The following is a 111,149-nucleotide window of genomic DNA, read 5'->3' on the forward strand; positions in this document are numbered from 1 at the left end:
GGTTGATAGGCCGGATCTGGAAGGCGGGTAACCGCTGGAGGTGACCGGTACTAATAGGCCGAGGGCTTGTCCTCAGTTGCTCGCGTCCACTGTGTTGGTTCTGAAACCACGAACAACCCCATTCCCAGGGCCACTGGGCATGGTGCGGTAGTTGATAGTTTCATAGTGTTTCGGTGGTCATAGCGTGAGGGAAACGCCCGGTTACATTCCGAACCCGGAAGCTAAGCCTCACAGCGCCGATGGTACTGCAGGGGGGACCCTGTGGGAGAGTAGGACGCCGCCGAACTAATTTTAGGGAGAACCCCCGTACCGGGAAAACGGTACGGGGGTTTTCTGCGTTCAGGATCATTTTTTGGGGCCTCTCGATTCGAGAGGCCCCCTTTTTTTGTGTCGGTTTACAGCCGTCCCGCTGCCTTGAGTGCCAGATACGCATCCGCGAGGGGTACACGGGGCTGTTGCTCGGCCCCGTGTACCCCTCGCTCGGTTACTTCAGGCGGGACGACGCGACGATCGAGACGATGTGCGCGGGGACGAGCAGCCAGACGATCGCCGTCACGGCCACGGTCACGATCTTCGTCGCCGTCAGGTCGCCGAGCGCCAGGTCGACGATCGCCGTCACGAGCAGCAGGATGGTGCACTCGATGCCGTTGACCAGGCGGTGAAGGCCGACCGCCGAGGTGAGGCGGCGGACCCGGGCGAGGCCGCTGGAGCGCGGGACGACGGACTGGTCGGTGGCCTTCTCCATGCCGCTGTCGGAGCGGGCCACGTGGACGAGGTCGGAGGACGACTTCAGGAGCAGCACGCCGATCGCGGCCGCCAGGCCGGCCACCAGGTAGAGGTTCAGGCCGAGTTCGGCGGCGCGAATGCCCATGCCGACCATGACGGCGGCGTCGGCCAGGTAGGCGCCGAGGCGGTCCAGGTAGACGCCGAGCGGGCTGAACTGGCGTCGCCAGCGGGCCACTTCGCCGTCCACGCAGTCCAGGAGCAGATACAACTGCATGAAGAGGACGGACAGTACGGCGCCGCCCAGGCCGGGGACGACCAGGGCGACTCCGGAGAGTACGCCCGCGAAGACCATGACCGTCGTGATCTGGTTCGGCGAGACGCGGGTGCCCAGCATCTGGCGGGTCACCCGCAGGGAGAGCGAGCGCATGTAAAGGCGGCCGGCCCAGTGTTCCGCCCTGCTCTCCAGCTTGCCCGCGGGGTGAATGACCTCGCGGAGTTCCTCTAGTTGGACCTTGGTCATGCGGCTTTCTCCCCTGGGATCAATGTGAGTACAGGGAAGAGCATGACGGGGTCCCGGACAGCGGGGATCGGCAGGGTGGAATTGAGATGAGCGACGTCGGACGCGGAGACTACGGTGGGCTCCATGAACCATGTAATTCGCTCTATAAGTGCCCACGAGTGGCCCGCGGTCAAGGAGTTGCGGCTTGCCGCCCTCAAGGACCCCGTGGCGCATCTCGCGTTCCTGGAGACCTACGAGCAGGCGGCGGCCCGGCCCGACTCGTTCTGGCAGGAGCGGGCGGCGGGGGCCGCCGAGGGGGACGGGGCGCGGCAGTTCGTCGCGGTCGGACCGGACGGGGTGTGGGGCGGTTCCGTGGTCATGCTGGTCGAGAAGGCCGGGCAGCGGGACTTCTTCGATGCGTTGATCGAGCAGGAGCAGGGGCATCTGGTGGGTGTCTTCGTGCGGGCCGAGCACCGGGGGAGCGGTGTGACAGACGCGCTCGTCGACGGCGCTCTCGCCTGGGCCTGGGAGCGCGGGCTTGAGCGTGTACGGCTGTTCGTGCACGAGAAGAACGGACGCGCCGAGGCCTTCTACCGCAAGGCGGGGTTCGTGCCGACCGGGGGATCTGTCGCATCCGAGGGGAACGAGGGGACCCGGGACCTGGAGTTTGTGATCGCCAGGCCGTAGGCGCCGCCAGGTCCTGGGTGTTGTCAGCCCTTATGCGTCGTCAGACCGGGAGTTCGTGCTGGGGCCAGCGGGCCCTGGCCTGTTCCTGGGAGCGGAGGAGGGCCAGGGTGGGCAGGCCCTGGTCGGCTCCGGTGGCGAGCAGCTCCGGGAGCTGGGGGAGCGGGGCCACCGCGGCGACGTCGTCCAGGACGAGCGTAAGTGGTGGGTCGAGGCGACCGGAGGATGACCGTTCGGCCATGCGCCGGCCGCGCTCGACCACGCTTGAGGCGAGGGCCGTCAGGAGCGGCATCGCGCCGGGGTTCGCCTTGGGGTCCTCGATGGGTTCACCGACCACATAGAGCGTGCCCCCTTCGTTGACGAAGGAATCCAGTGTGAGGGAGTCACTTCGGTTCGGGGTGCAGGATTCGCGGACGTTGACCGTGAAGAGGGCGGACAGGGCGCGGGCCGTCAACTCCTGTGCTATGTCGCGGCGCTCCGGGTGCGAGGTGAGGGCGGCCTCGAGTTCGCCCGCCGCGCCGGAGGCGGCCTTGGGGTTCGTGCGGAGGGCTCGTACGGCGTCCTGCACTTGGCTGCCCTGGGCCCAGCGGTGGACGTGGCGGAAGGCCTTTCCCTCCACCGCGGCGGCGTGCAGATAGCTGCGCAGGAGTGTTTCGGCGACGTCTGCCATGGCCTGGTCGACCTTGGCGGTGGGGCGGACGGGGCCGAGGAGGGCGGTGGCCCTTGACGCGGCCGTCGCCTTGTCCTCGCAGCCGGTGGAGGGGGACCAGTGGAGGCGGGCCGGGGTGTCGCAGAGGTGGGAGGGGTCGTAGAGGAGGACGGGGCCCAGTTTGGCTCTGGCGTCCTTGGTCTCCGACCAGATGGCGGGGTTGGAGGTGACCACCAGGGCGGGGCCGTCCGCGTCTCGTACGGCCTGGGTCGCGGTGGGGTGGCGGGTTTCGGCGGGGCCGAGGATGAGCGCGCCTGCGGCGCGGGTTCTTTCCCACCCGCCCACCCGTTTACCGTCCGCTGCCAAAGAAGCCGTCGAAAGCGGGGGCTGTGAGGTCTCCTTGGACAGTTCGGCCGGCTGCGGCTCGGGTCGTGGCAGCGGGACCTCATGATGCGGGGGGACCTGTTCGGCAGCGGGGGTCGGAGCCGGTTCAGGTACCGGCGCCTGTCTCGCGTACGCCCCTGCCCTGCGTCTCGCCCGGACCGCCCGCCACCGTGCCCACGTCCCCATCACGAAGATGGTCAGCACGACCAGCACCATCAGCTGGCCGATGAACAGGCCCCAGAAGAGCCCGTACCCCGAGAGCTGGTCCGCGGGGGTGTCCGGCCAGGCGCCCGTCATGTCGTGCGGGTGCCCGATCAGATGCCGCAGGGCCAGCGGCGTACGGGCGAAGGTGACCGTGTTCGGCCAGGCGCCGTGGGCGAACCAGCCGGCGAGCCCCGTGGCCGACCAGATCAGGAAGGTCATGCCGAGCAGGAAGGCGAGCACCCCGACCAGCAGGCCGTCCGGGATGCCGCCCTCGCTCTCCGCCTTGCGGCGGTCCCGCCCGTCCCGGCTCATCTCACGCCACCGTGGACTCGGACGAACCGTCGAGATCGGCGAGGTGCTGCTCCACGAAGGCCGCGGCGCGTTCCTCGGCCTCCAGTTCGGCGGCACGCAGCGCGTCACCGGCGAGGTGGTCGGCGGAGGACTCGGTCATGGCGCGGTCGGTGAAGACGAGGGGGCGTTCGGTCTCGGTGATGAGGTGTTTGACCACCTGGACGTTGCCGTTGACGTCCCAGACGGCGATGCCGGGGGTCAGGGTCGGGATGATCTCGACGGCCCACCGGGGCAGGCCGATCACCCGGCCCGTCGCTCGTGCCTCGTCCGCCTTCTGGGCGTAGATCGTGCGGGTGGACGCCATCTTCAGGATCGCGGCCGCCTCCTTGGCCGCCGCGCCGTCCACCACGTCGGACAGGTGGTGGACCACCGCCACGAAGGACAGACCCAGGCGTCGGCCGAACTTCAGCAGGCGCTGGAAGAGCTGGGCCACGAAGGGGCTGTTGATGATGTGCCACGCCTCCTCCACCAGGAAGATGCGCTTCTTGCGGTCGGGGCGGATCCAGGTGTGTTCCAGCCACACGCCGACGATCGCCATCAGGATCGGCATGGCGATGGAGTTGCGGTCGATGTGGGACAGGTCGAAGACGATGAGCGGGGCGTCGAGGTCGATGCCCACCGTCGTGGGGCCGTCGAACATGCCCCTGAGGTCACCGTCGACCAGACGGTCGAGGACCAGGGCGACGTCCAGACCCCACGCCCGTACGTCGTCTATGGCGACGTTCATCGCCTCGGCCGACTCCGGCTCGGGGTGCCGTAGCTGCTCGACGATGTCCATCAGTACAGGCTGGCGCTCGACGATCGTCTCGTTGACATAGGCGTGCGCGACCTTGAGGGCGAAGCCGGACCGCTCGTCGAGGCCGTGACCCATCGCGACCTCGATGATCGTGCGCAGCAGGGCCAGCTGGCCGGTCGTCGTGATCGCCGGGTCGAGCGGGTTGAGGCGGATGCCCATGTCCAGGGCCGCTGTCGGGTCCAGGCGGATGGGAGTTATTCCCAGCTCTTCCGCGATGAGGTTCCACTCGCCGACGCCGTCCTCGCCCTGTGCGTCGAGCACGACGACCTGGCGGTCGCGGAAGCGCAGCTGGCGCAGGACGTAGGTCTTCTCGAGCGCCGACTTGCCGTTGCCGGACTCGCCGAGCACCAGCCAGTGCGGCGCGGGGAGCTGCTGGCCGTACAGCTGGAAGGGGTCGTAGATGTAGCCCTTCCCGGAGTACACCTCGCGTCCGATGATGACGCCCGAGTCGCCGAGGCCGGGTGCGGCGGTCGGCAGGTAGACCGCCTGGGCCTGGCCCGTGGAGGTGCGCACCGGCAGGCGGGTCGTCTCGACCTTGCCGAAGAGGAAGCCCGTGAAGGCGTCTGTCGCGGCGGACAGCGGATCCCGCATCAGAACATCAGCTCCTACCTGCGGATTCCGGTGGCGAACGGCAGTGTGTTGACGAAGGCACGGTGGTGCTCGCGGTCGCACCACTCCAGCTTCAGATACGACTTTCCGGCGGAGGCGCGGATGGTGCGCTTGTCGCGGGCGAGGGCCTCCGGGGAGCGGGAGCTGACCGTGATGTAGCCGACGAGGTTGACGCCCGCCGCGCCGCTCGCGAGGTCCTCGCCGCGCTGGTCCAGCCGGTTGTGGGAGGCGATGTCGCGGGGGTCGACCGTGCGGTTCATCTTCAACTGGCGGCTGGCCTCGGCGTCGTCGTTCGTCTTCTCCGTCAGCATGCGCTCGATGGCGACCTCGGTGGGTTCGAGGTCCATCGTGACGGCGACGGTGCGGATGACGTCGGGGGTGTGGACCAGGAGCGGGGCCAGGAAGTTCACGCCGACCGGGGTCATCGGCCATTCCTTCACCCAGGCCGTGGCGTGGCACCAGGGGGCGCGGGTGGAGGACTCGCGGGTCTTCGCCTGGAGGTAGGTGGGTTCCATGGCGTCGAGCTCGGCGGGCCAGGCATTGCGTTTCGTCATCGCCTGGATGTGGTCGATCGGGTGGTCGGGGTCGTACATGGAGTGCACGAGGGAGGCGAGGCGCCCCTGGCCGAGCGGCTGGCGTACGCGGATGTCGGCTTCCTGGAGGCGCGAGCAGATGTCGGTCAGCTCGCGCGCCATGACGACGGCGAGCCCGGCGTCGCGGTCCAGCTTCTTGCCGCCCTGGGGACGGGCGGCGCGCGCCATGGCCTGGGCCTCGGCGGCGAGTTCACGGTTGTAGTGCATGCACGCGACGAGGTAGGCGCGGTGCTGCTCGCTGCTGGTGGACACCATGGACTGGAGCTGGTCGTAGGACTGCTGGAGCCAGGCCGGTGCCTTCTCGTCCCCGCGCTGGGAGACGTCCTTCGCGTGGGCGTCCGGGTCGGCGGGGAGGGTGCGGGCGAGCATCTGGAGGCGGGTGACGAAGCCGTCGCCGTTCGCCACGTGCTTGAGCAGCGTGCCGAAGCGGTCGACGAGGGCTTCCTGGTCCTCGCTGTCGCGCAGGCCGACGCCCGGGCCCTCGATCTCGATCGCGGCGGTGACGGTGCGGCGGTCGGCGTGCAGGAGTACGGCGATCTCGTCGGGGCCGAAGGGGGCCGCGAGCCAGGAGATCCGGCCGATGCCGGGCGGCGGCCCGATCTCGACCTCCTTGCCGTCGAGGCGTGTACCGGCCTCCTGGACGCTGCTGCGGTACGCCGTGCCGCGGCGCAGGTTGCGCTTGTAACTGCGGTTGATCTCGAACCACTTGTAGAACGTGCGGCGCTTGTACGGGACGTACACCGCGGCGATGGCCACCAGCGGGAAGCCCATCAGCAGCACGATCCGCAGGGACAGGACGGGGACGAGCAAGCCGCACATCATGCCGAGGAACGCGCCCGCGATGATGAGCGCGATCTCGCCGGACTCGCGGTTCCGGCCGACGATCGCGTTCGGCCGGGCGCGGCCGATCAGATATGTACGGCGGGGCGTGACCGGATGGGACACATGGGAATCGGTCGTCAACGCCCTTCACCTCCCGTGCGGTTGCTGCTGCTGTTGCGGGTGTTTCCGGTACGTGGTGGGGGTGCGGCGGAGGGGACAGATCCGCCGCCTCCGTTCGGCGTGCGGGTGCTGTGGGCGGACACGCCTCCGGAGACGGGGTTCGCGGGGCGCGGCTGGCTGTTGCCGCCGCCTGCGCCGCCTCCGCCGTTGTTGTCGGCGCGGGTGCTGTGGGTCTTGATGCCCTGGGCGACCAGGGTGGCGGGGGAGCTGATCACGGCCGCGGCCTTGCCTTCGGCGCCCTGCATGATGCGGTTGTTGCGGCCGTTTGCGATCTCGTCGCCGAAGCCGGGCACGAAGCGGTAGATCATCGCGCTGGCGAAGATGGCGAGCAGGATGATCGCGAGGCCGGAGACGACGGCGGAGAAGGAGTCCGGGCCACCGTTGGTCGACAGCGCGCCGGCGAGGCCCAGCACGATCACGATGACCGGTTTGACCAGAATGACGGCGATCATGATGCCGGCCCAGCGGCGGACGTGGCCCCACAGGTTCTTGTCGACGAGCCCGGCGTAGACGACGGTGCCGAGCAGGGCGCCGACGTACAGCAGGGCGGCGCGGATGACGAGCTCCAGCCACAGGACGCCTGCCGCCAGGATCGACACCAGGGAGACGACGATCAGCATGATCGGGCCGCCGCCGATGTTCTCGCCCTTGGCGAGGGCGCCGGAGAAGGTGCCGAAGAAGGTATCGGTCTGGTTGCCGGTGGTCTTGGCGAGGACGTCGGTGACGCCGTCGCTGGCCGAGACGACGGTGTAGAGGATCAGCGGGGTGAACGCCGACGCCAGGACCGTGAGCCAGAGGAAGCCGATCGCCTCGGAGATCGCGGTGCCGAGGGGGACGCCTCGCACCGCCCGCTTCGCCACGGCCAGCAGCCACAGGAGGAGGGTGAGGATGGTGGACGCCGCGAAGACCACGGCGTACTGCTGGAGGAACTTCTGGTTCGTGAAGTCGACGTTCGCCGTGTCCTTGACCGCCGCGGAGAGCTTGTCGATGGTCCAGGACGCGGCCTCGGCGCAGCCCTTGGCCAGCGAGGAGAGGGGGTCGAGGGTGGAGGTGGTACCGGGGTCGGTGGTACCGCCGGTGGTGCTGCCCTTTTCGCAGTAGTCCTTCGCGGGACCGCGGATGAGGGCGCAGGCGTCTTTGCTCGGTGATGAAGACGGTGACGGTGATGGTGAAGGGGCAGCCATGGCGCGGGTGGCCAGCAGCACCGCCATGGTCTGTACGGCCATTGCAGCGGCGGCGACTTTGAGTACTCGGCGGCTAGCGGGCATAGGTGAACCCTCCGTACTCTTCGACGGCCTTGGTCATGTCGTCGGCGGTGGAGGCCTTCTGGTCGCGTCCGACCGGGACCGGCCCGTCCTTCTGGGTGAAGTCGGCGACCTTCCAGTCCCCGCTGATCCACTTCAGTTGATACGTCGTCGTGAACCAGCTTTCCGACACCGGGTTCGTGGAGCCGTTGCCGGACAGGCCGAAGAGCGACGTGTACCAGAGCTCGACCGTGGCGCTGTCGGTGCTGGAGGACGTGACCTTGGTGCCCACAGGGATGATCCGTGAGACGAAGGTCTGGCCGGCGGGGGCCTTGCCGTCCTTGGTCAGCCCGATGTTGGTCAGGAACTTCTCGCTGGAGTAGGCGCTGTCGAGATCCGACTGCCGGGCGGCGGCAACTTCAGGGGCGTACACCGTGTTGACGATGGCGTGCCGCTGGTTGGTGTCGAACATGCCGGTCGATCCGAGCGCGACCCCGTAATTCGTTGCCGCGCTCTGCGCACCCTGCACATCGTGGCCGTACCTCGTGGGGATACCCCCCGTGTTCGTGTCCACCGGGCGTTGGCCTGAAGGGGCCGTGGGGGAGGTTCTGGTGGCGTTGCCGCCTCCGTTGCCGGTTCCGGAGGAGGAAGAGGAATCGTCTCCTCCACGGTTCGCGAAGGCGATGGCCGCGATGAGGAGGACGACGACGCCGACCACCGTCACCAGGCTCCGCGAGGAGGATCGGCCGCGGCGGGCGCCACCGTAGACGTCTCCGGGGCGGTCGGGGAGGCGGGTCCGGGTCTGGCCCGTCCCCCCGTATCCGCCGTCGTCGCCGCGGGAGCCGTCCCCGTATCCGGGTTCGTCACCGAGACTCATGTCGCGTACGCCCCCTCAACCTCTTCCTGAACCGCGTAGTACGACGGTAGCCGTGCTGGTTCCCGCGCGGACGCGGTGTGGTGACTCGACATCAGGGAAACGCAACCTCAGCCGGTGGGCACGACGGACGGGTGGGTCGGACAGGAAGGGAGGAGATGAGGTGAGGAGCCGGGTGCCCGGCCGAAGCTAGACGGCCATGCCGTACACGATGGTGAAGAGCGTGCCGAGGGAGCCGATGATGAAGACTCCGGTGAGGCCCGCGATGATCAGACCCTTGCCCTGTTCGGCGCTGAACGTGTCGCGGAGCGCCGTCGCTCCGATGCGTTGCTTCGCCGCTCCCCAGATCGCGATCCCGAGGCAGAGCAGGATGGCGACGGCCATCACGACCTGGATCATCGTCTTGGCCTCGTTGCCCAGGCTGCCGAAGGGACCCCAGTCCGGGGCGATTCCGCCGATGATTGTGGTGATGTCGCCCTTGTCGGCTGCGAAAAGCATGTAAGTCACCGCCCCTAGTGGGTAGTTCTGCACCCCCTGCCACTGTGCGCAGAGGTCGGGCCCATTCTCGCCGACAATGCCGCTGTCGTATGTCGACTTGGCGTCATTGATTGGCGGTTTTCGTACGAATCCCTTGTCACCGGCGTACGCGGGCCCCTTTCGGGAGGCGTGCGACGGTATGCAAAGAGTCGTATGGTCACTCTGTGTATCACGGCTGGTCACGCCGGGCAATGAAGTCGAACCGGAACCTGTGGTGTGGTTCCGTCGTTAACCCCTTCTACGACGAGTGCGGGGTGGTTGCCCCGCCGCTCCTCGCAGCATCCCTGCGCGCCCGCCCTGTTTCTGACGGGTTGTCGAGCCGATGTTCTTCGGGTCGCGCGTCCGCCCGATGTGGACGCACGGCCGCTGCCCCGAAGGCTATCGCCGTCGCCGTGGCGCACGGAAACGGGCCGCGGCTGGTTGCCGCGGCCCGTTCCCCGCACTGCCGGAGGATCCCCACGTCCTCCCCGGCAGTTCCCCCCGCTTTCCCGTGCTTTCGGGGGTTTTCCGTGTCTCCGGCGGGTCAGCCGGTGAAGGCCGAGACTCCCTCCGGGGTGCCCCAGCCGGTCGGGCCGTCGTAGCCCGACTTCGCGGTGCACAGGTAGCTGGAGCCGCAGCTGCCGTTGCTGCCGGAGGTGACGTCGTTGAGGGCCGAGGTGCCGGCCGACGCGTAGGGGAAGGACGCCGGGTAGGAGCTGCTGGAGGGGGCGCCGCCGAGGGCGTACACACCGGCGATGATCGGCGAGGACGCGCTCGTACCACCGAAGGTGTACCAGCCGGCCGTGACCCCGTAGGAGTCGTAGACCGAGACCCCGGTGGCCGGGTCGGCGACGGCCGAGACATCGGCGATGGTCCGCTTCGAGCAGCCGGTGTCCGTCTGCCAGGTCGGCTTCGCGTCGTACGAGGAGCAGCCGGAGCCGGTCCCCTCGGTGCTGCTGGTCTCCCAGACGCTTTCGGTCCAGCCACGGCTGTTGGAGCTGGTGGACAGGGCGGTGCCGCCGACGGAGGTCACGTACTTGGAGGCGGCCGGGTATTCGGCTCCGTAGCCGGAGTCACCCGCGGAGACGGTGATGGCGACGCCGGGGTGGTTGAAGTACGAGGTGTCGTAGGAGGTGTCGGAGGAGGACTCCGAGCCGCCGTAGCTGTTGGAGACGTACTTCGCGCCCAGGGTGACGGCCTCGTTCACCGCCTTGCCGAGGTTGGCCATGGTGGCGGAGGTGGCCTCGACGAGCAGGATGTTGCAGTTCGGGCAGATGGCGCTCGCCATGTCGACGTCGAGGGAGATCTCCTCGGACCAGCCGGCGTCACTGGAGGGCAGGGAGGTCGTCGAGCCGGTCTGGCTGACCTTCTTGAAGCAGCCGTTGGCCGTGGTGCAGGCCGACAGCCCGTAGTACGAGCGGTACTTGGCGAGGTCCGCCTCGGCGTTCGGGTCGTTGTAAGCGTCGACGATCGCGATCGTCTCGCCCGAGCCGTTGGAGGCGGCGGCGGAGGTCAGGCCGTAGGCGCTCTGGAGGTTGCTCGGACCGTACCCGGACGGGGTGGCGGCGTCGGCGGCCTTCGGGGTGACGGCGTCCGCGTGGGCGCCCGCCTTCTGGAAGGCGGTCGTGCCGCCGGTGACCCGCAGCGCCTTGCAGGCCATCTGGCCCTTCGCGGGGGTGGAACAGGCCGGGCTCCACGTCACCTTGGAGGAGGTGGAGGCGGTCGTCGAGGTGGCCTTGGCGGCCGGGGCGGCGTTCGCGGGGCCCGCGGCGCCGAAGCCGGCGAGGACGAGAGCCGCGGTGCCGACGGCGGCCGCTCCGATACGGCGCCACCTGCCGCGTAGGGCGGGTCTTGCGGGCTCTTGGGGATTCGAGGTACGCAACGGACAGCCTCCTGAGAGTGTTTGACAGGGGCAGTGCGGGTGCGCCGCCGGTGCGGTGTCCCCGGCGGAGGGCCGAGCGGCCCGCCGATGACCATCCTCTTGTTGAGTACGCGACAACAAGAGCCGTCTGGAATCCTGACTTCCGCATTACTGAACGAGGCCGCCGCGTTACTCCTCGATGGCCGCTCGATGGACCGCGGCTGAGCGCGACTTGACTCAACTCACAGGTAGGTCAAGGGATTTACCAAAGTTTCCGACCGGCTGGACACAATGGCGAACGGGCCGCGGCAGGCTGCCGCGGCCCGTCTCAGACGCCGCCGGTGGATCCCCACTTAATCCGTCGCCCGGCGGCTCCGTGCCGTGCGGAGGGAGGCGATCAGCCGGTGAAGGCCGAGACTCCCTCCGGGGTGCCCCAGCCGGTCGGGCCGTCGTAGCCCGACTTGGCGGTGCAGAAGTAGCTCGTGGAGCAGGAGCCGTTGCTGCCCGACGTCACGTCGTTGAGCGCGGACGTGCCGGCCGAGCCGTACGGGAACTTCGCCGGGTACGAGCCGCTGGACGGGGTGCCGGCCAGGGCGTACACGCTCGCGATGATCGGCGAGGAGGCGCTGGTGCCGCCGTAGGTGACCCAGCCGGTGCCGTCACCGTAGGTGTCGTAGACCGAGACGCCGGTCGCCGGGTCGGCGACGGCCGAGACGTCCGCGATCATGCGCTTCGAGCAGGAGGTGTCGGTCTGCCAGGTCGGCTTCGCGTCGTAGGCGGAGCAGCCGGAGCCGGTGCCCTCGGTGCTGCTGGTGTTCCACACCTTCTCGGTCCAGCCGCGGCTGTTGGAGCTCGCGGAGAGGGCGGTGCCGCCGACGGAGGTCACGTACTTGGAGGCGGCCGGGTATTCGGCTCCGTAGCCGGAGTCACCCGCGGAGACGGTGATCGCGACGCCGGGGTGGTTGAAGTACGAGCTGTCGTAGGAGGTGTCGGAGGAGGACTCCGAGCCGCCGTAGCTGTTGGAGACGTACTTCGCGCCCAGGGTGACGGCCTCGTTCACCGCCTTGCCGAGGTTGGCCATGGAGGAGGACTTCGCCTCGACCAGCGTGATGTTGCAGTTGGGGCAGACGGCGCTGGCCATGTCGAGGTCGAGCGAGATCTCGCCGGCCCAGCCGCTGTCGGCGGAGGGGAGAGAGGTCGTGGAGCCCGTCTGGCTGACCTTCTTGAAGCAGCCGTTGGCGACGGTGCAGGCCGACAGGCCGTAGTACGAGCGGTACGCGGCGAGGTCGGAGGCCGCGTTCGGGTCGTCGTAGGCGTCGACGATCGCGATGGTCCTGCCCGAGCCGTTGGAGGCGGCGGCGTCGGTCAGGCCGTAGGCGTCCTGGAGGTCACTGGGGCCGTAGCCGGTGGGGGAGTCGGCGGCGGCCTTGGGGGTGACGGCGTTCGCGTGGGCGTTGGCCTTCATGAAGGCGGTCGTGCCGCCGGTCACGCGCAGCGCGTTGCAGGCCATCTCCCCCTTCTTCTTGGGCTCGGCACAGGAACGGGTCCAGGTGACCTTGGTGGAACCGGCCTTGGCGGCGGTGGCCTTGCTCGCGACGGTCTTCGGCGCGGTCGTGCCGGCCGCCGCGCTCGCGTCGACTGCGGTGCCGAAACCGGCCACCAGGAGGGCGGCGGTGGCGGCGGCCGCGGAGCCGATGCGGCGCCAGTTGGTGCGTGCGGCCGATCTGTTGCCAGGTGTGGGGGATGTGGGGGGTATGGGGGGTGTAGTACGCAACGTACAGCTCCTGAGAGAGGTTGACAGGGGCGGTGCGGGTGCTGTTGCCGTCGGTGCGGTGCCCCCGACGGCCGGGCCGTGTGACCCGCGTAGACACTCGCTTGTTGAGTACGCGACAAACAAGAGGGATCTGGAATTCTGACTTCCGCCATACCGAAACCGGGTGATCGGGTTACCCCTCAATGGCCCCTCGATGGCTGGAAGTTGACGTCGGCTTGACTCGCTTCGCGGATCGGCTGTGCGTCGGGCGAGGCGCGTGTGGTGACGGCGGACGCCGCCGCCCGTGGGGCCGCGGATCGCACGACCGCGGCGTACACGGGGGCGGCGCCGGCCGAGTGACGACGGAGGCCGCCGACTGTCCCCGGGGCTCGCGTCAGCCCACGGCCGCGGCCAGTACCGAGGCCGTGGCGGCGACGAGGGGGCTGTCCGCGGCGGCGTCCTGCGCGGGTTTGGTGCTGAGGACGGCGAGGGCCACGGGGGCTCCGTCCGGGGTCCAGGCGATGCCCACGTCGTTGCTGGTGCCGTAGTCGCCGGTGCCGGTCTTGTCGGCGATCGTCCAGTCCTCGGGCAGGCCCGCGCGGAAGCGGTCGCCGCTGGTGGTGTTGCCGAGCAGCCACGTCGTCAGGCGGTCGCGGTCCCGGTAGTGGAGCGCGTCGCCGAGGACGAGCCGGGCGTAGGTGCCGGCGATGGCACCCGGGGTGGTCGTGTCCTCCACCCGCCAGGGCTCCGCGGTGTTCAGCTCCGGCTCCCAGCGGTCCAGGCGGGTCTTCGGGTCCCCGAGCGAGCGGCAGAAACGCGTGATCGCCGTGGGGCCGCCCAGCTCGCGGAGCAGCAGGTTGGCCGCCGTGTTGTCGCTGTAACGGATCGCCGCGTCGCACAGTTCCTCGACGGTCATGCCGTCTGCCAGGTGCTCGGGCTCACCCGTCTTCGGTGAGTACCCGGCCAGGTCCGCCGCCGTGTAGTGGATGCGCCGGGCGAGTGTCTCCCCGTGCCGGTCCAGATCCCGCAGCACGGCCGCCGCCGCGAGCGTCTTGAACACGGAGCAGATGGGGAAGCGTTCCGCAGCGCGGTGGCGCACGGTCGCCTTCGTCCTCAGGTTGTATGCGAACGCACCGATCCTCGCCCCGTGTCGCGCCTCCAGCTCTCGCAGCCGGGCGCGGGTGTCCCGGTGTCGGGGATCCTGCGCGTACGCCGGTCCCGCGCCGAGCGCGAGGGTGGCGGCGGTGGTGGTGGCCGCGGTGAGCAGGGTGCGGCGTGTTGTCGTGGTCCCTAAGATCTCTCGTCCTCCAGTCCTTCCACGAAGTGGTCGAACTCGCCCGCCTGTACACCCAGGACGAAGGCGTCCCACTTCTTCTGAGTGGTAGTGACGATGTTGGTGGGGTCGCTGGTTTCGCGGATGTGGACCAGGCCGTCGGCGCCGAAGGCGAGTTCGATCCAGGGGCCGGGGCCGGTCGCGTCGTCCGGGGCGGCGCGGACCCAGTGGAGGTCCGGGGGGACGTCAGCCACGGGGGCTTCCTTAAGGGTGAGGTGACGGGGGTGGAAGGTGGTGGACGTGGTGGTGAGTGTCCCGGTCCCTTTCACAGATCGTGGATCAGCTTGTGGATGAAGTCTCGCGAGTGTTCGGGGGCGAGGGACACCGATTCCATCCGGTCGAGGAGGGCGCGGTACATCCGCAACTGGGCTTCGGCGTCGAGGCGCACCGGGCCGTGGGACTGGTCGAGGTGCACGGTGTCGAGCTGGGGGACCGGTCCGTCGGCGTAGAAGACCGACTGGCCGGAACCGGGGAAGGATCCGGTGGCGAACGGGATCACCCTGAGGGTGATGTGGTCCCGCTCGCTCATGTCCAGCAGGTGCCGCAACTGGGACTTGGCCACGGTGAGGCCGCCGAACCGCATGCGCAGGGCCGCCTCGTGGATGATCGCCACCAGGGTGGTCGGGGCGTCTCCGAAGAGGACGGTCTGGCGCTTGACGCGGAACGACACCCGGTGCTCGATCTCCGGTGGTGAGAGCTCGGGCACGACGTGCCGGAACAGCTCACGGGCGTGATCGGTGGTCTGGAACAGGCCCGGGATGTGGATCGTGGCCGCGGTACGCAGCCGCCTGGCGTGGTGCTCCACCTCTGCGAGGTCCAGCAGAGCGGCGGGCAGGATCTCGCGGTACTCCTCCCACCAGCCGCGCGAGCGCTCGGTGGTCATGGTGCTGAGCGCGTCGACGAGGGCCTTGTCGGAACAGGCGTAGTGGCAGGCGAGCGCGCGCACCCGTTCGGCGCTCACGCCCACACGCCCGGCCTCCATGTTGCTGACCTGGGTCTGCTTGATGCCCATGAGTTGACCGGCCCCGGTGGCGGTCAGGCCCGCGCGCTCCCGGAGTTTGCGCAGCTCCGCGCCGAAGCGGAGTTGGCGACCCGTCGGGTTGCTCCTCACGGGCGCCTCCGTCTCCTGGATGTCACCGGTCGCTCGCACGAGTGGTAGTGAACCCGATCCCTGCAAACCGGTGAATGAGTTTACCGCTCGCCGCTACCTTCTTACCTGAGCGACTCGCCCCCTCCGAACCGTCCGAACCGTCGGATCCACAAGTCCCGGCCGGGCTCGGCGATGTTCGTCCACAGGCTGTGGGCAATGTGGGGGGAAATATGGAGAGTCGAGTGTGCGTGCGAGGGCCGGGGATGGGCCGTACGGTGGACCTGCCGTTGTGACTCCGTTGGCTCTCACCGGTGACTCATAGGAGATTCTCAGTGTGGTTCCAGGATTTTTCTTAATTCCGTGGGCCAGAGTATGAACCGATGAAGCGCACCACTCGTCCCCCTGGCAACCGGCGGAACGCTTTGTTCGTCGTGGTCGTGATGCTGGCCGTCACGTCCGCGTCCGTGGCGTCCGCCGATGACGGCCCCGGGCCGTTCGGCGTGACCGTGCAGGCCGACACGAACAAGGCGAGCGCCCGTGTGGGCGCCTTGTTCGGCGTGGGTGACGGCCTGAGCGGGCACTTCTGCACCGCCTCCGTCGTGCACAGCGAGGGGCGGGACCTCCTGGTGACCGCCGCACACTGTCTTGACGGGGGCGGAAAATTGCGATTTGTCCCGGGTTATCGGGACGGCAAGGCGCCGTACGGGATCTGGGACGTCAAGAAGACCTTCGTTGGTGACGCCTGGACCGGCGGTCAGGACGAGGACAGCGACGTCGCCTTCGCCGAGGTCGCCAAGCAGGGTGCGAAGGGCATCGAGGACGTCGTCGGCGCGAACGCCCTCGCCACGGGGCGGGAGACCGGGGCCACCGCCGTCACGGTCACCGGCTACCCCAGTACCCTCGACGCGCCGATCACCTGTACGAACAAGCCGACCGTCCACAGCCGCACCCAGCAGCGCATCGAGTGCCCCGCCTTCGCCGGCGGCACCAGCGGCAGCCCCTGGGTGAACGGCGACGGGGCGGTCGTCGGGGTCATCGGCGGCCACGAGGCGGGCGGGGACACCGACGACGTCTCGTTCAGCATCGTCCTCGGGAAAGAGGCCGCGACGCTGTACAAGGCGGCGCGCAAGGCGGGTTAGGGGCGCGCGGGGCGGGTTCGGAGTGTGCGGGGCGAGTTCGGGGTGTGCGGGAGGGGTTCGGGGCGCACTTCGCGCCCCCGTTTCTTGTCGTGTGTGATCGTTTCCTCGCGCAGGGGTCGCCTCTAGACTGACGTCCGGCGGACTCCCGGGCGGCGAGGGGCGGTTGACGGTGCGTAAGACATGGGTCGTGGTGACCGCCGTCGCCGGGGTGGGACTCGCCTTCATGTCGGCGCTGGTCGTCGGCGTCTACATGGTGGCCGGGAACCTCGCCAACGGGGTCGGTGGCGGATCGGTCGGTCTCGCCAAGGGCGCCGTGCCGGCCGCGTACCAGACGCTCGTACAGAAGTGGGGCAATCTGTGCAGCGCGATCAACCCGGCGCTGCTTGCCGCACAGCTGTACCAGGAGAGCGGGTTCAACCCGAACGCCAAGAGTCCGGCGGCGGCGGAGGGGATAGCGCAATTCATCCCCGGCACCTGGGCCACGCACGGAATCGACGGCAATGGGGACGGCAAGCGTGACGTATGGGACCCGAATGACGCGATTCCGTCGGCGGCCTCCTACGACTGCAAGCTCGCGTCCTATGTGAAGGATGCGCCCGGGAACGTCACGGAGAACATGCTCGCGGCTTACAACGCGGGGGCCTACGCGGTCATCAAGTACGGGGGCGTGCCGCCGTACAAGGAGACCCAGAATTATGTGAAGACGATCACAACTCTGGAGAAGAGCTTCGCGCGGCCGGTGAGCCGGGTGGATCCCTCGCAGCAGGCCGCCGCGGCGATCTACTACGCGCAGAAGAAGCTCGGCACGCCCTACCTGTGGGGCGGCAACGGAACCGCTGACCAGGGTGGACGCTTCGACTGCTCGGGTCTGACCAAGGCGGCGTACGAGAGCGTCGGAGTCACCCTGCCGCGCGTCGCCAACGACCAGTACAACGCCGGGGCGCACCCCGCGCGCGCGGAACTGCTTCCGGGCGATCTGGTGTTCTTCTCCGACGACCTCACCAACTCGCGGGCCATTCGGCACGTCGGTATCTATGTGGGTGGCGGGTACATGATCGACGCACCGCGAACGGGTGCCGTCATCCGCTTCGACCCCATCGACACCCCCGACTACTTCGGTGCCACGCGCGTGACCGAAGATGGCGCGAAAGCGTTGCCGACGACGGTTTGATCCCACCCCTGAGCTGCGGCAATGTATCTCTCTTCGATAACGTCTGCGTGATCATTCGGTGGAGGGTGGAACGTACTGAGGGGGAATGTGCGTTCCTGTTGACGTAGAGCTGATCTACGACCACGGGGGTGGATCGGGGAGCGCACGAAAGGCTGCGCCCGCGGAAAGACGACGAAGGGGCCGCAGCACCATGGCTGGACTCGCCGAATCCGGTTCGAACCCCGACGTGGACCTGCTGTACGACATCAACGGCCTCGCCAAGGACGCGCCGCACTGGTTCGACCGCGGCATGGAGTTCGTCGGCGAGTACGGGCTGCTGCTCGCCATGGTCCTGCTGGTGCTGTGGTGCTGGTGGACCGTGCGGCGGCGCGGCGACGAGAACGCCGCCCCGTCGGTGGCCGCGCTCGTCTGGGCGCCCCTCGCGGCCGGCGTCGCGGTGCTGGTGAACGTGCCGATACGGGGCTTCGTGGAGAGACCCCGCCCCTTCGTGGACCACCAGGGGCTCGACGTCCTGGTCAGTGGCAAGACCGACTTCTCCTTCGTGAGCGACCACGCGACGCTCACCATGGCGATCGGCGTCGGGCTGTTCGTCGCGAACCGGAAGTTCGGGCTCGTCGGGATAGGGATCGCGCTGCTCGAAGGCTTCTGCCGGGTCTACATGGGCGTGCACTACCCGACGGACGTCATCGGCGGCTTCGCCCTCGGCACCGCCGTCGCCCTGCTGCTGTCCCCGCTCGCCATGGCCCTGCTGACCCCGGTGATGAAGGCCGTGGAGCGCTCGCCGCGCGCCGGATGGCTGATCCGGGCGCGGAGCGCGGGGCGTGCGGGGCAGGAGGCGCTGATTCCCGGGGCGCGGGCGGAGCGCCCCGAGGAGCCGGACCTCGCCGCGTAGGCGCTCCGCGGGGTGGGGGTTGCTGGTCTGCGGGCCTGCGGGCCTGCGGGCCTGTGGGTGTTTTGCGGGTCGGTGGGGCTGGTCGCGCCCACGCGGCGGAGCCGCATGATGTGACAGCCCCGCGCCCCTTGCGAGGCGCTCAGAGTGCCTGGGGGAAGGTGAAGAAGCGGTTCGGGTCGTACTGCTTCTTCAGGGCCGCGAGGCGGGTCGCCGCGTCGCCGTAGTACGCCTTGCGCCAGTTGGTGAGGCTCGCGTCCGTGTAGTTCTGGTAGGCGGCACCGGAGGCGTAGGGGGCCATCGCCGAGTGGGCGGAGGTCAGCCAGGACTGGACCGTGGTGCCGGAGGAGCCCGCACCCCAGGAGGCGATGTACTGGGCGAGCATGCGGGAACGCCGGTGCACGAACGCCGTCGCGGTCGGCGAGACCCGGTTGACCGCACCGCCCAGCGCGGTGAGCGCGATGCTGCCGGCGCCGCCGCGGACCGAGGAGATCTGGTGCAGCAGCGTCTGGATGCCGGCCGCGGAGATCGAGCGGTCGAAGAAGTCCGAGCGGGCCGCGTACGTCTCACGGCCGAGGGCGCCCTGCGAGGAACGGCCCGGCGTCGAGCCCGGCAGATGGCACTGGGCCTCGGTGGGGAAGGAGGAGCAGCCCGCGTACGCCTCCATCGACTCCTTGTAGGAGTGCTTCTTCAGCGAGACGCTGCGCGCGGGGGCGCCGACTTTGGTGGCCAGGCGGTCCACGGCGTTCTGGAGTTCGCCGTAGGTGCCCAGGGAGAAGGCGGCGACGGCGACGGTGGGGGTCCCGCTGCCGTTCTCCAGGTGGAGCGAGGACCAGATCTCGTCCGGCTGGCTGGGGCCCCACTCCTGCCAGGCCTTCACCACGGCGGCGGCCTTCGCCCAGGGCCACGTCATGTACGCCGACACGGCCTGCGGGGCGGCGTGGGTCTTGAAGCGCAGCTCGGTGACGACACCGAAGTTGCCGTTGCCGGCGCCGCGCAGGGCCCAGAAGAGGTCCTTGTTCTCGCTCGCGTTCGCCACGAGCTGCTTGCCGTCCGCGGTGATCAGCGTCGCCTGGGTGAGGCTGTCGCAGGTCAGGCCGTACGCCCGTGACACGACACCGTGGCCGCCGCCGAGGGTCAGACCCGAGACGCCGACGGTCGGGCACGAGCCGGCCGGGATCGTGACGCCCTTCGCGGCGAGCGCCCGGTAGACGTCGATCAGCTTGGAACCGGCGCCGACCACCGCCTCGTTCGCGGACGCCCGGATGGTGTTGAGCTTGGACACGTCCAGGATCAGCCGGCCGTTTCCGGAGGACCAGCCCGCGTAGGAGTGGCCGCCGTTGCGGATCGACAGCGGGATGTTGTGGGCGCGGGCGTAGGCCATGGTCGTGCGGATGTCGTCCGCGTGGGCGACGTACGCGACGGCGGTGGGCTTCAGGGAGTCGAAGCGGGTGTTGTACAGCTGGTGGGCCGTCGACCAGCTGCGGTCGCCGGGGCGGACCAGCGGGCCGTCGAGGTCCTTGGCGAGGGCCGTCCAGTTGGCGGCGGCGTGGGCGGCTATGCCGGTGCCCGTGCTGGTGGTGGCCGTGCGTATCGAGGTGCCGGCCGTCTCCGTGGCCGCCGCCTTGCCCCCGCTGCCCTTGCCGTTGCACCCGGCCGTGGCCGCCGCCGCGAGTGCGGCCGCGCCGCCACCGATGAACGTACGCCGTTGCATGTGCGCCTCCCGTTGCTTCCCGTGCGTGGGACGAGACGTGTGCCGGGTCCTGGGGGTTCCGCGGCGGACGGGCGCGGGACGGAACCGGGACATCACCGTGATCCCGCGCGGATCTCGCACCATCCTGAACCTGGGGTGGGTCTTTTCGGCTGAGGCCGGGCGAGAGGTTGGTCACGCCGCTTATGGGGCGCTATGCGAGCGGGGTGTTCTCCATGTGGCCCTCGGCGTCGGTGCGGGCCAGGCTGCGGGCTCGGCGGGCCGGTCCTCGCCAGCCGCAGGTGCAGCGCGCCAGACAGAAGCGACCCTGCTCGATCGTTGTCGTCCGGTGTTCCTGGACGGGATGGGTCTCCTCCGGCTGCGCCACACCGACAACGTTACCCAAGGCAAGCACATGAATCCCCGCCGCGTGACGGCCGTCCCTACCCGTCGTTAACCGGAACGACAGGAGGCCCGGGACGGACCGGCTGGGGGTCGGCGGACGATGGTGGCGCAGCAGCAGAGTCGGACGGGCACGGGCACGGGCGTCGTCGCGGTCGCGGTGGCGGGGCTCATGGTCTGCGTCGGCGGATGTTCCGTCGACCGGGCCGGTGCCGAGGACGCGCGTGAGGGCGTCACCTCCATCGAGGTACTGCACCGGGCCGCCGCCACCCTGGAGCGCGCCGGCAGCGCCAAGACCCGCACGTCGATGGAGATGGCCACCGGCGGGACCCGGGTCACCATCCGCGGTCAGGGTGTCTACGACTTCAAGAAGCAGCTGGGGCAGTTGAAGGTGCTGCTGCCGCAGGATCCCGCGGGCGCCGTCGAGCACCGGCCGATCACCGAACTCCTCGCCCCGGGCGCCCTGTTCATGAAGAACCGCGGCGCCGGTGTGCCCACCGACAAATGGGTCCGCGTCGACACGGCCACCCTCTCCGACGGAAATCTCGTGACCGGCGGCGCCACCGACCCCTTCGCCGCGGCGGAGTTGTTGCGGGGCGCGCGGACGGCGACGTACATGGGGAGGACGGAGGTGGCCGGGACGCCGGTGCGGCACTATCGCGGGACCGCCGACCTGGACATCGCCGCGCGGAGCGCCTCGCGGGGGAACCGGAAGGCACTCACGGCGGCGGCGAAAGGGTTCGCCACGGCCGAAGTCCCGTTCGACGCCTACCTCGACGACCAGGGGCGCGTCCGCAAGCTCCGGAACCGGTTCAGCTTCGTCAACGGGCGGCAGAAGGGCACCGTCGCGGTCGCCTCGACGACCTTGCTGTACGACTTCGGGGTCCCCGCCCACGTACGGCTTCCGGAACCCGAGGACATCTTCGCGGGGAAGATCGCGGAGCCGTAGACGTCCGTCCGCCGGCGTGGCTGCCGGTGCGTGGATGAGGAGGAGTTGAGGGCTGGAAATGGCCCTTCCGTGCCATGCGCGGTGTGTAGGCCGCTCCCTACTCTAGGAAGTCGGTGACGGCAGGAAGAGGTGATGCACGTGGCTCCGGTCGGCGGTACGGCAGTTCAGGACCACGTGGCCCTCGCCGAGATCGAGCTGTGCGGCGACCTGATCATCGCGGCCTCGGCCGCCCACGAGGAGCGGCTCAGCCTGGAGAGCATCGACGAGGTACTGAAGGTGGCCGAAGAGCGCACCCGGGGGAGCGGCACGGGGGAGTAGGCCCGCTTCACGTGCGCACTTCGGTATCCCCCGTGTGCGTGTGTCATGTGCGCAGCAGGCGACCGATCGCCTTCGTGGCCTCCTCGACCTTCGCGTCGATCTCCTCGCCGCCCTTGAGGGCCGCGTCCGCGACGCAGTGGCGCAGGTGTTCCTCGAGGAGCTGGAGTGCGAAGGACTGGAGGGCCTTCGTGGAGGCGGAGACCTGGGTGAGTATGTCGATGCAGTAGACGTCCTCGTCGACCATCCGCTGCAGACCGCGGATCTGGCCCTCGATGCGGCGCAGGCGCTTGAGGTGTTCGGCCTTCTGCTTGTGGTAGCCGTGGATGCCGCGGTCGTGGTCGGTGACGACGCCTCCGGCCTCTACGCCTCCGGTCTCGACGCCTCCGGTCTCGACGTCGGCTCCCCCGCCGGCGACGTCCTCGCTCCCGGCTCGGTCGCTCCCGGCTTCCTCGGTCTCGGTGGGGGCCTGGATGTTCGAAATGTCCGGGACGTCCTGAGCCGATTTGGCCCTGTCGGAGGGCGCCGTCGCGCCGGCCTCGGTGGTCGTCATCGCGTCCTCCTGATGGTCCGGTATATATACCCCTGGTGGGTATATGGTAACGAACTTTGCTGGGTATAGGGCCCTTGCCGGATGCCGGGACCGGACCCTGTGCTGATCACTGTGCCTGATGGGCGACACTGGGGGACGGCCGGTTAGCCGTGGCCGGATGATGCGCCTAGCATCAGCCTGACCGAACAAAAGGACCCCGAGGACCTCAAGTGCGCTTTCGTCTGACCCCCAGGGAGACGAGCTTCTACGACATGTTCTCCGCCTCCGCGGACAACATCGTCACGGGCTCGAAACTCCTGATGGAACTGCTCGGGGCGGACGCCTCCGCCCGGGCCGAGATCGCAGAGCGCATGCGGGCCGCCGAACACGCCGGTGACGACGCCACTCACGCGATCTTCCACCAGCTGAACTCCTCCTTCATCACGCCGTTCGACCGCGAGGACATCTACAACCTGGCCTCGTCCCTCGACGACATCATGGACTTCATGGAGGAGGCCGTCGACCTGGTTGTGCTGTATCAGGTCGAGGAGCTCCCCAAGGGCGTGGAACAGCAGATCGAGGTACTGGCCCGGGCCGCCGAGCTGACGGCCGAGGCCATGCCGAACCTGCGGACGATGGACAACCTCACCGAGTACTGGATCGAGGTCAACCGGCTGGAGAACCAGGCCGACCAGATCCACCGCAAGCTGCTCGCCCATCTCTTCAACGGCAAGTACGACGCCATCGAGGTCCTGAAGCTCAAGCAGATCGTGGATGTGCTGGAGGAAGCGGCCGACGCGTTCGAACATGTGGCGAACACGGTGGAGACCATCGCCGTCAAGGAGTCCTGAACTTCGTGGACACCTTTGCGCTGGTCGTGACCATTCTGGTCGCGCTCGGATTCACGTACACGAACGGCTTCCACGACTCGGCGAACGCCATCGCCACGTCGGTGTCCACGCGGGCGCTGACCCCGCGGGCCGCGCTCGCCATGGCCGCGGTGATGAACCTCGCCGGTGCGTTCCTCGGGAGCGGGGTGGCGAACACCGTCAGCAAGGGGCTGATCGCGACGCCCGAGGGGTCGAAGGGGATGGGAATCCTCTTCGCCGCGCTTCTCGGGGCGATCGTCTGGAACCTGGTCACCTGGTACTTCGGGCTTCCGTCGTCCTCCTCGCACGCGTTGTTCGGGGGACTGGTGGGGGCCGCGCTCGCGGGCGGTACGAAGGTGCTGTGGTCCGGGGTCGTGGACAAGGTCATCATTCCGATGTTCCTGTCGCCGGTCGTCGGTCTGATCGTCGGCTATCTGGTCATGTGCGCGATCATGTGGCTGTTCCGGCGGGCCAATCCGCACAAGGCCAAGCGGGGGTTCCGGATCGCGCAGACGGTGTCCGCGGCGGGGATGGCGCTCGGGCACGGTCTTCAGGACGCCCAGAAGACGATGGGTGTCGTGGTGATGGCGCTCGTCATCGGTGACGTCCAGAAGTCGGACGATCCGATCCCGGTGTGGGTGAAGATCGTCTGTGCGGTGATGCTGTCGCTGGGTACGTACGCCGGTGGGTGGCGCATCATGCGGACGCTCGGGCGCAAGATCATTGAGCTGGATCCGCCGCAGGGGTTCGCCGCGGAGACGACGGGGGCGTCGATCATGTTCGCCACGGCGTATCTCTTCAAGGCGCCGATCTCGACGACGCATGTCATCACTTCGGCGATCATGGGTGTCGGGGCGACGAAGCGGGTGAACGCGGTTCGTTGGGGTGTCGCCAAGAACATCGTCATGGGGTGGTTCATCACGATGCCGGCGGCGGCGTTGGTGGCTGCCGCGAGCTTCTGGATCGTGGACCTGGCGTTCCTGTAGGCCGCCGGACGCACCAACACTCCTCGCCCCCGCCGCCCCTACCCGACCCATCCCCAGGGGCTCCGCCCCTTCAACCCCGCCAGGGGCCCCGCCCCCGGACCTCCTGCGGGGCTTCGCCCCTGCACCCCGGCGGGTGCTGTGGCCCTCGGACCTCCTGCGGGGCTTCGCCCCTGCACCCCATCGGGGGCCGTCGCCCCCGGACCCCTACGAGGCTCTGGCCCCGGACCCCCCGCAGGGCTCCGCCCCTGCACCCCATCGGGCGCTGCCGCTCCCAGACCTCCTACGGGGCTGCCGCCCCCCCGCAGGGCTCCGCCCCCGAACCCCATCGGGGGCTGCCGCCCCAGCCTCCGCGGGACTCCGCATCGGCCTGGACGGGCTCGTACTCAAACGCCGGAAGGGCCGGAGACGCGCGGAGCGCCCCTTCAGGGGCGCGGGGAACTGCGCGAGTAACCCCCACCGGCCGGCAGCCGAAGGTCTCTGGGTGGGTTGGGGATGGTGGGGGATTCGGGGCGAAGCCCCGTTTCAGGGGGCGCGGGAAACTGCGTGACAAGCCCCCGCCGGCCGGTAGCCGAAGGACCTGCGTGACAAGCCCCCGTCGGCCCGTAGTTGGAACGCCTGCGGCGGGACTGGTGTTCGTTGAAGACGAGCGGGCCCGCCCCCGGGAGCCAGGGGCGGGCCCTTCTCGTCCTCGCGGTGGCACCGCCATGCAGCACCGCGAGGGGTATGGGGGGAAACGGCTCAGCCGAAGCGGCCGGAGATGTAGTCCTCCGTGGCCTGCACCGACGGGTTGGAGAAGATGCGCTCCGTGTCGTCGATCTCGATGAGCCGGCCCGGCTGGCCCACCGCGGCCAGGTTGAAGAACGCGGTGCGGTCGGAGACTCGCGCGGCCTGCTGCATGTTGTGCGTCACGATGACGATCGTGAAGCGCTCCTTCAGCTCGCCGATCAGGTCCTCGATGGCGAGGGTCGAGATCGGGTCCAGGGCCGAGCAGGGCTCGTCCATGAGGAGGACCTGCGGCTCCACCGCGATCGCCCGCGCGATGCACAGACGCTGCTGCTGACCACCCGACAGACCCGAACCGGGCTTGTTGAGGCGGTCCTTGACCTCGTTCCAGAGGTTCGCGCCCTTGAGGGACTTCTCGACGACGTCGTTCAGCTCGGACTTCTTGTACGAGCCGTTCAGACGCAGACCCGCCGCCACGTTGTCGAAGATCGACATCGTGGGGAAGGGGTTGGGGCGCTGGAAGACCATGCCGATCGTGCGGCGCACGGCGACGGGGTCGATGCCCTGGCCGTAGAGGTCCTCGTCGTCGAGGAGGACCTTGCCCTCGACCCGGCCGCCGGGGGTGACCTCGTGCATACGGTTGAGCGTGCGCAGAAACGTCGACTTGCCGCAGCCGGAGGGGCCGATGAACGCCGTCACCGAGCGCGGCTCGACCGTCATCGAGATGTCTTCGATCGCCTTGTGGGAGCCGTAGTAGGCGGTGAGACCGCTTACGTCGATTCGCTTGGCCATGTCAATCACTGCTTCTTTCGAGGGGGATGCTGCTGGTCGCTGATATGGCCGCGTCAGCGACCTGTCTTCGGTGCCTTCCAGCGGGCGATGCCGCGGGCCGCCAGGTTGAGGATCATCACGAAGGCGATCAGGGCGAGTGCCGCCGCCCAGGCGCGGTCGTACGCCGCGTTCGAACCGGCGCTGTTCGCGTACTGCTGGTAGATGTACAGCGGCAGCGAGGCCTGCGCTCCGGAGAACGGGTTGGTGTTGATGAAGTTCGTGCCCCACACCAGCAGCAGCACCGGGGCGGTCTCGCCCGTGATGCGTGCGACGGCGAGCATCACACCGGTCGTGATGCCACCGATCGAGGTCGGCAGGACCACCTTGAGGATCGTGCGCCACTTGGGCACGCCGAGCGCCAGGGAGGCTTCGCGCAGCTCGTTCGGTACGAGCTTGAGCATCTCCTCGGTGGAGCGGACCACGACGGGCATCATCAGGATGGCCAGCGCCAGCGAACCGGCGAAGCCGAAGGGCTGCAGGTCCAGGATGAGCATCAGGCTCAGGATGAACAGACCGGCGACGATCGAGGGGATGCCCGTCATCACGTCGACGAAGAAGGTGATGGCCGTGGAGAGCTTGCCGCGCCCGTACTCCACCAGGTAGACCGCGGTGAGTACACCGATCGGCGCCGCGATCAGGGTGGCGAGACCGACCTGCTCCAGCGTGCCGACGATGGCGTGGTAGATGCCACCGCCGGGCTCGGAGTCCGCGACCACACCCATCGAGTGGGTCAGGAAGTAGACGTCGAAGACCTTCACACCGCGCTTGACGGTGGTCCAGATCAGGGAGGCCAGCGGGACGACGGCGATGAGGAAGCAGACCCAGACGAGGCTGGTCGCGACGCGGTCCTTGGCCTGGCGGCGGCCCTCGACGCGCGCGGCGATGCCGTACGTACCGAGGACGAAGAGGATTCCGGCGATCAGGCCCCACTGGACCTTGCTGTCGAGACCGCCGACAAGGCCGATGAGTACGGCGACCACGACGGCGCCGGCGGCGATCGCCCACGGGGACCACTTGGGCAGGGTCGCGCCGCGCAGGGTGCTGGGACGCTTGTCCGCGACGGGTGCTGCGTGGCTCATGCGTTGGCCCCCGAGTACTCCGCGCGACGGGCGATGATGACCCGGGCCGCGCCGTTGACCAGCAGGGTGATGACGAAGAGGACCAGGCCGGACGCGATCAGCGCGTCACGGCCGTCCGCGGTCGCCTCGCCGAACTTGCTGGCGATGTTCTGTGCGAAGGTGCCGCCACCCGGGTCGAGCAGGCTGGCGTTGATGTCGAAGGTCGGTGAGAGGACCGTGGCGACGGCCATTGTCTCACCGAGCGCGCGGCCGAGACCCAGCATCGACGCGGAGATGACGCCGGAGCGGCCGAAGGGCAGCACCGACATGCGGATGACCTCCCAGCGCGTGGCGCCGAGGGCCAGCGCGGCCTCCTCGTGCATCTGCGGGACCTGGCGGAAGACCTCGCGGCTCACGTTGGTGATGATCGGCAGGATCATGATCGCGAGCAGGATGCTGACGGTGAGCATCGAGCGGGGCGCGCCGCCCTGCCAGCTGAAGATGCCGGTCCAGCCGAGGTACTTGTCCAGCCAGCCGAAGAGGCCGTTCAAGTGCGGCACCAGGACGAGGGCGCCCCACAGGCCGTAGACGATGGACGGCACGGCGGCGAGCAGGTCGATCACGTAGGCGACCGGGCCGCTCAGCCTGCGCGGTGCGTAGTGCGTGATGAACAGCGCGATGGCGACCGCGACGGGGACCGCCAGGGCCATGGCGATGATCGAGGAGACCACCGTGCCGAAGGCCAGGACCGCGATGCCGAAGACCGGCGGGACGGTGTTGGTGTTCCACTCGAAGGTGGTGAGGAAGTTGCCGTGGTCCTTGCTGATCGCGAGCGAGGCGCGATAGGTGAGGAAGACCGCGATGGCGGCCATGATCACCAGCAGGAAGATGCCCGACCCGCGGGAGAGACCGAGGAAGATCCGGTCACCGGGTCGGGTGGCGCCGCGGCTCGCGCGTTTCTGCACGGCCACGGAAGGCTGGGGGGTGGGGGGAGGCGCTTCGTCTGTGTTCTGTGTCGATATGTCCATCGGGATCTCCGGTCTGCAGAGCCGTACTCGGTGTGCGGCTCCTGGCGGCGGTGCACCGGACGGTGCGGCCCGGCCCCGAACCGGGACCGGGCCGCACGCTTAGGTCAGCTGAGGCCCGCGATGGTGGTGCGGACCTTGGCGATGATGTCGGCCGGGATCGGCGCGTAGTCGATGGAGGAGAGGACCTTCTGGCCGTCCTCGCTCGCAATGTAGGTCAGGAACGCCTTCGTGGCGGCCAGCGTGTCCGACTTGTTGCCCTTGTCGCAGACGATCTCGTACGTGACCAGGGTGATCGGGTAGGCGCCGTCGGCCTTGGTGGCGCGGTTCAGCTTGAGCGAGAGGTCCTTGCCCGTGCCGATGACCTGGGCGTCCGCGATGGCCTTGGTGGCGTTGTCGACGGTGGCCTCGACCGGGGCGCTGGCGCCCGTGTCGATGCTGGCCGCCTTGATGCCGTCCTTGGCGAACGACAGCTCCATGTAACCGATGGCGCCGGAGGTCTGCTTCACCTGCTGGGCGACACCGGAGGACTGCGGAGCGGACTGGCCGCCCTTGGCCTGCCAGGCCTTGCCGCCGGAGTACTTCCAGTCGGAGGGGGCCGCGGCGATCAGGTACTTGGTGAAGTTGTCCGTGGTGCCGGACTCGTCCGAGCGGTGGAACGCCTGGATCTTGAGGTCGGGCAGCTTGACGCCCGGGTTCAGCTTCGCGATCGCCGCGTCGTTCCACTTGCTGATCTTGCTGTCGAAGATCTTGGCGATCGTCGAGGCGTTCAGGACCAGCTTGTCGACGCCCGGGACGTTGAAGCCGACCGCGATCGGGCCGCCGACCATCGGGAGGTCGATGCCCGTGCCGCCGCCGGTGCAGATCTTCTTGGAGGCCGTGACCTCTTCGGGCTTCAGCGCGGAGTCCGAGCCGGCGAAGGCGACCTGGCCCTGGGTGAACGCGGTGACACCGGCGCCGGAGCCGCCGCCCTTGTAGTTGATCTGCACGCCGGAGCAGGCGGCGCTGAACTCCTTGACCCAGGCGTCGATCGCGTTCTTCTGCGCGGACGAGCCGTCGGCGAGCAGCTGGCCCTTGGAGTTGTCACACTTGATCGAGCTGGCGGAGCCCGTGGTCGAGCCGCCCGTGGCGCTGCTCTTGGTGCCGGTGTCGTCGGAGCCGCACGCCGTGAGGGCCAGGGCGCCGGAGACGGCGACAGCACCGAGCGAAAGGGCGCGAAGCCGGTTCTTGCGCTGAAGCTTCACTGTTGGGGTGTTCCTTCCAGGAGCCGCCGTCTGGTTGGCGGCGTGCGAGGTCTGTGTGATGCGGAGGCCACACGCAGGAGGCGTTCCGCACCGGGTAAGGCCGAAATTAGGCAGATCAGGTGAAGGCGTCGATGGCCGTAAGTGAACGGAGGGTGAACCCCTGCGGGCGGTGCGGTGAGGTCACGGAACGCTTACGTCGAGGACACGGTGGGATCCCGATCGAGCTGACCGCATATGACCATGTGTGTACGCATATGACCGGTCGGACGGGCCCTAGGTCAGGTGAAGCACGCTCAGCAGGGCGTCAACCAGATCGGCGTCCCTGGGCTGGGTCAGACGGTCGCGGGCCGCGGCGGGGGAGAGCCACAGGACGCGGTCGACCTCGTCGTTCGGCGCGAAGCGGCCGTCCGTCGCCTCGGCCGCCCAGTAGCGGACCTCCTTGGGGCGGCCGGCGACGGGATAACGGACGGTGGGCAGGGCGGCGCCGGGCGCGGCGGTGTACCCCGTCTCCTCCTGGACCTCCCGCAGCGCCCCCGCGAGCGGTTCCTCGCCACGCTTGAGCTTGCCCTTCGGATGCGACCAGTCGTCGTACTTCGGCCGGTGGACGAGACATATCTCCAGCTCACCGCCGAATGGCGAGCGGCGCCACAGGACGCAGCCCGCCGCCCGTACGGCCTTGAAGGTGTCCTCGGTCATCTGGCCTCCCTCACGGGGTGCGCACGGTTTCCTTCTGCCAGTTCTGCTGGAACGCGAACCGTGCCGCCTCCACCTCGTGCCGCTGGTCGGCGTGGAGCACGCCGAGCGCGTACGCGGTGGCCGGGGCGATGCGCGGGGTGCGGGCCGCCGACGCGGCGGCCGCGGCCGCCTCCGCCGCGTCCCGGTGCCGGTTGAGGGCCTGACCCGCGCGGAGCAGTCGTACGTCGATGGGGGCGTCCTCCCCGTAGAGGACCTCGCACGCGTAGCGGTGCAGGCGCAGCAGCAGCCGGACCTGGTGCCAGGGCGCGTCCTGGGGATGGGGCGCGGTGTCCGCGGAGAGGCCGTGCACGAGGGCCTCGGCGTTGTACGGGTGGCCCGCGGTGACCAGCGGCAGCGCGGTGACCGCGTCGGTCAGCCGGTCCGTCGCGGCGGCGGCCAGCGGGCGCAGGTCGGCCGTGGCGGCCGCCGGGGTGAGCGGCACCTCGCTGGCGAGCACGGCGACGCTGTCCGCGACGGCGTGGAAGCGGGAGGAGCCGAGCGCCTGGAGCGCGGCCGAGTGGGCCCGGGTGCGGGCCAGCGTCAGCTGGCGGTCGAGCAGCGCGCCCGCCTTCGCGGCGCCGACGGTCAGACTGCCTTTGGCCGGCGCCCCGGTGTTCTGCGCGGCCTGTGCGGGGAGGCCGGCCGCGCCCGAGAGCCGGTTCAGCGCGCCGAGCAGCCGTTCCAGGCGGGCCGCGTAGGCGTGCTCACGGGCCAGGGTGCCCGAGAGCCATGCCAGTTCGGGCCGCATGCCCTCCGACCACTCCGCGTCGAGCAGCGGCCGGAAGGTGTGCAGGGTGCCGCTGATGCGGCGGGCCGAGCGGCGCAGGGCGCGCGCCGCGTCGACCGATTCCCCCGAGCCGTTCTCCCCCGAGCCGTTCTCTCCCGCCCGTGACACGTCTCGTGACACGTCTCGCGACTCGGCGCGCGACTCGGCGCGCGACTCCGCTCTCGGCTTCGCCCGGGCGGAGGTACCCGCGTCGGTGCCGTTCTCCCGGTGCTGTCGCAGGGAGCGGAGGAACTCCGTGGCCTGGGCCCTCAGGTAGCCCGCGAGGGCGTCTCCTGACATGGGCCCGGCCGGGGAGTCGGTGGGGGGTTCAAGGTGTTGCTGTGCCACGCCGGCGCCTCCGGGCGTCTATGAGCATCTCCTGGACGTTCCGCAGGGGCTGGCCATCCGCGTCGGTCGAGTGCCGGGTCCACTCGCCGTCCGGGCCCAGGTGCCAGGAGGCGGTGGTGTCGGACATCCCGGTCTCGAACAGCCGGTTGAGGGCTGCCCGGTGAGCCGGGTCGGTGATCCTGACCAGGGCCTCGATCCGCCGGTCCAGGTTGCGGTGCATCATGTCCGCGCTGCCGATCCAGACCTCCGGCTCGCCGCCGTTGCCGAAGGCGAAGACGCGGGAGTGTTCGAGGAAGCGGCCGAGCACGGACCGTACGCGTATGTTTTCGGACAGACCGGTGACTCCCGGCCGGACCGCGCAGATGCCACGCACCCACACGTCGACGGGCACTCCGGCCTGGGACGCGCGGTACAGCGCGTCGATGATCGCCTCGTCCACCATCGAGTTGCACTTGATGCGGACGTAGGCGGGGCGTCCGGCGGTGTGGTGCTGGACTTCCTTGTTGATCCGCGCGATCAGACCGTCGCGCAGGGACTTGGGGGCGACGAGCAGGCGGCGGTAGGTCTCGCGGCGCGAGTAGCCGGAGAGCCGGTTGAAGAGGTCGGACAGGTCCGCTCCGACCTGGGGGTCGGCGGTGAGCAGGCCGAGGTCCTCGTACAGCCGGGCGGTCTTCGGGTGGTAGTTGCCGGTGCCGACGTGGGAGTAGCGCCGGAGCGTTTCTCCCTCCTGCCGGACGACCAGCGACAGCTTGCAGTGGGTCTTCAGCCCGACCAGTCCGTACACGACATGGCAGCCCGACTCCTCCAGCTTCCGGGCCCACTTGATGTTGGCCTGTTCGTCGAAGCGCGCCTTGATCTCGACGAGGACGAGGACCTGCTTGCCGGACTCGGCGGCGTCTATCAGCGCGTCGACGATCGGTGAGTCGCCCGAGGTCCGGTACAGCGTCTGCTTGATGGCCAGCACGTCCGGGTCGGCCGCCGCCTGCTCCAGGAAGGCCTGCACGGAGGTGGAGAAGGAGTCGTACGGGTGGTGCAGCAGGACGTCGCGCTCGCGCAGGGCGGCGAATATGTCGGGCGCGGACGCCGACTCGACCTCGGCCAGGTCGCGGTGCGTTCCCGCGATGAACTTCGGGTACTTCAGCTCGGGCCGGTCGAGGGCGCCGATGCCGAAGAGGCCGGTGAGGTCCAGGGGACCCGGCAGCGGGTACACCTCCGCCTCGGAGATCTTCAGTTCCCGTACGAGGAGATCGAGGACGTACCGGTCGATGGACTCCTCGACCTCCAGGCGCACCGGCGGCCCGAAGCGGCGCCGCATGAGTTCCTTCTCCAGCGCCTGGAGCAGGTTCTCGGCGTCGTCCTCCTCGACCTCCAGGTCCTCGTTCCTGGTCAGCCGGAAGGTGTGGTGCTCCAGGACCTCCATGCCCGGGAAGAGCTCCTCCAGGTGTGCCGCGATCACGTCCTCGATGGGGACGTAGCGGTTGGGAGAGGCCTCCAGGAAGCGGGAGAGCAGCGGCGGGACCTTGACGCGCGCGAAGTGCCGGTGGCCGCTGACCGGGTTCCGTACGACGACCGCGAGGTTCAGGGACAGACCCGAGATGTACGGGAAGGGGTGCGCGGGGTCGACCGCCAGCGGGGTCAGGACCGGGAAGATCTGGTGCCGGAAGAGGGTGAAGAGGCGGGCCTGCTCCTTCTCCGTCAGTTCGCTCCAGCGGACCAGGTGGATGCCCTCCTCCGCGAGTGCGGGGGCGACGTCCTCCTGGTAGCAGGCCGCGTGCCGGGCCATGAGCTCGCGCGAGCGGGCCCAGATCATCTCCAGGACCTCGCGGGGCTGCAGGCCGGAGGCGGACTTGGTGGCCACGCCGGTCGCGATGCGGCGCTTCAGTCCGGCCACCCGGACCATGAAGAACTCGTCCAGGTTGCTGGCGAAGATCGCCAGGAAGTTCGCCCTTTCGAGCAGGGGCGTGCTCGGGTCCTCGGCGAGCTCCAGCACCCGCTCGTTGAACGCGAGCCAGCTGCGCTCGCGGTCCAGGAACCGGCCCTGCGGCAACATGATGCCGTCCTGCACCAGGTCCTCGTACGCGTCGAGGTCGGCGTCGATGTCGGGCTCGAGATCGGAGACGTTCGCCGCCACGGTGTGCGGGCGGTGCGCGGCGATGGAGCCGACGGAGGGCTGCGGGTGCTGCACCGGTGCCTGGGCGCTGGGCTGGTTCATGGACCCATTCTTCCGCGCCGGGAGCGAGACCGGCGCGTCGGAGAGCGCGAGCGGCAGCGGGGTGAGGCGGATGTTCCCGTTCCGCGTCCCCGGTACCGCCTTGCTCCCCGTCGTCGGAGAGGTCTCGTGCTCCGGTGGAGGCGACGGCTCTGGCACGGCGGGCTTCATTGCCTGAGCGTCGCAAGCCCGTCTGAATCGATGGTTACGGCGACATGACGTGCGGGATATCGGGGAGCGGCTCCCGGACGTCTACATGCCCGGGAGCGGCGTACGCCCCGCCCCCCCCGTGGGGGCGTACGCGGCCCCGGCGCGGGGGGAGTTATGAGGTGCGGCGGCGCAGCAGCCGGAAGGTGGCGGCGGTGGCCGCGGCGGTCACGGTGAGGACGATGCCGGTTTCCACCAGCTGGAGGGGCCAGAAGTGGGAGGCGGGGTGGTAGACGGAGTACCGGCCCGTGACACCGTGCTCGGTCAGGCATCGCTTGGCTTCCGCGGCCGTGCCCTCGCAGTTCCCGTACCCGGGGTCCGGGACTCGTTTCCCGTGGACGAGCACTCCGGACTCCAGCTGCCAGACGGGACCGGACTGGTCGTAGGCCGCGGCGCCGGTACGGGTGATCGTGGGCCACAGGTCCGCGCGGTACCGGTCCAGGCACTGGCTGAGCACCAGCATCACGGCGAACGAGACGCTCAGAGCGGGCAGCGAGCGCCGTAGCGCCAGACCGGCGAGTGCGCCCATGGCCAGGGCGCACAGGGCGTACGCCACCATCGCCGGGCCGCGGGCGACGAAGACGGCGGTGGCGGGCCAGTCGCCGATGACCCGGGCCGGTCTGTTCGACCAGCTCCAGCGGTACGCCGCCACGAGCACCGTGCCGCTGAGCGTGATCAGCAGTGCGGGCACGGCGAGCTTGGCGGCCAGCCAGCGCACGGGGGACACCGACTGGGTCCAGGCGAGCCACGCGGTGCCGGACTCCAGTTCACGGGCGATCAGTGCCGCGCCCGCCCAGGCGGCGACGGCGTAGAAGCAGTGGCTGAGAACGGTGGCGGTGTATCGGAGGATCGCGCTGTACTCGAGCGTGGCCGTGACGTCGCAGCTGTCGGAGTGGAGACAGTGGAAGGCCTCCGCCCGGGCGGCGTCGGCCGTGACCCCCATCGCCCACACCAGGAATGCGACGACGGCGACGACGAACGAGCCCCAGACGATCAGCGCGGTGCGGTGCACGCGTACGACGGTCCACGGCAGGCCGCCGACGGCACCCGCGGTGCTCACAGGGCGGCTCCCTTCGTGCGCGGGGCGCTGCCGGTGTCGCGCTTGAGCAGCCGGAAGGCGACGAGGAGAACGAGTGCGGTGAGGACGAGCACCAGGCCGGTCGCCATCAGCTGGAGGGGCCAGTAGTGGGACTGGGGGTGGGAGTCGGTGTAGAAGCTGACGGCGTCGAGCCGGTGGTAGAGCGTGCTGCACTCCGAGCTGTGGCTGCTGCCGCACTGCGGGTCGGGCAGCCGGGCCCCGGTCGAGGTGAGGAGACCGTTGTGGACGGTGATCCCGAGGCTGGTGGGGCCGTCGTGGGTCAGGCTGGTGACCGTCCGCACGGTCGGCCACAGGTACGGCAGGGCGAGGGCGAGGGCGGCCCGGACGCCGACCGTCCACACCACCGACACGACGAGTGCGCTCAGGGAACCGCGCAGCCTGATGCCGGCGAGCGCGCCGACGGCGAGCCCGGACAGGGCGAGGGCGACGGTGGTCGGGCCGTTGGCGTGGAAGACGAAGATGTCGGTCCATCCCTTGGCGGTGTCGATCCGGCCCTGGCTCCGCACCCACATCAGCCGGTGCAGCACCACCAGCACGCTGGTGCCGACGGTGACGAGCGCGGCCGGCACGGCCAGTTTCACCGTCAGCCAGTGGGCCGGGGAGACCGACTGGGCCCACGCGAGCTGCGCGGTGCCGGTCTCCATCTCGCGGCCGATCAGCGAGGCGCCCGCCCAGGCCGCGACGAGGAACGGCAGGAAGGTCAGCGCGAGGGAGGCGTACTGGGAGTACGACTTGTACCTGAGGATCGCGTCCTGGTCGTAGGCGCAGGTGGCCGTCGTGCAGCGGTCGTACGCCCGCCACGCCGCGGCTGCCGCATCCGTCCCCGGGCCGTACAGCCACAGCAACAGGGCCGCGAGCGCGACGAACAGACCGGCAAAGAGGTAGAGCGCCGGGCGGTGCAGCAGCAGCACCGTGCGCACCAGGCCGCGTGTGGCGGACGGGCGGCGCGTGGGCGTCGCCGTGGTGCCGGGGGCGGTCAGTGTGGTCATGCGGCGGACTCCTGGGCGGCGGTGCGGGCGGAGGCGAGGATCAGCGCGGGGGCCTCGGGGTTGCGCAGGTGCGCGAGGACCAGCTCCTCCAGGGAGGGCGTGGTGGCGCGCGCGTCGAGTCCGACGGAGAACGGGCCCTGAGGGCGGATCAGGGCGGTCAACTGGCGCCCCGTGGTGCGGGATTCGACCACGGTGTGCGGAGCGAGGTCACGGACCGGCCCGGTGGTCAGGGTGTGCGCGGCCAGCAGGTCGTCCAGGTCGCCGGCCAGTCGCACCTGGCCGCCGCCTATCAGCAGCAGGTAGTCGCAGGAGCCCTCCAGCTCGGCGACGACGTGCGAGGACATCACGACCGTCGTGCCGAACTGGGCGGCCTCGGCCATCAGGGTGCCCATCAGCTCGTGGCGGGCGAGCGGGTCGAGGTCGGCCATCGGCTCGTCCAGGAGCAGGAGTTCGGGCCGCTTGCCGAGCGCCAGGGCGAGCGCCACGCGGGTGCGCTGACCGCCGGAGAGCGTACGGACCTTGGCCTTCGGGTCCAGCCCGCCGACCTCGTACGTGATCCGCTCGGCGACCGAGGCGTCCCAGCGGGCGGGGTTGAGCTCGTGGCCCAGGCGCAGCGTCTGGGCCACCGTGAGCTGCGGGTACAGCGGCTTGTTCTGGGCGACGTACGCGATGCGTTCACGGGCGGCGGCCGGGTGGCTGCCGAGCACGGTCAGGGAGCCCTCGGTGGGGGCGAGCAGTCCGGCGGCGTGGGCCAGCAGGGTCGACTTGCCCGCGCCGTTGGGTCCGACGACGGCGCAGACGCGTCCCGCGGGGAGCCGGAAGGAGCACTCGTGCAGTGCCCAGCCCCCGCGCCGCCCGAACCGCTTGCCGAGGCCGGCCGCCTCCATGGCGGTGTCGCTCATTCTTTGTCTCCCTTGCTGAACTTTTCCAGTACGGCGGTGAAGAGCGCCGCCATGTCGTCGTGATCGAGCCCGGCCTCGCGGGCCCTGGCGGCCCAGTCGTCGAGCTCGGCGCGCAGGGGCGAGTCGGCGGGGGCGGCGCCCAGCGAGCGCTTCACGAAGGTGCCGAGGCCGCGTCTGGCCTCGACCAGGCCCTCGCGCTCCAGCTCGCGGTAGGCCTTCAGGACGGTGTTCGGATTGATCGCCGTGGCCTCCACGACCTCGCGGGCCGTGGGGAGCTTGTCGCCCGGTTCCAGCAGGCCCAGGCGCAGGGCCTGTTTGGTCTGCTGGACGATCTGGACGTAGGTGGCGACACCACTGCGCCGGTCGATGCGGTACTCGACCACTCGTACAACCACCCTTTCACTAATTGAGTAGTGAAAGGGTGGTGCAAGGGGGTGTCCGGAGTCAAGCCCGAGAATCGCGGAGGCGGGCCGGGACGTCGCGGTGGTGAGCCGGGAAGCCGCGGAGGCGGGCCGGGAAGCCGCTGAGGCGAGCCCGGAAAATTCGATGCCGGATGCGTGAACCGATCGGCGGGGCTGGTCCGATGAGGGGATGTGAGGGAAACGAGAAGCGACGGGGAGCTGCTGCGGGCCATCGCGGCGGACACGGACCGTCGCGCCTTCGAGGAGCTGTACCGGCGGTATGCGCCGTGGCTGACCGCGCGGCTGCGCGGCCGGTGCGCCGATGCCGGGGTCGTCGACGACGTCGTGCAGGAGACCTTCCTCGCCATCTGGCGCGGCACCGCGAGTTACCGGGAGGAGGGCGACGCGGCGGGCTGGCTGTGGCGCATCGGCTCGCGGCGGCTGATCGACACACTGCGCGGCGACGGCGCGCGCGGCCGGTTGCGCCAGACGCTGGCCCGCTTCCGCCACCGGCACGAGGCCTCCGCCGAGGAGCGCGTCCTCGCCGGGGTCGAACACGGCGACCTCGCGGGCGCGTTGATACGGCTCTCGCCCGAGCTGCGCGCGGTCCTCCAGGCCACGGTGATCGACGGACTCACGACCCGGGAAGCGGCCGTCCTGCTCGGCATTCCACCCGGCACGGTCAAGACGCGGGCCCTGCGGGCGCGCAAGCAGCTGCGGGAGGAGCTGGCATGAGCGGCGGAGATGACGAGGCCATCGGCGGAGACCGCCGGGACATGGGTGGGGGTGGAGAGAACATGAGCGGGTTGGACGAGGGCGCGGCCGCCTTCGGCACGCGCGGTACGGGCGGTGCATCCGGTACGGGCGGTGCATCCGGTACGGGTGGCACGGGCGGTGGCGGGATGGACCCGGCCGCCGGTCGAGGCGCGTCCGGTGCGGGTGCGAGTGACGCCGATCGGCCCGCGCCCGGCGTCGGCGGCTCCGCGGACGGGCGGTGGCACGCGGACGCCGAGGACCTCCGGGCCTATGCGCGGGGCGAGTTGGCGCCGCCCCGGCTCTGGTCCGTCGACACCCACCTCGTGGCGTGCGCGCCCTGCCGGGAGGCGCTCGCCACCGTGAGCGATCCGGTCGTCCTGGACGCCGGATGGGAGCGCCTCGACGCCGAGCTGGACGCGCCACGACCACGGCTGCTGGAGTCGCTGCTGGTGCGGATCGGCGTCGCCGACCACACGGCACGGCTGCTGGCGGCCACGCCCGTGCTGCGCCGCTCCTGGCTGGCCGCGGTCGCCCTCGTGCTCCTCATGACGGTGGTGGCGACCGACGCCGGACGGGCGGCCTCGCCCACGCTGTTCCTCGCCCTCGCCCCCCTGCTCCCGCTCGCCGGTGTCGCGCTGTCCTACGGACCGGTGCTCGACCCGACGTACGAGATGGCCGTGGTGTCACCCCTCCACGGATTCCGGCTGCTGATGATCCGCACGGTGGCCGTGCTCGCCACCGGCCTCGTTCTGAACGGCCTCGCGACCCTCGCACTCCCCGCCTACGGGTTGCGCGCGCTGGCCTGGCTGCTGCCCGCCCTCGCCCTCACCGGGACGGGGCTCGCACTGACCGCCCGCTGGGGGCCGGTCCTCCCGCCCTGCCTGGTCGGCGGAGCGTGGGTCACGCTGCTGATGGTGGCCCACGCGAAGGCCCACGGCGGCACCCTCGCGCCGTTCACGGCACTCGGCCAGGGCGTGGCCGGTGCGGTCGCGGTACTGGCCGCCGGGCTGCTCTATCTCGTGCGGGACCGGTTCGACTTCTCCCCCGCGCACACCCTCTTCGCCGACCACTCCGACTTCTCCGACAGGAGCGCCGCATGACCCCCACCGTCTCCGCCTCCGGGCTCACCCTCCGGTACGGCGGGACCGTCGCCCTCGACGACGTCTCCCTGCGCCTGAGCGAGGGCGTCACCGGGCTGCTCGGGCCCAACGGCGCCGGGAAGACCACCCTGTTGCGGGTGCTCGCCACCGCCGTGCCCGCCGACCGGGGAGCCTTCACGGTGCTCGGGCACGACCCCGGCACGTCCTCGGGCCGCCTGGACGTGCGGCGCGCGCTGGGCTATCTGCCGCAGACCCCGGCATTCCACCCGGACTTCTCGGCCTTCGAGTTCGTCGACTACGTGGCGATCCTGAAGGAGCTGACGGACCGCTCCGCCCGGCACCGGGAGGTGCGGCGCGTGCTGGAGACCGTCGACCTGTCCGACGTGCGGGGCAAGCGCATCAAGAGGCTGTCGGGCGGTATGCGCCAGCGGGTCGGGCTGGCCGCCGCGCTGGTCGGCGACCCCGGCTTCCTCGTCCTGGACGAGCCGACCGTCGGCCTGGACCCCGAACAGCGCATGCGGTTCAGGGAAATGATCGCCGAGGCAGGCGAGGGCCGCACGGTCCTGCTCTCCACCCACCAGACCGAGGACGTCGCGATGCTCTGCCACCGCGTGATCGTCATGGTCCGCGGCGGCATCCGCTTCGAAGGCACCCCGGCCGAGCTGACCGCGCGGGCGGCGGGGCGGGTGTGGAGCAGTACGGCCCGCGACCCCGGCGCGAGAGCCGGCTGGCGTATGGGCACGGGCTCCTTCCGCAATGTCGGCGACCCGCCCAAGGGCGCCGATCTCCTCGAACCAACCCTGGAGGACGGCTACTTGCTCACTCTCGACGGCGAGCCGGCGGAGGTGGCGGCATGAGCGAGCTGGTGACCCGCACGGTCGTGGAGGAGGCGGCCCCCACGGGGGTGGAGCCGCCCGCCCGGGACCTGCACTCGAACAGGACGAGGGCCGTCATCGCCCTCGCCCGCTTCGAGGCACGCGAACTGCTGATGCAGATCCCGGTACTCGTCTTCCTCCTCCTGTACGTCGCCTACACCGGCTGGGGGATGTTCAACGGCCGGGAGGGCATGGACGACTATCCGGTCCTCCATGATGTCGACCGCTCTACCCAGGGCGCCCCCCTGCTCCTCGCCCTCGTGCTGTTCGTCAGCATCAACCGCGCCGTGCTCCGCTCCCGCAGGCACGGCACCGACCAGCACTTCGACGTGCTGGTCATGGAGCCGTGGCGGCGCTCGCTGGCCCACGCCCTGTCGGCCGTGCCGTTCGCGGTCTTCACCGCGCTGGTCGTGGGGTTCGAGTTCACCTGGGCGGCCCTGAAGCCCGGCGCGGTCGGCCACGGCTCGGTCGCCGAACTGCTCGTGGGCCCGCTGTCGATACTCCTCGCCGGAGCCCTCGGCGTCCTGGTCGCACGGTCGATCCCCTTCGCGTTCGTCGTCCCGCCCTTCATCATCGGTATGTACGTCATCACGACCCTCGTGTCCGCGAGCACACAGGGCACTCACTGGGTGCGATGGCTGGCACCGGTGGTCACCGAGGAAGGCGCCCACCCGTTGCCCTCCGGCCTGCTGGGCCGCCCGGCCGCCTGGCACGTGCTGTATCTGGTGGGGCTCATCGTGCTGCTGCTGTGCCTCGCACTGCTGATCAACGGCGGTCGTACGCCCAGGATCAAGGCGATCACGGTCCTCGCCCTCGCCGCGATGGCCCAGGGCATCGCGGGGCAGGCCCCGGGTGACTCGGCCGCGCTGATCACGGCCCGCGCGAAGGCGTCCGCCACCCCGGAGAAGGTGCAGACCTGCGTCTCGCGCGAAAGGTCGATGTACTGCGCCTACCCCGAGTGGACCGGCCAGACCGCCGACTGGGCCGAGGTGGTCCAGCGCGTCCAGTCCCTCGCGGGCGGCCCGGCCGCGGCCGAGCGGCTGACCGTACGGCAGCGGGCGAACGCGAGCTACGGCCTGGAGGGCGACTCCGCGCTCGACCCGGCCAAAGCGCCAGGGGCGGTGACTGTCACCACACGATGGGGCGGCAACCGGATCCCGGAGTTCGCCGTGGGGGTGGCCTCGGTTCTGGTGACGGGGGACGAGACGTCAAGCGGCGAAGTGTGCGACGCCCGCGCGGTGATCATCATGTGGCTGGCGCTGGGCTCGGAGTCCCACCCGCTGACCGTGCTGCGCCATCTCCGTATCGACGACTCCATCAACGGCGGAGGGGTCGCCCTCGCACCCACGAACCCGGTCTCCATGAACGCCGCACAGACAGAGGTGATCAAGGAGCTGCTGCGCAAGCCCCGCTACAGCGTCATCCCCAAGGTGAAGGCCCACTGGGCGGAGCTCACCTCCCCCAAGACGACGACGGCCCAGGTGGCTGAGTTGCTGGGAGTCCCGGCGCCGACCGGCCCGGGCGCGCTGAACGTCAAGACATGCGAGGAGTGACCGTGCTCGACGACGCAGGTACGGCCGGAAGCGCGGGGAGTGCCGGAAGCACCGGGGGTGCGGAGAGCGCCGGAAGGGCGGGAACGGCGGGAACGGTGGGAAGTGGGGTGACCGGGGCCGGCATTCCGTCCCGGGGGCGCCCGTTCACCGTGGCCCGCGCCCTTCTCCGTCCCCTCTGGCGCACCCTCCCCCGGAGGGCGCTGGTGACTGGTGCCGTACTGGGGCTGCTGCTCGCCGGGATGCCGCGGCTGTTCTCCCTACGGCTCGACACGGGAGCCGGCCTCAACCTCCTGCGGGCCGCCGCGCTCACCTTCGCTCTGGGCCTGGCCTTCCTGCTGGACGATCCGGCCCGGCACATCACCGCGGCGGTGCCGACCCGGCGTCCTGTGCGGGTCGGCCTGAGGGTGGCGCTCGTCGCCCCGTCGGCCGTGCTCTGGTGGACGGCCGCGCTGTTCCTCATACCGGAGCAGGCCCGGCCGCCGGTGGGCGCCGTGACCTTGGAGGCCGCCGCCACGGCGTTGCTCGCGACGGCGGCCGCGGCGGTCATGGTGCGGTTCACCAACCGGGCCGAGCAGGGAGGCGCGGTGTGCGTCGGACTACTGGCCATGGCGGTGCTGGCACCGCTGCTGCTCCCCCACCGGTGGACGCTCTTCCCCGCTCCGTCCGACCCGCGCTGGGACGGCGCCCACCAGGCATGGGCGGTGGTCCTGGTCACGGCGGCGCTGGCCGGGGCGTGGTCCAGCGTGGAACCCCTAAGGACGTGGCGGCCCGCCGTCTTCGCTCACCGGTGACACGAAGACGCGGGCGCAGACAGCAGGGACACGGGACCGACAAGGACAGCGGACCGACAAGGACAGCGGACCGACGGGGACAGCGGACCGACGGTCAGGACTCGCTTCGGTACATCAGGTCCGTCTCGTGCGTGCGGAAGCCGAGCCGCTCGTACACGGTCATGGCCGCCTTGTTGTCGGCGTCGACGTAGAGCATGGCGGTCGGCAGACCCTGCCGGGCGAGGTGGCGGAGCCCGATCGTGGTGAGGGCGTTGCCGAGGCCGCCGCCCTGGGCGCCGGGGCGGACTCCGAGGACGTACACCTCACCGAGGCCCTCCTCGGCGTGGACCTTCGTCCAGTGGAAGCCGACGAGTTCCTCGCCGCGGAAGGCGAGGAAGAACCCGGACGGGTCGAACCACACCTCCGCCTTGCGGTCGTCCAGGTCGCGCTGGGTGAGGGAGCCCTGCTCGGGGTGGTGGGCGAAGGCCTCGGCGTTCAGGGCGAGCCAGGCCGCGTCGTCCTGGCCGGGCACGAAGGTGCGGACACGTACGCCGTCCGCGAGCTTCGGTTCGGGCAGGTCGAGGTCGGTCAACGGCCGCCGCAGCTGGCGCAGTTCGCGGAAGAGGGTGAGGCCGAGGACCTGGGCGAGATGCCGGGCTGCGGAGTGACCGCCGTGTGCCCACACGCGCAGCCGCTTGCCGGACTCGGCGAGCAGGGCCGAGCCCAGGGCCCGGCCGTGGCCGTGGCCGCGGTGCGCCGGGTGCACGACCAGTTCGGCGGCCGGGGCCTCCACCGGGTCGGTGTCCTCCAGCTGCGCGTACCCGATCAGCTCGTCGCCGAGGTTCAGCAGCAGATGGCGCACGCCCTCGCGGGCGCCGCCCTTCAGCTGGAGCCGGCCCTGCTCGGAGACCGCCTGCTGCCCGTCGGCCCGGGCGGCCTCCGCGAGCAGCCGGAGCACATCCTCGGCCTGGGCCGGGGAGAGCGCGGTGTGGGTCTCGATGGAGCGGGTGAGGGCGTGGGGCGCGGAGTCGTCGCTGGTCATGGATACGAGGGTACGGCGCGGTGTTTTGCGGACAAGGAGTTGCGCGGAGTCGATGTGGCTCGTGGCGGGGTGCGGAGGGGCTTCCGGCAGGTGGTGGTGAGGCGATGGCAACCAGTCTGTAACCCCGAACCCCCTGTTGCGCTACGCGCGTTGATTCTAAAGTGCGCGTAAAACCACGGCCGTCCTACAGCTCTCACAGCTCTTGCAGTTCTCGCAGCACCCACGGCTCAGAGAGCTCCGACGGCTCCGACAGCTCCCAGGGGGGAACCCATGCCGCCGACGCCCCGGCACAGACGTACCCATCGCATCCTCGCCGCCGCCGCTGGGCTGGCCACCGTCGGCGCCCTGGCCGCCGCGATGCCCGCGAGCGCAGGGCAGGACAGGTCGACCCCGCACCACCACCCCGGCAGCGGCCGTTACCAGGACGTACAGCTGCTGTCCTTCAACGACCTGCACGGCAACCTGGAGCCGCCGGCCGGATCGTCCGGCCGGGTCACGGAGCTCCAGGCGGACGGCACGACGAAGTCGATCGACGCGGGCGGTGTCGAGTACCTCGCCACGCATCTGCGCGAGGCCCGCAAGGGCAACAAGTACTCCATCACGGCCGCCGCCGGAGACATGGTCGGCGCCTCCCCGCTGATCTCCGGGCTCTTCCACGACGAGCCCACGATCGACGCGCTGAACAAGCTCGACCTGGATGTGACGAGCGTCGGCAACCACGAGTTCGACGAGGGCGCCAAGGAGCTGGCCCGTCTGCAGAACGGCGGCTGCCACCCCACGGACGGCTGCTACGACAAGAAGGAGAAGTTCCAGGGAGCCGACTTCCCGTACCTCGCGGCGAACGTCACCGACGAGAAGACCGGCAAGCCGATCCTCAAGCCCTACTGGGTCTGGAAGAAGAACGGCGTCAAGGTCGGCTTCATCGGCGTGACGCTGGAAGGCACCCCGAACATCGTGTCGGCCGACGGCGTCAAGGGCCTGAAGTTCGGCGACGAGGTCGAGACGATCAACAAGTACGCCAAGGTGCTCCAGCGCCAGGGCGTGAAGTCGATCGTCGCGCTGATCCACGAGGGCGGCGCGCCCGCGTCGACGGCGTACAACTACGACTGCGACAGCCCCGGCGCCGGTGACGGCATCTCCGGGCCGATCGTCGACATCGCCAAGAACGTCACGCCGGCCGTGGACGCCCTGGTCACCGGTCACACCCACCAGGCGTACGCCTGCACCATCCCGGACCCGTCGGGCCAGCCCCGCATGGTGACGTCGGCCTCGTCCTTCGGCCGCCTCTACACGGACACGACGCTGACGTACGACCGCTGGACCGGCGACATCGCGCGTACGGCGGTGAAGTCGGCGAACCACGTGGTCACCCGTGACGTGGCGAAGGCCGCCGACATGACGTCCCTGATCAGCAAGTGGAAGACGCTCTCCGCCCCGATCGCCTCGCGTCCCATCGGCCACATCGCGGGCGAGATCGGCAACGCCGGTAACGAGTCCCCGCTCGGCGACATGATCGCCGACGCGCAGCTCGCGTACGCCAAGTCCGTCGACCCCGAGGCCGACCTCGCGGTGATGAACCCGGGCGGCATCCGTGCCGGGCTCACCTACGCGGCGAGCGGCAGTGAGGGCGACGGGGTGGTGACGTACGGGGAGGCGTACACGGTCCAGCCGTTCGCCAACACCGTCAACCTGGTGAACCTCACCGGCGCTCAGGTGATCACGGCACTTCAGCAGCAGGTCAGCGGGGCCAACGAGGCCGCGCCGAAGATCCTGCAGATCTCCAAGGGCCTGACCTACACGCTGGACCTGACGAAGTCCGGCGCGGCACGGGTGGTCGCCGACTCGGTCAGGCTCAACGGCGCGGCGATCGACCCCGCCGCCACCTACCGCGTCGCGATGAACTCCTTCCTCGCGGGCGGTGGCGACGGCTTCGCCGAGCTCGGCAAGGGCGGGGACGTCCTGGTCGGCGGCGACGACCTGGCGGCCTTCGAGTCCTACCTGACGGCCAACTCCTCGGCCGCGGCGCCGTACCCGGTGCCCGCGGCGGACCGGATCACGGTCGTGCGGTAGTCCCTTACGGAACAGGCGGGGCCGGTACGCGGATGCGTACCGGCCCCGCTTTTTTCGACCTAAATTCTGTGTGAGTAGTGGATTGGTTCCACGGTCTATCTGAAAATTTGTTTCAGCCGTAATTCATTGAGGTCTTATCCGAATTGGCGATTTCAGGGTCCGGAGTCCCGTAGTGTTTTCCATGTCGAAAGCGAACAGCGCAAACGGCAAAGGGAATTCACCCGCACGGAACAAGGAGACACCCATGAGCTTCCACAAGATCGCCCCGGTCAAGAAGCACCACAAGCCCGCTCCGGCCCCGAAGAAGCCCGCGAAGCGCCAGCCCGCGAAGCCGGCCCCGGTCGCGCAGAAGCCCGGGCGCCGCCCTGTCGGCAACAAGTAAGCAAGATCCACCCCCGATTAACAGATCCACCCGCGACCAGCGGACCAGCCAAAGCTACGAGAGGGAAACCCATGAGCTTCCACAAGATCGCCCCCGTCAAGAAGCACCACAAGGCCGCCCCGGTCGCGAAGCGCCGGCCGACCAAGCCGGCCCCGGTGGCGAAGAAGGCCGTCGCCCCGAAGAAGCGCCCGGTCAGCCGTCAGGGCCAGTAGCAGCCCGCACGAGGCGGGGTCCCCGGGAATTATCGGTTTCCGGTGGCCCCGCCTCGGCCATGTTCCGGACCGGAAAGGGAAGTTGATTTGATATGCGGGAAGTACGGGAGGCATTCGCGCGCTTCTGGCCGCTGACGCGCGGCGACCGCAAATGGCTGCTGCTGATCATCGGCTGCGTGGTCGTGGCCGCGCTCGCCGAGACGGCCTCGATCCTGCTCTTCGCACAGCTCACGGACCATGCCCTGAAGGCCGGTTCGCTCTCCGCGTTCTGGGAGCCGGCCGGAGCCTGGCTGGGTGTCGCCGTGATCGGCGCGATCGTCGGCTACCTCGGCAACTCGCTCGCCGTGTGGACCGCGGAGAGATTCGTGCTGCGCCTGCGTGCGAGTGTCTTCCGGCACGTCCAGGACCTGCCGCCCGACTTCTTCCAGAAGCACCGCCAGGGCGACCTGGTCGAGCGGCTCACCGGTGATGTCGAGGCCATCGAGCAGATGGTCGTGTCGGGTGTCGTCGGGACGGTCTCCGCCGCCTTCTCCGCCGTCTTCTACGCCACCGCCGCGCTCTGGCTGCGCTGGGATCTCGCCCTTGTCACCTTCCTCCTCGCCCCCCTCTTCCTCGTCGCCGCCCGCCGGTTCGCCGGCCGCATCAAGGCCGCCTCCCAGGAGGAGCGGGCCGCCGACGGCGCGATCACCTCGGTCGTCGAGGAGTCCCTCGGCAACGTGGTGCTGACCCAGGCGTACAACCGCCGCCGCGCCGAGGAGAAGCGGCTCGACCGCGAGGCGCGTGCCTGGATGCGGGCGTCGGTGCGCGGGGCACGGGCGAGCGAGATGTACGAGCAGTTCGTCGAGGTCGTCGAGACGCTGTGCGTGCTCGCGGTGATCGGCCTCGGTGCCTGGGAGATCTCGCAGGAGCGCATGTCGCTGGGCCAGTTGCTCGCCTTCGCCGCGTTCCTCGGCTACCTGTACCCGCCGATCCGCAATCTGGGGCAGCTCGGCCTCACCCTCACCGCCGCCACCGCAGGCGCGGAACGCATCCAGGAGATCCTGGACACCGAACCCGCCGTCACCGAACCCGCCGAGCCCGTCCGGGACTGGCCCGTGCACGGCTGGGTCAGCTTCCACGGCGCGTCGTTCCGCTACCCCGGCGCCGAGCGCGAGTCCCTGCACGACGTGACCTTCACCGCGGGCCCCGGCGAACTCGTCATCGTCACCGGCCCGAGCGGCGCCGGAAAGTCGACGCTCTCCAAACTCCTCACCCGCTTCTACGACCCCACGGCCGGCGTGGTCTGCCTGGACGGCGTCCCGCTGCCCGACGTGTCCCTGGAGTTCCTGCGCGAGAACGTGGCCCTGCTGCCCCAGGAGACGCTGATCCTGCACGGCACGATCCGCGAGAACATCGAGTGCGGCAGGCCGGGCGCGTCCCAGGCGGACATCGAGCGGGCGGCGACGGACGCGGTCGCGCACGACTTCATCAGCGCGCTGCCCGACGGGTACGACACCGAGATCGCGCCCGGCACGGCCACCCTGTCCGGCGGCCAGCTCCAGCGGATCGCGATCGCCCGCGCGATGCTGCGCGCCGCGCCCGTCCTGGTCCTCGACGAGCCGACCGCCGGGCTCGACTCGATCGCCGCCCGCCGGGTGGTGCAGCCGCTGCGGCGGCTGATGGCGGGCCGTACGACCATCATGATCACGCACGATCTGAGCCTCGCCCCCGACGCCGACCGGATCCTGGTGGTGGACGGCGGCCGGCTGGTGGAGGCGGGCACGCACGACGAGCTGATGGCGTGGGGCGGGGCGTATGCCCGGCTCGCGGCACCGGAACTCGACTACTTGGCGGCGCGGAGCGTGTAGCCGAGCCCCCGCACGGTCTGGATGAGCCGCGGTTCGCCGCGGCTCTCCAGTTTCCGGCGCAGGTACATCACGTACACGTCCAGTGTGTTCGACGTCGGCTCGAAGTCGAAGCCCCAGACCTCCTTGAGGATCTGGGCGCGGCTGAGGACCTTGGCGGGATGCCGGAGCAGATACTCCAGCAGGGCGTACTCGGTCCTGGTCAGGTCGAGGGCGCGGTCGCGGCGGGTGACGGTGCGGGTGGGCCGGTCCATTGCGAGGTCCGCGAAGGCGAGCCGGTCGTCGAGACGGGGAGCGCACTGTTTCGGCCGCGGGCTGCGGCGCAGCAAGGCCCTGACCCGGGCGAGGAGTTCCTCGGCGGCGAAGGGCTTCATGAGGTAGTCGTCGGCGCCGTTGTCGAGGGCGACGATACGGTCGCCGACCGCGTCCCGGCCGGTGATCATGAGGATGGGGACGGTGGACCCGGAGGCTCTGATCCGGCGCGTCGCGGCCAGCCCGTCGAGGCCGGGCATGGTGACGTCCATCAGCACCAGGTCGGGCCGCTCGTCCACCCCGGCCACCAGTTCGAGGGCCTCGCGGCCGTCCCCGGTGAGGACGGTCTCGTAGCCCTCGAACCTGAGCAGCCGGTCGAGCCCCTCACGTACGGCCTCGTCGTCATCGGCCAGCAGGATCTTCCGCGCCATCCCCCCAACGTGTAACGGGGCGCTGTGGGAGGGCTTGGAGAGGGGTGTGGGGAGGCTGGGCGGTGTCCGCGCCCAGCCTCCCCGGCCGGAAAGACCCGGCCTTCCCCAGGAGGCCCCCCGGCCTCCCGGGGAGTCAGGAAACTGCGATGGACGTCAGGAAACTGCGATGGACGTCAGGAAACTGCGATGGACGTCAGGAAGCAGCGGTGGACGTCACGAGGTCCCGGTGGACGTCAGGAGGCGGTGGGCGTCCAGTCGCCGAGCCAGTCGGCGATCGACTGGCCCGCGGCCTGCGCGTCCGTCAGCTGCGGTCGCTCACCGCTCGCGGCGCCCGCGCCGGCGCCGCTGTTCTTGTACTCGGCGAAGCGGTCGTTCTTCCAGGAGAAGCCGCCCATGTCGGACCACGGGTTCGACCGGATCGCGGCGCTGAGCGTGGAGTTACGGACGGTCGTCTGCGGCCTGAGGGCGGCGTCGCCGCCCGCGTGCCAGTTGCGGCCGAGAGAGAAGGAGCCCGCGGCGACGTCGCCGGTCACCGTGGAGTGGGTGATCAGGAAGCCCTTGCGGTTCGCCTGCGTGCTGGGCGCGGTGACGAAACCGGCGGACGAACCGTCCCAGCGCTTCTTCAGGTTGATGACCGACTTGTTGATCACGGCGGTGGCGCGGCCGAAGACGAAGTCGACGTTGCCGGTGATGTAGGAGTTGGTGACGTAGACCCGGCCGGGCTTGTCCGAGCCGGGGGTCTCCATCTCCAGGGTGTCCTGGTCGCCGCTGACGATGACACCGTCGAGCACGACCTTGTCGGCACCGGTGCGCAGGGCCACGGCCTGGTGCCCGACCACGCTCTGGTTCTTCGCCTCGTCGAAGTCGTTCGCGATGGTGAGGTTGCGGGCCTGGAAGTCGTCGCCCTCGACGGCGACGGTGGCGCTGCCGGTGGTCCCGTACGTGGAGCCGTCGGTCTTCTTCGTACCGGCCGCGTTGCCGAAGGTGATCACCGTGTCCTTGCGGCTGCCGCCCGAGCCCTGGAGGGTGATGTGCGGCTTGTTCGAGGGGACCTTCACCGTCTCGCGGTACGTGCCCGGCTCGACGGAGATCGTGACGCGCGCGGTGTTGTTCACGGGTACGGCGTCGACGGCGGCCTGCACGGTCCTGTACTGCCCGGAGCCGTCCTGGGCGACGGTGAGGGTCTTGCCGGTGACGGTCGGGGCACTGCTGGTCGGCGTGGCGGACGTGGTGCCGAGCGAAGTCCGCGGCCCGGCCAGGGACTTGAGGAGCGCCGGCACGTCGGCGGCCTTGTCCAGCGTGTACTTGTAGTACGTCTTCGGGTCGAACGGCGTACCGCTGCCGCCGCTCTCGTTACGGCCGGTGGTGCCGGAGAAGACGTTGCCGCGCTGCACGAGGGTCGCGGTGCTGTCCCGGATGACGGGGTTGTTCATGCCCTGGAAGTAGCTGTTCTCCAGGACCATGTTGGTCTTGCCGCGCGCGTAGTTGCCGTACGAGGACGTGATGGCGGTGCCCGCGTCGTCCTCCAGGTAGTTGTTGTAGAGGTGGGCGTGGGCGACGTTGTCCGTGGACGGGTTGCGCTGCTCGGTCTCGCGGATCCAGTTGTGGTGGATCGTGATGTCCGCCGTGGTGTTTGCGGTCCAGCCGATGCCGAAGGCCTTGTTCTCGTTGCTCAGCCTGTTGTACGAGACCGTCAGGTACGTGGTGTCCTTGCGGCTGTCGATGAGCCCGTCGGCCATGTGCCGGATGTCGTTGTGGTCGATCCACACATGGTGGGCGCCGTCCATCTGGATGCCGTCGAAGTCGTGCTCCTTGTCGTTCCAGATGCCCTGGTACGCGTCGCGGATGGTCAGGTTCCGGATGATGATGTTGTGCACGCCCTGACCGAGGAAGAAGCCGCCGCCGACGATCTGCCCGGCGGTGCCGGAGCCGATGATCGTCTTGTCGCTGGCGACCTTGATCTCCTTGCCGACCGGGTCCATGGTGATCGTCGCGGCGACGACGATGACGTACGGGTCGGCCGAGGTCGCGTACTTCTCCAGGTCGGCGAGGGTCTTCACGGTGACGGTCCTGCCGTCCCGGCCGCCGTACGTGCCGTTCTGCCCCATGGCGTGGACGGAGGCGAAACCGTCGGCGGCCTCGGTGGCCCAGGCCGGGGTGTTCGTCGCGGCCGACGCCTTCGGCTGGGCGTCGTCGCCGAAGAGTCCGAACACCGTGCCGTACGCCATCGCTCCGGCGGCGGTCAGGGCCAGCGGCACACCGACGACGACGGCGGTTCTGCGTCTGCGGTGGCGCGCCTTGCGGATCTCAGTCACGTGGTGGTCCCGTTCGAGTGCTGTGGAGGGGGTCCGTCACGAGGCAGTCGCCACCGGGGGAGGAAAGGTTGCCGCGGTGAAGCAACACGAACGCGCCCCCGTCCGGTGAGGGACGGGGGCGCGCGGTGCTGTTCACTCATGTGGCCCTCGCTGACGACACCCTCCGGACCGAACCCCTCCGCATGGCCCGACGGTTTGTCGACCCGCCGAAGTGAGCGGGGCGGAAGGGACGATCAGAGCGCCACCAGATCCACGACGTTGATCACGACGTGGTGGTTCGATACGACGTAGGTGATGAAGCCGCCTTTGAACGAGGCCGACCAACTGTTGTCCCGGTTGCTGATCGCCGGGGCACCGAACGGGTTGAGGCTGAGGCGCTTCTCTAACTCCTCCAGTGACGCACGCTGAGGTGCGGGCAGCGCGGCCTTACGCTGAGCCGCACGGTCGGCGTACCTGATCGCGTACGCGCTCACCCGCGCCTGCTTGCGTCGATGGGGTGGTTGTCGGCGTCGTAGGCGTTCCCGTCCGCGTCGCGGAAAACCATGCCTTCGGTATCGCCCTCGGTCATCCGCTTGACGGTCTGCTCCACGTCGTCGAGATATCCGGGTGTCGCGCACGCACAGGCGAAGGGGAACCACTTGTCGGTCACGGCGTCGAGCGCCGCCTGATCGAAGTCCGCCGCCGCGCTCAGCCAGTCCTGCTCGAAGGCCTGCAACCAGTCCGGACGCCTCTGCAAGGCCGCACGGATCGCCTCGGGCGTTCTCTCGCAGGAGTTCGGATCCACCTCGTGAGCCATGATCGGTTTCTCTTCTCCGGCGGGGGCGGTGTGTCGTGACCGGACCTCCACGGTAGAGGGTGCTGGGTGCCGAGTGCTGGAGGATGAGGGTGTTGGCAGGGTGGGGCGGTCACGGTGTGTGGCGGTCCTGGTCACCGCTCGTCCCCATGGGTGCGTTCGCCTCGGCTGATGGCGATGCGTAGTACGTCCGTCAGGGACTCCGTTGCCCTCGTGAGCGCGAAGCGCACCGCGCGTTCGCCGGCCTTGGGGTCGGCGAGGATGGCCTTGGCTCCGGCCAGCACCTGCTCGCCGGAGTCCAGCTGGGCCGCTTCGATGTCGTCGGCGAGCAGGGAGAGACGGCTGCCGTCACTGTCGGTGCTCAGGTAGCAGGGCTTGCCTTCAGGGGTCGTCCACGGCAGCAGCCGCAGCCGTTCGGGCGTTCCGGCGGCGTTCTTCACGCAGACACCTCCACTCCGTGGATGTGGCGTGGGCCGACGGCGATTCCGTGCACGGCCAGCCAGAGGGCACGTCGGCGCTGCCGCTGCGATCGCCGCGCGCGGCGCTCTTCCTCCGTGAGGAGATACGGGCGTACGAGGTGGGCGTCCCGCTCGAAGGGCCAAGCGTGGACGGGGCGGTGCACGGGGGTGGAGGGGGCCGGAGACCTGTCCACGTCCGGCAGTTGGGCCGGAGCTGCCCGGTGGCGGCCTCGGGCGGGAAGCAATGCGTGCACGAGTGCGAGAAGTAGTAACTCGCAGAATCCCGCGATACGTTCGGCCATGTCGGCGCTCCTTTTCAGCGTCGGCCACGCCCCCGGGTCGACCTGCTATCGGCCGCGGGGGTTTGTCGTGGGTACCGTCCTGACGAGCGGTGATTACCGTTCGTGTCTAGATCGTCACTGCTTGCCCGTACGCTGCGGAAGAGGGCGGGCGTTGTCCGACGCCCAGGCAACGGTGAGGGGTGACGTGGACGAACAGGTTGACGGGGAAGGGCAGTCGGGGCTCGCCGCGCTGGGGCGGACGCTTCGGTATCTGCGGGAGAAGGCGGGGAAATCACTGGGCCAGCTGGCTGGGGAGACCGCTTACGACAAGAGCTATCTGAGCCGCCTGGAAGCGGGTAAGCGGCTCTCCAAGATGGCGGTCATGGAGGACCTTGACGGCTACTACGGGTCCGGTGACCTGCTGGTCCAGCTGTGGAAGGTGGCGCGGCACGACGCCTTCAAGGACAAGTACAAGGAGTTCATGCGCCTGGAGGCGGCGGCGCGGGCGATGGACGTGTTCACGCTCGGTGTGCCCGGACTTCTGCAGACCGAGGATTTCGCCCGCGAGGTGTTGTCTGGGCCCCAGGCAACGGCTGAGACCGATGAGGCAGTCGAGGAGCAGGTGGCCGCACGCCTGGGGCGGCAACTGCTGCTGCGCCGGGACGCGGCGCCCCATGTCCGCTTCATCATCGACGAGTACGCGTTCCGGCGCCCCTCGGCCACCGCGAAGACCTGGGACGACCAACTGCTTCATATCGAGGCTGCCGCGATGTGGCCCAACGTCGTTCTCCAGGTGCTCCCCTTCGCCGCAGGGGTCCACTACCTCGTAGAGGGGTCACTGACGGCGCTCTGGCAGAAGGACGGAAGCGCCGTTGCCTACAAAGAAGGCAACGGTGGAGGGGAGTTGATCGACGATCCGGAGGATGTCCTGCGGCACCGCTTGTCCTACGATCGGCTTCGAGACATGGCGCTGCCCCCGTCGGACTCACTCACGTTCATCAGGGGCGTTCTGGAGGAGCACCGGTCATGAAGCACACCCCCGATCTCAGCAGCGCTGCCTGGCGCAAGTCGAGCTACAGCGACGGGGGAGCCAACAACTGCGTCGAGGTCGCCGACGGCCACCCCGGCCTCGTGCCCGTCCGTGACAGCAAGGCCCCGCAGGGCCCCGTGCTGGTGCTCGGTGCCGGGGCGTGGGCGCCCTTCGTGGGGGCGGTCAAAAACGGAGAGGTTTTCGACGGCGTCTCGTTCGCGTGAGACGCCTCCCGGGCTGACGCTGGTCGGGCTACGGTTTCTCTATGGCGCAGCACACCACCATCCAGGTGACCAAGGAAGTCCGCGACCATCTCGCTCAGGTCGCCAAGGATCGCGGCGTGACCTTGGGGCAGCTCGTTGAGCAGCTCGCGGCCGAGCAGCTGACCGCCGAGCAGCGGGCCGAGCGGCTCCTGGCCGACCGGGAGGTTGTGCGGGGCATGATCGGCGTGGACATCAGCGACGAGGAGTTCGACCGGGCCCCCGACGTGCTCGCGAACATCTACAAGATCGCCGCCGAGAAGGTCCGAGCCGCTCGGGGCGCCGCCGCGTGATCATTCTCGACACCGGCGCGGTCAGGGCGCTCGCGGACGGCCACAAGACGCTGAACCTGCTGGCCGGGAACATGGCGCGTACCCCCGGCGACCGCCTCAACGTGCCTGCCCTGTGTCTCATGCAGGCCGAGGCGGGGGATGAGGACCTCTCCCGGCGGGTGCTCGCCTTCTCCTCGATCGTCGTGGACACCCTCGACACGGTCGCCTCCGCCACCGTCGGCACCATGATCCGCGACGGCTACGGCGGTCCGGACACCTGTCACGCCCTGTACTGCGCGCTTCCGCGCCCGGAGTTCACGGGGATGTCGATCCTGCTCACGGGCGACGAGAACGCGTATCCGCCGGGCGTGGTCCCCGTCGACATCGACTCGCCAGGAATGCTCGGCTTCTACTGACCCTCGGCCCCGTCCTGACTCAGCTCGGGTGGAGGCGTCGGCGCGCCCGGCAGCCGCAGTGTCGCCACCGTTCCGCCGCCCTGCGCCGGTTGCAGGGACACCTCGCCGCCGGACTGCTGCACGGTCCTGGCCACGATCGACAGGCCCAGACCCGAGCCCGGGAGTGCGCGGGCGGACGGGGAGCGCCAGAAGCGGTCGAAGACGTGCGGGAGTTCCTCGGAGGGGATGCCGGGGCCGTGGTCGCGGACCGTCAGTTCGCCGCCCTTGAGGATGACGTCGATGGCCTCGCCCTCGGGGCTGAACTTCACCGCGTTGTCGAGGATGTTCACGATCGCCCGCTCCAGCGCGGACGGCTCGGCCCGTACGAACCAGGGCTGGAGGTCCGCCGTGATCGTCAGCTCGGGGCCGCGCAGGCGGGCGCGATGGAGGGCCGCCTCGACTGTTTCCTGGAGGTCGACCACCTGGATGCGGTCGCCCGACTGGCCCGCGTCCGAACGCGACAGCGTCTGCAGGTCGCCGATCAGCGCCGCCAGCTCCGTCATCTGCGCCTTCACCGACGACAGCAGTGCCTTGCGGTCCGCCGGGGGGATCGGGCGGCCCGTCTCCTCGCTGCGGGTGATGAGCTCTATGTTCGTACGCAGCGACGTGAGCGGCGTACGGAGCTCGTGGCCCGCGTCGGCGATCAGCTGCTGTTGCAGCTCGCGGGAGTTGGCGAGAGCGGACGTCATCGAGTTGAAGGAGCGGGAGAGCCGGGCGACCTCGTCCTCGCTGTCGTCCTCTACGGGGATACGGACGGAGAGGTCCTCCGTGCGCGCCACGTGCTCCACGGCCTCGGTGAGCTTGTCGACCGGGCGCAGACCCGCGCGGGCGACCGCCAGGCCGGCGGCTCCGGCGCCGACGACTCCGATGCCCGAGACGAGGAGAAGGACGAGAGAAAGGTCGTTGAGGGTGGCCTCGGTGCTCTTCAGAGGTACGGCGACGACAAAGGCCGCTTTTTCGTACAACACGCGGGTGCTGGGCATTGTGTTGGGAACGCCGTTGACGACGAGCGCCGTCGTCATCACTCGTACGTCGTTGCCGTCACTGTCGGTGCCGTTCCGGATCGTGACGGCGCCGACCTTCGCGTTCTTGGCCAGTTCTTTGTCGCTGTCGGCAACCTTCACTATGCCCCGGGAGCCCTCGAAGGCGCAGATGGTGCCGTCTGCCTGGACCACCTGAGCGTACGAATCGGACTGTCCGCGGTAGTCATTGCTGCTGGCCTTCGGGGCCCGGCCGCAGTTGTTGAGGGCGCTCTCGACCACGGGGTACGGCAGGGACTTTCGCTGAGAGCCGAGAGACTCGTCGACCTGTTCGTACAGTTTCCTTTCCACGATGAACCAGCACGTCACCGAAACCGCCGCCACCGCGAACGCCACCGCCGCCGCCACCAGCAGCGCCAAGCGCGACCGGATCGGCAGTGACCGGTACCGGCGCAGGATCCTCATCACTCCGCGCCGCCCGACCGCAGGACGTACCCCACGCCCCGCACCGTGTGCACGAGGCGCGGCTCGCCGCCCGCCTCGGTCTTGCGGCGCAGGTACATGACGTAGACGTCGAGGGAGTTGGAGGAGGGCTCGAAGTCGAAGCCCCAGACCGCCTTGAGGATCTGTTCGCGGGTGAGGACCTGGCGCGGGTGGGCCAGGAACATCTCCAGCAGGGTGAACTCGGTGCGGGTCAGTTCGACCGCCCGGCCCCCGCGCGTGACCTCGCGCGTCGCGAGGTCCATCCGCAGGTCGCCGAAGGTCAGCGCGTCGTCGTCCGGGGTGCCGACCGTCGCGGCCGCGTAGGAACTGCGCCGCAGCAGTGCCCGGACCCGGGCGAACAGCTCGTCCAGCTCGAACGGCTTGACCAGATAGTCGTCCGCGCCCGCGTCGAGGCCGGTCACGCGGTCGCCCACGGTGTCGCGGGCCGTCAGCATGAGGATGGGGGTCGTCGTGCCCGCCCCGCGCATCCGGCGGGCGGCCGTCAGGCCGTCCATCCGGGGCATCTGGATGTCCAGGACGACCAGGTCGGGCTGGTACGCGGTCGACTTCTCCAGCGCGTCCGCTCCGTCGACCGCGACCTGGGTGTCGTATCCCTCGAAGGCGAGGCTGCGCTGAAGTGCTTCGCGCACGGCCGGCTCGTCGTCGACGATCAGGATGCGCTGGGTTTCACGGTCGCCTTCGGCGGGGCTCATGGGCGTGGGTTCCTAGGGGTGCGGTGGGACGGGGCTGGACGCTTTCAGCCTCGCACGTTCCGGCCGGGGCAGAAAGGATCAGCGGCGTTCAGCGGCGTTCAGTGGGGACCGGCGGAGATCGACGCGGATCGACGGGTATCGGTTCGTCGGCTCAGGTCCGCGGCCTGCTCGGCCTGCTCGGTCTGCTCGGGGGGCTCAGACCCCCAGCGTGCTCAGCTGGCTCAGGCGGCTCAGGCGGCTCAGCGGGACCTTGCGGCGGTGCGGGTGATCGGCGGAGGTGTGCAGGCCCATCATCTGCGGCTGCGGGACCGTCCTCTGTGACTGCGGGACCGTCACTTCCGGAGCCCGGGGCACCGGCCGGTGCAGTTCACGGGCGACGGAGAGGGCCAGGTCGAGGCCGGCGGGGTCGGTGCCTTCGATGCTGTGGGAGACGCGAGTGATCATTTCAACCTCCGAGAAGGACTTGGCCGAGAAGGACTCAGCTGTCGGAACCGCCGGCCCGCAGGCTGGCGAGGTCCGACTTGACGGTGTTGATCGGGATGGCGAAACCGAGGCCGACGCTGCCCGCGCTCGACGAGCTGGACGAGGAGTCGGCGGCCGAGTACATCGCGGAGTTGATGCCGACGATGTTGCCGTTCATGTCGATGAGGGCGCCGCCGGAGTTGCCGGGGTTCAAGGACGCGTCGGTCTGGATGGCCTTGTACGTGGTCGTCGAGGAACCGGTGTCGCCGTTGAACTGCTGGCCGCCGAAGGAGAACGGCCACTGGCCGCTGCCGCCGCCCTGCTGCTGTTGCTGGCCCTGGCTCTCGTCCGTGGAGACGGTGACGTCACGGTTGAGCGCCGAGACGATGCCGCTGGTGACGGTGCCGGTCAGCCCCTCGGGGGAGCCGATCGCGACGACGTCGTCGCCGACCTGGACGCCGTCGGAGTTGCCGAGCGTGGCGACCTTCAGGCCGGAGGGCGCGTTCTCGAGCTTGATGAGCGCGAGGTCCTTCTTGCTGTCGGTGCCGACCACCTTCGCGGTGTACGACTTGCCGCTGCTCAGCTGCACCTTGATCTGGGAGGCGCCCGAGATGACGTGGTTGTTGGTGACGATCTCGCCGCTGGACGAGATGATCACGCCTGAGCCGGTGGACGAACCCGCGTTCGAGGTCGCACCGACCTCGACGATACTCGGGCTGACCGCCTGGGCGACACCGGCGACGGTGCCCTTCTTGGCGGCGGGCACCACGGTGGTGCTGGTGCTGCTCGACGCGGTGTCCTTGCCGGTCAGCTCCTGTATGCCGTACGCGGTGCCGCCTCCGATGGCGGCCGCGACTATCGCCACGGCGGCGAGCAGGGCGATCGTGCCCTTCGCGCGCTTCTTCGGCGCGGGGGCAGGGGCGGCCGGGACCGGCTGCGCCTGGAGTACCGCGGTGGAGGAGACGGCGTCCGGCCCGGGGTAGCCGGCGTAGGCGCCGCCTCCGCCGTGACCGCCGTCGCCACCCTGACCGGAGCCCGGCCACACGGTGGTACCCGGGTCGACGGCGACCGGAGCGACCGGCTCGTACGCCGGCGGCGGGGGCCACTCGGGGTTCACGGGGGAGGAAGAGACGGGCTGCTGCTGGGGGTACGCCGCCCGCATGGGGTCGGTCGCCTGGTGGTCGTCGCCCTGGGGGTACTCGCCGCTGCGGCGGAAGCTCTCGGTCATGGAAAAAGCTTGTCCCCCGATCATGAGAGCTCCCTGAGTGGCCGCTGAGAAGCCCGACAGAACCTCGTATGCCCGATATAAAGGCGCCCGAGCCCGCTGAAAACCGGGAAACAGCGGGTTGCGTGGGGGTGATGTCACGGAAGGCGACGGACGAATACTTGTCTGTCTGCTGTGTAGTACATGTGTTCTGGGGCGGATGAGGCCTACGCTCTCCGCGCCGGAGGGGGGCTCCGCGGTGTGCCTGAATCGATGCAGGCGGTTGTCGGCCATGGCCGGCGACCGCTGCCGTCGTTCGGGCCGGTGCGTCGTACGCCCTTCTCGGGCCTCCTACGTCATGGACACCACACGCACCCACACCAGGAGCCCTGAGTGATACGTGCCCTGCGCGACCGCTGGAGACGCCCCGCCACGGCGTTGCCCACGGCCGCTCTCGCGCTGGCGCTGACCTGCGCCGGCGCCTTCGCGGCGCACCCCGCCACCGCGGCGGACGGACCCTCGCTGCCGGAGGTGAACCAGTCCCAGCCCGCGAAGCCCGCCGTCTCCGACAAGGAGCTGCGCGGCCGGGTCGCCGCGGCCGTCAAGGACCGGGCGACCCCGGACACGACCCCCAAGAAGACACCCTTCATCATCGGCGGCACCGAGACGACGATCTCCTCCGCGCCGTGGATGGTCCAGCTCTCCTACTACGACAGCACGGCCGGCGTCGGCTACTTCTGCGGCGGCACCCTCGTCGCCCCGAACAAGGTCCTGACGGCGGCCCACTGTGTCGCGGGCCTGAACTGGGTGAAGAACGGCGCGGTGCTGGCCGGCGCCACCGGACTGCTGGACGACACCAGCGGCACGGTCGCGGGCGTCTACCGCCAGTGGAACCACCCGCACTACAACTCCACGACCGTCCAGAACGACATCGCGGTCCTCACGCTCGACCGCCCGCTGGACCAGCAGTGGCAGCGGCTGGTGGCCGCCGGTGACAGCGCCTCCTACAAGGCCGGCAACTCCGCCACCGTCTACGGCTGGGGCCTGACCTCCGGCGCCGACGGTGCCGACCTGTCGGCGAACCTGCGCAAGGTGACCCTGCCGCTGGTCGCCGACTCCACCTGCAACTCCGCGATGCAGTCGGTCCTCGGCGAGGACGACTTCGTCGAGGGCGCGATGTTCTGCGCGGGCACCCCGGCGACCGGCACCGACGAGGGCACCAAGAGCCCCTGCAACGGTGACTCCGGCGGTCCCGTCATCGTCGGCGGCAAGGTCGTCGGCATCGTCTCGTGGGGCGTCGCGGGCTGCACCGCGAAGGGCGCCTACCCGGTGTTCACCAAGGTGTCCTCGTACACCTGGGCCGCCCAGCCGCGCATCGACGACGCGGACCTGACCTTCGACGGCAAGGCCGACCTGCTGGAGCGCACGCCGTCCGGCGGCCTCTTCCAGCAGGACAGCAAGGGCACCTCGCTCGCCGCCCGCGCCTACCAGGGCAACGGCTGGCAGAACGCCAGCTGGGTCCTCCAGGCCGACCTGGACCGGGACTTCTACCAGGACCTGATCATGCGCGACAAGGGCGACGGCAAGCTGTACCGCAGCTACCTGAACCACAGCTCCGGCGAGTACGACTGGATGCAGATCAGCTCGGTGTGGGGCGGCTACAAGTCGTACGCCATCCCCGGCGACATGACGGGCGACGCCCGCCCCGACCTGGTCGCGGTGGACGCCGACGGCTCGGTCTACCTCTACCCGGGCAAGGGCAACGGCCAGTTCTACGGCAAGGTCAAGGTCGTCGACAAGGCCTGGAAGAACGTGAAGATCTTCGGCCACGGCGACCTGTCCGGCGACGGCAGGGCCGACCTGCTGGTCCGCAACAGCTCCGGCGTTCTGTACCTCTACCGGGGCACGCAGGTCGAGAAGACCCCGTTCGCGGCGCGGATCCAGGCGCGTACGGGCTTCAACTTCACCTCGTACGTCTCCAACGGTGACGTCACGGGCGACGGCATCGCCGACGTCATCACCCGCGACTCCGCCGGCAAGCTCTGGCTCTACCCCGGCACCAACAAGGCCTCCAGCAGCCTCTTCGGCTCACGGATCGGCCTGGGCAGCGGCTTCAACCAGTACAACCTGCTGTTCTAGCTCAGCACCAGGATGCGTCGGCCCCCGTGATCTCGCGGGGGCCGACGCGCCCCTGTTTTAGGGGCGCGGGGAACTGCGCGACCAGCCCCCACTCGCTGGCACTTTGAAAACGACCCGCAAAACCCGCTTTACCAGCGGAGCTACTCGCACCCACAAGAACGCCGGACGACCAACCGCGACGGAAACACCTTCAACCGCTCGCGCCGCGACCCCGCGACCCGCAACCCGTCATCCAGTACGAGATCCACCGCGGCCCGCGCCATCGCCGACCGGTCGGAGGCGATCGTCGTCATCGGCGGATCCGTCAGCGCGGCTTCCTTGACGTCGTCGAAACCGGCCACGGCCAGCTCCCCCGGAACGTCGATGCGCAGCTCACGCGCGGCGCGCAGCACGCCGATCGCCTGGTCGTCGGTGGAGCAGAAGATGGCGGGCGGGCGGTCGGGACCGCCGAGCAGCTGGAGGCCCACCTGATAGGCGTCGTAGCGGTTGTACGGCGCTTCGAAGAGGCGGCCCTCGGTGGAAATCCCGGCCTCCTGCATCGCGCGCCGCCAGCCCTCGACGTGGTCGGAGACCGGGTCGCCGACGGTCGGGGTCTCCGCGAGGCCGCCGAGGCAGGCCACGTATTCGTAGCCGTGTTCGAGGAGGTGGCGGGTGGCAAGCTGAGCGCCGCCGATGTCGTCCGTGACGACGGCGACGTCGTCGATGGCCTCGGGGCGCTCGTGCAGCAGCACCACGCGAGCGTCCCACGCGTCGATCTCCGCGGCAGCGTTGTCATTGAGCGCGTGGCTGACGAGGATCAGCCCGGAGACGCGCATACCGAGGAAGGCGCGCAGGTAGTGGACCTCGCGCTCGGCGATGTAGTCGGAGTTGCCGACGAGCACCATTTTCCCGCGCTCGGCGGCGGCCTGTTCGACGGCGTGCGCCATCTCCCCGAAGAAGGGCTGGCGCGCGTCCGGCACGATCAGGCCTATGAGCTCGGTCCGCCGCGACGCCATGGCCTGGGCGACCCGGTCGGGCCGGTACCCCAGTTCCTTGATCGCGGCGAGAACACGCTCGCGCGTGGCCGGGGCAACCGGCCTCGGTCCGTTGTTGATGACATAGCTGACAACGGCGGTGGACGTACCCGCCAGTCGCGCTACATCGTCCCTCGTCACCTTGGCCACGCGCGGAGTCTACGCGGATGGACCCGCCGCTGGGCAGGGCGTACGGAGGCTTGCTGCGCCTCCGTTACCGCCTACTGCGCCTCCGCCGCCGCCTCGACCGCCTCGACGGCGTCCAGGTGCGCCGTCTCGTCCGCATCCTCCGGCTTTGGCTGGGCCGCCTTGGCCCTCGCCTCGTCCGCGGCGCGGTCCACCTTCTCAGGTGTAACGAATCGATAACCGACGTTCCGGACGGTACCGATCAGCGACTCGTGCTCGGGTCCGAGCTTCGCGCGCAGCCGCCGTACGTGGACGTCGACCGTCCGCGTACCGCCGAAGTAGTCGTAGCCCCAGACTTCCTGGAGCAACTGGGCGCGCGTGAAGACACGGCCCGGGTGCTGCGCCAGGTACTTGAGGAGCTCGAACTCCTTGAAGGTCAGGTCGAGGACCCGGCCCTTGAGCTTGGCGCTGTAGGTCGCCTCGTCGACCGAGAGGTCGCCGTTGCGGATCTCCATCGGGGAGTCGTCGTTGACGATCTGCTGGCGGCCCATGGCCAGCCGCAGTCGCGCCTCGACCTCCGCCGGTCCCGCGGTGTCCAGGAGCACGTCGTCGATGCCCCAGTCGGCGGTGACGGCCGCGAGACCGCCCTCCGTCACGACCAGGATCAGCGGACAGCCGGGCCCGGTCGAGCGCAGCAGCTGGCACAGGCTGCGCACCTGCGGGAGGTCCCGCCGGCCGTCGATCAGGATGACGTCGGCACCGGGGGTGTCGACGAGAGCGGGGCCTTCCGCCGGAGCCACTCGCACGTTGTGCAGGAGCAGGCCGAGAGCGGGAAGCACCTCCGTCGACGGCTGAAGAGCATTGGTCAGGAGCAGCAGAGAACTCATCGCGCCCCACCTGCCTGGGTCGTCCTACGGTCATGCAAGGTTCGCTCGCCCATAACGTCTGGTTCCTCCTCGGTCCCTGCGAGGACGTTTGCGGCACTGCTTCCTACGGTGCGGCTCCCGCGCCCCTGGGAGCCGCCGGACGGCCCACTGGGGGCCGCCACACGTTCTATGCGTTCGTGGGCTTCGTACACCTGCGGTTTCCCGCTTCGTATACAACGCTTCAGAAAGCACAAAAGGACCCGGGGGCTACGCTGCCCGAGTCCTCTGCCCAGCAGAATAGCCCACATGAGCTCAGGTCCGGCAGGTCAAGCGACGGGATCTTCCGATCGTCCACCCCTTGAGACGCCCCCGCGGACCCCTTTGCGGAGGTTTCTGCACACCGTCGACGGGGTGACGATCGATGCGGCGTACGACCCTGGAACGCGGCCTTCTGGTGACTCGGCCACTGGCTTGAACGATGTGGTCATTGTCGTCGCGCACGGCTTCACGGGCGATCTGGAACGTCCGCACGTGCGCCACGCGGCGGCCGTCCTCGCCCGGCACGCGGCAGTGGTCACCTTCTCCTTCCGTGGTCACGGCGCCTCCGGCGGCAGCTCCACGGTCGGTGACCGCGAGGTCCACGATCTGGCCGCCGCGGTGGCCTGGGCCCGCGAACTCGGGCACACGCGTGTGGCCACCGTCGGCTTCTCGATGGGCGGGTCGGTGGTGCTGCGGCACGCGGCGCTGCACGGTGGCCCGGACGGGGGCTCGGACCGGGGCGCGGAGATGGAGCACGAGGGGCGCACCGAGGCGCGTACGGACGCCGTGGTTTCGGTGAGCGCACCCGCCCGTTGGTACTACCGGGGTACGGCCCCTATGCGGCGCCTGCACTGGCTGGTAACCCGGCCGGTGGGCCGCGCGGTCGGCCGTTACGGCCTGCGCACCCGGATCCACCACCGTGACTGGGACCCGGTGCCGGCCTCCCCGGTCGAGTCGGTCCCGCTCATCGCGCCCACTCCGCTGCTGATTGTCCACGGCGACCAGGACGGCTACTTCCCGGTCGACCACCCGCGGATGCTCGCCGCCGCCTCCCGCGGCCACGCCGAACTGTGGATCGAGCACGGCATGGGCCATGCCGAGCATGCGGCCGACGACGGGCTGCTCGGCCGTATCGGGGCATGGGCCGTCGCGGCGGCGGGCTAGCCTGACCGTGTTCACAGAAACCACTGATGACTGATCCGTGTTCACGGAAAACACCGATTGAGGAACGAGATGGCACAGGGCACGGTGCGTTACTGGGCCGCCGCCAAGGCCGCGGCGGGCGTCGCGGAGGAGCCGTACGACGCGGGCACGCTCGCCGAGGCGCTCGACGCGGCCCGCGCGCGACACCCCGGCGAACTCGTCCGCGTCCTGCGGCGATGCTCCTTCCTCATCGACGGTGACCCCGTGGGCACTCGCGAACATGAGACGGTACGGCTGGCCGAGGGCGGCACGGTCGAGGTGCTCCCGCCGTTCGCAGGAGGGTGAGCGAGACGATGAGCGACCAGCCGTACGAGGGCCGGTACGAGGGTCAGTACGAGGGGTACGACCCGTATCCGCAGCCTCAGCAACAACAGCCGCAGCAACGGCCTCAGCAACAACAGCCGCCGCAGCAGCCCGAGTGGCAGCAGCACACGCAGCAGTGGGAGGGGCGGACCTGGGAGACCCAGGTGCAGCCCCCGATGCCGGCGGCGGACGCGGCGTACCTGCCGCCGCGGGGCTACCAGGCGTACCCCGAGCCGCAGACGTACGGCACGGTAGGGCAGCCGCTGCCGCAGGAGGCACCGACTCCGGCACCGGAGTGGACGCCCGCGTACCAGCCCCCCGCCCAGCAGGCGCCCGGCACCGGCACCGGCAGTGCGGTCACCCCGGAGACCGCCTCCGGCTACGGCCCCCCGACCGTCACCGGCAACGCCCGCGTCACCGACGCCCAGCGCGCCCGTGCCGAGGGCCGCTCCCCGATCATCGAACCCGGCATCCAGCCCGCCGTGCTCACCGCGGTGCTCGGGCTGCTGCTCTCCGGGACGGCGGCGATCGGGCAGTACGCCCTCGTCGTCCCCCTCGTCCTCCTCCAGGCCGTCACCGCGGCGGGCTGGTTCCGGCTGAACGGGATGTGGCCGGCCCGCCAGGGCATCGCGCTGGCGTTCCTCGGCGCGGTCACCGCGGACGTAGCGCTCCTCGCGGCGGGCCGGGAGAACGCGCCCGCCGCGATCCTCGGCACCCTCGGCGTGTGGGTCCTGCTCACCCTCGTCCTGCAACTGCGCAGTCATGCCGACCCGGACACCCGGATGTACGGCCTGATGGCGACCGTCACTTCGGCGGCGCTCGCGATCATCGCGACCGGGCACCTCGCGGCCGAGCCGGACGCCGTCACGGTGGGCGCCGCCGCGGTCGCCGTCGCGATCCTCGCCCGCGCCCTGCCGCTGCCCACCGCGGCCTCCGTGGTGGTGGCGCTGCTGGCCGCCGCGGGCGCCGGTATCGCGGTCGGCGGCACGACGGACCTGGGCAGCAAGGGGGCCTTCCTCGGCCTCGGCGCCGGGGTCTGCGCGCTGATCGGCCACCGGGTCGCCAGCTACGACTACCCGTCCCGCTTCGTCCACTTCACCGCGGGCGTGGCCCTGCCGCTGGCCGCCGCGGCGCCGGCGGTCTACCTGCTGGGCCGCGCTCTCGGCTAGGGCCTGTCCCGCGTGATCCGCCGGACAGGCCCTGGGGCCTGGTCCAGTGGCTGTTCGTCACAGGTGATCTACAACTACTTCGGAGGGCCCCCGGCGCGGGGCCCTTCGGGGTTAGGTTCGCGAGGGAGGACCACTCGGTCGCCCGGATCCGTTCGAGGTGGGGGAACACCGCGCATGCGTGCACTGCGAATAATCCTGATCGTCACCGTCATCCTGGGCGGCCTGTTCGTGATCGCGGACCGGGTGGCGGTCGGTTTCGCGGAGAACAAGGCGGCGGACCGGATCAAGACCACCGAGGGCCTGGCCGGCACGCCGGACGTGTCCATCGAGGGCTTCCCCTTCCTCACCCAGGTCGTCGGCGGCGAACTCGACGACGTGAAGATCGGCATCAAGGACTACGAGGCGTCGACGAGCGGCGCGGGCAGTGCCGGGGGCACCGGCACCATCCGTATCGACGACCTGAACGCCGAGATGCACGGCGTCAGCTTCAACGGCGACTACAGCTCCGCCACCGCCAACAGCGCCACCGGCTCCGCGTCCATCGGGTACGCCGAGCTGCTCAAGACCGCCAAGTCCCAGCCCACTCGGGTCGGCCCCGGGGTCACCGCCCGGGTCGTCGGCCTCTCCGACGGCGGCAACGGCAAGATCAAGGTGGCGGTCGAGGTCAGCATCGGCGGCACCAAGGTGCCCCAGCCGGTCTCCGTGCTCAGCTCGGTCACGGTCGTCGGCGGCAACACGGTCAAGGTGCACGCGGACTCCCTCCCCAAGCTGGGCGTCGACCTCGCCGAGAACCGGGTGCGCGCGATCACCGACTTCGAGCAGAAGATCGGCCAGCTGCCGGGCGGCATCCAGCTCGACACGGTCCAGGCGGCCGCGAACGGCGTGGACGTCTCCGTGAAGGGTTCGAACGTCAAGCTGGTCGGGTAGAAGGGTCAGCGGCCGCAGGCCAGAGGCCGGAGGCCGGGGAGACCGCGACCGGAGAGCTGTCCGAAGGGCGAGACGGGCCGGTCCGTACCGCAGATGTGCGGTCGGTGTGATGACGGATGCCGGCGCCCGGAATCCCTGCGGGGGCCGCACCGGCGGTGAACGCGTCCCACATCGCGGACGATCGCATCTCAGCATCCGACACACCGGTGACATGTCCGCCTGTCCGTCCCTACGATCGGACCCATGAAGCGACAGGCGGATCTCACGAAGCGGCGGGCAGTAGACCTGTGCCGCGTCGCCGCCATGCTCTGTCGCACCTTCTGAGCGGGACATTCGTCCGTCCGCCCTCCCCTGGCCCTTCTTCGCCAGGGTCCCCGTGCGCGCCGCGCAGGCTCGACAGGCATGACCGCGCACCCTCTGTCTAACGCACCGCCCCGCCGCAACTGCCCCGGAGGAGAAACAGCATGAGCCGCAGCGACGTCCTGGTCGACGCCGACTGGGTCCAGGACCACCTGGACGACCCGAGCGTGGCCATCGTCGAGGTCGACGAGGACACGTCCGCGTACGAGAAGAACCACATCAAGAACGCGATCCGGATCGACTGGACCAAGGACCTCCAGGACCCGGTCCGCCGTGACTTCATCGACCAGGAGGGCTTCGAGAAGCTCCTGTCGGAGAAGGGCATCGCCAACGACACGCTGGTGGTCCTCTACGGCGGCAACAACAACTGGTTCGCGTCCTACGCCTACTGGTACTTCAAGCTGTACGGCCACGAGAACGTCAAGCTCCTCGACGGCGGCCGCAAGAAGTGGGAGCTCGACTCCCGCGACCTGGTCGCCGAGGTCCCGAACCGTGCCGCGACCGACTACAAGGCCAAGGCCCAGAACACCGCGATCCGCGCCTTCCGCGACGATGTGATCGCCTCGATCGGTTCGCAGAACCTGGTCGACGTCCGCTCGCCCGATGAGTTCAGCGGCAAGCTGCTCGCCCCGGCCCACCTTCCGCAGGAGCAGTCGCAGCGTCCGGGCCACGTCCCGACCGCCCGCAACATCCCGTGGTCGAAGAACGCCAACGACGACGGCACCTTCAAGTCGGACGACGAGCTCAAGGAGCTCTACGCCGAGGAGCAGGTCGACCTCGCCAAGGACACCATCGCGTACTGCCGCATCGGTGAGCGTTCCGCGCTCACCTGGTTCGTGCTGCACGAGCTGCTCGGCGTGGAGAACGTCAAGAACTACGACGGCTCCTGGACCGAGTACGGCTCCCTGGTCGGCGTCCCGATCGAGCTCGGCGCCAACAAGTAACCCTCAAGGCCTGAAGGACGGAATCGAAATATGTGTGGAGCGAAGGCCGGCGGCCCCGACGCCTCGACGATCAAGCCCGGTGAGACCACCATCCAGGGCCAGGTGACCCGCGACGGCGAGCCCGTCACCGGTTACGTGCGCCTGCTGGACTCGACCGGCGAGTTCACGGCGGAGGTCCCCACCTCCGCGACGGGCCAGTTCCGCTTCTACGCGGCCGAGGGCACCTGGACCGTACGCGCCCTGGTCCCCGGTGGCACCGCGGACCGCACGGTCGTCGCCCAGACGGGCGGCCTCGCCGAGGTCGCGATCGCCGTCTGACGGCATTTCTGAGTGGCCGAAGGGCCGCACCCCAGGGTTGGACGCTCGGGGTGCGGCCCTTCGGTATGTACGGGCCTAGGCTTGAGGTATGTACGCACGACGGCGACACGTCTACTTCGCCATGATGGGGACGTGCATCGGTCTTTTCGTCCTGGCCTGGGGAGTCGTGCGGCTCTGGTCGATTCCCGTGGCCGTGGGGATGTGTGTGGTGGCGATGGTGATTCCGCCGTTCGCCGCGATGGTCGCCAACCGGCGGGGGCCCGAGGACCGCTGGTGGGACGACCCGTCCGGGGATCAGAAGTCCGACGAGTGGTGGGACGAGCTCGACGGCAAGAAGCGCCGCCCGTAGGAGGGCGCGCGCGGCACCTTCAGTACGCGCAGCACCTTCATACGTGCGGCACCTTCGCGCGGCACCTTCAGTAGACGAGCGCCTGCGTCTCGTCCGCCATCGCCTCCTGGACGAACACCTGGGCGCCCGCGATGCGTACGCCGTCGATGACGTCCTTCTCCGTGATGTCCCGGCGCGCCGCGCACTGGGTGCACAGGGTGAGCCGACCCGCGGCCAGGACCGAGTCGATCAGATCGGGCAGCGGCGCCGCGTGCGGCAGCTCGAACTCGGCGGCCCGGCCCGGCAGTGCGAACCACGAGGACTCGCCGGTCAGCCACAGGGAGACCTCGACCCCGCTGGCCACGGCCACCGCCGCGACCGTGAACGCCTGCGAGCAGCGCTCGGGGGCATCGGCCCCCGCCGTCACCTTGATCACGAGCTTCTTCGCCATGGCCGCATGGTAGTCCGGGGGAGTTCGGGGAGAATCCGAATCGTGATCATGCCCCTTACAACTCCATGAGATTCCCATGGGTCTCCTGTGCGCGCGGATATGGAATCCGTGCGTCGCGTTCCGTGGGGGGATGTCGTGGAAGTCGAGGAAGTACCCGTGCCAGGTCCTGAGGCAACGGGCAAGGAGACATCCGAGGAGGCGCCTCGCGTACGCCGGCGGGGGCGTACGGCCCTGCTGATCGCCACGGCCGCCGTGCTGGGGCTCGTCGGGGGCACCTGCGCCGGCTATCTGATCCAGGCCGACCGGGATCCGACCAGGCTGCCGTCGCTCTCGCAGCCCGTGGTCGCCCAGGCCAAGGGTGCCGGGCCCGAACCCCTGTCCGCCGCGCAGGACCGCCGCGTGAAGACCGACGGCGACCTGCGCAAGCTGCTGATCAAGCGGCCGAAGGGGGCCCAGGACACCGAGTACGCACCGGGCCGCGACGGCTGGCTGACCATGGCCCAGTACGCGGACCAGCTCAAGGACCCGGACCAGGCGTTCGGGCAGCTGGTCGGCGCGGAGTTCCGGCGTGCGGCCGGCGTCGACTGGCGGGTCGGCAGCACGTACAGCGTCGGGATCCGGCTCGTGCAGTACCGCCAGCAGGAGAAGCTCTCCGCCTCCGAACAGGCCGGCAACTGGAACGTGGACGGCACCCGCAGTTGGCCCGTCCCCGGCACGGGCGACGGCATGGCGTACGTGACGACCAAGCCCGACACCAAGCCCGGCTACCTACCGGTGTACAGCGCACAGGCACACGCCTGGCGCGGTGACATCGCCATGGAGGTCTGGATCTACGACACCAAGCCGATTTCCAAGGCCAAGATCATGGACCTGGCCGAGCGGCAGATGGAGCGGCTGTGACCGACGAGCAACCGATGAGCGAGCAGCCCGTTCAGGAGCGCGTGGAGGAGCTGGTCCAGGAGTCCGCGCCCGAGCCCGCCGCGGAGTCCGCGCCCGAGCCCGCCGCGGAGTCCGCGCCCGAGCCCGCCGCGCCCGAATCCATCGCCCCCGTCAAGAAACCCCTCCGCCGGGGTCGCGTCGCCGCCGTCGCCGGTTCCGTGCTCCTCGTCGCGGCCGTCGTCGGCGGTGCCGGCTACACCGTCGTGACCGTCCAGGACGCCGACCGGGACCCCGGCGCGCCCTCCTGGACCTTCCCGGACGCCGCCCACGACGGCGCCAAGTCGGCGAAGGCCCCCGCGGGGCTCGCCGCGATGCTCGTGCCGTACGGCACCGAGGGCTGGAGCCGGGGCCCGGACATTGGGGAGTTCGGCTCCGACGCCTCGCTCAGCGGGCCCGAGGCCACCGCTCTGCGCAAGGAGGCGCTGCGGGATCTGCCGCGTTCCCAGCGGCGGCAGCTGGAGAAGCGGATCGACAAGCAGCACACCAAGGGCATCGCGATGCGCAGCTACCTCAGCACCTCCAACGGGTACGCCTCCACGCTGTACGCCGACAGCGCCTTCACCATGAGCGTCGAGCTGGCCCAGATCGAGGACAAGGCAGCGGTGAAGGGCATCTCGACGTTCCAGAACGAGTTCTTCGACGCCCTCAAGATCTTCCGCAAGGGTCCGGAGATCAAGGGCCACAAGAACGCGAAGTGCTTCCTGCCGCCCAAGGACAAGGACGAGAAGCTCGACATGATGGTCTGCTCCGCCTACCAGGGCGACGTGCTGGTCAGCGCGACCGCCTACGGGGCCAAGCCGTTGGACACCAAGGGTGTCGCGATGCTGCTGCGCGAGCAGCTCGACCGCATCGCCGAGCCGGGGGAGGCGGTATGACCGAGCGGACGAGCTCCGTCGAGGACGCGGCGGCGACGCCCGTCGAGGACGGGACCACGGCGCCGGTCCAGGCGCAGGCCGCGCTGCCACCCGCGCCCGAGGCGCCGGCCGCGGTCGTCGGTCCCGAGGCCGTGCCCGCGGTCGTCGACCCGCAGGTGCCGTCCACCGCCGTCGGGGCCGAGGTGCCCCCGGCCCGGGTGCGCAAGGACCGTCGGGTGCTGCGGGCCGTGCTGCGCTGGACCGCCGCCACCGTGGTCTTCGCGGCGGTCGGCACGTCGGTCGCGTACGGCATCACCCGCATGGACCGCACCGACGTACCCGGTCTGGCGACGGAGTCGGACGGGCGCTGGGACTACCCGACCATCACCTGGCCGCCGCTGCCCTCCGGCAGCCCGCGCCCGCTCGCCGAGTCGAACAAGACGGGCACCCACTACGCCGATCTGCGCAGGCTCGTGCTGCCCGCCCCGAAGGGCGCACACGTCGACACGGCGCTGCGCGGGACGGACGGCTGGCTGGCGACGAAGACGTTCCTGGCGGAGTACGCCACGCGGGACGACCGGGAGACGGTCGGGCAGCAGCTGACCGACAACGGTCTGCGGCACATCGCGGCCCGCGGCTGGACGACGCCGGACGGCACGCACACCCGGATCTACCTGTTGCAGTTCGACTCGGCCGTCGTCGCGGACGAGGTGAACTCGCCCGGGCTGACCAGCTACAACATGCCGAACTACGCGGTGCGCGGCGCCGAGCGGACGATGGCCGACGACCGGTTCCCGGACCGCGCCGCGGTCGACGACGTGGTCCGTCACGCGTACGACGAGATCAAGCCGTACGGCGCCGAGCAGGTCCGGCAGGCGTACCTCTCGGCCGGGGACACCCTCGCCCTGATCGTGCAGTCCCGCAAGGGCGCCGCGCGGGCGGTCCCGTTCCAGCAGACGGTGGTCCTCCAGAGCCAGCTGCTCGGCTGACCACGCCTGGGCGTACCGCGCGGAGAACCGCCCAGGAGTACCTCGCAGAGAGCCCCGAGCCCCGGCCCACTAAGCTGGGGCTCGGCTCTTGTACCGCCCACCCCGCTCATCCGAGGAGCACCCCGTGGAGATCTTCTTCGAAACCCTGCTGGTCCTGGTCTGCGTCGGCGTGATCGCCTTCGCCGGGCTGACCGTGAAGAAGCTGTACCAGGGCCAGCGCTGACCCCCATCGAGGAACTGCCGAGCTCATGATCGAGATCCCGTCCGACCTGCACAAGGACCTGCTTCCCCTTGCCTTCCTGCTCGGCGACTGGGCCGGTGCGGGCGTTCACGACTTCCCCGGCTCCGAGAAGTGCAACTTCGGGCAGGAGGTCACCTTCACCCACGACGGGCGAGACTTCCTGGAGTACCACTCGCACACCTGGGTGCTCGACGCCGACGGGAACAAGGTCCGGCCGCTGGAGACCGAGTCCGGCTTCTGGCGCGTCGACTCCGACCGCAAGGTCGAGGTCGTCATGACCCGCGACGACGGTGTCGTCGAGATCTGGTACGGCGACCTGGCCCCCAAGACGCCGCAGATCGACCTGGTCACCGATGCCGTGGCACGCACGGCGGCTGCGGGTCCCTACACCGGCGGCAAGCGCCTCTACGGCTATGTGAAGAGCGACCTCATGTGGGTCGGTGAGAAGCAGACCCCAGAGGTCGAGCTGCGCCCCTACATGTCCGCGCACCTGAAGAAGGTCGTCACTCCGGAGGACGTCGAGCGCTGGGCCAAGGCCCTTCCGGACGACATGCCGGACGACGGAATCGCGTTCTTCAAGTAGTCCGGAAGTGGTCGGGCAGGTTCAGCGGCTCTCCTCAGGTCGTCACATCCCGGAATGGTCCTAGACTTCCTGTGTGGTGAGCACCGACTGGAAGAGCGACCTGAGGCAGCGCGGCTACCGGCTGACGCCGCAGCGCCAGCTTGTCCTCGAAGCCGTGGACACCCTGGAGCACGCGACCCCCGACGACATCCTCATCGAGGTGAGGAAGACGGCGTCGGGGGTCAACATTTCCACCGTGTACCGGACCCTGGAGCTCCTGGAGGAGCTCGATCTGGTCAGCCACGCGCACCTCGGGCACGGTGCGCCGACCTACCATCTCGCCGACCGGCATCACCACATCCATCTGGTCTGCCGGGACTGCACGAACGTCATCGAGGCCGATGTCTCGGTCGCCGCGGAGTTCACCGCGAAGCTCCGGGACACGTTCGGCTTCGAGACGGACATGAAGCACTTCGCGATCTTCGGCCGGTGCAAGGACTGCTCTCTCAAGAGTTCAACTACCAAGTCGTAGGCTGGGTGTATGAAGAGCCCCCTCCTGTCCCTGCCCGGCGCCGTCCCCGCCGAAGGCGTGGATGAACAGGTCGCAGCCCACTACGGTGACCTGTTCCGCGAGCAGCGCGCCCTCGCCGACGGCACCGGCTTCGTGGACCTCTCGCACCGCGGTGTCGTCGCCGTCACCGGTGAGGACCGGCTGAGCTGGCTGCACCTGCTGCTTACCCAGCACGTCACGGACCTCCCGGCGGGCCGCGCCACCGAGGCGCTGATCCTCTCCGCGCACGGCCACATCGAGCACGCGCTGTACCTCGTCGACGACGGCACCACCACCTGGGCCCACGTGGAACCCGGCACCCAGGACGCGTTGCTCGCGTACCTGGAGTCGATGAAGTTCTTCTACCGCGTCGAGACCGCCGACCGCACGGACGACTTCGCGGTGGTGCACCTGCCGGCCGGTTCGATCGCCGAGGTCCCCGAGGGCGTGGTCGTACGCGAGACGCCGTACGGGCGTGATCTCTTCCTGCCGCGTGCGGACCTGGAGTCCTACGCCGAGAAGGCCGGTCCGCCGGCCGGGCTGCTGGCCTACGAGGCGCTGCGCGTCGAACACCACCGCCCGCGGCTCGGTTTCGAGACCGACCACCGCACGATCCCGCACGAGCTGGGCTGGATCGGCACCGCGGTGCACCTCCAGAAGGGCTGCTACCGGGGCCAGGAGACCGTCGCCCGCGTGCAGAACCTGGGCAAGCCCCCGCGTCGGCTCGTCTTCCTGCACCTGGACGGCAGCGAGGTCCATCTGCCGCCGCACGGCGCCGAACTCCGCCTCGCCGACGACGGCCCCGACGGCCGGAAGATCGGCTTCATCACCACCTCCGTACGCCACCACGAGCTCGGCCCGATCGCGCTCGGCCTGGTGAAGCGGAACGTGCCGCTGGACGCGCGGCTGCTGGCGGACACGACGGCGGCGGCGCAGGAGGTCGTGGTCGAGCCGTAGGGCCTCAGGCGGGTCGCATTTCCTGGGTCACATTTCCAGGAGCACGGTGAACGGGCCGTCGTTCGTCAGCGAGACGCGCATCTGCGCGCCGAACCGGCCCGTCGCCACCGTGGCGCCCAGTGCGCGGAGTTGGGCCACGACCTCGTCGACGAGGGGTTCGGCGACATCGCCGGGGGCGGCCGCGTTCCAGGTGGGGCGGCGGCCCTTGCGGGCGTCGCCGTACAGGGTGAACTGGCTGATGACGAGCAGCGGCGCGTCGATGTCGGAGCACGACTTCTCGTCCGCCAGCATCCGGATGGACCAGAGTTTGCGGGCGAGTTGGGCCGCCTTCTCCTTGGTGTCGTCGTGCGTGACACCGACGAGGACGCACAGCCCTTCGCCGTCGATCGCTCCGACCGTCTCCGGACCGTGTTCCCCGTTCACGACGACGCTCGCGCCGTCCACCCTCTGCACCACCGCACGCATGGCAACCATCATGCCGTGCGGGGAGGAGCCCCCCTGCACGGGGCTGAATGCCTTCGCGCGTGATCCCCTGACCTCTTTCGAGGGGTCCTTTGGGGGTTTCTTTTTGCTCCTTACCCCCCCATCTGGGGCCGATCGGGGGCACTCGGTCACATAGCGGCCACTTGGGGTGGCACGATGCGTGTGTTGCGGTGCAACCGTGGGGTGGACCGCGCCGGTCGAGGGGACGGTAGAGGCACATGAGCACACCGAGTACCGGGCAGCAGCCGCCCGGGGCTGTGTCGTTGACCCGTACGAGTCCACGGGCGGGAGGCGGTCGTACGGGGGTTCATCGTCCTCCCGTGCAGCGCACCGACAGTCCGCTGCGCCCGGACCCGCCCGCGCCCGAACTGCCCCTGCTGCGGCTGCCCGAACTGCGGACCCTGCGGCGCGACGCGCAGCGCGACGAGGCCGACCTCAGCTATGTGCGGCGGCTGCTCCAGGGGCGCATCGACATCCTGCGGGCGGAGCTGGCGCGCCGCGGGGGACTGCGGGCGCCCTCCGCGACGTCGGGCTCGCCGCTGGTCTCGGGCCTGGGAACGAGTCCGGGTCTGCGCCCGGCCGGGGGGAGGGGGGCGGGTTCCGGTTCCGGCGGGGCGTCGGTCGTCGACCGGCTCGCGGAGATCCTGACGGACGCGCCCGCCCGGCACCGTTCGTCGGCCCGCCATGTGACAGTGGGCACACCGTACGGCGAGGAGTACCGGCGGCTGGCCGCGGACATGCTCGCCGAGGTGGAGCTGTCGGACCTGGAAGCACGTACGGACGACGAGCTCGGCGCGGGGATGGGACGGCTCGTGCGCTACGAGCAGCAGGTCTCCCGGCGGCGTCAGCACCTGCAGCGGACGGCCGACGATTGCAGCGCCGAGATCGCCCGCAGGTACCGTGATGGGGAAGCACAAGTAGACGACCTGCTCATGTGACGCGGTGGCCCCCGGCGATCCCGGGGGGTGCGTGCGACGGCTGTGACGGCGCCGGCGGTCCGGGACATCCGGGGCCGGGCTCCATGGCCGCGCCCGGTTCCGCGGTCGCGGCGGCCGCGCCCGGGAACGGCCCGGGCCGCGGTCGTGAGGCTCGGCCGGGGACACGCCATCGGGGGACCTCCCGTACGGCGCCGCGGTTCGATCACCGGGCGGGTCCCTGTCATGGAAGGCCACCGCCGATGTCCGCCGCCGCTCCTGCCGTCCCCGCAGACCCCTTCATACCGCCTGTTCTCGCCGAGGTCGTCCGTTCGGGATTCGTCGAGGGGCGTCATCGGGGCAGCCTGGTGCTGCTGGGCGCGGACGGGTCGGTCGAGCTGGCGCTGGGTGAGGTGACCGCGCCGGTCTTCCCGCGCTCGTCGAACAAGCCGATGCAGGCGGCGGGTGTGCTGCGGGCGGGGCTGGACCTGGCCGGCGAACGGCTGGCTCTCGCCGCCGCCAGCCACTCCGGGGAGGCCTTCCACCGCGATCTCGTCCAGAAGATGCTGGCCGAGCACGGGCTGGACGCCGGGCAGTTGCAGTGTCCGCCGGATCTGCCGTTGGACCCGGCGGAGGCGGAGACGTATCTCGCCGGAGGCGCGGTCCGTGACCGGGTCACCATGAACTGCTCCGGCAAGCACACGGCGATGCTCGCGGTGTGCGCGCTGCGAGGCTGGCCCCTGGACTCCTATCTGGACCCCGGGCATCCACTCCAGCAGCTCATCCACACGGTGGTCGAGGAGGCGGCGGGGGAGTCGGTGGCGGCGGTCGGTACGGACGGCTGCGGTGCGCCGCTGATGGCGATCAGCCTCACAGGCCTTGCCCGTGCCTTCCGTTCCTTCGTCCTCGCTGCCCCCGGCTCCGCCGAACGGCGTGTCGCCGACGCCATGCGTGCCCACCCCGAGTACGTCGCCGGGACGCGCCGTCCCGACACCTGGCTCATGCGCGAGATACCGGGCGCCCTCTCCAAGATGGGCGCGGAGGCCGTCCAGGCGGTGGCCCTCCCCGACGGCAGGGCCCTCGCCTTCAAGATCGACGACGGCGCCACCCGAGCACTCGGCCCCGTCCTCGCCCGTGCCCTGTCCCTCCTGGGCACGCAATCCCCGATCCTCTCCAAGATCGGCCACGCTCCCCTGACGGGCGGAGGGGTCGAGGTGGGCGAGATCCGAGCGGTGTTCTAGGCCCGGCCCCCAAACGTTCCTCGCCCCCGCCGCCCCTACCCTCCCCCAAGCTCTCGGCTTCGCTCGAGCAGGGGGGACCCCCATCATCCTCAACCTGGGGGCTCCGCCCCCAGACCCCCCGGGTGGGTTCTTCGACTGCGGGTGGTGGGGGCTGGTCGCGCAGTTCCCCGCGCCCCTGAAGGGGCGCTGCGCGCGTCTTTCAGCCCGTCCGGCGTTTGAGGACGAGGCCGTTCAGGCCGATCGGGGGTTTGGGGGCGGAGCCCCCCAAGTCAGGATGGGTCGGGTAGGGGCGGCGGGGGCGAAAACGGTGCGACGGGGGCGTGCTGGCGCCCTAGCGTGAACCCATGAGCCGTCGCGAAGAAATCGACGTACGAACGATCACAGAGACCGAGATCCCGGCCTGGATCCGCGCGCTGAACACGGGGTTCCTACGCTCCCCGGCAGTATCGGACCAGGAGATCACCAACCGCGGTTCGATCATCCTCCCGCAGCGAACCCTCGGCGCATTCGACACCGACCTCCCCCACTCTCGACTTCGCTCGAGCGGGGGGACCCCCATCGTCGCCACCTTCCGATCGTTCCCGCAGCAGCTCACCACCGTCGGCGGCACCCCCGTCCCCGCCGACGCCATCACCAACGTCACCGTCACCCCCACGCACCGCCGCCGAGGCCTCCTCACCCGCATGATGGCCACCGACCTCACCGCGGCGAAGGACCGCGGCGACGTGGTCGCCACCCTCATCGCCGCGGAGTACCCGATCTACGGGCGGTACGGCTTCGGCCAGGCCACCACCGCCACCGAGTGGACCATCGACGTCTCCAGGTCGGGCCTGGACCCCCGCTGGTCGGGTCCGTCCGACGGCGCCCGAATCGACCTGGTGGACGGCGAGGACGTACGCAAGCTCGGCCCGGACCTGCACGACCGCCTCCGTCGCACCCAGCCGGGCGCGGTCGACCGCGACGAGCGCTGGTGGCACATCAACACCGGCGCACTGAGCCTGAGCGACGACTCGTGGAAGGAACCCTTCTACGCCGTGTACCGCTCGGCGACCGGCGAGGTCGAGGGCCTGGTCTCGTACGAGTCGGACGACAACTGGGGCGACGTCAAGCAACCGCTGAACACGGCGGAAGTGAACTGGCTGATCACGGTGACCCCGGCGGCCGAACGCGCCCTGTGGCAGTACCTCTGCTCGATCGACTGGATCGCCCACGTCAAGACCGGCTGGCGCGCCCCCGACGACCTGCTCCCGCACTTCCTCCCCGATCCGCGCGCCGCCCGCATCACGACCCAGGCGGACTGGCTGTGGGTGCGGATCCTGGACGTCGTACGGGCTCTGGAGGCGCGTACGTACGCGGGGTCCGGGACTTTGGTCCTGGACGTCACCGACGGGGACGGACTCTCCGCCGGGCGCTACCGCCTAGAGGCCGGGCCCGACGGGGCGACCTGCGCACCGACCACGACGACCGCCGATCTCACCCTGAACGTGGGTGAGTTGGCGGCCCTGTGGCTGGGCGACGAGTCGGCGGTGCGGCTCGCCGCGCTCGGGCGGGTGCGGGAAGAACGAGAGGGCGCCGCCGTCTTCGCCGACGCCCTGCTCCGCACGTCCAGGCGACCGTGGTGCCCGGACATCTTCTGATTCCGATTCCGATTTCCGAATGGTGTGGCCTGTACGGCTGGTGTGGTGGTGCGCGGTGTGCTGAGGGTGCTCCTTCCGGTTTCGTCGGTGCGTGGTGGTGCACTGCATCCGTAGCCGTGCGGTGGTGCGGTGGTGCGGTACGGACTGACCGAGCTCCCGGCTCCCCTCCGGAGGGGAGCCCGGTCAGCCGGACTGGCGGACGGTGGCGTCCGATCAGCCGGACTGGGCGAGCAGCATCACGAGCAGGACGGCTCCGATGCCGCTGATGGTGGTGTTCTTGGCCTTGAGGCCGACGGACAGCGCGACGAACGCGATGATGCCCAGCGGCCCGTACTTCCACTGGATGAGTTGCTCGAATCCGATGGCGAGGGCGGCGACGGCGAGGGCGATGAGCGGCATGACGTTCCCTCCTTGGGGTCCTGGGGAGGACGACTGTGGCGGCCAACCCTCGGGAAGTGTGACCATGTTGTGCAAGTTGGCAACCAACTCATTGATAGTTATCTCCGCGTTGGGTCGACTCATAACCACCTATCCCGCAACTGCCCAAAGATGGCGCGAAGTTGTAGTGTTTGGTCGTGGAACCGGAACACGCCTCCGTCAATGGACGGAACAGGTCACCACGGCCACAGAGGTCACACCGCGAGGTGGCCGACGAGCTGCGCAGCCGGATCAGGTCCGGCCGGCTGCGGCCGGGGCAGCGCATGCCCACGCAGGCCAAGCTGGCCGACGAGTTCGGTGTCGAACGCGGGGCGGTCCGGCAGGCGCTGCGCATCCTGCAGTCGGAACATCTGCTCGTCAATGTGTCCAAAGGGAGCCCGGCGACTGTCGCCGACACCCTGGAACGGGCTCTGACCGGCCCGGAAGCCTCGCCGCAGCCCACCACGGTGGCACTCGGTGGCCGGATCACGGCCGCCTTCGAAGCCCCGCACGTGGAGATCGACGCGCTGTGCCTGACGTCGATATCACTCACCCTTGCCATGGGCGAACCCCTCCGGCAAATTCACGCGGGCCGAATAAAACCGGCCAGGGTGGACGTCCGCGTGCTGCTTCCCAGCAGTGACATCGACCTCGCCTTTCCCGCGCCGGTGGACGCCTCCGCGGCCGGCCGGCTCCAGCGCGGCTGGCTGACCAACCGAAACGCCCAGGGCCAGGTGCTGCGCCACAACCTGCTCGCCCTGCGCGCCACGCACGGCATCGACGTCAACGTCACCTTCCGCGCGCTCCCCTTCACCCCGCCGGTGAAGTTGTACCTGCTCAACGGGGTCGAGGCGCTCTTCGCTTACTACACGCTGACCAGGCGCGAGGAGGAAGTGGACCACGAGTACCTGGAGATGTACGACGTCCGGGGCACCCAGTCCATGCTGTTCCCCTTCGCGCAGGGGACCGGGCTGCGGGACACCACGTTCGTGGAGCAGTCCCACCTCTGGTTCAACGCGCTGTGGGAGACCATCAGCTCGAAGCTGCTGCTCTCGAGCTGACCGACTCTCCCCTGCACGTCACAGGGCAGGACCCGCGACCATCAGGGCGAGGACGACCGCGCCGATGGAGCTGCAGGTGGGGCTCTTCGCCTTGATGCCGACGGTGAGGAGCAGCAGGCCGATGACGCCTGTCGTGCCGTACTGCCACTGCACGAACTGGTCGAAGCCGACGACGAAGAGGGCGGAGAGAAGGGCGATGGCGGGCATGGGCGGTTCTCCTGCTTCTACTGTGGCGTGGTGGTTCCTCTGGGGTGTGCGATGGTGAGGCCGGGTGAGTCGGTGACGGACTCGGGTGGGGGAGGCAAAACTTCCGCCAACTTGGCCAAGTTGGTGACCAACTCTGATTAAGTTGTCCCCACTTGGCTACTAGCTATAAACAACTTTCAAACAACTCCCCGTAGATGGGCGAGAGTTGTAGCGTTTGGTCGTGACCCAGGAGAACGTTGCAGTGAACGGCAGCAGAAGGCTCTCGCCCCAGGAGATCGCCGACGCCCTGCGGGATCGGATCCGGGCCGGTGAGCTCAAGGCGGGCGACCGCCTGCCAACTCAGGCCGAGTTGGCGGAGGAGTTCGGTGTCGAGCGGGGCACCGTCCGCCAGGCCCTGCGCGCGCTTCAGGACGACGGACTGCTGAGCAACGTCAGCAAGGGCAGCCCCCCACGGATCGCGGAGCCGCCGGCCTCGGCCCGGAACGAGCCGCAGACGACGATGGTCGGACTGGCTCCCCGGCTGGCGGACGCGTTCTCCGCGCCCCACGTCCGGGTCGACGCCGCCTGCCTGACCGCCGAGACCCTGATGCTGGCGCTCGGTGAACCCGTCCGCCAGATCCACGAGGGCCGCATCCTCCCGGAGTCGATCGACGTCCGTATCCTGCTCCCGTCCCGGGACATCAACCTCGCCTTCCCGGTCCCCGTCGACGGCCGCGGTGACGACGACCCGGTCCACGAGCGCTGGCTCGCCCAGCGCAACGCCCAGGTCCACGTCCTCCAGCACAACCTGCGCGCCCTGCGCTCCTCGCACGGCATCGACGTACGCGTGGCGTTCCGGGCCCTGCCCTTCACCCCGCCCGTGAAGCTGTACCTGCTCAACGGCGTCGAGGCCTTGATCGCCTACTACATGGTCATGCGGCGCGAGGAGGAGGTGGCCGACGGAATGCTGGACATGTACGACGCCGTGGGCTCGGAGTCCCTCCTCTTCTCCTTCGAGAAGCGGACCGGTCAGCGGGACACCGCGTTCGTGGACCAATCCCAGAAGTGGTTCGACGCCCTCTGGGAAACCATCACCACGGACCTGACACTCTCCTAGTGACTTCTGATACGGCGCAGACTGAACCGGTGGCAGCAGAGACCGATAACTTGCGGGAAGTGATCGAACGCGCTCGCTTTGTGCTCTTCGACTTCGACGGGCCGATCTGCCGGCTGTTCGCGGGGCACTCCGCGGAAGACGTGGCGAAGGACCTGGTGGAGTGGCTGGAGCGACAGGGGCTGCGGGGACTGCTCACCGAGGAGGAACAGGTCCACCCGGACCCGATGGTCGTCCTCTACGCCGTCCACCGCCGCCATCCGCACAGCGATCTGGTGAGCGAGCTGGAGGAACGCCTCACCCAGCAGGAACTCAAGGCGGTGCCGTCCGCCTGGCCCACCGCGTACGCGGACCCGCTGATCCGGACCTGGAGCGCGGTCGGCGCACGGCTGGCCATCGCGACCAACAACTCGGCCCGCACGGCCACGAGTTACCTCGCGAGCCGGGATCTCACCGGCTGCTTCGCCCCCAACATCTACGGCCGGGGCCAGGACCTGCACCACCTCAAACCGGACCCGCACTGCCTCAACCGCGCCCTGAACGCCCTGGGCGCCGCCCCCGCCGCCGCCCTGATGATCGGCGACGCCCCCTCGGACTACGAGGCCGCCCGCCAGGCCGGTGTCCCCTTCCTCGGCTACGCCCGTACCGCCTACAAGGAGAAGCTCCTGCGCGAAGCGGGCGCCGAGGACGTGGTGAGCTCACTGGAACCGGTGCTGAGGGTGCTTCGGGGGTCGGGCTGAAGTGTCGCGCCTGAAGTGTCGTGCCTGAAGCGTCGGGCCTGAAGCGTCGGGCCTGAAGTGCCGAGTCCGGAGGTTTTGGGCCTGAGGACGTCAGGCCTGAAGCTGAAGGGTCAGCAGGAAGAAGAGGCCGGCCAGGACCCCGGCCGACCAGCGGACCAGGCGGGGATGCTCCGCCTGTACGCCCACCAGGGCCACCGTGAACACGACCAGACCTGTGAACCCGAGTCGAGTCTGCACCAGCTGGGACACGCAGAATTCGATGCCTGTGCCTACCAGTTGAAAGAAGATCATGGTCCCCCCTGTCCACTTCAGTGAATCGATCAACTAACTGTCCAATTGGACTGGTTGCCTTGAATCTGGTCTGCCCTATCTCTTTGATCCCTTAACGAGTCAGTCCACTTCCAGCTTTTCGGCGGCCGAATCCAGCCGCCAATGTGACTGGAAGCGGTTTGTCCGTGAGGTGAGCGAGGTACGTTCGCGGTGTGACGGAAGAACGCGGCGACGGAGGGGGAACGGAGTTCGTGCGCGTCCTGGAGACGTTGCGCGTCCGGATCGCCGACGGCACGTACGCGGTGGGATCCCAGTTGCCCCCCCAACGTGAACTCGCCGAGGAACTCGGGGTCTCACGCGACACCGTGCAGCGCGTGGTGCGGGAGATGAACAGCGAAGGCTGGATCAAGTCCCGTCAGGGCAGCGGAACGCGTGTGGTGAAGAGCCCGATACATCTGGGAGCGCCGCAGAAGGAGGCACCCAGGGTGCGTGCGGCCCTGGGTCCCTTCATCGCGCGCGCCTTCGCCCAACCCGTCGTTCGATTGGACGTGTTCACCCTCACGTCCGAGTCCCTGGACACCCATATCCGCCTGCAGGCCGAGAGCATCCGCCTCGGCATGGTGCGGCCCGACCGCATCGAACTGCGCATGCTGCTGCCCTCGGAGGCCCTCGTGCTTCCGTATCCGCGCGCCAAGGAGCCGGAGGACGGTGCGGAGCCTCAGGAACCCGGCCAATTGGAACGCCTGCACGAGCAGCTCCAGGAACGACTGCGCGCCATCACCCGCCGGCACACGATGTCGCTGCGTGCCGCCCTGCGTGATCTCCAGGGCGAAGGTCTGGTGCCGTCCGTACAGGTGGAGATCCGGCACGTACCGCTGGCCCCGGCATTCAAGCTCTATCTGCGCCCCGGGGCCGAGGCGTTGTTCGGGCCGTACGAAATAGTGCGGCGGGCCGTCCTGCTGGACGACGGCACGGAGCTCGACGCCACGGACGTACTTGGTCTGGGGGCGACCCTGACCCGTCACGTCAACGACGAGGGTGATCCGGACTCCCCAGGTTCTGTGTTCATGGAGAGCATGCAGGCCTGGTTCGACTCCTGCTGGCACCTGCTCGCGGAAGCGCCCTGAGGCGACTCACATCGACTCACATTCCACCGGGCCTCCAACGGAGTAACGCCGTGGAGATATACAACTCTCTCTCAAGTAGGGAGAGATTCCGCAGTCGGCTCTGCGGTACCCGCGGGTGGGCACTAAGGTGTGCTCACCCCGGTCGGGGCGCATGAACATCTGCAATGACGCACAGTTATTCAGGAGTGACCCGTGGGCGTTCCGCCGATGCCGGGACCGCCTGGCCCACCGGCTCTGGAAAGGGCGGCGGACACGGCGTACGACGACTTCGTGCGCTACGCCAGGGCGCTCGGCTCGTTCGGCCGAGGACACCACAACCTGAACTACATGGTGCGGCCGCTCACGGAGGACGAGTCCCGTCTGGTGGTGTGCGACGACGGGGCGCCGGTGACCGTGCGGGTGCGGATTCCCTCGGCGCTGCCCGTGGTCATCAGGACGTGGCAGGACGAGGCGGAGATCCTCAACACGATCTGCGGTGTGCTGCCACACGTTCCGCGGTGTCTGGTCAAGCGTGCAGACGTGACCATCCTCAGTTATGCGGATGGTGTTCCGCTGTCGAGGGTCTGCCCCAACGGCAACCACGTGGACTCGGACCTGGTCGCCGCGCTCGTGGAGCTCCTCGCGGACATGACGCAGGTGCGCAGACAGCACCTTCCTCCGCTGCCGGCGTCCTGGCCCCGGTCCAGCCGGGACAGCAGAGCTTTTCTGCGAGCGTTGGCCTTCGCGGCGGAGGAGCAGATCCGGCAGCGCAACCGGGCCGAGTTCGGCGGGCTCTTCGCGATGCTGGGCATCCCGGAAGACGCGATGGTGCGCTTCGCGGAGCGGCTGCCGGCGCTCGTCAGTCGTCCCTTCAGCCTCCTCCACACGGACCTGCACCGGGACAACGTGATCGTCTCCTACGCCGGTGATCCCCCCTTGATCTGCGTCGACTGGGAGCTGGCGACCTACGGGGACCCGCTGCACGACCTCGCCACGCATTTGGTGCGGATGGAGTATCCCGATCACCAGTGGCCCGCGGTGGTCGAGGCGTGGCGCGAGGCCATGGGACGGCGGCGCCCCAAAGCCGTGCACGGTCTCGACCGCGACCTCAAGCACTACCTGGCCTTCGAGCGCGCCCAGTCCGTCTACCCGGATGTGATGCGGGCCGCCTCCTCGCTCGGTGACTCCTTCGACCAGCAGAGGCTGGACGCCGCGACCCGTGCGGTGCACCGGGCGCTGCTGAAGGCCGAGGCGCCACTGCGGCTCATGAGCGTGCCGGACGAGAGCGAGATCGAGCGCACCCTCTTCCGCTGGAACGAGTCCCACGGAGGCCTGCACAACCGCGACCGGTCGGTCTCGGAGATCGTCTGGGAACGCGACCACCGCGTCCCCCCGCATCCGGAGTTCCCCGCTTCGGCTGTCAGCAAGGCACTGTTCGAGGAGGGGGCGGCGGCCGCGGACCGTGTGTTCAAGGGAACGGCTCATCTCAACACGGCCGTGCGGGTGCCAGAAGTGACGTTTCCCGTCATGGTCCGCCGAAAGGTCGGCGCGGCGAACGCCCGGGAGCGCCGGTTCCTCAATGAGCACGCCGTCCTGGAGGCCATCGAGCGGTCAAACGTTTCCCTGCGGGCCCCGGGGGTGAGTCCGCGGGGGCGCGCTCCGCGGGTGCGTGCCCCGCGCGTGCTGGCCCTGGGCACCAGTGGACTGAAGGAACAGTTCACCATCCATTCGTACGAAGGGTCGGCCGACGAGTTCCGGCCACCGGAGCATCCCGCGGACGGACTCCGGCCGCACGAGGCGGACGACCTCGTGGATCAGTTCCGGGCGCTCACCTTCGTCGACTGCGAGCGGCTGGACCCCGATCTACGGGGATGGGATTTCTACCGGGGCCTTCGCGACGAACTGGTCCGCATGGTGAACCACCTCCCCAAGGCCACCGGTGACTTGGCGCGGGAACTGGGTCTGCCCAACGGCTACCGACTCGGTGAGATCCTGGACCGCCACACCCTGGTCCCGCGTCGGCCCGTGCTGCTGCACGGCGACCTCAACCCGTGGAACCTCGTGCGCCAGGACAACGGCGGCCTGATCCTCATCGACTGGGAGATGGCGATCGTCGGTGACCCGCTGTACGACCTCGTCCGCCACATGCACCTCACCCCCACACGTCCCGAGATCCGCGAGCGGCTGTTCTCGCGCTGGGATCGGCTGCTGCCGGAGGAGTGCACCAAGGGCTGGAGCGAGGACTGGCGCGTGTACCGCTGGATGGAGGTCGTCCGCTCGGCCTACGTGGATCTCGACCGTCTGGTGACCGGCGACAGTCTGGACGCCCCCAACGTCCGCCGGGCAGTGGACAGCTACGCGATGACCTTGGCCGAGGCCACGGCGGCGCTGGGACTGTCGCGGAAACTGACGGCGAATCCCTATCTTGCCCGCGCGCTGCCGCACGGGGACCGTGGAGGCCGACGGACAGCCGGGGTCTCCGCGGACTTCTGACCCTCCGCGGTCGTCCGACTGTCGTCGGCCCCGAGCCGGCGCTCTCTCACATCTACAACACCCCCGAGCCGGCGCGCTCACACCTACAACATCTACGACACCTCCAGCACCACCTTCCCCACCAACCCCCGCCCCTCAATAGCCGCGTGCGCCTGCGCCGCCCGTCCCAGGGGGAACACCTCACCGATCACCGGCCGCAGCCGCCCCGCCGCGGCGGCGGCAAAGACGTCGGACGTGAAGCGCCGCAGGTCTGCGGGGCTGAACTGGACGTCAGCGATGCCGAAGAGCTGGATCCCCCGGCGCGCGGCCTCCTCCGTGTCGAGGGGAGAGAAGCCGCCCGACGCCGCTCCGTGGGCGGAGAACCGGCCGCCGTCGGCCGTCAGGGGCAGGGCGGCGGCTCCCAGGTCGCCGCCCACACCGTCCAGGACGACGTCCGCCCCCTCGACGGCCCCGCCGAGCAGCTTGCGGGCGGCGGACACCCAGTCGTCCCGGGTGGCGTCCACCACGTCGTCCGCCCCCAGGTCCCGTACCAGGTCGAGTTTGGCGTCTCCGCGGGCCACACCGATCACCCGCGCCTCGCGCTCGTGGGCCAGTTGGACCAGCAGCGTGCCCATGCCACCGGAGGCGCCGAGGACCAGTACGCGGTCGGTGGGGCCCACGGCGGTCAGTTCGAGCAGGCCGGTGGCGGTGACGCCGTCGTGGACCAGGGCCGCCGCGCTGCGCAGGTCCAGGGCGTCGGGCACCACCGTCAGCGCCGACACCGCCGCCACGGCCCGCTCCGCATAGCTGCCCGTGACATAGGACGTGACCCGGCGCCCCAGCCACTCGTCGGGAACGCCGGCCCCCAGGGCACCGACGACACCGGACACGCCACCCCCGGGTACGTAGGGCGGAGCGACCCGGAACCATTCCCGGCCCCACCCCGTGCGCACCTGCGTCTCCACGAAGATCGTGTCCACGTACGCCACGTCGATCACGACCTCCCCCGGCCCCGGAACCGGATCGGGAAGCTCCACGGGAACCAGGACCTCGGGACCGCCGAACTCCTTCACCTGCACTGCACGCATCGGAACGCTCCTCAAAGTCGGAAAGAGGTCTGGCCGAACGCCGGACAGTCTTCGACCTGAAGCCTGGTTGAGGTCAAGGAGGGTCAAGGAGGGTCAAAGGAGGTGCCGGGGCGTGCGTAGGCTCGGGGCATGGGTGAGATCGGACTGCGCGAGCGCAAGAAGCAGCGGATGTACCAGGCCGTCTCCGACATCGCGATCGGACTCTTCCTGGAGAAGGGGTTCGACGCCGTGTCCGTCGCGGAGGTGGCCGCCGCCGCCGAGATCTCCAAGCCGACCCTCTTTCGGTACTTCCCGACCAAGGAGGACCTGGTCCTGCACCGGTTCGCCGATCACGAGGACGAATCCGCGCGCGTGGCCGCACGCGGGCCGTCGCCGTTGACGGCGCTGCGCCGCCACTTCCTCGACGGGCTGGAGCGCCGCGATCCCGTCACCGGCCTCAACGACGCCCCGCAGGTCCTGGCCTATCACCGCCTCCTCTATGGGACGCCCTCCCTGGCCGCCGGGATGTTCAGATACCTGGAGCGGTCCGAAGCCGCGCTCGCCGGGGCGCTCGGCGGCGACCTCGGCGCCCGGCTCGCCGCCGCTCAGATCATCGCCGTACAGCGCGTCCTCGCCCTGGAGAACTGGCGGCGGATCGCCGACGGTGAGGCCGTCGAGCAGGTGCGCCCCGACGCGGTCGCCGCGGCCGAGGAGGCGTTCGCACAGCTGGGGGTGGGTCTTCCGCGCTATGCGTAGCCCCTGGGCCTGGGTGACCGACAGAGAGAGCTACCGAGTAAAGAATGTTACTCGGTAACGTTATTCGGTATCCTTGGTCGAGTGACGTCTACCGACCCCGCCCTCGCCCGCTCCCTCACCCATGAACGCGCCCACCACGACGCCTGCCGTGCCGGCCTCGCCGCGATGGTCGACGGCGCCGAGGAGCAGGTCGTCACCGGCGAGGACGTCTCCGCCTCCGGTGCCGACGCCGAAGTCCTCGGCCGGCAACTGCGCGGCCAGGCCAGGGATCTGCGCGAACTCCCCGAAGGCCCGCTGTTCTTCGGCAAGCTGGACTTCGCCCCCGGGGGTGGTGAACACGCCGGGCAGAGCTACCACATCGGCCGCCTGCGCATCACCGAACACCCCGCCGCCCCACCCCTCGTCGTCGACTGGCGTGCCCCCGTCTCACGCGCCTTCTATCAGGCGAGCGCCCGCGATCCGCAGGGTGTGGCCGTGCGCCGGCGCTTCGGCTGGGCGCCGGGGAGCAAGGGGGACTCGGCGGACCTCACCGGTCTGGAGGACGAACACATCGGAGGGGGCCGACCGGAGCGGGACGACCATCGGGACGGGGGCGGCCACCGGGACGGGGACGGCCGCCGGGATCGGGACCATGAAGGCCCCTCGGTTCCGGAGAGCCGCATTCTCACGGGCGAGATCGAGCGCCCCCGTGTCGGCCCCATGCGGGACATCGCCGCGACCATCCAACCCGAGCAGGACCACCTCGTCCGCGGAAACCTCGCCACGTCCGTGTGCGTACAGGGCGCCCCCGGCACCGGCAAGACGGCTGTCGGCCTGCACCGGGCCGCGTACCTCCTCTACACCCACCCCCAGCGCATCCGTCGCGGTGGACTGCTGATCCTCGGCCCCAACCCCACCTTCCTCGCGTACATCGCCGAGGTGCTGCCCGCCCTCGGCGAGAGCGGCGTCCGGCAGTCGACGCTCGGGGACGAGATCGCCCGCCACCCCGTCACGGCGCGCGACGACGAGCGCGCCGCCGCCGTCAAACACGACGCCCGGATGGCGGAGGTCCTGCGCCGGGCCCTGTACGGGAACATCGGCACGTACGCCGACGCCCTCGTCGTGCCCGACGGTTCGTACCGGTGGCGGGTGCCGGCCGATGAACTGAACCGCATCGTGGACGGCGTACGGGCGGAAGAACCCCCGTACGGCATCGGGCGCGAGCGGGTACGGACGCGGGCCGTGCGCCGTCTGCGGGAACAGGCCGAATGGCGCGCCGGACCCCAGACGAACGCCTGGGCGCGGAAGGTCTCCGGGTCCCGGCCGGTCGGCGCGTACGTCGACGCGGTCTGGCCCCGGATGCGGCCCGAGGAGGTCCTCGCCCGGCTCCTCACCGACGCCGAGGCGCTGGCCGGGGCCGCGGACGGGCTGCTGGACGCCGACGAGCAGAAGGCGATCCTGTGGGCCAAGCCGCCCCGCTCGTACAAGTCGGCCCGGTGGTCGGCCGCCGATCTCGTCCTTCTCGACGAGGTCGCCGGGCTCGTCGAACACCCGGAAGGCTACGGCCACGTGGTCGTCGACGAGGCGCAGGACCTGTCGCCGATGGAGTGCCGGGCGATCGCGCGCCGGGCTCCCTTCGGGTCGCTCACGGTGCTCGGGGATCTCGCGCAGGGCACGACACCGTGGGCGGCCCGGGAGTGGGGCGAGTTGCTCGGGCATCTCGGGAAGCCGGATGCGGCCGTGGTGCAGCTGACGATCGGGTTCCGGGTGCCGGAAGCCGTCGTAGGGCTCGCCAACCGGCTGCTGGCACGACTCGACGTGCGCGTACCGCCGGCTCGGTCACTGCGCCGGGACGGGGAGCTGACGGTCCGCGCGGTTGCCGACGCACGGGACGTACTGCCCGCCACCGTCGACGCGGTGCGCGGCGCGCTGGCGCACGAGGGGTCCATCGGCGTCATCGCGGCCGACCCGGACGTCGGGGGAGTGCGCGAGGCGCTGCGCGCCGCCGGGGTCGAGGCCGCGGGGCCCGAGGAACTGGGCGCACGTGTCGCGGTGGTGCCCGCCACTCTCGCCAAGGGACTCGAGTACGACCATGTGGTGGCCGTCGAACCGGCGGCCGTCGCCGAGGCGGAGGCGCGCGGACTGCACCGGCTGTACGTGGTGCTCACCCGGGCCGTGTCGCGACTGGAGGTCGTGCACGCGCGGCCCCTGCCCTGGTGACCCGGCGGCCACCGGGGCAAGGACCGGCCGGGTGACCCGGCGGCCACCACGGCAGGGGCCGCCGGCCGGCCTCAGGAGCGGGTCAGGGGGTGGCCGCCGCCTCCAGGACCGGGATCAACTGTTCCTCCTCGTAGGCGAGATGGGCTTCCAGCTCCTCCGTCAGGCGCACCACCTCGGGGAGTACGCGGGCCGGGTCCGTGAGCCGCTCGCCGACCACCCGGCGCAACTCCTCGACCAGCACCGCGATCCGTTCGTGTTCGACGCGCAGCCGGTCCAGGACCGGGGTGAGGCCGGGGTGGCGGTCGGCGAGGACACGGAAGAGACCGAGGTCCTCGCCGGTGTGGTGCCGGTGCAGGCCCTGGCAGAGGGAGAGGCAGTTGACCCGGAGCTGGGCGCCGAGGGAACTGCCCGAGGCGGCGAACTCCTCTCGGATGAGCGCCAGTTCGCGCCGGAAGGCGTCGTGGATGACCCTCAGCGCCTCGCCCGTCGAGCCCGCGTTGACGTGCGGCGGACCGTCCCGCGGGATCTGGCGGAGCGCGACGACGGGGATCACCCGGTCCGTCTTCGCCTGGTACTGCGCCCATCCCTGATCGGCCTCCACCGCGCGGGCGAAGAGCCGGTCGCGCTCGGCGCCCTTGAGGACGACGGCCTCGGCGTCGTAGGTGAAGACGCCGCTCTCGACCCGCACGCGCGGGTGGGCGACGAGGTTGCGGTACCAGTCCGGGTGCCGGTGCGCGCCCCCGGCGGAGGCGATGACGACGACGCGGTCGCCGCCGTCGGGGTAGTAGCCGACGGGGGTGGTGTGCGGGGTTCCGGTGCGGGCGCCGGTGGTGGTGAGCAGAAGGAGCCGGGCTCCCTCGAAATATCCGCCGACTTTCCCGTGGCGGGCGCGGAACTCGTCGATGATTTGCTGATTGAAGGGGTTGGGCATGCGTCGCTTTCTTTTGTTTTCGGGCAGGGGGAATTGCCGCGGGGCGTTTTGGGGCGCAGCGCGGTAAGGGAATGCGGGAGAGCGCGCGGAATTCCGGAGGAAGCGGACGCGCGGTGAGGTGAAGACGTGACGTCAAGAGGTGACGTCAAGAGGTGACGTGAAGAAGGGGGTGGTCGGGGTGGGCGGGGCTCTACCCCGCCCCGGCCTCACTCGGAGGCCGGGCAACCAACTCGCTCACGGCGCAAGGCCGACCCGGCAGTCATGGGCGCAACGTTAATGCCGTACGCGCGTCGAGGCAATCCCGTATCGAGTGAAATACGGGATTGCCTCGGCGGATTTCCTTGATGTCAGTTGTCGAGAACGGCGATTTCGAGTCGGCCCAGCCGGTCCGGCTCCGCGATCACGTCGATTTCGGTGATCAGACCGTCCGCGATCGTGAAGACGAGTACTACGGAAAGCTGGCCGCGCGGAGCCATCGCCAGGCCGACCGTCCCGTCGACGAGCGCGACCCCGGTGAACGCGGCGCGGCCGGTCGCGGCCATCGCGCCCTTGGCCACGGTGTGGGCCCCGCGGACCACGACGGGTTCGGGGGTGGGGATGACGGCCCGGTCGGCGCGCAGGACCACGTCGGGGTGGAGCAGGGCGACCAGCGCGTCGAAGTTCCCGCCCCGGGTGGCGGCGAGGAACGCGTCGACGACCCGGTGCCGCCGTGCCAGATCCGCCTCGGGCAGCGGTGAGGCGCCCTTGACCCGCCGCCGGGCCCGGCTGGCGAGCTGGCGTACGGCGGCCGGGGACCGTTCGAGCATCGGGCCGATCTCGTCGAAGGGCACGGAGAACATGTCGTGCAGCACGAAGGCGAGCCGTTCGGCGGGCGCCAGCGTGTCGAGTACGACGAGCAGGGCCACGCCCACGGAGTCGGCGAGCACCGCCTCCTCTTCGGGGTCCCGGCCGTCCGCCGGGCCGACGACGGCATCGGCGACCCGTGCGTCGACGTGGACGTCGAGGGACTCCTCACGCTGTCGTTCACGCGTGCGCAGCAGGTTCAGACAGACCCGCGCCACGACCGTGGTCAGCCATCCGGCGAGGTTCTCGACGCCGCTCGTGTCGGCGCGGTCGACGCGCAGCCAGGCCTCCTGGAGGGCGTCGTCGGCCTCGCTCAGCGAGCCGAGCATGCGGTAGGCCACCGCGCGCAGATGGGACCGGTGTTCCTCGAAACGTTCCGCCGCCAACACGTTCTCCCCCACCGTGTCACGTTCCTTCCTCGCCGGGTGTCAGAGCAGTAGACCATCGAGATTGGAGAGGCCATGACGACTTTGACGACACCCATCCTGGTCACCGGCGGCACGGGCACCCTCGGGAGCCATGTCGTCCCGCTGCTGCGGGCGGCCGGTCACGGGGTGCGGATCCTCAGCCGCCACAGCCGTGAGTCCGTGGCGGACCCCGGCATCGAGTACGTCGCGGTCGACCTGCTCACGGGCGAGGGGATCGAGCCCGCGCTGGCAGGGGTGGACACGGTTCTGCACCTCGCGGGAGGCAACAAGGGCGACGACCGGGCGACGCGGAATCTGGTGCGGGCCGCGACGAACGCCGGTGTACGGCACCTCGTGCACATCTCGGTCATCGGCGCGGACACGATGCCGATCGGCTGGTTCAGGACCCAGCTGGCGGCCGAGCGGGAGGTCACCGAGTCCGGCATTCCGTGGACGATGCTGCGCGCGGCCCAGTTCCACGACCTCGTCCTGACGATGGCGGAGAAGATGGCGAAGCTGCCGGTCGTCCCGGTCCCGGGCGGACTGCGGTTCCAGCCGGTGGACTCGCGCGAGGTGGCGGCCCGGCTGGTCGAGCTGACGCTCGGGGACCCGGCCGGTCTCGTCCCCGACCTGGCCGGTCCGACGGTGTATGGCCTCGGCGACCTCGTTCGCGGCTACCTCGAGGCCCACGGCAGGCGCCGCCCGCTGCTCCCGCTGCGGATGCCCGGAAAGGCCGGCCGCGCCTACCGGGCCGGCGACAACCTCTCCCTCGCCGACGCCGACACGGGCAAGCTCACGTGGGAGCGGTTCCTCGCGGAGCGGGTGGGTTGATCGAGGGGGGATCTGCTGAAAGCCCGGCCGCGTTCGCCGGCGATGACGGAAAGGGGGGCTACCCACTCCGGAAAGGGGCGCTACCCATTCCTTTCCACTCTCAACGTATAGCGCACCGGGGGGCTTGCGACAAGGCCCCGGTCGTGCCGCAGAATGGCCGGCCAAGGCCAGTACCTGCGGAAATGGCGGATTCGCGAAGTGCGTGTGCCGGTGTCGGCGTATGGGTTGCGCGGGAATGCCGCACCGCCGGTGGGACCCGCGGTGCGGCCGGCCGAAATCCAATCTCATCGAATGGGCGTTAGATGATTGACGTGATCGTGGTCGGCGGCGGACCGACCGGCTTGATGCTGGCCGGCGAGTTGCGGCTGCACGGCGTGCACGTGGTCGTGCTGGAGAAATTGACCGAGCCGACCAAGGAGTCCCGCGGGCGCGGCCTGCACACGCGCAGCGTCGAGATGATGGATCAGCGCGGTCTGCTGGACCGGTTCCTCGCGATCAGCGAGAAGTTCCAGGTCGGCGGCTTCTTCGGTGGCATCCTCAAGCCGTGGCCGGACAAGTTGGACACGGCTCACCCGTACGGCCTCTCCACCCTGCAACCGGCCACCGAACGGCTGCTCAACGAGCGTGCCCTCGAACTCGGTGCCGAGATCCGGCGCGGCTGCGAAGTGGTCGGGCTGAGCCAGTCCGATGACGGGGCCGGGGCCGGGGCCGGGGTGACCGTCGAACTGGCGGACGGCACGCACCTGCGCTCGCGCTACCTCGTCGGGTGCGACGGTGGCCGCAGCGTGGTGCGCAAGGAGCTCGGCGTCGGTTTCCCCGGCGAGCCCGCCAAGGTCGAGACGCTGCTGGGCGACATGGAGATGACCGAGGATCAGGCGACGGTCGCCGCCGTCGTCGAGGAGGTCCGCAAGACCCAACTGCGGTTCGGCACCATCGCCAACGGGGACGGGACGTACCGCGTCATCGTGCCCGCCGACGGCGTGGCCGAGGACCGTACGACCGCGCCGACGCTCGAGGAGTTCAAGCAGCGGCTGCGGGCCCTCGCGGGCACCGACTTCGGCGTGCACTCGCCGCGCTGGCTGTCCCGGTTCGGCGACGCCACCCGGCAGGCGGAGCGCTACCGGGTCGGCCGCGTGCTGCTGGCCGGCGACGCGGCGCACATCCACCCGCCGACCGGCGGGCAGGGGCTCAACCTCGGCGTGCAGGACGCGTTCAACCTCGGCTGGAAGCTGGCCGCCGCGGTCAACGGGTGGGCACCGGAGGGGCTGCTGGACAGCTACCACGCCGAACGGCACCCGGTGGGCGCCCGTGTGCTGGACAACACCCGCGCGCAGATCACGCTGCTGGGGACCGATCCGGGTGCGACCGCGCTGCGGGAGCTGCTGTCGAAGCTGATGGACTTCGAGGAGGTGAACCGGTACGTGACCGGGATGATCACCGCGGTCGGGGTCCGCTACGACTTCGGCGAGGGCCATGAACTGCTCGGCCGACGGCTGCGGGACGTGGGGCTGAAGCGGGGGCGCCTCTACGAGCTGATGCACGGTGGCCGCGGGCTGCTGCTCGACCAGACCGGCCGGCTCTCGGTGGCGGGCTGGGCGGACCGGGTCGACCACGTCGTCGACGTCAGCGAGGAACTCGACGCGCCCGCGGTGCTGCTGCGGCCGGACGGCCATGTGGTGTGGGTCGGTGAAGACCAGCAGGATCTGGTCGGCCGGCTGCCCAAGTGGTTCGGCGCTGCCGTCGGCTGAGCGCGCGGGGGCCCCTTCGTGGCGCGGCCCGCAGACACCCCCTTCGTGGCGTAGCGCACTTTTGCAAGCGGGTGCTTGCAATTGTTAGCGGAAGTGCGGCAAGGTGGAGGCATGGCATCGCTCAACGTCGGCAATCTCGGTGAGTACCTGCGCGAGCAGCGGCGCAACGCGCAGCTGTCGCTGCGGCAGCTCGCCGATGCCGCCGGGGTGTCCAACCCGTATCTGAGCCAGATCGAGCGCGGGCTGCGCAAGCCGAGCGCGGAGGTGTTGCAGCAGGTCGCGAAGGCGCTGCGGATCTCCGCCGAGACGCTGTACGTGCGAGCCGGCATCCTCGACGCCGAGCGGGACCGGGACGAGGTGGAGACACGTGCCGTCATCCTCGCCGATCCCACGCTGAACGAGCGGCAGAAGCAGGTGCTGCTCCAGATCTACGAGTCCTTCCGCAAGGAGAACGGATTCGAGATCACGCCGGACCTGGCTCAGGGCATGGCCCAGAACGTGACCCGGGAGATGGCGCAGGACGAGGCACAGGGCATGGCAGAGAACATATCGGGCACCCAGCAAGCGCCGGACACCGCCGTCCGGGGCCCCCGCACGGCCGACGGCAGCGATGCCGATCCGCAGCAGACCGCCAGTTGACGAGAACGACGGGCAACACCGCCGGCCCCCACGCGGGCCTGCCGGTCTCGCCGCGGAACACCAAAACCCTCAGCTGAAAGCGACCGGAGGACCATCACCATGGCCATCACCGACGACATCCGCAAGGCCGCCACGGACCCCACCCCGCTGTACTTCCTGGCCGGCACCGCCGACCTGGCCGTCCAGCAGGCGAAGAAGGTCCCCGGCCTCGTGGAGCAGATCCGCACCGAGGCCCCGGCGCGGATCGAGACCGTGAAGAACATCGACGCGAACACCGTCCAGGAGAAGGCCGCCACCCGCGCGAAGGAAGCGCAGGAGACCATCCAGGCCAAGGTGACGGAGTTCATCAGCACCCTCGACACCGACCTGAAGAAGCTCGGTGAGTCCGCTCAGGACTTCGCCCTGCGCGGTGTCGGCGTCGCCGCCGAGTACGCCGTGAAGGCGAAGGAGACGTACGAGAAGGTCGCCGAGCACGGCGAGCAGACCGTGAAGACCTGGCGTGGCGAGGCCGCCGAGGAGATCGAGGAACTGGCCATCGCCGTCGAGCCGAAGGGCGAGCCGGTCGAGGTCAAGTCCGAGGAGAAGCCGGCCGCGACCGCCTCCGTGCCCGCTCCGGCCAAGAAGCCCGTGGCGAAGAAGGCCCCGGCGCGCAAGGTCACCGCCAAGAAGCCGACGCCGCCCGTGAAGTAGCCGCCCGTGAAGTAGGAGACGACGAGACTCTTCGTCTCAGGACTACGGATCAGGCCGAACGGTCGCGCCGAAGGGTCGCGCCGAACGGTCGGGCCGAAGGGTAGGACGACGGGCCGGGCACTCTCAGAGTTCCCGGCCCGTTCTGCGGGTACGGTGGCCGTAGAGATGAATCGACTCGGGCGGTGGGCATAGTGCTGTTGACGGCATTCGGCGGCTTCTTGTCGCTGATCTTCCTTGCCATGCTGGTGCTCGCCGTGGTGGCACTGGTGATGGCCGCGGTGGCCCGCGAAGACGCGTACCGCGCGGCCGACAAGCAGAACAAGATGTTCTGGCTGATCATCCTGGGCATCACGGTGGCCGTGAACCTGCTGGTCCCGATCATCTTCCTGCAGATCGCGGGGCTGGTCGCCACGATCGTCTTCTTCGTGGACGTACGCCCCGCGCTGCGTCAGGTCTCCGGCGGTGGCCGGGGCCGCGGCGGAAGCAGCAGCGACGGCCCGTACGGCCCCTACAACGGCGGCCGCTGACCGCCGGAGGCGCAGGACCGGCCCTCCGGCGGACAGACACTCGGCCACTGGCGGTCAGTCCTGCGGGTCCGACGGTTACGCAGGCCGGGCCGTCGGGCGGGCCCGACCGCCACGCGGTCGTACGGCGGTTACGGCGTCCGGTCCAGCAGGAGTACCGCGACGTCGTCCGTCAGCTCTCCGCCGTTGAGGTCCCTGACCTCGTTCACCGTCGCCCGCAGCAGCTCCTCGCCCGCCAGGCCCTCGGCGAGCCGGCGGCGGACCAGGTCCACCATGCCGTCCTGGCCCAGCCGCTCCTTGCCCTCGCCGATGTGACCCTCGATCAGGCCGTCGGTGTAGAGCATCAGACTCCACTCGCCGCCCAGCTCCACCTGCTGGCGCGGCCAGCGGGCACCGGGCAGCAGGCCGAGCGCCGGGCCACCGTTCTCGTACGGCAGCAGCTCGGCGGGCCGGCCGGGGCGGGAGACCAGCGGGGACGGGTGGCCCGCCAGGCAGAGCCCGGCGCGGCGCCCGTCCGGTGCGATGTCCACCGTGCACAGCGTCGCGAAGATCTCGTCGTTCTCGCGCTCGTGCTCCAGGACCTGCTGGAGAGTGGACAGGAGTTCGTCGCCGCACAGGCCCGCGAACGTCAGCGCCCGCCAGGCGATGCGCAGCTCCACGCCGAGCGCGGCCTCGTCGGGCCCGTGCCCGCAGACGTCGCCGATCATGGCGTGCACCGTGCCGTCGGGCGTACGGACGGTGTCGTAGAAGTCGCCGCCGAGCAGGGCGCGGGAGCGCCCGGGGCGGTAGCGCGCGGCGAAGCGGAGCGAGGAGCCTTCCAGAAGAGGGGTCGGCAGCAGGCCGCGCTCCAGGCGGGCGTTCTCCTGGGCACGCAGCCGGGACTCGGTGAGTCGCCGCTCGGCCTTGTCGGAACGTTTCCGCTCCACCGCGTACCGGATCGCGCGGCTCAGCAGCCGGCCGTCCAGCTCGTCGCGGAACAGATAGTCCTGGGCGCCGACGCGCACCGCCTCCGCGCCCCGCTCGGCGTCGCCGGAGGCGGTGAGCGCGAGGACGGCGTGCCGGGGCGCGAGCCGCAGCACGTGCTTGAGCGTCGTCAGCTCGTCGTCGCTCACGGTGGCCGCCCGGCCGGGGGCGGGCAGCGCGAGGTCGAGCAGGATGCAGTGGACGTCGTCGGTGAGCAGCCGCTCGGCCTCGGTGAGGTTGCGGGCGGTACGGATGCGGATCGGCTTGCCGGCCGCGTCGAGCATCTCGGGCACGCTGAGCGAACCCGCCGGGTCGTCCTCGATGACCAGCAGGGTCAGGTTGGTGGTGCTGTCGACCGGGGTCGTGGCGGCATGGGGCGCCGGTACTGCCCCGGCCGGGCCGCCGGTCGCTTCTCCGGATGGGCCGCCGGGTGAGAACGCGCCTTGAGCCTGACCGCTCTCCGCGGCCGGGATCGCTCTCTGCCGCGGTATGGGTACGGGCATCGTGTGGGTTCCTTCCCTCCCCCCGAGGGCGTGGTGGGGCGAAGGTCCTCGACCCACCGACGGGGACCATAGCGGTAGCGGACGCCGCAACGGAATGGTGTGCGTCGCGGTGTCCGGCAGGCGGCCACCGTCATATGCCGCATCCTGTACCGCACTTGGACAGGATGCGGTTGTGCCCGGGATGACGAACGTCACGTCCGCGAGGTTGCGGCGATGTACAACCGTGGGGTGGGTCACGTGCGGTGCATCACGACGGGCAGGGCGCTTTTCCAGGGTTGATGGTGATTTGGCCGCCCAGGCCGATCGGTCGGCCCGATCCGCTCCGGCTCCGTGCGCCCCGGCTCCGTAGGCTCCGCCCGGTCACGCGTCCGGCCGTACGACCCCCAGTATCGGCATGGACCCGGCCCCCGCGATCGTCACCGTCCGGCCTGGCCGCGGTGCGTGCACGATCGCGCCGTCGCCGATGTACATCGCGACATGGCTGGCGTCGTCGAAGTAGATGATCAGGTCGCCGGGGCGCATGTCCTTGACGTCGACGTGGGGGAGCTGCTTCCACTGCTCCTGCGAGGTGCGTGGAATGCCGTGGCCGGCGGCGGCCCAGGCCTGTGAGGTCAGCCCCGAGCAGTCGTACGAGCCCGGGCCCTCGGCGCCCCACTCGTACGGTTTGCCGATCTGGTCGGTGGCGAACTTCACCGCCTTCTTGCCCTGCTCGGACGCCTTGCCGCTGATCTCGGCGAGGACGCCGGAACTCAGCCAGGCCGTCTGGGCCTTGTACGCGGCCTCCTCCTCGAGCTTCGCCAGCCGCTCCTTCTCCTTCTTCTCAAGCTGGGACTCCAGCTTCTCGGCGGCGGCGATCTGCTTCTTGATCTCCTTCTGCGCCGTGGCCTTGGCCTGGCGATTGGCCTCCAGCTTCTGCCACTGCGCGGAGGCGTCCTTCGCGTACTGCTCCAGGTCCTGCTGTGTACGGGCCATCTCGGCGAGCAGCCCCTTGGTCGCGTGCTCGCCCTGGAGCACCCGCCCGGCGCCGTCCAGGTACTGCTGGGGGTTGTCGCTCAGCCACAGCCGCAGCTCGGGCGGCAGGCCGCCGCCCCGGTACTGTGCGCGGGCCGCGGCGCCCGCGCGGTCCTTCAACTCGTCCAGCTTCTCCTGACCCTTGACGATCTCGCGGGCCATGTCGACGATCTCGGCCGACTGCTGCTTGGCCTTCTCCTCGGCGGCGTTGTACGCGTCCGTGGCGACCGCCGCGTCGTGGTAGAGATCGTCCAGCTTCTTCCGGATCGCCTCAAGGTCCTTGCCGGCCGGAGAGGTTGTCGGTGTCGGAGTCGGTGCCGGAGTCGGTGTTCGCGTCGGCGCTGGTGCCGGGCTCGCGTACGCCACACCCGGTGCTGACAGCACCGCGCAGGCGCAGGCCACAACCATGGCCGCCGTGGTCAGGCTCCGCTTGCCGGATCCCATTGCTCCGCCCCCAAACTGATTTACCGTCAGTAACTTACGGACGCCTGGGGGATCGTGCCATGTCGGCGCGCAATGCGACAGAGATGGGCAAGAACTCCCCTCCCCCCGGCCCGTCTCCGCGAAACGATCTCCCCGCCTGTGTGACGAGCCAGTCACGGATTTCGTTCCGTGCAGCTCACGGGCGTGCGGTGGCCACCCCGCCACCGACGAAGCACGCCCGCGCGACCCCCGGCGTCAACCGCCCGCGCGACACTCCGGCCTCGCACACCCGTGTGTCCCGGTTCGTCGCACCCCAGCCTTCAACGCCTGTGCCTCGCCCGGGTGTCCGATGCAAGTGCGGCGCTTGACGCCCGTGCGTCATCCGGATGTCGCACACCTGTCCCCCGCCCCCGCCCCCCGCGATTACGCGAAGGGCCCGCGGGGTGCCAACGCCTCCCAGCGCACCGTGACTTCGCCCTGGCGCCAGCGGGATATTCCGTCCGTCACCGGCCAGTCCGCCGTCAGGTCGCGGACCGTGCGTATCCAGCGCTGCCGCGCGCCGTACGAGGCGTAGGGCGCGGCGGCGGCCCAGGCGCGGTCGAAGTCGCGAAGGAACGCGTGCACCGGCTCGCCCGGGATGTTGCGGTGGATCAGGGCCTTGGGCAGGCGCTCGGCGAGGTCGGACGGGCGGTCCAGGGAGCCCAGACGGGTGGCGAAGGTGACCGTGCGCGGGCCCTCGGGGCCCAGGGCGACCCAGACGTGCCGACGGCCGATCTCGTCGCAGGTGCCCTCGACGAGCAGCCCGCCCCGGGAGCCGGGGCCCGCCGGTGCGAGGCGCCCGCACAGGCGCTGCCAGACCTCTGCGACCTGCTCCTCGTCGTACTGGCGCAGCACGTTCGCCGCGCGGATGAGCGAGGGGCTGCCCGGCACCGGAACCTCGAAGCCGCCGTGCCGGAAGACGAGTCCCTCGCGCTCGTACGGCCGGGCCGCCGCGACCCTCGCCGGTTCGATCTCCACGCCCACCACGCGGGTGCGGTGGGCGGCCCTGCGCAGGCGGGTCAGCAGCTCGACCGCGGTCCAGGGAGCCGCCCCGTATCCGAGGTCGACCGCCACCGGGTCGGCGCTTCTGCGCAGCTCGGCGCCGTGGGTGGCCGCGATCCAGCGGTCCATGCGGCGCAGTCGGTTGGGGTTGGTGGTCCCGCGCGTCACCGTACCCACGGGGCGGGACGCGGCGCGGGTTGTCATGCGTACGAGAGTAGGCGGCCGGGAGGAAGCCCGTGCGGGCCTGTGGACAACCTCCGGCAGCCCTCCGTCGGCCTGTGGAAAAGAGTCGACCTGTGGAAAAGAAGGGAAGAGAGCCGCGCACGCAGCTCGCCCTCGAACGGTTGAGCGACTCTCGGTAATGATTCAGCAAAGGGGTGCGCGAAGGAAATGGAGCGGGCCGCTCCGGCGTTGCCCCTCTTTGGAGGGTGCCGTGCGTCCTCCGACCGGCATGCCCGCAGCGAGGAGGAACGCCACGTGAGCCAGTACGTCAGCAGGCTCGGGCGACGCTCCCCGGCGGCGCCCTCACGGCTCAGGCTGCACCGCAGGCCCCGTCGCGTCGCGATGCTCTCCGTCCACACCTCGCCGCTGCACCAGCCCGGCACCGGCGACGCCGGCGGCATGAACGTCTACATCGTGGAGCTCGCCCAGCGCCTCGCCGCGATCAACATCGAGGTCGAGATCTTCACCCGGGCCACCACGGCCGCCCTCCGGCCGGCCGTCGAACTGGCCCCCGGCGTCCTCGTCCGGCACGTCGACGCGGGCCCGTACGAGGGTCTCGCCAAGGAGGACCTGCCCGCCCAGCTGTGTGCCTTCACGCACGGCGTCATGCAGGCCTGGGCCGGGCACCGACCCGGCTACTACGACCTCGTGCACTCGCACTACTGGCTCTCCGGCCACGTCGGCTGGCTCGCCGCCGAACGCTGGGGCGCGCCCCTGGTGCACGCGATGCACACCATGGCCAAGGTCAAGAACGCCGCGCTCGCCGAGGGCGACACCCCCGAGCCCGCCGCCCGCGTCATCGGCGAGACCCAGATCGTGCGCGCCGCCGACCGTCTCATCGCCAACACCTCCGAAGAGGCCGACGAGCTCGTCCGCCACTACGAGGCCGAGCCCGGCAAGGTCGCCGTCGTCCACCCGGGCGTCAACCTCGACCGCTTCCGCCCGGCCGACGGCCGCGCCGCCGCCCGCGCCCGCCTCGGGCTCCCGCAGGACGCGCTGATCCCGCTCTTCGCGGGCCGCATACAGCCCCTGAAGGCCCCCGACGTGCTGCTGCGCGCGGTCGCCGTCCTCCTGGACGAGCGCCCCGAGCTGCGCGGCAACATCGTCGTCCCCGTGGTGGGCGGCCCCAGCGGTACCGGTCTCGCCAAGCCCGAGGGGCTGCAGAAGCTCGCCGCCCGGCTCGGGATCGCCGATGTCGTGCGCTTCAGGCCGCCCGTCGACCAGGAGCAGCTCGCGGACTGGTTCCGGGCCGCGTCGGTGCTGGTCATGCCCTCCTACAGCGAGTCCTTCGGGCTGGTCGCCATCGAGGCGCAGGCGGCCGGTACGCCGGTGCTGGCGGCCGAGGTCGGCGGGCTGCCCGTCGCCGTGCGTCACCAGGAGACCGGATTCCTGATCCCGGGGCACGATCCCGTCGCCTACGCGCGCGTGCTGCGCGATTTCGCCGACGACCAGGCGCTGTCGGCCCGGATGGGCGAGGCCGCCGCCCGGCACGCGCAGCGCTTCGGCTGGGACACCGCGGCCGCCGCCACGGCGGACGTGTACACGGCGGCCGTACAGGCCCACCGCCGCAAGGTCCGCGCCCACCAGGGCTGACGCGCGCACCGCCCGAGGGCCGGTCCGTCGGACGCCTGACGTACGCTCCCTCCATGGCTGACGCAGCGTCGATCATCGAACAGGTCCTCACTGAGGCCGAGCTGGAGTGGGAGAGTCCCAAGGCGGGCTCGTACGTCGTGAAACTGCCCGGCACCCGCAAGCTCTCGACGACCGTCTCGCTGATCGTCGGCAAGCACTCCCTGTCGCTGAACGCCTTCGTGATCCGCCACCCCGACGAGAACCGGGAAGGCGTCCACCGCTGGCTCCTGGAGCGCAATCTCAAGCTCTATGGCGTGAGTTACGCGGTCGATCCCCTGGGGGACGTGTATCTGGTCGGCAAACTGCCGCTCGTCGCGGTCACACCGGACGAGATCGACCGGCTGCTCGGCTCGGTCCTGGAGGCCGCCGACGGCGCTTTCAACACTCTCCTTGAGCTCGGTTTCGCCTCCGCGATCCGCAAGGAGTACGCCTGGCGGGTGTCCCGCGGCGAATCGACCCGCAATCTGGATGCGTTCACCCACCTGACTCAGCGTCCCGTGGGCTGAATTCCAGGTCCAGTCCAACTAAGTAGTGCATGACCCCTTCCGGGCCGGGGGTCTCAGTGGCATGCTCACCGCCGACGCAGATCTGAACGTCATTCACATCCATGGATGCCATGGAATGCGACGGAAGGCGGGCGGGTATGAGCAAGGAGTACGTGAGCATCACCAGACGGGGCCTGCTCGGCAGTGCCGTAGCCGTGGCGGCCGCCACGGTGACCGGCGGACCGGCGACGGCCGCGACCGCTGTCGCACGCCCCCATGACCCAGGCCAAGTTCCCGCCGTCTGGCGGGAGTTCACCCGCACCCCCTTCACCCACCCGCAGATCCCGTACGTCGGCAGGGCCGGCTACGGGGGCGGGTCGGCGCGCTTCCCCCGCCGCCCCGTCGTGGCCGACGTCCGCGCCTACGGCGCCGTCGCGGACGACGGCACCACGGACTGCGCGCCCGCGATCAACCGTGCCATCGCCGCTGCCGGAAGGGCCGGCGGTGGCACGGTGCTCATCCCGCCCGGCACCTTCCGCATCGACGGCCTGATCCGCATCGGCCACTCGAACGTCGTGCTGCGCGGCGCCGGCAGCGACCGTACGAAGCTGTACGCGACCAAGAACCTCACCGAGTTGATCGGCGTCTACGGCTCCCGCTACGGCGGCGACAAGTCGTCCTGGTCCTGGGCGGGCGGCCTCATCTGGCTCGCTCCCACGGCCCGTTGGGACTCCCTCGTCGCCGCCATCAAGGACAAGGCCTGGCCGTTCGAGGGCTGGACCGGCAACAAGCGCGACGAGTGGGGGACCCTGACGACCGTCGCCCCCGCCACCCGCGGCTCCTGGTCGGTGACGGTCGCCGACCCCCGCCCGCTGAAGCCGGGCCGGCTCGTCCTCCTGCGGCTCGCCGACGACGCCGGTCACACCCTCCTGGAGCACATGGCGGGCGGCGGCCCGGGTCCCGAGGCGTACTACTGGGACGACAAGACCAAGCTCACGAGTTACGTCCCCTACGAGTGGCCCGTACGCATCGCGCGTGTGCGGGGCAAAAGGGTCACCCTGGAGCGCCCGCTGCCGCTCGACGTACGGCCCGAGTGGGACCCGCGTCTGACCACCCATGTCGAGCCGCTGACCGGCTCGGGCGTCGAAGGCCTCACCCTGGAGGCCGTCGAGACGCCCCAGTCCCCGCATCTCCTCGACAAGGGCTACAACGGGGTCGTCCTCCAGTGCGCGTACGACTGCTGGGTCGACGACGTGACGGTCCGCCACGTCGACAACGGCTTCGGCCTGGTCGCGGCCTCCGCCTGCACTCTGCGCCGCACCCGTGTGGCGGGCCGCGGCTCGCACCACCCGTACTTCTGCCGCGAGGGCTCGCACGACAACCTTGTCGAGGACTTCACCATCGAACAGCGCACGGTCCCGGCCCCGCCGAACACCCAGCTCCACGGCATCAACGTGGAAGGCCTCTCCTCCTACAACGTCTGGTCGCGCGGCGACCTCCGGATGGGCACCTTCGACTCCCACCGGGGCCTGCCCTTCGCCAACGTCCGGACCGACATCACCGTCGACAACAACGGCCGCCACGGCGGCGACGCGAGCGCCGGTCCGCTCTTCGGCGCCCGCTTCACCCACTGGAACGTACGGGTCACGAACGGCCGCGCGGGGTTGATGAAGATCGACGGTCTGGCGCCCTACTCCGCCACCGTCGGCCTCAACGAGGTGACCGAGTTCGACCAGATCGACGTCCCCGACTTCACCGGCGACCCGCACTCCCGTCTGGAGCTGTACGGGACCACGGACGTCGTGCGCCCACGCAATCTGTACGAGGCCCAGCGGGACCTCTGATTCAGCCGAGCGCGTCGTACCCGACGAAGGTGAACATCCGCTCCCCGGACGGCAGCGGCCGGGGCTCACCGGCGTACCGGTGGGCCCCGACACCGAATCCGAGCGCGGGGTCCGAGACCCACAGCCGCTCGAACCCGCGCTCCTCCAGCCAGCCGCAGACGCGCGGGACGAGGTCCGGTGCCTTGCGGTGCCGGGTCCACACGAGCGTGCCGCCCGGCCCGCACAGCAGTGCGCAGAAGCCGGCGGTGCGCTCGACGTCCTCGTCGGTGAGATTGCCGAGGACACCGCAGAGCAGGACGAGGCCGGCCGGGACGAGGTCCTGGTAGTGATCGGTCGACGCGGCGTCCCCGACGACGACCTCGACCCCCGACAGCCCCGCGGCCCCGGCCGCGCGCGCCGCCACCTCGGCGTTGCGCCCGTCCAGCTCGACGAGCCGCGCGCGGACATCGCTCCGGCGGGGGTGCCCGGCGAGCACGCCGATCAGATCGCGGCCCTGCCCGGCGCAGACGCTGACGGCCGTGAGGGGCCCCGGCGGAGCCTCGTCGAGGGCGAGCCGGACGCGTTCCTGGACGAGGGCCAGTCGCCGGCCGAGGTAGGAGTCGGGAGTGTCGTACGCGTCGTGCCACGTATGCCAGTCCATGCGCGGAGCGTACCCACGGGGGTCACGCCGGCCCCGAGCGCGCGTAGCGCCCCGGAGTCACCCCGACCAACTTCTTGAAGTGCCGGTTGAGATGGGACTGGTCGTAGAAGCCGGTCGCCGACGCCACCTCGCCCGGCGGGCGGCCGTCGAGGAGGAGACGGCGGGCCCGGTCGACCCGGCGGGACATCAGGTACTGGTGGGGTGCGATGCCGTAGGCGCCGCTGAACGCCCTTACCAGATGGGCGGGATGGGCGTGCACGAGCCGGGCTGCCTCGTCGAGGCCGATGCCCTGGGTGAGGTGTCCGTCGAGGAGTTCGCGCAGGGTGCGGGCGAGGGTGGGGGAGTTGCGCGGGGCGGCGGCGGGAGTGCCGGGCCGCAGATGCGTGCGCAGCCGCTCGGCGATGAGCGTCAGTCTGCTCTCGGCCTCCAGTTCGTCACCGGGGTGACCGAGCGCGGTGTGCAACTGGCCGACGCGCAGCCGCAGCACGGGGTCACGCAGGTCGGGCCCGTCCACCGCGGACCCGATGAGGTCCTCGCCCAGGTGCGTGCCGTCGAGATAGACGACGCGCTTGCGGAAGCCGTGCGCGGTGACCGGGGAGCCGTTGTGCGGGACGTGCGGCGGCAGCAGGGACACCGTGTCGTGCGGGGTGCCGTGCTCGTGCCGGTCGAGGTCGTACCGTACGGCCCCGTCGTCGACGATGAGCAGCGTCCAGGCCTCGTGCACGTGCATCGGATAGGCGTACTCGGTGAAGTGGGCGTGGAAGACCTCCGTGACACCCGGAACACGCGGGCGCCAGGCGGAGACCTCCGGCTGAGCGGCCATGCAAAGAACGTACAAGACGGCGTCGTACGGCGGTCGGCACTCTCGACGTATGAACAGCGAACCGATCCGCTTCGACACGAAGATCGTCGTCCTGCTGCGGGACGACCTTGAGCCCTGGCAGCGTCTGAACGTCACGTCCTTCCTGGTCAGCGGCCTGGGTACGCAGGTCCCCGAGGTGATCGGGGAGCCGTACGAGGACGCGGACGGGGTGCCGTATCTGCCGATGTTCCGCCAGCCTGTGCTGGTCTTCGAGGGGACGAAGGAGGTCCTTGTGGCGGCACATGGCAGGGCGCTCAGCCGTGCGCTGCCCCGGGCCGTCTTCACGTCGGATCTCTTCGGCACCGGCAACGACCGGGACAACCGGGCGGCGGTGCGGGCTGTCGCCACGGCTGGGCTGGATGTGGTGGGGCTGGCTGTGTACGGGCCTCGGAACGCGGTGGACAAGGTGGTGAAGGGGGCGCGGATGCATCCGTGAGGTCCGGCGACGGCGAGGCCGTGGGCCGTACTCGGTGTGCCGGGACGGTCTTCGCCCCGTACCCGGCGGCGTCAGGCCGCGCTGACCTCGGGCTCGGCGACTGCCGGGCCGGCCTCCACCGCCGGTTCCTCCGTGGGCAGCCGCCGCATCAACAGGCCGTACCCGAGCCCGGCCACCGTGCCCACCAGCGCGCACAGCCCCCACAGCCACTCGGCTCCGAACCGGTCGATGACCACGCCGGACATCAGGGGAGCGATCAGCGCGGCGAGTGACCAGGAGAGGGTGTACATGCCCTGGTAGCGGCCCCGGCCGTGGGTCGGGGAGAGCTGGACGACCAGGCCCGTCTGGGTGGGCGCGTTGACGATCTCGGCCAGGGTCCACACGCACACGGTGAGCGCGAAGACGCCGACCGACCCGGCGAAGGCGGTGAGCCCGAAGCCGTACCCGGCGAGGACCGAGGAGATCACGAGCAGCCGGCGCGGATCCCGGTGCTGGATGAAACGGGTGACCGGGATCTGCAGCGCGACGATGAGGACGCCGTTGACGGCGATCGCCATGCCGTAGTCGGCGGGTGTGAAGCCCGCTTCGCCCATCGCGACGGGGAGTCCCACGGAGCCCTGCTGGAAGACCAGGGCGACGAGGAAGGACAGCCCGACGACGCTCATGAAGCGCCGGTCGCGCAGCACGGTCCCGAGGCCGACGTCGTCCGCGGCCTCCTTGGCCGACTGGGCCGGCCGGGACTCCGGCAGCTTCGCGAAGACGACCAGCGCGCAGACGAGGGTCATGCCGGCCTCGATGAGGAAGCCCGCGAGGTAGCTGAACTCGGCGATGAAACCGGCGGCCATGGAGGAGACCGCGAAGCCGAGGTTGATCGCCCAGTAGTTGAGGGAGAACGCTCGGACGCGGTCCTCGGGCCGCACGATGTCGGCCATCATCGCCTGGACGGCGGGCCGGGAGGCGTTGCTGGCCATCCCGACCAGGAAGGCGACCGCGGCGATGCTCACCGGGTCGTGCATAAAGCCGAGCAGCGCGACGGACGCGGCCGTCGAGGTCTGCGCGACGAGGAGCGTGGGCCGCCGCCCGAGCCGGTCGGTCATCACGCCCGCGCCGAGTGAGGACACGACGCCGCCGAGGCCGTGGAGGGACGCCACCAGACCCGCGTACGAGGCGGAGTAGCCGCGGTCGAGCGTCAGGTACAAAGCCATGAAAGTGGCGACAAAAGCGCCAAGTCGGTTGACCAGGGTGCTGGTCCACAGCCACCAGAACTCGCGGGGGAGCCCCGAGACGGTCTCTCGGGCGGCGCGTCGCATGACGGCGAGTGGCATCGGTCGTCCCCCACGGATGTAAGCGGCTCATGTACTGATGGCAACTTACGAGCAAGGGGTCTGCGGGAGCCACTCAATTAACAGATGCCGTCAACTGTCCGCCTTCCGGGCAGGGGCGCGAGGGGACGAAGGCTTCCATTACGCTCGGACGTATGGCCGACGCACCGTACAAGCTGATCCTCCTCCGCCACGGCGAGAGCGAATGGAACGCGAAGAACCTGTTCACCGGATGGGTGGACGTCAATCTCAACGAGAAGGGCGAGAAGGAGGCAGTCCGCGGCGGTGAGCTGCTGGAGGACGCCGGCCTGCTGCCCGACGTCGTGCACACCTCGCTCCAGAAGCGCGCGATCCGCACCGCCCAGCTCGCGCTGGAGGCCGCCGACCGCCACTGGATCCCCGTCCACCGCTCCTGGCGCCTGAACGAGCGGCACTACGGCGCGCTCCAGGGCAAGGACAAGGCCCAGACCCTCGCCGAGTTCGGCGAGGAGCAGTTCATGCTGTGGCGCCGCTCGTACGACACCCCGCCGCCGCCCCTCGCCGACGACAGCGAGTTCTCGCAGGCGAACGACCCGCGCTACGCGTCGATCCCGCCGGAGCTGCGCCCCCGCACGGAGTGCCTGAAGGACGTCGTCCTCCGCATGCTGCCGTACTGGTACGACGGCATCGTCCCCGACCTCCTCGCCGGCCGCACGGTCCTGGTCGCCGCCCACGGCAACTCGCTGCGCGCTCTCGTCAAGCACCTCGACGGCATCTCCGACGCCGACATCGCGGGCCTGAACATCCCGACCGGCATCCCGCTCGCCTACGAGCTCGACGCCGACTTCAAGCCGCTCAACCCTGGCGGCACGTACCTCGACCCGGAGGCGGCCGCGGCCGCGATCGAGGCGGTCAAGAACCAGGGCAAGAAGAAGTAACTCCGACTGATCAAGCCCCCTACCTGCGGGTTCTCCGCTGGTAGGGGGCTTTTCGGTGGCCTTGGGCCGTCTCTGAGCCGTCTGCTGCTTGACCGGGCCGTCAGGGCTTGAGGAATTCCGGCTCTGGCTGTGCCCTCACCTCTGCCTGTGCTCCCACATCGCGGAGAGCCGCGACCGCCGCCTCTGCGTCCTCCTGAAGCACGCCGTCGAGAATCGTTGCGGGAACCTGCGCTGCCAGAACCTTGCTGCGCCAGAGGCTCAGTCCCGTCAGTCGACGTACGACTTGGGCGACGTCCAGCACACGGGTGCCAGGGTCGGTGAGCAGCACGTCATGAGGCACGTCGTCGCACACCAATAAGAAGTACTCCGTCATTGCTCTCCCCGTCTCTCTCTGGCCCGGAGAGTACGAGCCCTCAGCCGCCATGTCGCCTCAATTGGACCCCTCGAAGACAGTGGCCACAGCCTTGCGAGTGCGCTCCTGGCTGGACGGCATGAGGTGCGCGTACACGCGGAGCGTCAAACCAGGGTCGGAGTGGCCGAGGTACTCGGCGAGGGCCTTGATGTTCTCCCCGGCGTCCAGGAGCACCGAGGCGTAGAAGTGGCGGAGCGCATGCATGCCGTTCTCGCGGGACTCGGCGTACGGCTGTCCTCGCTCGGGGTGCGGGATCACCCCGGTACCGGCGAGCGCCCGCTTCCACACCTCCTCGTTGAGGGAGGTACGCCAGACGTGGCCCCCGCGCGGTCCGGTGAAGATCAGCCGCTTGGTCACCGGTGGCCCGTCCGCGACCTTCCACGGCAACGTGATCTCGACCGGTGGGAACTCCTTCATGTGGGCGCGGAGGGCGTCAGCGACTGGACCAGGAAGCGGCACATCCCAGAGCTTGCCGCCCTTGGGCGGGGCGAACACCGCCTTGCTCCGGCTCAGCTTGAGCTGCTGGACCACGTGGAGCGTGTCCGGCTCGAAGTCGATCGCGTCGACGGCCACGCCGAGAATCTCGCCCTGTCGGAGCCCGCAGCCGGCGCCCAGGTCGGTCATCGCTTGGAAGAAGCGTCCAGGCATGGCCGCGCGAACAGCGAAGACCCGTTCCGGCGTCCACGGGATCACGCGCTTCGTGTCGACGGTCGGCGGCCGGACCGAGCGAGCCGCACACGGGTTGCGGGGGAGATGCCCGTCATCCACGGCCGCGCTCAGGGCGGCGCGCACATTGGAGTAGATCGTCCGGGCGTACGAGCCCCGGATGCCGTTCTCCTGAAGCTGCCGCACCCAGTCCCGGATGTGGGCAGGCTGGAAGGACCCGAGCGGGCGCGAACCCAGGTACGGGAAGGCGTGCAGTCGAAGCTGCGACTCCATCGAGGCCTGAGTGTTCGGGTCAGCCCCTTGGGTCGCAACCCAGCTTTCGGCGTACTGAAGGAAGGTGATCCGGGCCGCGCGAGGGTCGATGTATTGTCCGCGCGCCATGTCCGCCTCGATGTGGGCGAGCCACTGATCAGCGAGCCGCTTCTGTCGGTCGGGGAAGCTCTTGGACTTCTCCGTACCGTCCGGGCCCACGTACAGAGCTCGGTAGCGGAGCCCGGAGCCGTAACGGTCGCTCTTGACTTTGCGGACCTTGCCGTCCGGGCCAGTCTCAGCCCTGTACCAGCGATCTTGGATGTGTCCGGCCATCAGGCAGCAGCCCCTTCCATCAGGGACTCGACCCAGGCCCGGACGTCGTCGGGGTCGTAGCGCAGGTGCCGGCCGACCCGGAAGCCGCGGGGACCGGTGCGCTTGCGGCGCCATTGGTAGACCGTCTCGATCGGCACGCCCGGGAGTACGGCGACGTCCGAAGGAGTCAGGTACCGCGCGGGCAGGGTGCGCGGTGTATCGGCGACCTGCGCCACGGCGAGGCGGCGCTCAGCCACGGGTGGGTTCTCCTTCTGTTCCAGGGGCGGGTTCGAGGGATGCGGCAAGCCAGGCTTCGGCGGAGGAGAGGCCAGTTCCAGAGAAGGCCCAGTGCGAGAGGACGAGGGTCGCCGTGTCGGTCTCGCCCCCGGTGGCTGCTGTGGCTTGGGCGCGGCGCCATTCGGCGCGGGCGGTGCGGAGTGCGCCGAGGGTGGTGGAGTAGCGGCGGGATTTGGTGGAGAAGTGGCCGCGGAAGCCGAGCATGTGGGCCCAGGCGCGGAGTCGGAGGTCTTCCAGGTTCTTGCGGGCGCCGAGGGTCCAGGCGGTGCGGATCAGTCGGCGGGCGTGGTCGGTGATGTCGAGTTGGGCGAGTTCGGCGAGGAACTTGAGGGGGGCGGTCGAGAGCTCCCGTGGCGGTCTCGGTGCCTTTGGTGGCGTACTTGGCGATGTATGAGGCAACGGCCCGTTCGGTGAGTTCTTGGTCGGCGTCGAAGTCGGCGGATCGGATGGTGCGGACGTCGAGTTGGCGGCCGAAGGTGAAGGTGTGGGCGCGTCCGTCGATGACTGGGCCGTCCACGCGGACGTGGGCAGCGGCGGCGCTGATGGCGTCGGTGAGCTGCTCGGCGGTGGCCCAGGCCGGGGGCGGGGTGTCGCCGCCCTCGGGGCCGTCGATGCGGATGACGGCGTGGAAGTGGACGGCGCCGCGCTTCTGGTATTCGGCGACTTTGGCGAAGGACACGCGGGCGTGCTTGAGGAACGCGCGCTGTGAGAGTCCGGCCCGCTTGGCGACCTCCCGGCGGAGGTAGGTGGAGAAGCGGCGCCAGAGCGGACCGGCGTGGGCGTTCCAGAGGACGGCCGCGTCGTAGTCGTAGGTGTCCGGGTTGAGCGGGGTGCCGAGCTCGGCGTCCTCCTGGCCGTGGAGGACGCCGCAGCGGCAGCGGCGGACTGAACCGGCCGATCCGGAAGGGCGGTTGTGGACGGGACCGAAGCTGGGTGCGGTGAAGGTGGCGAAGACGCGGGGGTGTGCGGCGACGCGTTGCGGGACGCCCTTGCCGCCGCGCAGGCCGGAGGTGATCAGGTGGAAGGTGTCGCGGCGGTAGACCTCGGCGCAGGCCGGGCAGCGGGTCGTGCGGCGGTTGTTGCAGCGGACCAGGAGGTGACCGGCCGGGAGGCTGGCGGAGTCGAGGCGGTGGAGGACGTGGCCGATCTCGCCGGTGCGGGTGTTGACGTCGTATTCGGTGCGGTGGCCGTCGAGGCGGATCGGGTGGGTGCAGCCGCCGAGTCCGGAGAGCTGGCGGAGGATACCGGGCAGGGTGCCGTGCTGGGCGAGCTTGGCGAGTTCGGGCAGTGGGGGCGGGGTGGGGCGGGTGAAGATGGCGTTCTCCTTCTGGCTGGCTTGCTGCGCTGGTCAGGAGGGATGAGCCCCGGGGCGGTGGATGCTTGGCCGTGTCGAACCGCCCCGGGGCATCAGGCGCCGTTCAGCGCCGGTGGTGGTCGCGGAGCATCGAGCGCAGGACCACGGCGGCGATGGCGACGGAAATGGCCGTGACGGCGACGGCATCCGGACCCGCCGCAGCACGTCGAAGCCGACGAGCCGCAGCTCGACCACACCGGGCTTGACGGTCGTGACGTACACGGCGTGAACGCCCCAGGCATGCCGCAGCCGTTCGGCCGAGGCGGCGACGTCGGCGGGTTCCTGCCCGGGGGCGAGCCGCAGACGAAGCCGTAACCCGGTCGAAGTGGGCCGGATGATTCCCCGCCGGGGCGGTACGGGG

At 70.0% G+C, this 111,149-nt stretch carries 112 protein-coding genes, 1 rRNA gene and 3 pseudogenes (1 of these 116 running past the window's edge); 57 read left to right on the plus strand and 59 right to left on the minus strand.

Going from position 1 to position 111,149, the window contains the following annotated elements:
* Positions 1–169 precede the first annotated feature (169 nt).
* Positions 170–286: ribosomal RNA gene (rrf, locus tag ACFVWD_RS19750) — 5S ribosomal RNA — on the plus strand.
* A gap of 198 nt (positions 287–484) precedes the next feature.
* Here rrf and ACFVWD_RS19755 read toward each other — a convergent pair.
* Complete coding sequence (locus ACFVWD_RS19755) at positions 485–1,246, minus strand: CDP-alcohol phosphatidyltransferase family protein (RefSeq protein WP_168509473.1); 762 nt, start codon at positions 1,244–1,246, stop codon at positions 485–487.
* Positions 1,247–1,369: 123 nt separating this feature from the next.
* Here ACFVWD_RS19755 and ACFVWD_RS19760 point away from each other — a divergent pair, with 123 nt between their 5' ends.
* A complete protein-coding gene (locus ACFVWD_RS19760) occupies positions 1,370–1,912 on the plus strand; it encodes a GNAT family N-acetyltransferase (RefSeq protein ID WP_389597632.1) in 543 nt (180 codons plus the stop codon).
* A gap of 40 nt (positions 1,913–1,952) precedes the next feature.
* Here ACFVWD_RS19760 and ACFVWD_RS19765 read toward each other — a convergent pair whose 3' ends face one another.
* The 11 genes from ACFVWD_RS19765 to ACFVWD_RS19815 all read right to left on the minus strand — a co-directional run bounded on the left by ACFVWD_RS19765 (position 1,953) and on the right by ACFVWD_RS19815 (position 15,189).
* The gene (locus tag ACFVWD_RS19765) at positions 1,953–3,458 is read right to left on the minus strand and encodes a type IV secretory system conjugative DNA transfer family protein (RefSeq protein ID WP_389597634.1); all 1,506 of its coding nucleotides are present in this window, start codon (positions 3,456–3,458) and stop codon (positions 1,953–1,955) included.
* 1 nt (position 3,459) lies between these two features.
* A complete protein-coding gene (locus ACFVWD_RS19770) occupies positions 3,460–4,884 on the minus strand; it encodes an ATP-binding protein (protein ID WP_389597636.1) in 1,425 nt (474 codons plus the stop codon).
* Between the two features lie 14 nt (positions 4,885–4,898).
* Positions 4,899–6,440: an SCO6880 family protein gene (locus tag ACFVWD_RS19775; protein ID WP_101407984.1), complete on the minus strand. Its 1,542-nt coding sequence runs from the start codon at positions 6,438–6,440 to the stop codon at positions 4,899–4,901.
* A 14-nt stretch (positions 6,441–6,454) separates the two neighbouring features.
* A complete protein-coding gene (locus tag ACFVWD_RS19780; protein ID WP_389597637.1) occupies positions 6,455–7,765 on the minus strand; it encodes a hypothetical protein in 1,311 nt (436 codons plus the stop codon).
* Positions 7,755–8,618, minus strand: coding sequence for a hypothetical protein (locus ACFVWD_RS19785; protein ID WP_389597638.1), 864 nt, complete (start codon positions 8,616–8,618; stop codon positions 7,755–7,757). The genes ACFVWD_RS19780 and ACFVWD_RS19785 overlap by 11 nt, the downstream gene beginning before the upstream one ends.
* A 186-nt stretch (positions 8,619–8,804) precedes the next feature.
* Positions 8,805–9,113, minus strand: coding sequence for a hypothetical protein (locus ACFVWD_RS19790; protein WP_054232206.1), 309 nt, complete (start codon positions 9,111–9,113; stop codon positions 8,805–8,807).
* Positions 9,114–9,675: 562 nt separating this feature from the next.
* Positions 9,676–11,013, minus strand: coding sequence for a peptidase S8 (locus tag ACFVWD_RS19795; protein WP_389597640.1), 1,338 nt, complete (start codon positions 11,011–11,013; stop codon positions 9,676–9,678).
* A 376-nt stretch (positions 11,014–11,389) separates the two neighbouring features.
* Positions 11,390–12,766 (minus strand): peptidase S8, encoded by a 1,377-nt coding sequence (locus ACFVWD_RS19800; protein ID WP_389597642.1) that lies wholly within the window; start codon positions 12,764–12,766, stop codon positions 11,390–11,392.
* A gap of 373 nt (positions 12,767–13,139) precedes the next feature.
* Complete coding sequence (gene bla / locus ACFVWD_RS19805; RefSeq protein ID WP_389597776.1) at positions 13,140–14,042, minus strand: class A beta-lactamase; 903 nt, start codon at positions 14,040–14,042, stop codon at positions 13,140–13,142.
* Positions 14,036–14,272 carry a DUF397 domain-containing protein gene (locus ACFVWD_RS19810; protein ID WP_389597643.1) on the minus strand — a complete coding sequence of 79 codons (237 nt, stop codon included), beginning with the start codon at positions 14,270–14,272 and terminating at the stop codon, positions 14,036–14,038. The genes bla and ACFVWD_RS19810 overlap by 7 nt, the downstream gene beginning before the upstream one ends.
* A 71-nt stretch (positions 14,273–14,343) precedes the next feature.
* Positions 14,344–15,189: a helix-turn-helix domain-containing protein gene (locus ACFVWD_RS19815; RefSeq protein WP_389597778.1), complete on the minus strand. Its 846-nt coding sequence runs from the start codon at positions 15,187–15,189 to the stop codon at positions 14,344–14,346.
* A 359-nt stretch (positions 15,190–15,548) separates the two neighbouring features.
* Here ACFVWD_RS19815 and ACFVWD_RS19820 point away from each other — a divergent pair, with 359 nt between their 5' ends.
* The 3 genes from ACFVWD_RS19820 to ACFVWD_RS19830 all read left to right on the plus strand — a co-directional run bounded on the left by ACFVWD_RS19820 (position 15,549) and on the right by ACFVWD_RS19830 (position 18,370).
* A complete protein-coding gene (locus ACFVWD_RS19820) occupies positions 15,549–16,307 on the plus strand; it encodes a trypsin-like serine peptidase (protein WP_389597645.1) in 759 nt (252 codons plus the stop codon).
* 169 nt (positions 16,308–16,476) lie between these two features.
* Positions 16,477–17,478 (plus strand): NlpC/P60 family protein, encoded by a 1,002-nt coding sequence (locus ACFVWD_RS19825; protein ID WP_385387072.1) that lies wholly within the window; start codon positions 16,477–16,479, stop codon positions 17,476–17,478.
* Positions 17,479–17,668: 190 nt separating this feature from the next.
* Positions 17,669–18,370: a phosphatase PAP2 family protein gene (locus tag ACFVWD_RS19830; protein WP_389597647.1), complete on the plus strand. Its 702-nt coding sequence runs from the start codon at positions 17,669–17,671 to the stop codon at positions 18,368–18,370.
* 139 nt (positions 18,371–18,509) lie between these two features.
* On the opposite strand, the gene ACFVWD_RS19835 is transcribed toward ACFVWD_RS19830, so the two are convergent.
* Both ACFVWD_RS19835 and ACFVWD_RS19840 read right to left on the minus strand, forming a co-directional pair.
* Positions 18,510–20,081, minus strand: coding sequence for an FAD-binding oxidoreductase (locus ACFVWD_RS19835; RefSeq protein ID WP_389597649.1), 1,572 nt, complete (start codon positions 20,079–20,081; stop codon positions 18,510–18,512).
* Between the two features lie 190 nt (positions 20,082–20,271).
* On the minus strand, positions 20,272–20,445 hold the full coding sequence (locus ACFVWD_RS19840; protein WP_168493098.1) for a hypothetical protein: 174 nt from the start codon (positions 20,443–20,445) through the stop codon (positions 20,272–20,274).
* Between the two features lie 117 nt (positions 20,446–20,562).
* Here ACFVWD_RS19840 and ACFVWD_RS19845 point away from each other — a divergent pair, with 117 nt between their 5' ends.
* Both ACFVWD_RS19845 and ACFVWD_RS19850 read left to right on the plus strand, forming a co-directional pair.
* On the plus strand, positions 20,563–21,408 hold the full coding sequence (locus ACFVWD_RS19845) for a hypothetical protein (RefSeq protein ID WP_389597651.1): 846 nt from the start codon (positions 20,563–20,565) through the stop codon (positions 21,406–21,408).
* Between the two features lie 132 nt (positions 21,409–21,540).
* Positions 21,541–21,726 carry a hypothetical protein gene (locus tag ACFVWD_RS19850; protein WP_067371445.1) on the plus strand — a complete coding sequence of 62 codons (186 nt, stop codon included), beginning with the start codon at positions 21,541–21,543 and terminating at the stop codon, positions 21,724–21,726.
* Positions 21,727–21,769: 43 nt separating this feature from the next.
* On the opposite strand, the gene ACFVWD_RS19855 is transcribed toward ACFVWD_RS19850, so the two are convergent.
* On the minus strand, positions 21,770–22,198 hold the full coding sequence (locus ACFVWD_RS19855) for a metal-sensitive transcriptional regulator (RefSeq protein WP_389597780.1): 429 nt from the start codon (positions 22,196–22,198) through the stop codon (positions 21,770–21,772).
* 287 nt (positions 22,199–22,485) lie between these two features.
* Here ACFVWD_RS19855 and ACFVWD_RS19860 point away from each other — a divergent pair, with 287 nt between their 5' ends.
* Together ACFVWD_RS19860 and ACFVWD_RS19865 are read left to right on the plus strand one after the other, a co-directional pair.
* Positions 22,486–23,106 carry a DUF47 domain-containing protein gene (locus ACFVWD_RS19860; protein WP_054232360.1) on the plus strand — a complete coding sequence of 207 codons (621 nt, stop codon included), beginning with the start codon at positions 22,486–22,488 and terminating at the stop codon, positions 23,104–23,106.
* A 5-nt stretch (positions 23,107–23,111) separates the two neighbouring features.
* Positions 23,112–24,110 carry an anion permease gene (locus tag ACFVWD_RS19865; RefSeq protein WP_389597653.1) on the plus strand — a complete coding sequence of 333 codons (999 nt, stop codon included), beginning with the start codon at positions 23,112–23,114 and terminating at the stop codon, positions 24,108–24,110.
* Positions 24,111–24,848: 738 nt separating this feature from the next.
* Here the strand turns inward: ACFVWD_RS19865 and pstB are convergent.
* From pstB to ACFVWD_RS19920, 11 genes are all read right to left on the minus strand, one after another.
* Positions 24,849–25,625 carry a phosphate ABC transporter ATP-binding protein PstB gene (pstB, locus tag ACFVWD_RS19870; protein ID WP_101404245.1) on the minus strand — a complete coding sequence of 259 codons (777 nt, stop codon included), beginning with the start codon at positions 25,623–25,625 and terminating at the stop codon, positions 24,849–24,851.
* A gap of 53 nt (positions 25,626–25,678) precedes the next feature.
* Entirely contained in the window at positions 25,679–26,743 is a 1,065-nt protein-coding gene (gene pstA / locus ACFVWD_RS19875; protein ID WP_389597655.1) for a phosphate ABC transporter permease PstA, read from the minus strand.
* Positions 26,740–27,750 (minus strand): phosphate ABC transporter permease subunit PstC, encoded by a 1,011-nt coding sequence (gene pstC, locus ACFVWD_RS19880; protein ID WP_389597657.1) that lies wholly within the window; start codon positions 27,748–27,750, stop codon positions 26,740–26,742. Before pstC ends, pstA begins: the two co-directional genes overlap by 4 nt.
* 104 nt (positions 27,751–27,854) lie before the next feature.
* Positions 27,855–28,991 (minus strand): phosphate ABC transporter substrate-binding protein PstS, encoded by a 1,137-nt coding sequence (gene pstS / locus ACFVWD_RS19885; protein WP_389597659.1) that lies wholly within the window; start codon positions 28,989–28,991, stop codon positions 27,855–27,857.
* 273 nt (positions 28,992–29,264) lie between these two features.
* Positions 29,265–29,687 (minus strand): NUDIX hydrolase, encoded by a 423-nt coding sequence (locus ACFVWD_RS19890; protein ID WP_389597660.1) that lies wholly within the window; start codon positions 29,685–29,687, stop codon positions 29,265–29,267.
* 10 nt (positions 29,688–29,697) lie between these two features.
* Positions 29,698–30,840, minus strand: a complete 1,143-nt coding sequence (locus ACFVWD_RS19895) for a CHAD domain-containing protein (RefSeq protein ID WP_389597662.1) — start codon at positions 30,838–30,840, stop codon at positions 29,698–29,700.
* Entirely contained in the window at positions 30,821–33,052 is a 2,232-nt protein-coding gene (locus ACFVWD_RS19900) for an RNA degradosome polyphosphate kinase (RefSeq protein ID WP_168493084.1), read from the minus strand. Before ACFVWD_RS19900 ends, ACFVWD_RS19895 begins: the two co-directional genes overlap by 20 nt.
* A 319-nt stretch (positions 33,053–33,371) precedes the next feature.
* Positions 33,372–34,316, minus strand: a complete 945-nt coding sequence (locus tag ACFVWD_RS19905) for a hypothetical protein (protein ID WP_389597663.1) — start codon at positions 34,314–34,316, stop codon at positions 33,372–33,374.
* Positions 34,313–35,344 (minus strand): ABC transporter permease, encoded by a 1,032-nt coding sequence (locus ACFVWD_RS19910; RefSeq protein WP_389597664.1) that lies wholly within the window; start codon positions 35,342–35,344, stop codon positions 34,313–34,315. The genes ACFVWD_RS19905 and ACFVWD_RS19910 overlap by 4 nt, the downstream gene beginning before the upstream one ends.
* Entirely contained in the window at positions 35,341–36,246 is a 906-nt protein-coding gene (locus ACFVWD_RS19915) for an ABC transporter ATP-binding protein (protein ID WP_389597666.1), read from the minus strand. Before ACFVWD_RS19915 ends, ACFVWD_RS19910 begins: the two co-directional genes overlap by 4 nt.
* Positions 36,243–36,629 carry a GntR family transcriptional regulator gene (locus tag ACFVWD_RS19920; RefSeq protein ID WP_352044452.1) on the minus strand — a complete coding sequence of 129 codons (387 nt, stop codon included), beginning with the start codon at positions 36,627–36,629 and terminating at the stop codon, positions 36,243–36,245. The genes ACFVWD_RS19915 and ACFVWD_RS19920 overlap by 4 nt, the downstream gene beginning before the upstream one ends.
* Positions 36,630–36,839: 210 nt before the next feature.
* Here ACFVWD_RS19920 and ACFVWD_RS19925 point away from each other — a divergent pair, with 210 nt between their 5' ends.
* From ACFVWD_RS19925 to ACFVWD_RS19945, 5 genes are all read left to right on the plus strand, one after another.
* Positions 36,840–37,382 (plus strand): RNA polymerase sigma factor, encoded by a 543-nt coding sequence (locus ACFVWD_RS19925; RefSeq protein WP_060895010.1) that lies wholly within the window; start codon positions 36,840–36,842, stop codon positions 37,380–37,382.
* A 167-nt stretch (positions 37,383–37,549) separates the two neighbouring features.
* Positions 37,550–38,503, plus strand: a complete 954-nt coding sequence (locus ACFVWD_RS19930; RefSeq protein ID WP_389597781.1) for a zf-HC2 domain-containing protein — start codon at positions 37,550–37,552, stop codon at positions 38,501–38,503.
* Positions 38,500–39,360: an ABC transporter ATP-binding protein gene (locus ACFVWD_RS19935; protein ID WP_389597667.1), complete on the plus strand. Its 861-nt coding sequence runs from the start codon at positions 38,500–38,502 to the stop codon at positions 39,358–39,360. The genes ACFVWD_RS19930 and ACFVWD_RS19935 overlap by 4 nt, the downstream gene beginning before the upstream one ends.
* Positions 39,357–40,931 (plus strand): ABC transporter permease, encoded by a 1,575-nt coding sequence (locus tag ACFVWD_RS19940; protein ID WP_389597668.1) that lies wholly within the window; start codon positions 39,357–39,359, stop codon positions 40,929–40,931. The genes ACFVWD_RS19935 and ACFVWD_RS19940 overlap by 4 nt, the downstream gene beginning before the upstream one ends.
* Before the next feature lie 203 nt (positions 40,932–41,134).
* Positions 41,135–41,722 (plus strand): ABC transporter, encoded by a 588-nt coding sequence (locus ACFVWD_RS19945; RefSeq protein ID WP_389597670.1) that lies wholly within the window; start codon positions 41,135–41,137, stop codon positions 41,720–41,722.
* 94 nt (positions 41,723–41,816) lie between these two features.
* On the opposite strand, the gene mshD is transcribed toward ACFVWD_RS19945, so the two are convergent.
* Entirely contained in the window at positions 41,817–42,743 is a 927-nt protein-coding gene (gene mshD / locus ACFVWD_RS19950) for a mycothiol synthase (protein ID WP_389597671.1), read from the minus strand.
* A gap of 270 nt (positions 42,744–43,013) precedes the next feature.
* Here mshD and ACFVWD_RS19955 point away from each other — a divergent pair, with 270 nt between their 5' ends.
* From ACFVWD_RS19955 to ACFVWD_RS19970, 4 genes are all read left to right on the plus strand, one after another.
* A complete protein-coding gene (locus ACFVWD_RS19955; protein WP_389597673.1) occupies positions 43,014–44,813 on the plus strand; it encodes a bifunctional metallophosphatase/5'-nucleotidase in 1,800 nt (599 codons plus the stop codon).
* Between the two features lie 244 nt (positions 44,814–45,057).
* Entirely contained in the window at positions 45,058–45,195 is a 138-nt protein-coding gene (locus tag ACFVWD_RS19960) for a hypothetical protein (RefSeq protein ID WP_167552123.1), read from the plus strand.
* Positions 45,196–45,266: 71 nt separating this feature from the next.
* Entirely contained in the window at positions 45,267–45,407 is a 141-nt protein-coding gene (locus ACFVWD_RS19965; RefSeq protein ID WP_389597674.1) for a hypothetical protein, read from the plus strand.
* 92 nt (positions 45,408–45,499) lie between these two features.
* Positions 45,500–47,254 (plus strand): ABC transporter ATP-binding protein, encoded by a 1,755-nt coding sequence (locus ACFVWD_RS19970; protein WP_389597676.1) that lies wholly within the window; start codon positions 45,500–45,502, stop codon positions 47,252–47,254.
* Here ACFVWD_RS19970 and ACFVWD_RS19975 read toward each other — a convergent pair.
* The 6 genes from ACFVWD_RS19975 to ACFVWD_RS20000 all read right to left on the minus strand — a co-directional run bounded on the left by ACFVWD_RS19975 (position 47,230) and on the right by ACFVWD_RS20000 (position 51,694).
* Positions 47,230–47,934 carry a response regulator transcription factor gene (locus ACFVWD_RS19975; protein WP_389597677.1) on the minus strand — a complete coding sequence of 235 codons (705 nt, stop codon included), beginning with the start codon at positions 47,932–47,934 and terminating at the stop codon, positions 47,230–47,232. The genes ACFVWD_RS19970 and ACFVWD_RS19975 overlap by 25 nt on opposite strands.
* 233 nt (positions 47,935–48,167) lie before the next feature.
* Positions 48,168–50,249 carry a pectinesterase family protein gene (locus ACFVWD_RS19980; protein ID WP_389597679.1) on the minus strand — a complete coding sequence of 694 codons (2,082 nt, stop codon included), beginning with the start codon at positions 50,247–50,249 and terminating at the stop codon, positions 48,168–48,170.
* Between the two features lie 233 nt (positions 50,250–50,482).
* Complete coding sequence (locus tag ACFVWD_RS19985) at positions 50,483–50,722, minus strand: hypothetical protein (RefSeq protein WP_384914677.1); 240 nt, start codon at positions 50,720–50,722, stop codon at positions 50,483–50,485.
* Positions 50,719–51,033 (minus strand): DUF6247 family protein, encoded by a 315-nt coding sequence (locus tag ACFVWD_RS19990; protein ID WP_389597681.1) that lies wholly within the window; start codon positions 51,031–51,033, stop codon positions 50,719–50,721. Before ACFVWD_RS19990 ends, ACFVWD_RS19985 begins: the two co-directional genes overlap by 4 nt.
* A gap of 143 nt (positions 51,034–51,176) precedes the next feature.
* A complete protein-coding gene (locus ACFVWD_RS19995; protein WP_389597682.1) occupies positions 51,177–51,482 on the minus strand; it encodes a hypothetical protein in 306 nt (101 codons plus the stop codon).
* Positions 51,479–51,694, minus strand: a complete 216-nt coding sequence (locus ACFVWD_RS20000; protein WP_389597683.1) for a hypothetical protein — start codon at positions 51,692–51,694, stop codon at positions 51,479–51,481. The genes ACFVWD_RS19995 and ACFVWD_RS20000 overlap by 4 nt, the downstream gene beginning before the upstream one ends.
* A 292-nt stretch (positions 51,695–51,986) precedes the next feature.
* Here ACFVWD_RS20000 and ACFVWD_RS20005 point away from each other — a divergent pair, with 292 nt between their 5' ends.
* Genes ACFVWD_RS20005 through ACFVWD_RS20020 form a run of 4 tightly spaced genes read left to right on the plus strand, consistent with a single transcriptional unit; the run spans position 51,987 to position 53,759 of the window.
* Positions 51,987–52,811, plus strand: coding sequence for a helix-turn-helix domain-containing protein (locus ACFVWD_RS20005; RefSeq protein WP_389597684.1), 825 nt, complete (start codon positions 51,987–51,989; stop codon positions 52,809–52,811).
* Positions 52,808–53,035, plus strand: a complete 228-nt coding sequence (locus ACFVWD_RS20010) for a DUF397 domain-containing protein (RefSeq protein WP_389597686.1) — start codon at positions 52,808–52,810, stop codon at positions 53,033–53,035. The genes ACFVWD_RS20005 and ACFVWD_RS20010 overlap by 4 nt, the downstream gene beginning before the upstream one ends.
* Before the next feature lie 41 nt (positions 53,036–53,076).
* The gene (locus ACFVWD_RS20015) at positions 53,077–53,364 is read left to right on the plus strand and encodes a hypothetical protein (RefSeq protein WP_168509438.1); all 288 of its coding nucleotides are present in this window, start codon (positions 53,077–53,079) and stop codon (positions 53,362–53,364) included.
* Positions 53,361–53,759 carry a hypothetical protein gene (locus ACFVWD_RS20020; RefSeq protein ID WP_389597687.1) on the plus strand — a complete coding sequence of 133 codons (399 nt, stop codon included), beginning with the start codon at positions 53,361–53,363 and terminating at the stop codon, positions 53,757–53,759. The genes ACFVWD_RS20015 and ACFVWD_RS20020 overlap by 4 nt, the downstream gene beginning before the upstream one ends.
* Here ACFVWD_RS20020 and ACFVWD_RS20025 read toward each other — a convergent pair.
* The 4 genes from ACFVWD_RS20025 to ACFVWD_RS20040 form a co-directional block, all read right to left on the minus strand.
* Entirely contained in the window at positions 53,753–55,246 is a 1,494-nt protein-coding gene (locus tag ACFVWD_RS20025) for a sensor histidine kinase (RefSeq protein WP_389597689.1), read from the minus strand. The genes ACFVWD_RS20020 and ACFVWD_RS20025 overlap by 7 nt on opposite strands.
* The gene (locus ACFVWD_RS20030) at positions 55,243–55,974 is read right to left on the minus strand and encodes a response regulator transcription factor (RefSeq protein ID WP_389597691.1); all 732 of its coding nucleotides are present in this window, start codon (positions 55,972–55,974) and stop codon (positions 55,243–55,245) included. Before ACFVWD_RS20030 ends, ACFVWD_RS20025 begins: the two co-directional genes overlap by 4 nt.
* 195 nt (positions 55,975–56,169) lie before the next feature.
* Positions 56,170–56,418 carry a hypothetical protein gene (locus ACFVWD_RS20035; RefSeq protein ID WP_384914649.1) on the minus strand — a complete coding sequence of 83 codons (249 nt, stop codon included), beginning with the start codon at positions 56,416–56,418 and terminating at the stop codon, positions 56,170–56,172.
* A gap of 34 nt (positions 56,419–56,452) precedes the next feature.
* Positions 56,453–57,664 (minus strand): S1C family serine protease, encoded by a 1,212-nt coding sequence (locus tag ACFVWD_RS20040; protein WP_389597692.1) that lies wholly within the window; start codon positions 57,662–57,664, stop codon positions 56,453–56,455.
* A gap of 369 nt (positions 57,665–58,033) precedes the next feature.
* Between ACFVWD_RS20040 and ACFVWD_RS20045 the strand changes: the two genes are divergently transcribed.
* A complete protein-coding gene (locus ACFVWD_RS20045; RefSeq protein ID WP_389597694.1) occupies positions 58,034–59,779 on the plus strand; it encodes a trypsin-like serine protease in 1,746 nt (581 codons plus the stop codon).
* 140 nt (positions 59,780–59,919) lie between these two features.
* On the opposite strand, the gene ACFVWD_RS20050 is transcribed toward ACFVWD_RS20045, so the two are convergent.
* The gene (locus ACFVWD_RS20050) at positions 59,920–60,942 is read right to left on the minus strand and encodes a LacI family DNA-binding transcriptional regulator (protein WP_101404267.1); all 1,023 of its coding nucleotides are present in this window, start codon (positions 60,940–60,942) and stop codon (positions 59,920–59,922) included.
* Between the two features lie 71 nt (positions 60,943–61,013).
* Positions 61,014–61,805, minus strand: a complete 792-nt coding sequence (locus ACFVWD_RS20055) for a response regulator transcription factor (RefSeq protein WP_385378397.1) — start codon at positions 61,803–61,805, stop codon at positions 61,014–61,016.
* Positions 61,806–62,090: 285 nt separating this feature from the next.
* Here ACFVWD_RS20055 and ACFVWD_RS20060 point away from each other — a divergent pair, with 285 nt between their 5' ends.
* The 8 genes from ACFVWD_RS20060 to ACFVWD_RS20095 all read left to right on the plus strand — a co-directional run bounded on the left by ACFVWD_RS20060 (position 62,091) and on the right by ACFVWD_RS20095 (position 67,396).
* On the plus strand, positions 62,091–62,987 hold the full coding sequence (locus ACFVWD_RS20060; protein ID WP_389597696.1) for an alpha/beta hydrolase: 897 nt from the start codon (positions 62,091–62,093) through the stop codon (positions 62,985–62,987).
* 69 nt (positions 62,988–63,056) lie between these two features.
* A complete protein-coding gene (locus ACFVWD_RS20065; protein WP_101404270.1) occupies positions 63,057–63,311 on the plus strand; it encodes a MoaD/ThiS family protein in 255 nt (84 codons plus the stop codon).
* A gap of 8 nt (positions 63,312–63,319) precedes the next feature.
* Positions 63,320–64,498 carry a hypothetical protein gene (locus tag ACFVWD_RS20070; protein WP_389597698.1) on the plus strand — a complete coding sequence of 393 codons (1,179 nt, stop codon included), beginning with the start codon at positions 63,320–63,322 and terminating at the stop codon, positions 64,496–64,498.
* Positions 64,499–64,672: 174 nt separating this feature from the next.
* Positions 64,673–65,425: a DUF2993 domain-containing protein gene (locus ACFVWD_RS20075; protein WP_389597700.1), complete on the plus strand. Its 753-nt coding sequence runs from the start codon at positions 64,673–64,675 to the stop codon at positions 65,423–65,425.
* Positions 65,426–65,668: 243 nt separating this feature from the next.
* The gene (locus ACFVWD_RS20080) at positions 65,669–65,749 is read left to right on the plus strand and encodes a putative leader peptide (RefSeq protein ID WP_350310325.1); all 81 of its coding nucleotides are present in this window, start codon (positions 65,669–65,671) and stop codon (positions 65,747–65,749) included.
* 140 nt (positions 65,750–65,889) lie between these two features.
* Positions 65,890–66,729, plus strand: a complete 840-nt coding sequence (locus tag ACFVWD_RS20085; RefSeq protein WP_351434050.1) for a sulfurtransferase — start codon at positions 65,890–65,892, stop codon at positions 66,727–66,729.
* 30 nt (positions 66,730–66,759) lie between these two features.
* Positions 66,760–67,047, plus strand: coding sequence for a DUF1416 domain-containing protein (locus ACFVWD_RS20090; RefSeq protein WP_054232391.1), 288 nt, complete (start codon positions 66,760–66,762; stop codon positions 67,045–67,047).
* 88 nt (positions 67,048–67,135) lie between these two features.
* Positions 67,136–67,396 carry a DUF3099 domain-containing protein gene (locus ACFVWD_RS20095; RefSeq protein WP_389597702.1) on the plus strand — a complete coding sequence of 87 codons (261 nt, stop codon included), beginning with the start codon at positions 67,136–67,138 and terminating at the stop codon, positions 67,394–67,396.
* A 67-nt stretch (positions 67,397–67,463) separates the two neighbouring features.
* On the opposite strand, the gene ACFVWD_RS20100 is transcribed toward ACFVWD_RS20095, so the two are convergent.
* Positions 67,464–67,826: a DsrE family protein gene (locus tag ACFVWD_RS20100; protein WP_101407995.1), complete on the minus strand. Its 363-nt coding sequence runs from the start codon at positions 67,824–67,826 to the stop codon at positions 67,464–67,466.
* A gap of 99 nt (positions 67,827–67,925) precedes the next feature.
* Here ACFVWD_RS20100 and ACFVWD_RS20105 point away from each other — a divergent pair, with 99 nt between their 5' ends.
* The 6 genes from ACFVWD_RS20105 to ACFVWD_RS20130 all read left to right on the plus strand — a co-directional run bounded on the left by ACFVWD_RS20105 (position 67,926) and on the right by ACFVWD_RS20130 (position 72,918).
* Entirely contained in the window at positions 67,926–68,726 is an 801-nt protein-coding gene (locus ACFVWD_RS20105) for a hypothetical protein (RefSeq protein WP_389597703.1), read from the plus strand.
* A complete protein-coding gene (locus ACFVWD_RS20110) occupies positions 68,723–69,640 on the plus strand; it encodes a hypothetical protein (RefSeq protein WP_389597705.1) in 918 nt (305 codons plus the stop codon). The genes ACFVWD_RS20105 and ACFVWD_RS20110 overlap by 4 nt, the downstream gene beginning before the upstream one ends.
* The gene (locus tag ACFVWD_RS20115; RefSeq protein WP_389597706.1) at positions 69,637–70,608 is read left to right on the plus strand and encodes a hypothetical protein; all 972 of its coding nucleotides are present in this window, start codon (positions 69,637–69,639) and stop codon (positions 70,606–70,608) included. The genes ACFVWD_RS20110 and ACFVWD_RS20115 overlap by 4 nt, the downstream gene beginning before the upstream one ends.
* Positions 70,609–70,856: 248 nt before the next feature.
* Positions 70,857–71,432, plus strand: a complete 576-nt coding sequence (locus ACFVWD_RS20120; protein WP_389597708.1) for an FABP family protein — start codon at positions 70,857–70,859, stop codon at positions 71,430–71,432.
* A 73-nt stretch (positions 71,433–71,505) separates the two neighbouring features.
* The gene (locus ACFVWD_RS20125) at positions 71,506–71,943 is read left to right on the plus strand and encodes a Fur family transcriptional regulator (protein WP_382190126.1); all 438 of its coding nucleotides are present in this window, start codon (positions 71,506–71,508) and stop codon (positions 71,941–71,943) included.
* 9 nt (positions 71,944–71,952) lie between these two features.
* Complete coding sequence (locus ACFVWD_RS20130; protein WP_389597710.1) at positions 71,953–72,918, plus strand: YgfZ/GcvT domain-containing protein; 966 nt, start codon at positions 71,953–71,955, stop codon at positions 72,916–72,918.
* A gap of 27 nt (positions 72,919–72,945) precedes the next feature.
* Here ACFVWD_RS20130 and dtd read toward each other — a convergent pair whose 3' ends face one another.
* On the minus strand, positions 72,946–73,383 hold the full coding sequence (gene dtd / locus ACFVWD_RS20135; RefSeq protein WP_101407999.1) for a D-aminoacyl-tRNA deacylase: 438 nt from the start codon (positions 73,381–73,383) through the stop codon (positions 72,946–72,948).
* Positions 73,384–73,619: 236 nt separating this feature from the next.
* On the opposite strand from dtd, the gene ACFVWD_RS20140 reads away from it, so the two are divergent.
* From ACFVWD_RS20140 to ACFVWD_RS20150, 3 genes are all read left to right on the plus strand, one after another.
* Positions 73,620–74,339, plus strand: a complete 720-nt coding sequence (locus tag ACFVWD_RS20140) for an AmfC protein (protein ID WP_389597711.1) — start codon at positions 73,620–73,622, stop codon at positions 74,337–74,339.
* 239 nt (positions 74,340–74,578) lie between these two features.
* Entirely contained in the window at positions 74,579–75,556 is a 978-nt protein-coding gene (locus ACFVWD_RS20145) for an asparaginase (RefSeq protein WP_389597712.1), read from the plus strand.
* Between the two features lie 344 nt (positions 75,557–75,900).
* Complete coding sequence (locus tag ACFVWD_RS20150; RefSeq protein ID WP_389597713.1) at positions 75,901–77,193, plus strand: GNAT family N-acetyltransferase; 1,293 nt, start codon at positions 75,901–75,903, stop codon at positions 77,191–77,193.
* Between the two features lie 213 nt (positions 77,194–77,406).
* Here the strand turns inward: ACFVWD_RS20150 and ACFVWD_RS20155 are convergent, their stop codons facing one another.
* Entirely contained in the window at positions 77,407–77,592 is a 186-nt protein-coding gene (locus tag ACFVWD_RS20155) for a hypothetical protein (RefSeq protein ID WP_054232402.1), read from the minus strand.
* A gap of 170 nt (positions 77,593–77,762) precedes the next feature.
* Between ACFVWD_RS20155 and ACFVWD_RS20160 the strand changes: the two genes are divergently transcribed.
* A complete protein-coding gene (locus ACFVWD_RS20160; RefSeq protein ID WP_389597715.1) occupies positions 77,763–78,671 on the plus strand; it encodes a winged helix-turn-helix domain-containing protein in 909 nt (302 codons plus the stop codon).
* Positions 78,672–78,689: 18 nt separating this feature from the next.
* Here the strand turns inward: ACFVWD_RS20160 and ACFVWD_RS20165 are convergent, their stop codons facing one another.
* The gene (locus ACFVWD_RS20165) at positions 78,690–78,878 is read right to left on the minus strand and encodes a hypothetical protein (RefSeq protein WP_101404278.1); all 189 of its coding nucleotides are present in this window, start codon (positions 78,876–78,878) and stop codon (positions 78,690–78,692) included.
* A gap of 214 nt (positions 78,879–79,092) precedes the next feature.
* Between ACFVWD_RS20165 and ACFVWD_RS20170 the strand changes: the two genes are divergently transcribed.
* The gene (locus ACFVWD_RS20170; RefSeq protein WP_389597716.1) at positions 79,093–79,974 is read left to right on the plus strand and encodes a GntR family transcriptional regulator; all 882 of its coding nucleotides are present in this window, start codon (positions 79,093–79,095) and stop codon (positions 79,972–79,974) included.
* On the plus strand, positions 79,974–80,711 hold the full coding sequence (locus ACFVWD_RS20175) for an HAD family hydrolase (RefSeq protein ID WP_389597718.1): 738 nt from the start codon (positions 79,974–79,976) through the stop codon (positions 80,709–80,711). Before ACFVWD_RS20170 ends, ACFVWD_RS20175 begins: the two co-directional genes overlap by 1 nt.
* 90 nt (positions 80,712–80,801) lie before the next feature.
* On the opposite strand, the gene ACFVWD_RS20180 is transcribed toward ACFVWD_RS20175, so the two are convergent.
* On the minus strand, positions 80,802–81,002 hold the full coding sequence (locus ACFVWD_RS20180) for a hypothetical protein (protein WP_389597720.1): 201 nt from the start codon (positions 81,000–81,002) through the stop codon (positions 80,802–80,804).
* A gap of 191 nt (positions 81,003–81,193) precedes the next feature.
* Here ACFVWD_RS20180 and ACFVWD_RS20185 point away from each other — a divergent pair, with 191 nt between their 5' ends.
* Both ACFVWD_RS20185 and ACFVWD_RS20190 read left to right on the plus strand, forming a co-directional pair.
* Positions 81,194–82,108, plus strand: coding sequence for a GntR family transcriptional regulator (locus tag ACFVWD_RS20185; protein WP_389597721.1), 915 nt, complete (start codon positions 81,194–81,196; stop codon positions 82,106–82,108).
* 192 nt (positions 82,109–82,300) lie between these two features.
* A complete protein-coding gene (locus ACFVWD_RS20190) occupies positions 82,301–84,580 on the plus strand; it encodes a phosphotransferase family protein (RefSeq protein ID WP_389597723.1) in 2,280 nt (759 codons plus the stop codon).
* 92 nt (positions 84,581–84,672) lie between these two features.
* On the opposite strand, the gene ACFVWD_RS20195 is transcribed toward ACFVWD_RS20190, so the two are convergent.
* Positions 84,673–85,647, minus strand: coding sequence for a zinc-binding dehydrogenase (locus ACFVWD_RS20195; RefSeq protein WP_389597725.1), 975 nt, complete (start codon positions 85,645–85,647; stop codon positions 84,673–84,675).
* A gap of 129 nt (positions 85,648–85,776) precedes the next feature.
* Between ACFVWD_RS20195 and ACFVWD_RS20200 the strand changes: the two genes are divergently transcribed.
* Both ACFVWD_RS20200 and ACFVWD_RS20205 read left to right on the plus strand, forming a co-directional pair.
* A complete protein-coding gene (locus tag ACFVWD_RS20200) occupies positions 85,777–86,382 on the plus strand; it encodes a TetR family transcriptional regulator (RefSeq protein ID WP_168493020.1) in 606 nt (201 codons plus the stop codon).
* Positions 86,383–86,463: 81 nt separating this feature from the next.
* Positions 86,464–88,581 (plus strand): HelD family protein, encoded by a 2,118-nt coding sequence (locus tag ACFVWD_RS20205; RefSeq protein ID WP_389597726.1) that lies wholly within the window; start codon positions 86,464–86,466, stop codon positions 88,579–88,581.
* A gap of 82 nt (positions 88,582–88,663) precedes the next feature.
* Here the strand turns inward: ACFVWD_RS20205 and ACFVWD_RS20210 are convergent, their stop codons facing one another.
* The gene (locus ACFVWD_RS20210) at positions 88,664–89,512 is read right to left on the minus strand and encodes a nitroreductase/quinone reductase family protein (RefSeq protein WP_389597728.1); all 849 of its coding nucleotides are present in this window, start codon (positions 89,510–89,512) and stop codon (positions 88,664–88,666) included.
* Positions 89,513–89,859: 347 nt separating this feature from the next.
* Complete coding sequence (locus tag ACFVWD_RS20215) at positions 89,860–90,756, minus strand: sigma-70 family RNA polymerase sigma factor (RefSeq protein WP_389597730.1); 897 nt, start codon at positions 90,754–90,756, stop codon at positions 89,860–89,862.
* Positions 90,757–90,816: 60 nt separating this feature from the next.
* Here ACFVWD_RS20215 and ACFVWD_RS20220 point away from each other — a divergent pair, with 60 nt between their 5' ends.
* The 5 genes from ACFVWD_RS20220 (at position 90,817) to ACFVWD_RS20240 (ending at position 95,197) form a co-directional block, all read left to right on the plus strand.
* Positions 90,817–91,593 (plus strand): SDR family oxidoreductase, encoded by a 777-nt coding sequence (locus tag ACFVWD_RS20220; protein WP_389597732.1) that lies wholly within the window; start codon positions 90,817–90,819, stop codon positions 91,591–91,593.
* Positions 91,594–91,895: 302 nt separating this feature from the next.
* Positions 91,896–93,341, plus strand: a complete 1,446-nt coding sequence (rox, locus tag ACFVWD_RS20225) for a rifampin monooxygenase (protein WP_389597734.1) — start codon at positions 91,896–91,898, stop codon at positions 93,339–93,341.
* Between the two features lie 111 nt (positions 93,342–93,452).
* Complete coding sequence (locus tag ACFVWD_RS20230; RefSeq protein ID WP_168509409.1) at positions 93,453–93,980, plus strand: helix-turn-helix domain-containing protein; 528 nt, start codon at positions 93,453–93,455, stop codon at positions 93,978–93,980.
* A gap of 99 nt (positions 93,981–94,079) precedes the next feature.
* Entirely contained in the window at positions 94,080–94,670 is a 591-nt protein-coding gene (locus ACFVWD_RS20235) for a hypothetical protein (protein WP_389597735.1), read from the plus strand.
* Between the two features lie 191 nt (positions 94,671–94,861).
* Positions 94,862–95,197 carry a DUF2516 family protein gene (locus tag ACFVWD_RS20240; RefSeq protein ID WP_075026970.1) on the plus strand — a complete coding sequence of 112 codons (336 nt, stop codon included), beginning with the start codon at positions 94,862–94,864 and terminating at the stop codon, positions 95,195–95,197.
* Between the two features lie 128 nt (positions 95,198–95,325).
* Here ACFVWD_RS20240 and ACFVWD_RS20245 read toward each other — a convergent pair whose 3' ends face one another.
* The 3 genes from ACFVWD_RS20245 to ACFVWD_RS20255 form a co-directional block, all read right to left on the minus strand.
* Positions 95,326–96,660 carry a PP2C family protein-serine/threonine phosphatase gene (locus tag ACFVWD_RS20245; protein ID WP_389597737.1) on the minus strand — a complete coding sequence of 445 codons (1,335 nt, stop codon included), beginning with the start codon at positions 96,658–96,660 and terminating at the stop codon, positions 95,326–95,328.
* A gap of 360 nt (positions 96,661–97,020) precedes the next feature.
* On the minus strand, positions 97,021–98,115 hold the full coding sequence (locus ACFVWD_RS20250) for an NlpC/P60 family protein (RefSeq protein ID WP_389597739.1): 1,095 nt from the start codon (positions 98,113–98,115) through the stop codon (positions 97,021–97,023).
* A gap of 402 nt (positions 98,116–98,517) precedes the next feature.
* Positions 98,518–99,339 carry a class I SAM-dependent methyltransferase gene (locus ACFVWD_RS20255; protein ID WP_389597740.1) on the minus strand — a complete coding sequence of 274 codons (822 nt, stop codon included), beginning with the start codon at positions 99,337–99,339 and terminating at the stop codon, positions 98,518–98,520.
* 273 nt (positions 99,340–99,612) lie between these two features.
* Here ACFVWD_RS20255 and mshA point away from each other — a divergent pair, with 273 nt between their 5' ends.
* The 3 genes from mshA (at position 99,613) to ACFVWD_RS20270 (ending at position 103,318) form a co-directional block, all read left to right on the plus strand.
* On the plus strand, positions 99,613–100,950 hold the full coding sequence (gene mshA, locus ACFVWD_RS20260; RefSeq protein ID WP_168493000.1) for a D-inositol-3-phosphate glycosyltransferase: 1,338 nt from the start codon (positions 99,613–99,615) through the stop codon (positions 100,948–100,950).
* A 53-nt stretch (positions 100,951–101,003) separates the two neighbouring features.
* A complete protein-coding gene (locus ACFVWD_RS20265) occupies positions 101,004–101,495 on the plus strand; it encodes a YbjN domain-containing protein (RefSeq protein WP_389597742.1) in 492 nt (163 codons plus the stop codon).
* 152 nt (positions 101,496–101,647) lie between these two features.
* Positions 101,648–103,318: a glycosyl hydrolase family 28-related protein gene (locus ACFVWD_RS20270; RefSeq protein ID WP_389597744.1), complete on the plus strand. Its 1,671-nt coding sequence runs from the start codon at positions 101,648–101,650 to the stop codon at positions 103,316–103,318.
* Position 103,319: 1 nt separating this feature from the next.
* Here ACFVWD_RS20270 and ACFVWD_RS20275 read toward each other — a convergent pair whose 3' ends face one another.
* Together ACFVWD_RS20275 and ACFVWD_RS20280 are read right to left on the minus strand one after the other, a co-directional pair.
* Positions 103,320–103,958, minus strand: coding sequence for an SAM-dependent methyltransferase (locus ACFVWD_RS20275; protein WP_389597746.1), 639 nt, complete (start codon positions 103,956–103,958; stop codon positions 103,320–103,322).
* A 22-nt stretch (positions 103,959–103,980) separates the two neighbouring features.
* Positions 103,981–104,781 (minus strand): AraC family transcriptional regulator, encoded by an 801-nt coding sequence (locus tag ACFVWD_RS20280; protein WP_389597748.1) that lies wholly within the window; start codon positions 104,779–104,781, stop codon positions 103,981–103,983.
* On the opposite strand from ACFVWD_RS20280, the gene ACFVWD_RS20285 reads away from it, so the two are divergent.
* Complete coding sequence (locus tag ACFVWD_RS20285; protein ID WP_389597750.1) at positions 104,780–105,256, plus strand: DUF2000 family protein; 477 nt, start codon at positions 104,780–104,782, stop codon at positions 105,254–105,256. The two genes, ACFVWD_RS20280 and ACFVWD_RS20285, sit on opposite strands and share 2 nt — an antisense overlap.
* Before the next feature lie 71 nt (positions 105,257–105,327).
* On the opposite strand, the gene ACFVWD_RS20290 is transcribed toward ACFVWD_RS20285, so the two are convergent.
* Positions 105,328–106,581 carry an MDR family MFS transporter gene (locus tag ACFVWD_RS20290; protein WP_389597752.1) on the minus strand — a complete coding sequence of 418 codons (1,254 nt, stop codon included), beginning with the start codon at positions 106,579–106,581 and terminating at the stop codon, positions 105,328–105,330.
* A gap of 152 nt (positions 106,582–106,733) precedes the next feature.
* Here ACFVWD_RS20290 and ACFVWD_RS20295 point away from each other — a divergent pair, with 152 nt between their 5' ends.
* Entirely contained in the window at positions 106,734–107,495 is a 762-nt protein-coding gene (locus ACFVWD_RS20295; RefSeq protein ID WP_389597754.1) for a phosphoglyceromutase, read from the plus strand.
* Positions 107,496–107,595: 100 nt separating this feature from the next.
* Here the strand turns inward: ACFVWD_RS20295 and ACFVWD_RS20300 are convergent, their stop codons facing one another.
* From ACFVWD_RS20300 to ACFVWD_RS20325, 6 genes and pseudogenes are all read right to left on the minus strand, one after another.
* Positions 107,596–107,868, minus strand: a complete 273-nt coding sequence (locus ACFVWD_RS20300; protein ID WP_389597756.1) for a ribosomal protein L7/L12 — start codon at positions 107,866–107,868, stop codon at positions 107,596–107,598.
* Between the two features lie 57 nt (positions 107,869–107,925).
* On the minus strand, positions 107,926–109,158 hold the full coding sequence (locus ACFVWD_RS20305; protein WP_389597758.1) for a tyrosine-type recombinase/integrase: 1,233 nt from the start codon (positions 109,156–109,158) through the stop codon (positions 107,926–107,928).
* Positions 109,158–109,394 carry a helix-turn-helix domain-containing protein gene (locus ACFVWD_RS20310; RefSeq protein ID WP_389597759.1) on the minus strand — a complete coding sequence of 79 codons (237 nt, stop codon included), beginning with the start codon at positions 109,392–109,394 and terminating at the stop codon, positions 109,158–109,160. The genes ACFVWD_RS20305 and ACFVWD_RS20310 overlap by 1 nt, the downstream gene beginning before the upstream one ends.
* A pseudogene (locus tag ACFVWD_RS20315) lies at positions 109,387–110,686 on the minus strand (replication initiator). Before ACFVWD_RS20315 ends, ACFVWD_RS20310 begins: the two are co-directional and overlap by 8 nt.
* A 166-nt stretch (positions 110,687–110,852) precedes the next feature.
* A pseudogene (locus tag ACFVWD_RS20320) lies at positions 110,853–110,933 on the minus strand (SpdD protein); the annotation flags it as partial.
* Positions 110,930–111,149, minus strand: a pseudogene (locus ACFVWD_RS20325) (conjugal transfer protein TraS); its annotated part runs 227 nt beyond the window's last position; the annotation flags it as partial. The pseudogenes ACFVWD_RS20320 and ACFVWD_RS20325, both read right to left, overlap by 4 nt.

The organism is Streptomyces sp. NPDC058086 (genome assembly GCF_042885015.1).
Taxonomy (GTDB): Bacteria; Actinomycetota; Actinomycetes; order Streptomycetales; family Streptomycetaceae; genus Streptomyces.

Bases quoted from the DNA above. Each gene is read 5' to 3' on its own strand.
- ACFVWD_RS20280 (WP_389597748.1), bottom strand. From the start codon at position 104,781: ATGGCCGCTCAGCCGGAGGTCTCCGCCTGGCGCCCGCGTGTTCCGGGT.
- ACFVWD_RS19845 (WP_389597651.1), top strand. From the start codon at position 20,563: ATGGTGGCGCAGCAGCAGAGTCGGACGGGCACGGGCACGGGCGTCGTC.
- ACFVWD_RS19830 (WP_389597647.1), top strand. From the start codon at position 17,669: ATGGCTGGACTCGCCGAATCCGGTTCGAACCCCGACGTGGACCTGCTG.
- pstB (WP_101404245.1), bottom strand. From the start codon at position 25,625: ATGGCCAAGCGAATCGACGTAAGCGGTCTCACCGCCTACTACGGCTCC.
- ACFVWD_RS20030 (WP_389597691.1), bottom strand. From the start codon at position 55,974: ATGAGCCCCGCCGAAGGCGACCGTGAAACCCAGCGCATCCTGATCGTC.
- ACFVWD_RS19910 (WP_389597664.1), bottom strand. From the start codon at position 35,344: ATGACCACACTGACCGCCCCCGGCACCACGGCGACGCCCACGCGCCGC.
- ACFVWD_RS20120 (WP_389597708.1), top strand. From the start codon at position 70,857: ATGATCGAGATCCCGTCCGACCTGCACAAGGACCTGCTTCCCCTTGCC.
- dtd (WP_101407999.1), bottom strand. From the start codon at position 73,383: ATGCGTGCGGTGGTGCAGAGGGTGGACGGCGCGAGCGTCGTCGTGAAC.
- ACFVWD_RS19975 (WP_389597677.1), bottom strand. From the start codon at position 47,934: ATGGCGCGGAAGATCCTGCTGGCCGATGACGACGAGGCCGTACGTGAG.
- ACFVWD_RS20150 (WP_389597713.1), top strand. From the start codon at position 75,901: ATGAGCCGTCGCGAAGAAATCGACGTACGAACGATCACAGAGACCGAG.
- ACFVWD_RS20015 (WP_168509438.1), top strand. From the start codon at position 53,077: ATGGCGCAGCACACCACCATCCAGGTGACCAAGGAAGTCCGCGACCAT.
- ACFVWD_RS19760 (WP_389597632.1), top strand. From the start codon at position 1,370: ATGAACCATGTAATTCGCTCTATAAGTGCCCACGAGTGGCCCGCGGTC.
- ACFVWD_RS20105 (WP_389597703.1), top strand. From the start codon at position 67,926: ATGGAATCCGTGCGTCGCGTTCCGTGGGGGGATGTCGTGGAAGTCGAG.
- ACFVWD_RS20075 (WP_389597700.1), top strand. From the start codon at position 64,673: ATGCGTGCACTGCGAATAATCCTGATCGTCACCGTCATCCTGGGCGGC.
- ACFVWD_RS19930 (WP_389597781.1), top strand. From the start codon at position 37,550: ATGGACCCGGCCGCCGGTCGAGGCGCGTCCGGTGCGGGTGCGAGTGAC.
- ACFVWD_RS19755 (WP_168509473.1), bottom strand. From the start codon at position 1,246: ATGACCAAGGTCCAACTAGAGGAACTCCGCGAGGTCATTCACCCCGCG.
- ACFVWD_RS19785 (WP_389597638.1), bottom strand. From the start codon at position 8,618: ATGAGTCTCGGTGACGAACCCGGATACGGGGACGGCTCCCGCGGCGAC.
- ACFVWD_RS20155 (WP_054232402.1), bottom strand. From the start codon at position 77,592: ATGCCGCTCATCGCCCTCGCCGTCGCCGCCCTCGCCATCGGATTCGAG.
- ACFVWD_RS20060 (WP_389597696.1), top strand. From the start codon at position 62,091: ATGAGCTCAGGTCCGGCAGGTCAAGCGACGGGATCTTCCGATCGTCCA.
- ACFVWD_RS19780 (WP_389597637.1), bottom strand. From the start codon at position 7,765: ATGCCCGCTAGCCGCCGAGTACTCAAAGTCGCCGCCGCTGCAATGGCC.
- ACFVWD_RS20245 (WP_389597737.1), bottom strand. From the start codon at position 96,660: ATGCCCGTACCCATACCGCGGCAGAGAGCGATCCCGGCCGCGGAGAGC.
- ACFVWD_RS19790 (WP_054232206.1), bottom strand. From the start codon at position 9,113: ATGCTTTTCGCAGCCGACAAGGGCGACATCACCACAATCATCGGCGGA.
- ACFVWD_RS20200 (WP_168493020.1), top strand. From the start codon at position 85,777: ATGGGTGAGATCGGACTGCGCGAGCGCAAGAAGCAGCGGATGTACCAG.
- ACFVWD_RS19835 (WP_389597649.1), bottom strand. From the start codon at position 20,081: ATGCAACGGCGTACGTTCATCGGTGGCGGCGCGGCCGCACTCGCGGCG.
- ACFVWD_RS19935 (WP_389597667.1), top strand. From the start codon at position 38,500: ATGACCCCCACCGTCTCCGCCTCCGGGCTCACCCTCCGGTACGGCGGG.
- pstA (WP_389597655.1), bottom strand. From the start codon at position 26,743: ATGAGCCACGCAGCACCCGTCGCGGACAAGCGTCCCAGCACCCTGCGC.
- ACFVWD_RS20065 (WP_101404270.1), top strand. From the start codon at position 63,057: ATGGCACAGGGCACGGTGCGTTACTGGGCCGCCGCCAAGGCCGCGGCG.
- ACFVWD_RS20035 (WP_384914649.1), bottom strand. From the start codon at position 56,418: ATGATCACTCGCGTCTCCCACAGCATCGAAGGCACCGACCCCGCCGGC.
- ACFVWD_RS20250 (WP_389597739.1), bottom strand. From the start codon at position 98,115: ATGGGATCCGGCAAGCGGAGCCTGACCACGGCGGCCATGGTTGTGGCC.
- ACFVWD_RS20095 (WP_389597702.1), top strand. From the start codon at position 67,136: ATGTACGCACGACGGCGACACGTCTACTTCGCCATGATGGGGACGTGC.
- ACFVWD_RS19965 (WP_389597674.1), top strand. From the start codon at position 45,267: ATGAGCTTCCACAAGATCGCCCCCGTCAAGAAGCACCACAAGGCCGCC.
- ACFVWD_RS19915 (WP_389597666.1), bottom strand. From the start codon at position 36,246: ATGAGCGACACCGCCATGGAGGCGGCCGGCCTCGGCAAGCGGTTCGGG.
- ACFVWD_RS20290 (WP_389597752.1), bottom strand. From the start codon at position 106,581: ATGCCACTCGCCGTCATGCGACGCGCCGCCCGAGAGACCGTCTCGGGG.
- ACFVWD_RS20300 (WP_389597756.1), bottom strand. From the start codon at position 107,868: ATGACGGAGTACTTCTTATTGGTGTGCGACGACGTGCCTCATGACGTG.
- ACFVWD_RS20080 (WP_350310325.1), top strand. From the start codon at position 65,669: ATGAAGCGACAGGCGGATCTCACGAAGCGGCGGGCAGTAGACCTGTGC.
- ACFVWD_RS20085 (WP_351434050.1), top strand. From the start codon at position 65,890: ATGAGCCGCAGCGACGTCCTGGTCGACGCCGACTGGGTCCAGGACCAC.
- ACFVWD_RS20070 (WP_389597698.1), top strand. From the start codon at position 63,320: ATGAGCGACCAGCCGTACGAGGGCCGGTACGAGGGTCAGTACGAGGGG.
- ACFVWD_RS20100 (WP_101407995.1), bottom strand. From the start codon at position 67,826: ATGGCGAAGAAGCTCGTGATCAAGGTGACGGCGGGGGCCGATGCCCCC.
- ACFVWD_RS20210 (WP_389597728.1), bottom strand. From the start codon at position 89,512: ATGCCCAACCCCTTCAATCAGCAAATCATCGACGAGTTCCGCGCCCGC.
- ACFVWD_RS19960 (WP_167552123.1), top strand. From the start codon at position 45,058: ATGAGCTTCCACAAGATCGCCCCGGTCAAGAAGCACCACAAGCCCGCT.
- ACFVWD_RS20285 (WP_389597750.1), top strand. From the start codon at position 104,780: ATGCAAAGAACGTACAAGACGGCGTCGTACGGCGGTCGGCACTCTCGA.
- rox (WP_389597734.1), top strand. From the start codon at position 91,896: ATGATTGACGTGATCGTGGTCGGCGGCGGACCGACCGGCTTGATGCTG.
- ACFVWD_RS20235 (WP_389597735.1), top strand. From the start codon at position 94,080: ATGGCCATCACCGACGACATCCGCAAGGCCGCCACGGACCCCACCCCG.
- ACFVWD_RS19770 (WP_389597636.1), bottom strand. From the start codon at position 4,884: ATGCGGGATCCGCTGTCCGCCGCGACAGACGCCTTCACGGGCTTCCTC.
- ACFVWD_RS20115 (WP_389597706.1), top strand. From the start codon at position 69,637: ATGACCGAGCGGACGAGCTCCGTCGAGGACGCGGCGGCGACGCCCGTC.
- ACFVWD_RS20195 (WP_389597725.1), bottom strand. From the start codon at position 85,647: ATGCGTGCAGTGCAGGTGAAGGAGTTCGGCGGTCCCGAGGTCCTGGTT.
- ACFVWD_RS19940 (WP_389597668.1), top strand. From the start codon at position 39,357: ATGAGCGAGCTGGTGACCCGCACGGTCGTGGAGGAGGCGGCCCCCACG.
- ACFVWD_RS19850 (WP_067371445.1), top strand. From the start codon at position 21,541: ATGCACGTGGCTCCGGTCGGCGGTACGGCAGTTCAGGACCACGTGGCC.
- ACFVWD_RS20295 (WP_389597754.1), top strand. From the start codon at position 106,734: ATGGCCGACGCACCGTACAAGCTGATCCTCCTCCGCCACGGCGAGAGC.
- ACFVWD_RS19890 (WP_389597660.1), bottom strand. From the start codon at position 29,687: ATGACCGAGGACACCTTCAAGGCCGTACGGGCGGCGGGCTGCGTCCTG.
- ACFVWD_RS20165 (WP_101404278.1), bottom strand. From the start codon at position 78,878: ATGCCCGCCATCGCCCTTCTCTCCGCCCTCTTCGTCGTCGGCTTCGAC.
- ACFVWD_RS19900 (WP_168493084.1), bottom strand. From the start codon at position 33,052: ATGAACCAGCCCAGCGCCCAGGCACCGGTGCAGCACCCGCAGCCCTCC.
- ACFVWD_RS20090 (WP_054232391.1), top strand. From the start codon at position 66,760: ATGTGTGGAGCGAAGGCCGGCGGCCCCGACGCCTCGACGATCAAGCCC.
- ACFVWD_RS20275 (WP_389597746.1), bottom strand. From the start codon at position 103,958: ATGGACTGGCATACGTGGCACGACGCGTACGACACTCCCGACTCCTAC.
- mshD (WP_389597671.1), bottom strand. From the start codon at position 42,743: ATGACCAGCGACGACTCCGCGCCCCACGCCCTCACCCGCTCCATCGAG.
- ACFVWD_RS20265 (WP_389597742.1), top strand. From the start codon at position 101,004: ATGGCTGACGCAGCGTCGATCATCGAACAGGTCCTCACTGAGGCCGAG.
- ACFVWD_RS19820 (WP_389597645.1), top strand. From the start codon at position 15,549: ATGAAGCGCACCACTCGTCCCCCTGGCAACCGGCGGAACGCTTTGTTC.
- ACFVWD_RS20055 (WP_385378397.1), bottom strand. From the start codon at position 61,805: ATGAGTTCTCTGCTGCTCCTGACCAATGCTCTTCAGCCGTCGACGGAG.
- ACFVWD_RS20130 (WP_389597710.1), top strand. From the start codon at position 71,953: ATGAAGAGCCCCCTCCTGTCCCTGCCCGGCGCCGTCCCCGCCGAAGGC.
- ACFVWD_RS20220 (WP_389597732.1), top strand. From the start codon at position 90,817: ATGACGACTTTGACGACACCCATCCTGGTCACCGGCGGCACGGGCACC.
- pstC (WP_389597657.1), bottom strand. From the start codon at position 27,750: ATGGACATATCGACACAGAACACAGACGAAGCGCCTCCCCCCACCCCC.
- ACFVWD_RS20010 (WP_389597686.1), top strand. From the start codon at position 52,808: ATGAAGCACACCCCCGATCTCAGCAGCGCTGCCTGGCGCAAGTCGAGC.
- ACFVWD_RS19955 (WP_389597673.1), top strand. From the start codon at position 43,014: ATGCCGCCGACGCCCCGGCACAGACGTACCCATCGCATCCTCGCCGCC.
- ACFVWD_RS20140 (WP_389597711.1), top strand. From the start codon at position 73,620: ATGAGCACACCGAGTACCGGGCAGCAGCCGCCCGGGGCTGTGTCGTTG.
- ACFVWD_RS20305 (WP_389597758.1), bottom strand. From the start codon at position 109,158: ATGGCCGGACACATCCAAGATCGCTGGTACAGGGCTGAGACTGGCCCG.
- ACFVWD_RS20145 (WP_389597712.1), top strand. From the start codon at position 74,579: ATGTCCGCCGCCGCTCCTGCCGTCCCCGCAGACCCCTTCATACCGCCT.
- ACFVWD_RS20040 (WP_389597692.1), bottom strand. From the start codon at position 57,664: ATGACCGAGAGCTTCCGCCGCAGCGGCGAGTACCCCCAGGGCGACGAC.
- ACFVWD_RS19765 (WP_389597634.1), bottom strand. From the start codon at position 3,458: ATGAGCCGGGACGGGCGGGACCGCCGCAAGGCGGAGAGCGAGGGCGGC.
- ACFVWD_RS19970 (WP_389597676.1), top strand. From the start codon at position 45,500: ATGCGGGAAGTACGGGAGGCATTCGCGCGCTTCTGGCCGCTGACGCGC.
- ACFVWD_RS20180 (WP_389597720.1), bottom strand. From the start codon at position 81,002: ATGATCTTCTTTCAACTGGTAGGCACAGGCATCGAATTCTGCGTGTCC.
- ACFVWD_RS20230 (WP_168509409.1), top strand. From the start codon at position 93,453: ATGGCATCGCTCAACGTCGGCAATCTCGGTGAGTACCTGCGCGAGCAG.
- ACFVWD_RS20255 (WP_389597740.1), bottom strand. From the start codon at position 99,339: ATGACAACCCGCGCCGCGTCCCGCCCCGTGGGTACGGTGACGCGCGGG.